Origin of the sequence: Neorhizobium sp. BT27B (assembly GCF_050455485.1) — a bacterium.
Lineage (GTDB): Bacteria > Pseudomonadota > Alphaproteobacteria > Rhizobiales > Rhizobiaceae > Neorhizobium.
The window spans coordinates 451,661-563,233 of the sequence record NZ_JBCIYT010000003.1 but is presented as its reverse complement, the minus strand read 5'-3'; the positions used below and the strand labels follow the sequence as shown (position 1 = coordinate 563,233).

Annotated in this window: 123 protein-coding genes, 3 tRNA genes and 2 riboswitches (2 of these 128 only partly in view); of the genes, 66 read left to right on the top strand and 60 right to left on the bottom strand. The window is 59.6% G+C overall.

Annotation, left to right across the window (positions count from 1 at the left end):
• Together AAIH70_RS11470 and AAIH70_RS11465 are read right to left on the bottom strand one after the other, a co-directional pair.
• Window positions 1-167, bottom strand: the 5' portion of a protein-coding gene (locus AAIH70_RS11470) for a hypothetical protein (RefSeq protein ID WP_430034087.1). It extends 130 nt beyond the left edge of the window; only the first 167 of its 297 coding nucleotides appear in the window; its start codon is at window positions 165-167; its stop codon lies beyond the left edge, outside the window.
• A complete protein-coding gene (locus AAIH70_RS11465; RefSeq protein WP_430034085.1) occupies window positions 164-493 on the bottom strand; it encodes a hypothetical protein in 330 nt (109 codons plus the stop codon). Before AAIH70_RS11465 ends, AAIH70_RS11470 begins: the two co-directional genes overlap by 4 nt.
• A 755-nt stretch (window positions 494-1,248) precedes the next feature.
• Here AAIH70_RS11465 and AAIH70_RS11460 point away from each other — a divergent pair.
• The 7 genes from AAIH70_RS11460 to AAIH70_RS11430 all read left to right on the top strand — a co-directional run bounded on the left by AAIH70_RS11460 (window position 1,249) and on the right by AAIH70_RS11430 (window position 5,910).
• Window positions 1,249-1,986 (top strand): LexA family transcriptional regulator, encoded by a 738-nt coding sequence (locus tag AAIH70_RS11460; protein ID WP_430034083.1) that lies wholly within the window; start codon window positions 1,249-1,251, stop codon window positions 1,984-1,986.
• Between the two features lie 309 nt (window positions 1,987-2,295).
• Window positions 2,296-2,472 carry a hypothetical protein gene (locus AAIH70_RS11455; protein ID WP_430034080.1) on the top strand — a complete coding sequence of 59 codons (177 nt, stop codon included), beginning with the start codon at window positions 2,296-2,298 and terminating at the stop codon, window positions 2,470-2,472.
• Between the two features lie 36 nt (window positions 2,473-2,508).
• Complete coding sequence (locus AAIH70_RS11450) at window positions 2,509-2,781, top strand: hypothetical protein (RefSeq protein ID WP_132272351.1); 273 nt, start codon at window positions 2,509-2,511, stop codon at window positions 2,779-2,781.
• Window positions 2,781-3,902 (top strand): hypothetical protein, encoded by a 1,122-nt coding sequence (locus AAIH70_RS11445; RefSeq protein ID WP_430034078.1) that lies wholly within the window; start codon window positions 2,781-2,783, stop codon window positions 3,900-3,902. Before AAIH70_RS11450 ends, AAIH70_RS11445 begins: the two co-directional genes overlap by 1 nt.
• The gene (locus AAIH70_RS11440; protein ID WP_430034077.1) at window positions 3,899-4,330 is read left to right on the top strand and encodes a hypothetical protein; all 432 of its coding nucleotides are present in this window, start codon (window positions 3,899-3,901) and stop codon (window positions 4,328-4,330) included. Before AAIH70_RS11445 ends, AAIH70_RS11440 begins: the two co-directional genes overlap by 4 nt.
• A 283-nt stretch (window positions 4,331-4,613) precedes the next feature.
• A complete protein-coding gene (locus tag AAIH70_RS11435) occupies window positions 4,614-4,910 on the top strand; it encodes a helix-turn-helix transcriptional regulator (RefSeq protein ID WP_430034075.1) in 297 nt (98 codons plus the stop codon).
• Window positions 4,852-5,910, top strand: coding sequence for a tyrosine-type recombinase/integrase (locus tag AAIH70_RS11430; RefSeq protein WP_430034073.1), 1,059 nt, complete (start codon window positions 4,852-4,854; stop codon window positions 5,908-5,910). Before AAIH70_RS11435 ends, AAIH70_RS11430 begins: the two co-directional genes overlap by 59 nt.
• Before the next feature lie 133 nt (window positions 5,911-6,043).
• Here the strand turns inward: AAIH70_RS11430 and AAIH70_RS11425 are convergent.
• Both AAIH70_RS11425 and AAIH70_RS11420 read right to left on the bottom strand, forming a co-directional pair.
• Window positions 6,044-6,119: transfer RNA gene (locus tag AAIH70_RS11425), tRNA-Lys, on the bottom strand.
• A gap of 103 nt (window positions 6,120-6,222) precedes the next feature.
• On the bottom strand, window positions 6,223-6,483 hold the full coding sequence (locus tag AAIH70_RS11420; RefSeq protein WP_430034071.1) for a DUF2171 domain-containing protein: 261 nt from the start codon (window positions 6,481-6,483) through the stop codon (window positions 6,223-6,225).
• A 206-nt stretch (window positions 6,484-6,689) separates the two neighbouring features.
• Here AAIH70_RS11420 and AAIH70_RS11415 point away from each other — a divergent pair, with 206 nt between their 5' ends.
• Genes AAIH70_RS11415 through AAIH70_RS11405 form a run of 3 tightly spaced genes read left to right on the top strand, consistent with a single transcriptional unit; the run spans window position 6,690 to window position 9,912 of the window.
• Window positions 6,690-7,994: an efflux RND transporter periplasmic adaptor subunit gene (locus AAIH70_RS11415; RefSeq protein ID WP_430034069.1), complete on the top strand. Its 1,305-nt coding sequence runs from the start codon at window positions 6,690-6,692 to the stop codon at window positions 7,992-7,994.
• 6 nt (window positions 7,995-8,000) lie between these two features.
• Window positions 8,001-8,717, top strand: coding sequence for an ABC transporter ATP-binding protein (locus tag AAIH70_RS11410; protein WP_132272345.1), 717 nt, complete (start codon window positions 8,001-8,003; stop codon window positions 8,715-8,717).
• Window positions 8,707-9,912 (top strand): ABC transporter permease, encoded by a 1,206-nt coding sequence (locus AAIH70_RS11405; RefSeq protein ID WP_132272344.1) that lies wholly within the window; start codon window positions 8,707-8,709, stop codon window positions 9,910-9,912. Before AAIH70_RS11410 ends, AAIH70_RS11405 begins: the two co-directional genes overlap by 11 nt.
• 51 nt (window positions 9,913-9,963) lie before the next feature.
• Here the strand turns inward: AAIH70_RS11405 and sufA are convergent, their stop codons facing one another.
• The 10 genes from sufA to AAIH70_RS11355 form a co-directional block, all read right to left on the bottom strand.
• Complete coding sequence (sufA, locus tag AAIH70_RS11400; RefSeq protein WP_132272343.1) at window positions 9,964-10,356, bottom strand: Fe-S cluster assembly scaffold SufA; 393 nt, start codon at window positions 10,354-10,356, stop codon at window positions 9,964-9,966.
• A gap of 88 nt (window positions 10,357-10,444) precedes the next feature.
• Window positions 10,445-10,735 (bottom strand): type II toxin-antitoxin system RelE/ParE family toxin, encoded by a 291-nt coding sequence (locus tag AAIH70_RS11395; RefSeq protein WP_132272342.1) that lies wholly within the window; start codon window positions 10,733-10,735, stop codon window positions 10,445-10,447.
• The gene (locus AAIH70_RS11390; protein ID WP_132272341.1) at window positions 10,732-11,061 is read right to left on the bottom strand and encodes a hypothetical protein; all 330 of its coding nucleotides are present in this window, start codon (window positions 11,059-11,061) and stop codon (window positions 10,732-10,734) included. Before AAIH70_RS11390 ends, AAIH70_RS11395 begins: the two co-directional genes overlap by 4 nt.
• Before the next feature lie 56 nt (window positions 11,062-11,117).
• Complete coding sequence (locus tag AAIH70_RS11385) at window positions 11,118-11,492, bottom strand: SUF system Fe-S cluster assembly protein (RefSeq protein ID WP_112729364.1); 375 nt, start codon at window positions 11,490-11,492, stop codon at window positions 11,118-11,120.
• A 14-nt stretch (window positions 11,493-11,506) separates the two neighbouring features.
• Window positions 11,507-12,745 carry a cysteine desulfurase gene (locus AAIH70_RS11380; RefSeq protein WP_430034066.1) on the bottom strand — a complete coding sequence of 413 codons (1,239 nt, stop codon included), beginning with the start codon at window positions 12,743-12,745 and terminating at the stop codon, window positions 11,507-11,509.
• A 151-nt stretch (window positions 12,746-12,896) separates the two neighbouring features.
• Window positions 12,897-14,171: a Fe-S cluster assembly protein SufD gene (gene sufD, locus AAIH70_RS11375; protein ID WP_430034064.1), complete on the bottom strand. Its 1,275-nt coding sequence runs from the start codon at window positions 14,169-14,171 to the stop codon at window positions 12,897-12,899.
• A 20-nt stretch (window positions 14,172-14,191) separates the two neighbouring features.
• The gene (gene sufC, locus AAIH70_RS11370; protein WP_132272338.1) at window positions 14,192-14,947 is read right to left on the bottom strand and encodes a Fe-S cluster assembly ATPase SufC; all 756 of its coding nucleotides are present in this window, start codon (window positions 14,945-14,947) and stop codon (window positions 14,192-14,194) included.
• Window positions 14,948-14,988: 41 nt separating this feature from the next.
• Window positions 14,989-15,210 (bottom strand): hypothetical protein, encoded by a 222-nt coding sequence (locus AAIH70_RS11365; RefSeq protein WP_132272337.1) that lies wholly within the window; start codon window positions 15,208-15,210, stop codon window positions 14,989-14,991.
• Entirely contained in the window at window positions 15,210-16,679 is a 1,470-nt protein-coding gene (sufB, locus tag AAIH70_RS11360; RefSeq protein WP_132272336.1) for a Fe-S cluster assembly protein SufB, read from the bottom strand. Before sufB ends, AAIH70_RS11365 begins: the two co-directional genes overlap by 1 nt.
• A 148-nt stretch (window positions 16,680-16,827) precedes the next feature.
• Window positions 16,828-17,994 (bottom strand): cysteine desulfurase family protein, encoded by a 1,167-nt coding sequence (locus AAIH70_RS11355; RefSeq protein WP_132272335.1) that lies wholly within the window; start codon window positions 17,992-17,994, stop codon window positions 16,828-16,830.
• Window positions 17,995-18,220: 226 nt separating this feature from the next.
• Between AAIH70_RS11355 and AAIH70_RS11350 the strand changes: the two genes are divergently transcribed.
• Window positions 18,221-18,898, top strand: coding sequence for an alpha/beta hydrolase (locus AAIH70_RS11350; RefSeq protein ID WP_132272334.1), 678 nt, complete (start codon window positions 18,221-18,223; stop codon window positions 18,896-18,898).
• A gap of 82 nt (window positions 18,899-18,980) precedes the next feature.
• Here AAIH70_RS11350 and AAIH70_RS11345 read toward each other — a convergent pair whose 3' ends face one another.
• The 3 genes from AAIH70_RS11345 to AAIH70_RS11335 form a co-directional block, all read right to left on the bottom strand.
• On the bottom strand, window positions 18,981-20,138 hold the full coding sequence (locus tag AAIH70_RS11345; protein WP_132272333.1) for a GGDEF domain-containing protein: 1,158 nt from the start codon (window positions 20,136-20,138) through the stop codon (window positions 18,981-18,983).
• Between the two features lie 192 nt (window positions 20,139-20,330).
• Window positions 20,331-21,527 (bottom strand): GGDEF domain-containing protein, encoded by a 1,197-nt coding sequence (locus AAIH70_RS11340; RefSeq protein ID WP_430034060.1) that lies wholly within the window; start codon window positions 21,525-21,527, stop codon window positions 20,331-20,333.
• A gap of 86 nt (window positions 21,528-21,613) precedes the next feature.
• The gene (locus AAIH70_RS11335) at window positions 21,614-22,741 is read right to left on the bottom strand and encodes an anhydro-N-acetylmuramic acid kinase (protein WP_132272331.1); all 1,128 of its coding nucleotides are present in this window, start codon (window positions 22,739-22,741) and stop codon (window positions 21,614-21,616) included.
• Window positions 22,742-22,835: 94 nt separating this feature from the next.
• On the opposite strand from AAIH70_RS11335, the gene tyrS reads away from it, so the two are divergent.
• Window positions 22,836-24,089, top strand: coding sequence for a tyrosine--tRNA ligase (gene tyrS / locus AAIH70_RS11330; RefSeq protein ID WP_132272330.1), 1,254 nt, complete (start codon window positions 22,836-22,838; stop codon window positions 24,087-24,089).
• A gap of 51 nt (window positions 24,090-24,140) precedes the next feature.
• Here tyrS and AAIH70_RS11325 read toward each other — a convergent pair whose 3' ends face one another.
• Window positions 24,141-24,512, bottom strand: coding sequence for a SecDF P1 head subdomain-containing protein (locus AAIH70_RS11325; RefSeq protein WP_132272329.1), 372 nt, complete (start codon window positions 24,510-24,512; stop codon window positions 24,141-24,143).
• A gap of 21 nt (window positions 24,513-24,533) precedes the next feature.
• A complete protein-coding gene (locus AAIH70_RS11320; protein ID WP_348639709.1) occupies window positions 24,534-27,893 on the bottom strand; it encodes a DUF3971 domain-containing protein in 3,360 nt (1,119 codons plus the stop codon).
• 168 nt (window positions 27,894-28,061) lie between these two features.
• Here AAIH70_RS11320 and AAIH70_RS11315 point away from each other — a divergent pair, with 168 nt between their 5' ends.
• The 10 genes from AAIH70_RS11315 (at window position 28,062) to AAIH70_RS11270 (ending at window position 38,777) form a co-directional block, all read left to right on the top strand.
• Window positions 28,062-28,538, top strand: a complete 477-nt coding sequence (locus AAIH70_RS11315) for a peroxiredoxin (protein WP_430034216.1) — start codon at window positions 28,062-28,064, stop codon at window positions 28,536-28,538.
• 27 nt (window positions 28,539-28,565) lie between these two features.
• The gene (locus AAIH70_RS11310; RefSeq protein ID WP_132272326.1) at window positions 28,566-29,414 is read left to right on the top strand and encodes a ferritin-like domain-containing protein; all 849 of its coding nucleotides are present in this window, start codon (window positions 28,566-28,568) and stop codon (window positions 29,412-29,414) included.
• A gap of 150 nt (window positions 29,415-29,564) precedes the next feature.
• Complete coding sequence (locus AAIH70_RS11305) at window positions 29,565-30,869, top strand: M23 family metallopeptidase (protein WP_132272325.1); 1,305 nt, start codon at window positions 29,565-29,567, stop codon at window positions 30,867-30,869.
• Between the two features lie 217 nt (window positions 30,870-31,086).
• Window positions 31,087-32,637, top strand: coding sequence for a DEAD/DEAH box helicase (locus tag AAIH70_RS11300; protein ID WP_132272324.1), 1,551 nt, complete (start codon window positions 31,087-31,089; stop codon window positions 32,635-32,637).
• A gap of 10 nt (window positions 32,638-32,647) precedes the next feature.
• The gene (locus AAIH70_RS11295; protein WP_132272323.1) at window positions 32,648-33,076 is read left to right on the top strand and encodes an NUDIX domain-containing protein; all 429 of its coding nucleotides are present in this window, start codon (window positions 32,648-32,650) and stop codon (window positions 33,074-33,076) included.
• 118 nt (window positions 33,077-33,194) lie between these two features.
• Window positions 33,195-33,599, top strand: coding sequence for a hypothetical protein (locus tag AAIH70_RS11290; protein ID WP_430034056.1), 405 nt, complete (start codon window positions 33,195-33,197; stop codon window positions 33,597-33,599).
• Window positions 33,600-33,677: 78 nt separating this feature from the next.
• Complete coding sequence (secD, locus tag AAIH70_RS11285; RefSeq protein ID WP_132272321.1) at window positions 33,678-36,221, top strand: protein translocase subunit SecD; 2,544 nt, start codon at window positions 33,678-33,680, stop codon at window positions 36,219-36,221.
• Window positions 36,222-36,477: 256 nt separating this feature from the next.
• Complete coding sequence (locus tag AAIH70_RS11280) at window positions 36,478-37,251, top strand: amino acid ABC transporter substrate-binding protein (RefSeq protein WP_132272320.1); 774 nt, start codon at window positions 36,478-36,480, stop codon at window positions 37,249-37,251.
• 93 nt (window positions 37,252-37,344) lie between these two features.
• Complete coding sequence (locus AAIH70_RS11275) at window positions 37,345-38,025, top strand: amino acid ABC transporter permease (RefSeq protein WP_132272319.1); 681 nt, start codon at window positions 37,345-37,347, stop codon at window positions 38,023-38,025.
• The gene (locus AAIH70_RS11270; RefSeq protein WP_132272318.1) at window positions 38,022-38,777 is read left to right on the top strand and encodes an amino acid ABC transporter ATP-binding protein; all 756 of its coding nucleotides are present in this window, start codon (window positions 38,022-38,024) and stop codon (window positions 38,775-38,777) included. The genes AAIH70_RS11275 and AAIH70_RS11270 overlap by 4 nt, the downstream gene beginning before the upstream one ends.
• Before the next feature lie 33 nt (window positions 38,778-38,810).
• Here the strand turns inward: AAIH70_RS11270 and lipB are convergent, their stop codons facing one another.
• Window positions 38,811-39,551, bottom strand: a complete 741-nt coding sequence (gene lipB / locus AAIH70_RS11265) for a lipoyl(octanoyl) transferase LipB (protein ID WP_132272317.1) — start codon at window positions 39,549-39,551, stop codon at window positions 38,811-38,813.
• 189 nt (window positions 39,552-39,740) lie between these two features.
• On the opposite strand from lipB, the gene AAIH70_RS11260 reads away from it, so the two are divergent.
• From AAIH70_RS11260 to AAIH70_RS11225, 8 genes are all read left to right on the top strand, one after another.
• Window positions 39,741-39,825 (top strand) — tRNA-Leu (locus AAIH70_RS11260).
• Window positions 39,826-40,010: 185 nt separating this feature from the next.
• A complete protein-coding gene (locus AAIH70_RS11255; RefSeq protein WP_132272316.1) occupies window positions 40,011-40,934 on the top strand; it encodes a hypothetical protein in 924 nt (307 codons plus the stop codon).
• Window positions 40,935-41,008: 74 nt separating this feature from the next.
• A complete protein-coding gene (locus tag AAIH70_RS11250; protein WP_245519046.1) occupies window positions 41,009-41,929 on the top strand; it encodes a DMT family transporter in 921 nt (306 codons plus the stop codon).
• A gap of 98 nt (window positions 41,930-42,027) precedes the next feature.
• Window positions 42,028-42,744 (top strand): hypothetical protein, encoded by a 717-nt coding sequence (locus tag AAIH70_RS11245; protein WP_430034052.1) that lies wholly within the window; start codon window positions 42,028-42,030, stop codon window positions 42,742-42,744.
• Between the two features lie 123 nt (window positions 42,745-42,867).
• The gene (locus AAIH70_RS11240; protein ID WP_132272313.1) at window positions 42,868-44,154 is read left to right on the top strand and encodes a hypothetical protein; all 1,287 of its coding nucleotides are present in this window, start codon (window positions 42,868-42,870) and stop codon (window positions 44,152-44,154) included.
• A gap of 44 nt (window positions 44,155-44,198) precedes the next feature.
• Window positions 44,199-44,813 (top strand): GNAT family N-acetyltransferase, encoded by a 615-nt coding sequence (locus AAIH70_RS11235; RefSeq protein WP_132272312.1) that lies wholly within the window; start codon window positions 44,199-44,201, stop codon window positions 44,811-44,813.
• A gap of 107 nt (window positions 44,814-44,920) precedes the next feature.
• Window positions 44,921-46,048: an S-(hydroxymethyl)glutathione dehydrogenase/class III alcohol dehydrogenase gene (locus AAIH70_RS11230; protein ID WP_132272311.1), complete on the top strand. Its 1,128-nt coding sequence runs from the start codon at window positions 44,921-44,923 to the stop codon at window positions 46,046-46,048.
• On the top strand, window positions 46,045-46,512 hold the full coding sequence (locus AAIH70_RS11225; RefSeq protein WP_245519045.1) for a GNAT family N-acetyltransferase: 468 nt from the start codon (window positions 46,045-46,047) through the stop codon (window positions 46,510-46,512). Before AAIH70_RS11230 ends, AAIH70_RS11225 begins: the two co-directional genes overlap by 4 nt.
• Window positions 46,513-46,557: 45 nt before the next feature.
• On the opposite strand, the gene AAIH70_RS11220 is transcribed toward AAIH70_RS11225, so the two are convergent.
• Window positions 46,558-46,983, bottom strand: coding sequence for a hypothetical protein (locus AAIH70_RS11220; RefSeq protein WP_132272310.1), 426 nt, complete (start codon window positions 46,981-46,983; stop codon window positions 46,558-46,560).
• 121 nt (window positions 46,984-47,104) lie between these two features.
• Here AAIH70_RS11220 and AAIH70_RS11215 point away from each other — a divergent pair, with 121 nt between their 5' ends.
• The 3 genes from AAIH70_RS11215 to fghA are packed head-to-tail and all read left to right on the top strand — an operon-like array spanning window position 47,105 to window position 49,133.
• Window positions 47,105-47,581: a YaiI/YqxD family protein gene (locus AAIH70_RS11215; protein WP_245519044.1), complete on the top strand. Its 477-nt coding sequence runs from the start codon at window positions 47,105-47,107 to the stop codon at window positions 47,579-47,581.
• Window positions 47,582-47,604: 23 nt separating this feature from the next.
• Window positions 47,605-48,276 carry a DUF1345 domain-containing protein gene (locus AAIH70_RS11210; RefSeq protein ID WP_132272309.1) on the top strand — a complete coding sequence of 224 codons (672 nt, stop codon included), beginning with the start codon at window positions 47,605-47,607 and terminating at the stop codon, window positions 48,274-48,276.
• A 23-nt stretch (window positions 48,277-48,299) separates the two neighbouring features.
• On the top strand, window positions 48,300-49,133 hold the full coding sequence (gene fghA, locus AAIH70_RS11205; protein WP_132272308.1) for an S-formylglutathione hydrolase: 834 nt from the start codon (window positions 48,300-48,302) through the stop codon (window positions 49,131-49,133).
• Between the two features lie 62 nt (window positions 49,134-49,195).
• Here fghA and AAIH70_RS11200 read toward each other — a convergent pair whose 3' ends face one another.
• The 6 genes from AAIH70_RS11200 to crcB form a co-directional block, all read right to left on the bottom strand.
• Window positions 49,196-49,579 carry a DoxX family protein gene (locus AAIH70_RS11200; protein WP_132272307.1) on the bottom strand — a complete coding sequence of 128 codons (384 nt, stop codon included), beginning with the start codon at window positions 49,577-49,579 and terminating at the stop codon, window positions 49,196-49,198.
• Between the two features lie 123 nt (window positions 49,580-49,702).
• A complete protein-coding gene (locus tag AAIH70_RS11195; protein WP_132272306.1) occupies window positions 49,703-50,200 on the bottom strand; it encodes a hypothetical protein in 498 nt (165 codons plus the stop codon).
• 353 nt (window positions 50,201-50,553) lie between these two features.
• Window positions 50,554-51,339, bottom strand: a complete 786-nt coding sequence (locus AAIH70_RS11190; protein WP_132272305.1) for an ATP12 family chaperone protein — start codon at window positions 51,337-51,339, stop codon at window positions 50,554-50,556.
• Window positions 51,340-51,348: 9 nt separating this feature from the next.
• Window positions 51,349-52,002, bottom strand: a complete 654-nt coding sequence (locus tag AAIH70_RS11185; RefSeq protein WP_132272304.1) for an HAD-IA family hydrolase — start codon at window positions 52,000-52,002, stop codon at window positions 51,349-51,351.
• Window positions 51,999-52,988, bottom strand: a complete 990-nt coding sequence (locus tag AAIH70_RS11180) for an RluA family pseudouridine synthase (protein ID WP_132272303.1) — start codon at window positions 52,986-52,988, stop codon at window positions 51,999-52,001. Before AAIH70_RS11180 ends, AAIH70_RS11185 begins: the two co-directional genes overlap by 4 nt.
• A 103-nt stretch (window positions 52,989-53,091) precedes the next feature.
• Window positions 53,092-53,460 carry a fluoride efflux transporter CrcB gene (gene crcB / locus AAIH70_RS11175; protein ID WP_430034214.1) on the bottom strand — a complete coding sequence of 123 codons (369 nt, stop codon included), beginning with the start codon at window positions 53,458-53,460 and terminating at the stop codon, window positions 53,092-53,094.
• Window positions 53,461-53,585: 125 nt separating this feature from the next.
• Here crcB and AAIH70_RS11170 point away from each other — a divergent pair, with 125 nt between their 5' ends.
• Window positions 53,586-53,864, top strand: a complete 279-nt coding sequence (locus AAIH70_RS11170) for a hypothetical protein (RefSeq protein ID WP_132272301.1) — start codon at window positions 53,586-53,588, stop codon at window positions 53,862-53,864.
• 71 nt (window positions 53,865-53,935) lie between these two features.
• Here the strand turns inward: AAIH70_RS11170 and AAIH70_RS11165 are convergent, their stop codons facing one another.
• Window positions 53,936-54,196, bottom strand: coding sequence for a hypothetical protein (locus AAIH70_RS11165; protein ID WP_132272300.1), 261 nt, complete (start codon window positions 54,194-54,196; stop codon window positions 53,936-53,938).
• 159 nt (window positions 54,197-54,355) lie between these two features.
• Window positions 54,356-54,442: riboswitch (glycine riboswitch) on the top strand.
• A riboswitch (glycine riboswitch) is annotated at window positions 54,443-54,529 on the top strand.
• Between the two features lie 82 nt (window positions 54,530-54,611).
• On the opposite strand from AAIH70_RS11165, the gene gcvT reads away from it, so the two are divergent.
• From gcvT to AAIH70_RS11120, 9 genes are all read left to right on the top strand, one after another.
• Entirely contained in the window at window positions 54,612-55,748 is a 1,137-nt protein-coding gene (gene gcvT / locus AAIH70_RS11160; RefSeq protein WP_132272299.1) for a glycine cleavage system aminomethyltransferase GcvT, read from the top strand.
• A 252-nt stretch (window positions 55,749-56,000) separates the two neighbouring features.
• Complete coding sequence (gcvH, locus tag AAIH70_RS11155) at window positions 56,001-56,363, top strand: glycine cleavage system protein GcvH (RefSeq protein WP_132272298.1); 363 nt, start codon at window positions 56,001-56,003, stop codon at window positions 56,361-56,363.
• A complete protein-coding gene (gcvP, locus tag AAIH70_RS11150; protein WP_132272297.1) occupies window positions 56,360-59,224 on the top strand; it encodes an aminomethyl-transferring glycine dehydrogenase in 2,865 nt (954 codons plus the stop codon). Before gcvH ends, gcvP begins: the two co-directional genes overlap by 4 nt.
• Window positions 59,225-59,545: 321 nt before the next feature.
• Window positions 59,546-59,755 carry a cold-shock protein gene (locus tag AAIH70_RS11145; RefSeq protein WP_132272296.1) on the top strand — a complete coding sequence of 70 codons (210 nt, stop codon included), beginning with the start codon at window positions 59,546-59,548 and terminating at the stop codon, window positions 59,753-59,755.
• Between the two features lie 197 nt (window positions 59,756-59,952).
• Window positions 59,953-60,204, top strand: a complete 252-nt coding sequence (gene rpsU / locus AAIH70_RS11140) for a 30S ribosomal protein S21 (protein WP_132272295.1) — start codon at window positions 59,953-59,955, stop codon at window positions 60,202-60,204.
• A gap of 91 nt (window positions 60,205-60,295) precedes the next feature.
• A complete protein-coding gene (locus AAIH70_RS11135) occupies window positions 60,296-60,520 on the top strand; it encodes a hypothetical protein (protein ID WP_132272294.1) in 225 nt (74 codons plus the stop codon).
• A 342-nt stretch (window positions 60,521-60,862) separates the two neighbouring features.
• Window positions 60,863-61,117 carry a hypothetical protein gene (locus AAIH70_RS11130; protein WP_132272293.1) on the top strand — a complete coding sequence of 85 codons (255 nt, stop codon included), beginning with the start codon at window positions 60,863-60,865 and terminating at the stop codon, window positions 61,115-61,117.
• Window positions 61,118-61,296: 179 nt separating this feature from the next.
• A complete protein-coding gene (locus AAIH70_RS11125; protein ID WP_132272292.1) occupies window positions 61,297-61,530 on the top strand; it encodes a hypothetical protein in 234 nt (77 codons plus the stop codon).
• 183 nt (window positions 61,531-61,713) lie between these two features.
• Complete coding sequence (locus AAIH70_RS11120; protein ID WP_132272291.1) at window positions 61,714-62,391, top strand: DUF922 domain-containing Zn-dependent protease; 678 nt, start codon at window positions 61,714-61,716, stop codon at window positions 62,389-62,391.
• Window positions 62,392-62,395: 4 nt separating this feature from the next.
• Here AAIH70_RS11120 and dusA read toward each other — a convergent pair whose 3' ends face one another.
• Entirely contained in the window at window positions 62,396-63,433 is a 1,038-nt protein-coding gene (gene dusA, locus AAIH70_RS11115; protein ID WP_132272290.1) for a tRNA dihydrouridine(20/20a) synthase DusA, read from the bottom strand.
• 160 nt (window positions 63,434-63,593) lie between these two features.
• On the opposite strand from dusA, the gene AAIH70_RS11110 reads away from it, so the two are divergent.
• The 3 genes from AAIH70_RS11110 (at window position 63,594) to AAIH70_RS11100 (ending at window position 66,182) form a co-directional block, all read left to right on the top strand.
• Window positions 63,594-64,280: a fumarylacetoacetate hydrolase family protein gene (locus AAIH70_RS11110; RefSeq protein WP_132272289.1), complete on the top strand. Its 687-nt coding sequence runs from the start codon at window positions 63,594-63,596 to the stop codon at window positions 64,278-64,280.
• Window positions 64,281-64,303: 23 nt separating this feature from the next.
• Window positions 64,304-64,831, top strand: coding sequence for a gamma carbonic anhydrase family protein (locus AAIH70_RS11105; protein ID WP_132272288.1), 528 nt, complete (start codon window positions 64,304-64,306; stop codon window positions 64,829-64,831).
• 118 nt (window positions 64,832-64,949) lie between these two features.
• On the top strand, window positions 64,950-66,182 hold the full coding sequence (locus tag AAIH70_RS11100) for a GGDEF domain-containing protein (protein WP_132272287.1): 1,233 nt from the start codon (window positions 64,950-64,952) through the stop codon (window positions 66,180-66,182).
• 3 nt (window positions 66,183-66,185) lie between these two features.
• Here the strand turns inward: AAIH70_RS11100 and AAIH70_RS11095 are convergent, their stop codons facing one another.
• The 3 genes from AAIH70_RS11095 to AAIH70_RS11085 are packed head-to-tail and all read right to left on the bottom strand — an operon-like array spanning window position 66,186 to window position 68,342.
• Window positions 66,186-66,605, bottom strand: a complete 420-nt coding sequence (locus tag AAIH70_RS11095; RefSeq protein WP_132272286.1) for a Fur family transcriptional regulator — start codon at window positions 66,603-66,605, stop codon at window positions 66,186-66,188.
• Window positions 66,602-67,429, bottom strand: a complete 828-nt coding sequence (gene znuB / locus AAIH70_RS11090; protein WP_132272579.1) for a zinc ABC transporter permease subunit ZnuB — start codon at window positions 67,427-67,429, stop codon at window positions 66,602-66,604. The genes AAIH70_RS11095 and znuB overlap by 4 nt, the downstream gene beginning before the upstream one ends.
• Window positions 67,422-68,342 (bottom strand): ATP-binding cassette domain-containing protein, encoded by a 921-nt coding sequence (locus AAIH70_RS11085; RefSeq protein WP_430034041.1) that lies wholly within the window; start codon window positions 68,340-68,342, stop codon window positions 67,422-67,424. Before AAIH70_RS11085 ends, znuB begins: the two co-directional genes overlap by 8 nt.
• 157 nt (window positions 68,343-68,499) lie before the next feature.
• Here AAIH70_RS11085 and znuA point away from each other — a divergent pair, with 157 nt between their 5' ends.
• Window positions 68,500-69,540 carry a zinc ABC transporter substrate-binding protein ZnuA gene (gene znuA, locus AAIH70_RS11080; protein WP_132272285.1) on the top strand — a complete coding sequence of 347 codons (1,041 nt, stop codon included), beginning with the start codon at window positions 68,500-68,502 and terminating at the stop codon, window positions 69,538-69,540.
• A gap of 87 nt (window positions 69,541-69,627) precedes the next feature.
• Here the strand turns inward: znuA and AAIH70_RS11075 are convergent, their stop codons facing one another.
• The 3 genes from AAIH70_RS11075 to gndA form a co-directional block, all read right to left on the bottom strand.
• Complete coding sequence (locus AAIH70_RS11075) at window positions 69,628-69,984, bottom strand: RcnB family protein (RefSeq protein WP_132272284.1); 357 nt, start codon at window positions 69,982-69,984, stop codon at window positions 69,628-69,630.
• Window positions 69,985-70,149: 165 nt separating this feature from the next.
• Window positions 70,150-71,184 carry an L-glyceraldehyde 3-phosphate reductase gene (gene mgrA / locus AAIH70_RS11070; RefSeq protein WP_132272283.1) on the bottom strand — a complete coding sequence of 345 codons (1,035 nt, stop codon included), beginning with the start codon at window positions 71,182-71,184 and terminating at the stop codon, window positions 70,150-70,152.
• 127 nt (window positions 71,185-71,311) lie between these two features.
• Window positions 71,312-72,748: an NADP-dependent phosphogluconate dehydrogenase gene (gene gndA / locus AAIH70_RS11065; protein ID WP_132272282.1), complete on the bottom strand. Its 1,437-nt coding sequence runs from the start codon at window positions 72,746-72,748 to the stop codon at window positions 71,312-71,314.
• A 183-nt stretch (window positions 72,749-72,931) separates the two neighbouring features.
• Here gndA and AAIH70_RS11060 point away from each other — a divergent pair, with 183 nt between their 5' ends.
• Entirely contained in the window at window positions 72,932-73,333 is a 402-nt protein-coding gene (locus tag AAIH70_RS11060) for an SRPBCC family protein (protein ID WP_132272281.1), read from the top strand.
• 2 nt (window positions 73,334-73,335) lie between these two features.
• On the opposite strand, the gene AAIH70_RS11055 is transcribed toward AAIH70_RS11060, so the two are convergent.
• The 7 genes from AAIH70_RS11055 to AAIH70_RS11025 form a co-directional block, all read right to left on the bottom strand.
• Complete coding sequence (locus tag AAIH70_RS11055; RefSeq protein WP_132272280.1) at window positions 73,336-74,274, bottom strand: lipid A biosynthesis lauroyl acyltransferase; 939 nt, start codon at window positions 74,272-74,274, stop codon at window positions 73,336-73,338.
• Between the two features lie 4 nt (window positions 74,275-74,278).
• Entirely contained in the window at window positions 74,279-75,307 is a 1,029-nt protein-coding gene (locus AAIH70_RS11050) for a zinc-binding dehydrogenase (RefSeq protein WP_132272279.1), read from the bottom strand.
• A 157-nt stretch (window positions 75,308-75,464) separates the two neighbouring features.
• Window positions 75,465-76,751, bottom strand: coding sequence for a beta-ketoacyl-ACP synthase (locus tag AAIH70_RS11045; protein WP_132272278.1), 1,287 nt, complete (start codon window positions 76,749-76,751; stop codon window positions 75,465-75,467).
• Window positions 76,752-76,761: 10 nt separating this feature from the next.
• Window positions 76,762-77,955, bottom strand: a complete 1,194-nt coding sequence (locus tag AAIH70_RS11040; RefSeq protein WP_207908231.1) for a beta-ketoacyl-ACP synthase — start codon at window positions 77,953-77,955, stop codon at window positions 76,762-76,764.
• Window positions 77,956-77,994: 39 nt separating this feature from the next.
• Window positions 77,995-78,468, bottom strand: coding sequence for a 3-hydroxyacyl-ACP dehydratase FabZ family protein (locus tag AAIH70_RS11035; protein WP_132272276.1), 474 nt, complete (start codon window positions 78,466-78,468; stop codon window positions 77,995-77,997).
• Between the two features lie 22 nt (window positions 78,469-78,490).
• Window positions 78,491-78,775: an acyl carrier protein gene (locus tag AAIH70_RS11030; RefSeq protein ID WP_112730324.1), complete on the bottom strand. Its 285-nt coding sequence runs from the start codon at window positions 78,773-78,775 to the stop codon at window positions 78,491-78,493.
• A gap of 142 nt (window positions 78,776-78,917) precedes the next feature.
• The gene (locus AAIH70_RS11025) at window positions 78,918-79,877 is read right to left on the bottom strand and encodes a nucleoside hydrolase (RefSeq protein WP_132272275.1); all 960 of its coding nucleotides are present in this window, start codon (window positions 79,875-79,877) and stop codon (window positions 78,918-78,920) included.
• A 189-nt stretch (window positions 79,878-80,066) separates the two neighbouring features.
• Between AAIH70_RS11025 and AAIH70_RS11020 the strand changes: the two genes are divergently transcribed.
• Window positions 80,067-80,849 (top strand): TSUP family transporter, encoded by a 783-nt coding sequence (locus AAIH70_RS11020; protein WP_348639708.1) that lies wholly within the window; start codon window positions 80,067-80,069, stop codon window positions 80,847-80,849.
• On the opposite strand, the gene cobU is transcribed toward AAIH70_RS11020, so the two are convergent.
• On the bottom strand, window positions 80,850-81,374 hold the full coding sequence (cobU, locus tag AAIH70_RS11015; protein ID WP_132272273.1) for a bifunctional adenosylcobinamide kinase/adenosylcobinamide-phosphate guanylyltransferase: 525 nt from the start codon (window positions 81,372-81,374) through the stop codon (window positions 80,850-80,852). It lies immediately after the preceding gene.
• A gap of 767 nt (window positions 81,375-82,141) precedes the next feature.
• On the opposite strand from cobU, the gene AAIH70_RS11010 reads away from it, so the two are divergent.
• Window positions 82,142-83,140, top strand: coding sequence for an ABC transporter substrate-binding protein (locus AAIH70_RS11010; RefSeq protein ID WP_165931954.1), 999 nt, complete (start codon window positions 82,142-82,144; stop codon window positions 83,138-83,140).
• Between the two features lie 199 nt (window positions 83,141-83,339).
• A complete protein-coding gene (locus tag AAIH70_RS11005) occupies window positions 83,340-83,690 on the top strand; it encodes a hypothetical protein (RefSeq protein WP_132272271.1) in 351 nt (116 codons plus the stop codon).
• 89 nt (window positions 83,691-83,779) lie between these two features.
• Here AAIH70_RS11005 and AAIH70_RS11000 read toward each other — a convergent pair whose 3' ends face one another.
• Complete coding sequence (locus tag AAIH70_RS11000) at window positions 83,780-83,941, bottom strand: entericidin (protein WP_112730338.1); 162 nt, start codon at window positions 83,939-83,941, stop codon at window positions 83,780-83,782.
• A gap of 170 nt (window positions 83,942-84,111) precedes the next feature.
• Between AAIH70_RS11000 and AAIH70_RS10995 the strand changes: the two genes are divergently transcribed.
• Window positions 84,112-84,891 carry a formyl transferase gene (locus tag AAIH70_RS10995; protein ID WP_132272270.1) on the top strand — a complete coding sequence of 260 codons (780 nt, stop codon included), beginning with the start codon at window positions 84,112-84,114 and terminating at the stop codon, window positions 84,889-84,891.
• A 15-nt stretch (window positions 84,892-84,906) separates the two neighbouring features.
• On the opposite strand, the gene AAIH70_RS10990 is transcribed toward AAIH70_RS10995, so the two are convergent.
• On the bottom strand, window positions 84,907-85,806 hold the full coding sequence (locus AAIH70_RS10990; RefSeq protein ID WP_132272269.1) for a LysR family transcriptional regulator: 900 nt from the start codon (window positions 85,804-85,806) through the stop codon (window positions 84,907-84,909).
• 255 nt (window positions 85,807-86,061) lie between these two features.
• Here AAIH70_RS10990 and AAIH70_RS10985 point away from each other — a divergent pair, with 255 nt between their 5' ends.
• Together AAIH70_RS10985 and AAIH70_RS10980 are read left to right on the top strand one after the other, a co-directional pair.
• A complete protein-coding gene (locus AAIH70_RS10985; RefSeq protein WP_245519042.1) occupies window positions 86,062-86,277 on the top strand; it encodes a hypothetical protein in 216 nt (71 codons plus the stop codon).
• A gap of 245 nt (window positions 86,278-86,522) precedes the next feature.
• Window positions 86,523-87,542, top strand: a complete 1,020-nt coding sequence (locus tag AAIH70_RS10980; RefSeq protein WP_132272268.1) for a GlxA family transcriptional regulator — start codon at window positions 86,523-86,525, stop codon at window positions 87,540-87,542.
• Window positions 87,543-87,606: 64 nt separating this feature from the next.
• Here the strand turns inward: AAIH70_RS10980 and AAIH70_RS10975 are convergent, their stop codons facing one another.
• Both AAIH70_RS10975 and AAIH70_RS10970 read right to left on the bottom strand, forming a co-directional pair.
• A complete protein-coding gene (locus AAIH70_RS10975) occupies window positions 87,607-88,461 on the bottom strand; it encodes a response regulator (RefSeq protein WP_132272267.1) in 855 nt (284 codons plus the stop codon).
• 162 nt (window positions 88,462-88,623) lie between these two features.
• Entirely contained in the window at window positions 88,624-91,170 is a 2,547-nt protein-coding gene (locus AAIH70_RS10970) for a mechanosensitive ion channel domain-containing protein (protein WP_245519076.1), read from the bottom strand.
• A 210-nt stretch (window positions 91,171-91,380) separates the two neighbouring features.
• Here AAIH70_RS10970 and AAIH70_RS10965 point away from each other — a divergent pair, with 210 nt between their 5' ends.
• Window positions 91,381-91,632: a GlsB/YeaQ/YmgE family stress response membrane protein gene (locus AAIH70_RS10965; RefSeq protein WP_132272265.1), complete on the top strand. Its 252-nt coding sequence runs from the start codon at window positions 91,381-91,383 to the stop codon at window positions 91,630-91,632.
• A gap of 17 nt (window positions 91,633-91,649) precedes the next feature.
• On the opposite strand, the gene AAIH70_RS10960 is transcribed toward AAIH70_RS10965, so the two are convergent.
• Window positions 91,650-92,204 (bottom strand): DUF924 family protein, encoded by a 555-nt coding sequence (locus tag AAIH70_RS10960; protein ID WP_430034032.1) that lies wholly within the window; start codon window positions 92,202-92,204, stop codon window positions 91,650-91,652.
• Window positions 92,205-92,215: 11 nt separating this feature from the next.
• Complete coding sequence (locus AAIH70_RS10955) at window positions 92,216-92,725, bottom strand: heme-degrading domain-containing protein (protein WP_132272263.1); 510 nt, start codon at window positions 92,723-92,725, stop codon at window positions 92,216-92,218.
• Window positions 92,726-92,856: 131 nt separating this feature from the next.
• Here AAIH70_RS10955 and AAIH70_RS10950 point away from each other — a divergent pair, with 131 nt between their 5' ends.
• Together AAIH70_RS10950 and AAIH70_RS10945 are read left to right on the top strand one after the other, a co-directional pair.
• Window positions 92,857-93,051, top strand: coding sequence for a hypothetical protein (locus AAIH70_RS10950; protein ID WP_132272262.1), 195 nt, complete (start codon window positions 92,857-92,859; stop codon window positions 93,049-93,051).
• A 139-nt stretch (window positions 93,052-93,190) separates the two neighbouring features.
• Window positions 93,191-93,266, top strand: a tRNA-Lys gene (locus AAIH70_RS10945).
• A 104-nt stretch (window positions 93,267-93,370) separates the two neighbouring features.
• Here the strand turns inward: AAIH70_RS10945 and AAIH70_RS10940 are convergent.
• The gene (locus AAIH70_RS10940) at window positions 93,371-93,622 is read right to left on the bottom strand and encodes a DUF6894 family protein (RefSeq protein WP_132272261.1); all 252 of its coding nucleotides are present in this window, start codon (window positions 93,620-93,622) and stop codon (window positions 93,371-93,373) included.
• Window positions 93,623-93,744: 122 nt separating this feature from the next.
• On the opposite strand from AAIH70_RS10940, the gene AAIH70_RS10935 reads away from it, so the two are divergent.
• From AAIH70_RS10935 to AAIH70_RS10895, 9 genes are all read left to right on the top strand, one after another.
• Complete coding sequence (locus tag AAIH70_RS10935; RefSeq protein WP_132272260.1) at window positions 93,745-94,464, top strand: Crp/Fnr family transcriptional regulator; 720 nt, start codon at window positions 93,745-93,747, stop codon at window positions 94,462-94,464.
• Between the two features lie 97 nt (window positions 94,465-94,561).
• Window positions 94,562-94,798, top strand: a complete 237-nt coding sequence (locus AAIH70_RS10930) for a CrpP-related protein (protein WP_132272259.1) — start codon at window positions 94,562-94,564, stop codon at window positions 94,796-94,798.
• A 401-nt stretch (window positions 94,799-95,199) separates the two neighbouring features.
• Window positions 95,200-96,810, top strand: coding sequence for an ABC transporter substrate-binding protein (locus tag AAIH70_RS10925; RefSeq protein WP_132272258.1), 1,611 nt, complete (start codon window positions 95,200-95,202; stop codon window positions 96,808-96,810).
• 46 nt (window positions 96,811-96,856) lie between these two features.
• On the top strand, window positions 96,857-97,846 hold the full coding sequence (locus AAIH70_RS10920) for an ABC transporter permease (RefSeq protein WP_132272257.1): 990 nt from the start codon (window positions 96,857-96,859) through the stop codon (window positions 97,844-97,846).
• 17 nt (window positions 97,847-97,863) lie between these two features.
• Window positions 97,864-98,703, top strand: a complete 840-nt coding sequence (locus AAIH70_RS10915; RefSeq protein WP_430034210.1) for an ABC transporter permease — start codon at window positions 97,864-97,866, stop codon at window positions 98,701-98,703.
• Window positions 98,700-99,479, top strand: a complete 780-nt coding sequence (locus AAIH70_RS10910) for an ABC transporter ATP-binding protein (RefSeq protein WP_132272255.1) — start codon at window positions 98,700-98,702, stop codon at window positions 99,477-99,479. The genes AAIH70_RS10915 and AAIH70_RS10910 overlap by 4 nt, the downstream gene beginning before the upstream one ends.
• Window positions 99,476-100,297: an ATP-binding cassette domain-containing protein gene (locus AAIH70_RS10905; protein ID WP_132272254.1), complete on the top strand. Its 822-nt coding sequence runs from the start codon at window positions 99,476-99,478 to the stop codon at window positions 100,295-100,297. The genes AAIH70_RS10910 and AAIH70_RS10905 overlap by 4 nt, the downstream gene beginning before the upstream one ends.
• Window positions 100,287-101,390: a pyridoxal-phosphate-dependent aminotransferase family protein gene (locus tag AAIH70_RS10900; protein WP_132272253.1), complete on the top strand. Its 1,104-nt coding sequence runs from the start codon at window positions 100,287-100,289 to the stop codon at window positions 101,388-101,390. Before AAIH70_RS10905 ends, AAIH70_RS10900 begins: the two co-directional genes overlap by 11 nt.
• Window positions 101,391-101,467: 77 nt before the next feature.
• A complete protein-coding gene (locus AAIH70_RS10895) occupies window positions 101,468-102,724 on the top strand; it encodes a glycerate kinase type-2 family protein (protein ID WP_132272252.1) in 1,257 nt (418 codons plus the stop codon).
• A gap of 7 nt (window positions 102,725-102,731) precedes the next feature.
• On the opposite strand, the gene AAIH70_RS10890 is transcribed toward AAIH70_RS10895, so the two are convergent.
• The 10 genes from AAIH70_RS10890 to AAIH70_RS10845 all read right to left on the bottom strand — a co-directional run.
• On the bottom strand, window positions 102,732-103,685 hold the full coding sequence (locus AAIH70_RS10890) for an NAD(P)H-dependent flavin oxidoreductase (protein ID WP_132272251.1): 954 nt from the start codon (window positions 103,683-103,685) through the stop codon (window positions 102,732-102,734).
• Between the two features lie 145 nt (window positions 103,686-103,830).
• A complete protein-coding gene (locus tag AAIH70_RS10885; protein ID WP_132272250.1) occupies window positions 103,831-104,049 on the bottom strand; it encodes a hypothetical protein in 219 nt (72 codons plus the stop codon).
• A 125-nt stretch (window positions 104,050-104,174) separates the two neighbouring features.
• Window positions 104,175-104,378: a hypothetical protein gene (locus tag AAIH70_RS10880; protein ID WP_132272249.1), complete on the bottom strand. Its 204-nt coding sequence runs from the start codon at window positions 104,376-104,378 to the stop codon at window positions 104,175-104,177.
• 151 nt (window positions 104,379-104,529) lie between these two features.
• Window positions 104,530-105,447, bottom strand: a complete 918-nt coding sequence (locus AAIH70_RS10875; RefSeq protein ID WP_132272248.1) for a PhzF family phenazine biosynthesis protein — start codon at window positions 105,445-105,447, stop codon at window positions 104,530-104,532.
• Window positions 105,448-105,517: 70 nt separating this feature from the next.
• Window positions 105,518-106,252: an NUDIX hydrolase gene (locus AAIH70_RS10870; protein WP_132272247.1), complete on the bottom strand. Its 735-nt coding sequence runs from the start codon at window positions 106,250-106,252 to the stop codon at window positions 105,518-105,520.
• Window positions 106,249-107,358 carry an endonuclease/exonuclease/phosphatase family protein gene (locus AAIH70_RS10865; RefSeq protein ID WP_132272246.1) on the bottom strand — a complete coding sequence of 370 codons (1,110 nt, stop codon included), beginning with the start codon at window positions 107,356-107,358 and terminating at the stop codon, window positions 106,249-106,251. Before AAIH70_RS10865 ends, AAIH70_RS10870 begins: the two co-directional genes overlap by 4 nt.
• A gap of 57 nt (window positions 107,359-107,415) precedes the next feature.
• Window positions 107,416-108,444: an ABC transporter ATP-binding protein gene (locus AAIH70_RS10860; RefSeq protein ID WP_132272245.1), complete on the bottom strand. Its 1,029-nt coding sequence runs from the start codon at window positions 108,442-108,444 to the stop codon at window positions 107,416-107,418.
• On the bottom strand, window positions 108,432-110,126 hold the full coding sequence (locus AAIH70_RS10855) for an ABC transporter permease (protein ID WP_132272244.1): 1,695 nt from the start codon (window positions 110,124-110,126) through the stop codon (window positions 108,432-108,434). The genes AAIH70_RS10860 and AAIH70_RS10855 overlap by 13 nt, the downstream gene beginning before the upstream one ends.
• A gap of 11 nt (window positions 110,127-110,137) precedes the next feature.
• Window positions 110,138-111,118, bottom strand: a complete 981-nt coding sequence (locus AAIH70_RS10850) for an ABC transporter substrate-binding protein (RefSeq protein ID WP_132272243.1) — start codon at window positions 111,116-111,118, stop codon at window positions 110,138-110,140.
• A 146-nt stretch (window positions 111,119-111,264) separates the two neighbouring features.
• A protein-coding gene (locus AAIH70_RS10845) for a PLP-dependent aminotransferase family protein (RefSeq protein ID WP_132272242.1) crosses the window boundary here: on the bottom strand, window positions 111,265-111,573 show its 3' end. It continues 936 nt past the right edge of the window; the window shows 309 of its 1,245 coding nt (coding positions 937-1,245); its start codon lies beyond the right edge, outside the window; it ends in the stop codon at window positions 111,265-111,267.

Below are 111,573 nucleotides of genomic sequence, written 5' to 3'. Positions count from 1 at the left end.
ATCTCGACGAAGTGCCACCAGATGGTGCTGGCGCCGTCAGCAAGGCGGACAAGATACTCGTCACACCAGTTGCGCTCGCCAATGATCTGGCCGGAAAGGTTGGGATTTTGGATCGAGCGAACTCTGTCGCCGAACTCGAAAACCTCGCAATCGCACTGGCTGCTCATGCTGCCACCTGCAGCGGCGATGGGCCATCGATAGTCGGAATACGCCGCAGCGTGACCGGCATCATGCCCGAGGTCGTCGAGCAGCCGCCATTGCGTGCGGACATGCGAGTGGTGCGATCAGGATGGTTGTCATTTGCCGGCGCCTGGCGCGTCGGCTTGCGGCCGTTAATGGCCTCGATGATTGTGGTCTTGCCGTAGCCGAGGGCATCGGCGATCTTCTGGAAGCTGTTTCCGGCCTCTTTCATTTCGATAATCTGGCCGAGGGTTTCGTCGTCGATGACGCGCGGTCTTCCGACCGGCACAGCGTTGATTGCTGTCTTGCTCATGTATTCTCCTCTGTATGAAGACCCCGGTGGTGTCAGGGTGTTGCGAACCTGTTGGTCGCAAATTCGATTGGCAAGCGGATTGTTGACATTACGCCGTAGCAGGCATATTTGTTTGCACGAGCCTGCGGCAACGTAGTCTCCTCTGTGGACTGAAGGAGGGTGTGGTGCCCGTTGATATCAGTCCTGAAACGGGACGGGCTTACGGGTGGTGCCGGGCTATAACGTCCCGTTTTCGTTTCTGACACGCAAAAATGCGCCGTCAGCCTTCGCTGCGGACGCGTCCTATTTTGTATCTGCGTGAAATCTTCTCATGATTGCCTCCTGAATTGCTGCTCCTACAAAAAGGAAAAGCCCGCATCATGCGGGCTTGCTTTTAAGGTGGTTGGGCTTTCGGGCCGGCTCTTCTCCGGCCCCCCGTCTTTTCATTGACTCTTCTGCCGCTATGTTCCTGTATCAAAATAAACCTCCTAATTTGCATGGCCTATCTTAGGGTCTTATTCCGCTTGGGTCGGATAGCCCGGTTGGCTTCTTTGTGGCGGCCCCCGCTCGTGCGGATGATCGCTTCTTTCAGTCTCCGGCCTTAAGGCTCTTCTTATTGTGCAGGCTTCTGTATATTCCGCCATTTTGTGTCTCCGATGGTTCCGCCCTTCGGTGACACACACAACTTGTACCATCTTGTATTTCGGGTCAACCCACTTGTTTGTGTTTTTGTAAAAAAAGTTGTACCCACAAGAAAAACAATAAGGGCAAACTAAATGTCACGACTTTCCGAGACTATTGCAGCGGCTGCCGACCGCAAGAATCTAAGCCAAGCTCAGATGGCTACCCTTTTCGATATGAGCCAGCAGGCTGTGTCAGAGCTACTGCGGGGCAACACTGCATCTCCCCGCAAATGGAGGCGAATCGCCGAGGTTCTCGAGATCGACGAAGACGCGATGCGCGAGCTGATGGCTGAGGCAGGAAAGGAAAGCGTCCAGGTTTCTGGCGACATTCCATTCGGCGACCTTGTCGGCAATTGGCTTAGCACTGGCAATCGCGGTGTGGCTCATGCTCCTGAAGCGCGAATCGGCCTCCCGATCCCGACAAATCCCAAGGAGCGCATGATTCCTGTGCTTGGCGAAGCCGTAGGCGGGATCGATGGGGAATATAGCTTTAATGGCCACATCCTGGATTACGTCGCCTGCCCGCCTTCACTGTCTAACGTGAGCAATGCCTATGCGGTCTATATCGACGGCGAGTCGATGTTCCCGCGCTACAAGTCCGGCGAGACGGTTTACGTTCATCCGACTAAGCCGGCGCGGCGCGGTGACGATGTCATTATCCAGATCAAGCCAGCCTCAGAGGACGTCCCCCCTCTCGGGTACGTTAAGGAGTTTGTCGGCTGGACGACCACAGAGCTCGTGCTGAAACAGTACAATCCAGCCATTGAGGTGCGATTCGCGCGCGACCTAGTCGTCAGTGTTCACCCGATCGTCCTCGCGGGAAAATACTAGAATTCCTGATTTACAATTTTTACCCGTTGACGCCATCGGGTAAACGATCTACGTTCTCCTCATCGCACCACCGATGCGATCCGCGTCACCACCGCGGACCACCACAGAGGAGACGACAGCAATGTCAAACGCAGCAAGAAGAGCCCGCCTCGAAGATATTCACCACGATGAGGCGGGCTCCTACTCCCCGCGAAACTACGCATCTTCTGCCGAGCCCATGCCTCGGCCTGACCACAAGGCGAAGCGCCGTGGTCGTCCGACCGGCGAACGCCGTGTCAAAATCCGCTGGAACAGGCGGGAGGTCGCGTGATGGCGGCCGGCGATCGTAATCGCATCACCATCACTCCTATCCAGCAGATCCAGCTCGATACGCACCGCGATATTTCGCAGGCGGTCACGTTCGCTCTTGTCGTGGTCGCCTTAGCGTTCGCCATTGGCTTCCAGCTGGCTGAATGGGACCGCGCGATGGAACTCGCGAAGATCTAACCGCCACCAACCAACCACCACCAGAAGGAGACCATCATGAGACAGCATGAAGCGAAGAAGCTTGCCCAGCAGTTCCACAACGACTTCACTCCGACCACGCAGGAAGACACCCTGCAGGTCATCGCCAACCTTTCCCCTGACACCAACACGCCGGCCGTGCTTGCACAGGTCGCCAAATGGCATGAGGCGCCACGCCGTCGTGGTAGCCGCCACCGGGTGATTGCCTGCGCGCTGCGCGTTGCCAGCGGCACAGTCGCACCGCGTGCGGCAAACGACAACGGCCATCAGCAGCGCCGGCGGGCAGCCTGATGCGCGCGGATATCAAGGGGGCGGCTTCGGCCGCTCCTGCTTCAGCTGATAGTGATCTGGCTGCCGCCTCTATTTCCAAAGTCGAGGCGACAGCCCAGACGTTTGCCACCCCTATCTCGAAATTCGGGGAACATGCGTCCGACCTCCCGATTGCAAAGCCAGGAGGAGACCCGAGCTTAGCCGTTGGCAATTGCGTGGGCTTTCAAGATCGCGACGAATTTGCTGGATTGTGCCAAAAAGCTGACTGGATGACACCCGCACCCCAGACACCTATGGCCGCATCAAAGGCTGATCGCGGGGGCAGCGACCAGCCTCTAGACTCGATGAGCAGGTACGAGCCCGCTCTACAAGGCTCTCAGGGAGTTATGGTTCCACCCGAGCATCAGGTGGATGGAAGGCCAGCAATAGGGGTGCGCCGACCTTCCGAGGACGCAGATGCCAAAAGCGCTTGCGACGGCGCGTCTTTAACGGATCGCCCTTCCGATCACTACATATCAGCAGATGTTAATAAGCTCGGCAGCACTCAGAGCGGGAAATCGCTGCCGCAGGAAGCATCAATGGACAGTTATTCCTTTGGTCGCGACTTCGTTGAGCGTTCGCGCCAGAGCGAAAGCGACGTCTTTCCGCAGCAAGACCATCGGCACACCCTCGATAAGGAAGGCCAATCCGGTGGCGTTTTCGATAACGCTCCATCCGCTCGCGGTTTCCTCAACAGCGCTGTAACGCACCCAGTCGGCATTAGTAGTCATGAAGCGGCTCGAAATGGCGAATTGAAAGGAGGGCCCGCACCGGTCAGCCCAGGCGCAGGCCTTCGGCGGAACACAGTACATGGCTCACGAGAAATAGAGTCTCTCGATGTTGCTTCAATACCCGCGCCCGAAAACCATGTGGCGGGTGTGCCAGAAGATCTTTTGAAGCTGACGTTTGCCATTCAGCACAACCCGAATTGCCCATCGCAATGGCTGGTTCGCCTTCCCGGCAAATCCGGCTCCATCGACATGAAGCCTTATCGGGATCTGATAGGCATCGTCCCGCATCAGACCGGCGACATTCTCGGTTTCGGGAAAACACTCGACGAGGCGGCGCGGGCAGCACTCGCAGCTTCGGAGGTTAAGCCATGACCAGCAACACAAATCTTGCCGAGATCGTTGATCGGCTGCGCGTCAGAACTCGGCCATCGTATGGGTATCAGCCGCTTATGGACGAAGCCGCAGACGCGATCGAGCACCTCCAGGGTGAGCGCGACCACTTCTATAAGCAGTGGAGGTCTTGCTGGGCTCCGCTCACCCCCAGAAGCGAAGACGAGAAACGCGGGCTCGAGCGTGTTCTTGCAATCCTCAAGTCCAAGCTCAGCGACGGCGGGGGTATTGTCGGCGTGTCAGACGTCCAGCGGGCTCACAACGACTACTATCGCGGCCGGCGCTTGGCCTTCGAGGAATGCGCCGCAATGCTGCGTCTCGCCTTGGAAGCAGAAAGCCCATCACCCCAATCGAGGGCGACGGGTACCCCAACTACCGCCCAAGGCTCCCCTCGGAGCGGCAAGCTATGAGTTGCTCCTTTAACTCTTCGAGCGCCGCAGACGTCAAATATGCACCTTCGTGCAGCGCATCGGCTTGCTCTCTGTCCTTGATGTCTTCCACAGCTATTTGGACGAGCCTCAAGCGCCGGATGACTTCATTCGTTTTGTCGATTAGGTCAACGAACATGATTATCTCCTTCTCTGATGTGTTCGCCTGTAAGCGGAACATCCGGAAGCGCGCGCCGCAATACCGTAGATCTTGCAATGTCCCATCTGGGCAGCGGGTGCGGGTATTCGACAGCGAGGTCACAACATGACCGCTGCCAACGACAACTCCCCTCGCCTCGTGGGCCGCCGCGAAGCCGCTGCCTATCTGGGGATCGGCGAGTCTACGTTCTCTCTCTGGGTGGCCACCCACAAAATGCCGCCAGCGGTGCCTGGCACACGCAAATGGGACAGAAGAGCGATCGACGCCAAGTTGGACGAGATCAGCGGCTTGACGGCCGCAAACGACAACGTCGAAGATGAATTCGATAAATGGGAGCGCGAACGTGACGCGAGAAAAGCTCAAGGGACTGGCGACGGTAAAAAAGCGCCTCGCAAGCGGTAAGACCATTTCCTACTGCTACGCTTGGCGCGGCGGCCCTCTCCTCAAAGACAAGGCTGGACGGCCTTTGCAGCCCGGCGATCCGCTTCTGATGCGTTCCTTCGTCGAGGCGACCAAGGATCGTTTCGTGGAGCCCGGCGAAAACATGAACAAGCTGATCACCGAGTACAAGGCGTCAGCCGACTTCACCAAGACAGCGCCAAAGACGCAGAAGGAATACAATCGCTACCTGGACCAGATCCGCGACGAGTTTGGCGACATGACGTTGCCAATGCTGCAGGACAAGCGCGCTCGCGGCAAGTTCAAGGAATGGCGGGACACGATGGCCGACCGGCCTCGCACCGCGGATCTAGCCTGGTCGGTGCTCGCACGCGTCCTCTCGTGCGCAAAGGACCGCGGCCGTATCACAATCAACCTCGCGGAACGCGGCGGCAGGCTCTACAGCGCCGACCGGACGGAGAACATATGGACTGACGACAAGCTTGAGGCGCTTTTCGCCATAGCGTCGGCTGAGATCAAAGCGGCGGTGGTAATGGCTCTATGGACCGGCCAGCGTAAGGGCGACCTCCTGACGGCTCCGTGGAGCGATTACGACGGCTCCTCGATCAAGGTGAAGCAGAGCAAGACAGGCGCCCGCGTGAAGATCCCGATAGGCGGTCCGCTGAAGACGCTCCTGGACGGCATGCCTCACATCTCGCCGGTGATCCTCACCAGCATGAAACACAAGCGGCCTTGGACAAAAGATGGGTTCAACACCAGCTGGTCGAAAGCAAAGAACAAGGCTGGCTGCGCGGACCTCACATTCCATGACCTTCGAGGGACCGCGGTCACGAGGCTTGCGATTGCCGGCTGCTCGACAGCGCAGATTGCGTCCATCACTGGCCACAGCCTCAAGGATGTCGAATCGATTCTCGACACCCACTACCTCGGCGGCAAGACGACGCTTGCTGAACAGGCGATCGCCAAACTCGAATCCTTTGAGGCTGCCAAGACCCAGAAATAAAAGAAGCCCGCATCGAGCGGGCTTTCTCTTGTTCTGGTTGTATCGCTAGAACGTTCGAAGAACGATTTTTGCAAACCACCATCAATTTCTGCAAACCGACCAAGAGGATAGACCCGCTAAGTGGTTGAAATTGTGGTGAGAGCGCAGGGGTTCGAACCCTGGACCTACTGATTAAAAGTCAGTTGCTCTACCGGCTGAGCTACGCTCTCCCAAGGGCGCGTCAATCCGCGCCCCGAAAGTGGGCGGAACATATGCAGGCGAACCCCGGTGGTCAACCCGGGTTTTCTGCAAAAATTTCATCTTTCCCGCACTTTAATGAACGGACTTGCCGTTTTCTTCTTCTTCGAACAGCACGGCGGCATCCGCATTGGCGGAAAGTCGCACAATTCCACCCTCAACGTCGGCCACGAGGCCCAATGAGACGAAGTGATGATGGCCTTCATGGCTGCCCTCACCGCTATCTTTCTTGGTCAGCTTGATTCGATTGCCTTCCACGCGATCGACCGTGCCCACGTGAGCACCGTCCGCGCCGATGATTTCTGCATGCTCACGAATGTCTCTGGCGTTGATCATGACGATCTCCTTTGCATTTGCGCGATGACAACGCAGCAGCCGGCGGAAGGATGCATCATGTGGCGTATCCACGTCCGATCCCGCAAAACTTACCTAGAATTCACTAGGTTTCGCCCCTGCCCCATGTCATGCAAAAGCTGAAAGTGCACGCAGCATGTCACGCGAATGGGTTCAATCGCGAGCAGAAGCCGACAGGGAGGATCGTGGTGAACATTTCCAACAAGCCGGATCCGGCCGGAAGAACCGCAGGCGCGCCAGACCTCGCCGCCATTCTCGCGCAATCCGGCAGCGGGAAAAAGCGTTCGCGCCGGCTCGTCTGGCCGCTGGCACTGGTGATTCTTCTTGGCGGCGGTTATGCTGGCTACAGCTATTATGCGGGCACTGGTCCGCGCTTTGATTACAGCACAGAAACGCTCAAAAACGGCAACCTCTCCGTGATGGTGACAGCCACCGGTTCGGTGCAGCCGACCGATCAGGTCGATGTTTCGAGCGAATTGTCGGGCACCGTGCGCAAGGTCAACGTCACCTATAACAGCGCGGTGAAAGCCGGCGACGTGCTGCTCGAACTCGACACCAACAAGCAGGAAGCCGACGTGCAGAGCGCACGCGCCCAGCTCGCCTCCGCAAAAGCCAATGTGCTGAAGGCTGATGCCGAGCTCGCGTCTGCAAAAGTATCGCTCGATCGCCTGACCGGTCTCGTTAACAACCGCATCTCCAGCCAACAGGATCTCGACGCGGCGCGTTATGCATACGAATCGGCCGAGGCCACCAGGTCGGTCAACGAAGCCACGGTGCTGTCGGCACAGGCCAATCTGCGGCTTGCCGAAATCAACCTGTCCAAGCTGAAAATCCTCTCACCGATCGACGGGACCGTGCTTACCCGCGATGTCGATCCCGGTGCCACCGTCGCCTCCTCGCTCAATGCCCCCGTCCTGTTCACCATTGCCGGCGATCTCAAGCGCATGGAGTTGCAGGTCTCGGTGGATGAGGCCGATGTCGGCCAGGTCCGCGAGGGGCTGGACGCCACGTTTTCTGTCGATGCCTATCCCAACCGAAAGTTTCCGGCACGGATCGAGGCGGTGCGTTTCGCCTCCGAAACAGTCAACAATGTCGTGACGTACAAGGCTATTCTGACCGTCGACAATGCCGATATGCTTCTGCGTCCGGGCATGACGGCGACGGCCGATATTACCGTCGAAGCGTTGCAAGACACTTTGCTCGTGCCCAATGCCGCGCTGCGTTATTCGCCGCCGATGCAGCAGGGCGCGCGTGGCGGCAATCCGCTGACGCGCCTGTTCAGCCCGCCACGCCGCCCTCGCGGCAATCCCGGGCAAGGTGGCGAGGCAGCGCAACGTGACGGTACCCGCACCGTGTGGGTTCTGCGCGACGGTGCCCCTCAGCGTGCCCGCGTGACGACCGGGGCAACCGATGGCCGATTTACCGAGGTGAAATCCGGCGAACTCAAGCAAGGCGATCTCGTCATCACCGACGCAACCGCCCGCAACGGCTGAGCCGCCATGACAGATGCCCCGCTCATAGAATTCCGAAAGGTCTCGAAATTTTACGGTCGCGGGGAAGCGACAATCCGCGCGCTCGACCATATCGACCTGTCCATCCGCACCGGTGAGTTCGTGGCCATTATGGGCCCTTCCGGTTCGGGCAAATCGACAGCGATGAACATTCTCGGCTGTCTCGATACGCCCTCAGCCGGCGACTATCTGTTTCAGGGCATTTCCACGTCCGGCTTCGGGCGCGAACAATTGACGCTGCTGCGCCGCCACATGCTCGGCTTCGTTTTCCAGGGTTTTAACCTTCTTGCCCGCACGTCTGCGGTAGAAAATGTCGAACTGCCGCTGGTCTATCGCGGCATGGATGCAAAACACCGGCGCCAGCTTGCCATGCAGGCGCTCGAACAGGTGGGCCTGAAAGGCCGCGAAGGCCACACGACGCAGGAACTGTCAGGCGGCCAGCAGCAGCGCGTGGCCATCGCTCGCGCCATAGTCACCAGCCCGGCAGTGCTGCTGGCGGATGAACCGACCGGCAATCTCGACACCCGCACCAGCGGGGAGATCATGGACCTGATCACCGGCCTCAACCGCGATCAGGGAATCACCGTCATCATGGTCACCCACGAGGAGGATATCGCCGCCTACGCCAAGCGCCTGCTGCGCTTCACTGATGGTCATCTCGTCGCCGACGAGCAACAGGCAAGCGAGGCGAACCATGTTCTTTGAAACGGCAAAGCTCGCCTGGCGTGCCATCAGCCGCAACCTCTTGCGCTCTTTCCTCACCGTACTCGGTGTCGTCATCGGCGTTGCTGCCGTCATCGCCATGGTCACGATCGGCAACGGCACCACTGCGCAGGTGAAACAGGAGCTGTCACGGCTCGGCACCAACACATTGTTCGTACGGCCGGGTCAGTGGGGACCGGGACGCGCCAGTTCGGAGGCGAAACGATTTACCGATGCCGACGTGGAGGCGATGCGTTCACAGATCAGCGGCTTGCGCGCCGTCGCCCCGGTCAATCGCGGCACAGCCACCGTGATCGCCGGCGGCCAGAACCATTCCTCCAGCGTCATCGGCACCACCAATGATTATCTGGTGGCACAGGACTGGGATATGGCGCTTGGCCGCAATTTCGAGCCGACAGAGGACCGTGGCAGCCAGGCAGCCTGCATAATCGGTGAAACACTCCGCAAGGAACTGTTCGGCGCCGCCAATCCCGTCGGTCAGACGATCCGCGTCAGCAACATCGCCTGTCCGGTGGTCGGCGTCCTCAGCGCCAAGGGCCAGTCCGGCATGGGCGACGATCAGGATGACACCGTGATCATGCCGCTGAAACTGCACCAAAGACGAATCGGCGGCACCACGACCATCAGTTCCATCACGCTGTCCGCACAGGAGGGCATATCCACCGCCAAGGTGCAGACGGATGTCCAGAACCTGCTGCGCGAACGTCGCCGCATCGCCATTGGCCGCGACGACGATTTTTCCGTCAACGACATGACCCAGATCGCCTCGGCCATGACGGGAACGACCGTGCTTCTCACCGGCCTCCTCGGCGCGGTCGCCGCCGTCAGCCTTCTGGTCGGCGGCATCGGCATCATGAACATCATGCTTGTTTCGGTGACGGAACGAACGCGGGAGATCGGCATCCGGCTGGCGATCGGCGCCGTCGAGCGGCAGGTGCTGACCCAGTTTCTGGTGGAGGCGGTAATGCTGTCCGTGTTCGGCGGTGCGACCGGCATTCTCACCGGCGTGGCGCTCGCCTACGGTGTCGTGACCTACCTCAACGTGCCCTTCGTGCCGAGCCCGACGATCATCGCGCTTGCCTTCGCATTTTCTGCCGCCATCGGCATGGTTTTCGGCTATTTTCCGGCCCGCCGTGCGGCGCAACTCAACCCCATCGAGGCGCTGCGCCACGAATAGAAAAGGGCCGCGATGGCCCTTTAAATATCTCGTGCGGATTGGAGACAGGCCTCAGACGGCAGACGCCTGGCCTTCACGGCTTTTGGCCAAGGCTGCCAGATCGGCCGGCTTCAACTCCACCGATTCGCCGCAGCCGCAGGCCGACGTCTGGTTCGGGTTGACGAATATGAAGCCCGAGCGCATCTGCGTCTGCTCGAAATCCATCTGCGTGCCGAGGAGATAAAGAACCGCAGACGGTTCGATCCAGACCTTTGCACCGCCGAATTCGACCAGATCGTCCTTGGCATTCGCCTCGGTGACGAGATCGATGGTATATTCCATCCCTGCGCAACCGCCCTTCTTGATCCCCACGCGAATGCCTTGGGCATCCGGTCCGGAATTGCCAACGATCGCGTTCACACGCGCCGCTGCGGCTTCGGTCATCGTCATCACTGCAAAGCCCATCGGCTCATTCTCCTTGCACATCCGGGTTCAAGGCCCGACGGTTATGCCGTCATATCTAATGTTTGCGCTTTTGCAAAACAAGCGGAGGTTATTCCGGATCGGTGGGTGGCCAGCGCTGCGCTCCATGTAAAATACGGAGAACCAACGGATCGCTGTCCAATATGTATACGGCGAAATACGGTGTACCAATGATCAGAAGCTCGCGGGTATTCTCCGGTTTTCCTATGCGTCCGAGATTCGGGAAATCGCGCAGGCGATCAACCCGGTCTTCAATCAGTTGTTCAATTTTTTCCGCCGCAACGTGGTTTGCAGCAGCGATAAATGTGATGATCTCGTCAAAATCTGCTTCCGCAGCAGTAGACCATCGAATGTGCCTCATCCCGCAGCTCTGGCTCGGATGATGGCAAGCCGTTGGTCGCGCCTCTTCTTATGCTCATCATCGTCAACAATGCCGACCGTGCCATCGGCAAGACCGGCCAAAGTCTTCTGAACTTCCGCACGGAACCAACGGTCATGCTCTTCTGCAGAACATTCAGTTCCGGGCGGTGCCCAAAGCATATTTTGTGTTTGGCTTTCATGCCAAACAGCCAGTGCATCGTTTATAATTTCATCGGCAGACGTATAGAGGCCGGCATCGACAGCCTCTTTCACTGCGGCCATCAAGTCTGCGGAGATATCGACTGTAACTCGCTGGCTATCGTCCATTGCAAGGCCTCCTGCCGCAATTTTAGTCGATGAGTCGACTGCTGACAATCAGCCGATCAATACCATCCGACAGCCACCTGCGCCTCTTCCGACATGCGCTCCGGTGTCCACGGCGGATCAAACGTCATTTCCACCTCGACGCCCGACACGCCTTCAACCGCGCCGACAGCATTTTCAACCCAGCCCGGCATTTCGCCGGCAACCGGGCAACCCGGTGCCGTCAGCGTCATGGCGATCTTCACCATGCGGTCGTCCTCGATATCGATCTTGTAGATCAACCCGAGCTCAAAAATGTCGGCCGGGATTTCCGGATCATAGACGGTTTTCAGTGCCGCGATGATGTCGTCGGAAAGTCGTTCCAGTTCATCCGCGGGAATGGCGGAATCGATGATGCCTTCGCGGGCATCCCACTTCGGTATATCCTGGTCCATGGCCTCAAAAATCCTCAGGCAAAGAAATTGCGCGCGTAGTCGAGCGCATCGGCGAGCGCGTCCACCTCGGCACGGGTATTGTACATGCCAAAAGATGCACGGCATGTGGAGGTTACGCCAAAGCGTTTCAACAGCGGCATAGCACAATGTGTGCCGGCCCGCACCGCAACACCACGGCGGTCGATCACCATCGAAACGTCATGGGCATGAATGCCGGCCAATTCGAACGAAAAAATGGCGCCCTTGCCCGGTGCATTGCCGATGATCTTCAACGAGTTGATTGCCTGTAGTCGCTCGGTCGCATAAGCGGTCAGATCCGCCTCGTGGCGGGAAATCGCCTCGCGGCCGATCTTCTCCATGTAATCCAGCGCGTAACCAAGTCCGATCGCCTGCACGATCGGCGGCGTGCCGGCCTCGAAACGATGAGGCGGCTCGTTATAGGTGACAAAATCCTGATCGACATCGACGATCATTTCGCCACCGCCCATGAACGGACGCATCTCCTTCAGTCGCTCGGTCTTGCCGTAAAGCACACCGATTCCCGACGGGCCGTAAAGCTTGTGACCGGTCATCACGAACCAGTCGCAATCCAGATCACGCACATCGATCGGCATATGCACGGCACTCTGCGAGCCATCCACCAGAACAGGAATGCCGCGTTCATGCGCAATCCGGCAGATTTCCTTGATCGGCACCACCGTGCCAAGCGCATTCGACATGTGCGTAATGGCGACGAGCCTGGTCTTTTCCGTCAGAGACTTTTCGAACGCCTCGATATGGAAAGCGCCTTCGTCATCGACAGGTACCCACACCAGCTTTGCACCCTGGCGTTCGCGGATGAAATGCCATGGCACGATATTGGAGTGATGCTCCATGATCGAGAGGACGATCTCGTCACCCTCGCCAATCTTCGGCATGCCGTAACCGTAAGCGACTGTGTTGATCGCCTCGGTCGAATTTTTGGTGAAAACGATCTCGTCGATCGAACCGGCATTGAGAAACTTGCGCACCTTTTCGCGCGCTGCCTCATAGGCGTCAGTGGCCGCGTTCGAGAGATAATGCAGGCCGCGATGCACGTTCGCATATTCGTTCGAATAGGAATGGGAGATCGCGTCGATCACCGATTGCGGTTTTTGCGCAGATGCGCCGTTGTCGAGATAGACGAGCGGCTTGCCGTGCACCATGGTCGACAGGATCGGGAAATCCCGCCTGATGGCGTCAACGTCGTAAGCGGCCGGGGTAATCTGATCCATCGATAAGCCTTTCTGATTTCGCTCACGGGCGAAATTCCGGCAGAATCTCTATGCTTGTCGGAGAGCGTCACCGCTATACCGGCGCCATCGCCGGGCCGAACCCGGCAAGGAGCATGACGAGGGAGAGACAGGCTCCCCCTCGCCCAAAATATCAGGCGTGCTTGACCAGCCAGGCAGAAATGATGCCTTCCAGCGCTTCCACCAGCTGCTCGTCTTCCAGTTCTTCGACGATCTCGGCGACGAAGGCATTGACCAGCATCGCACGCGCCTTGTTTTCCGGAATACCGCGCGCCATCAGGTAATAGAGATGGTTGTCGTCGATATCGGCAACGGTCGCACCATGACCGCAGACCACGTCATCGGCAAAGATTTCCAGCTCCGGCTTGGCCGAAAAGTCGGCATCGTCGGACAGAAGCAACGTGTTGCACGACATTTTCGCGTCGGTCTTCTGGGCATCGAGCGCGACCTTGATCATGCCCTGGAATACACCGCGGGCACGGTCGAACACGACGTTGCGGAAAACTTCCGTCGAGCTGGTGTTCGGCACGTTATGCGCCAGAACCAGCGTCACGTCCGTATGCGTATCGCCGCCCAGCAGGTTGACGCCGCGCAGTGTCAATTCGGCGTTCTCGCCGGCCACGTCGATGCGCAGTTCCTGGCGAACCAGCTTGCCGCCGGTATTGATGACAAACAGCTTCAGCTTGGCGTCAGCGCCCACACGGATGCGAATCTGGCCGAGATGCGTATCGTCGGCGCCCTGCTGCTGCACGATCACCCAGGTCACGTCGGCGCCGTCGCCGATCGAGATGTCGCTGACGCTTGAAACGAAGGCCGCACCGTCGCCGGTCGCCGCATGGCGCTCGATCACGGTTGCCTTGCTGTTTGCACCAAAGCTGACCGGGAAGCGCGTGTGCACCTGACCGCCGCCGTGGATCGCCTGGATTTCGAGCGGGGTTTCCAGCTCTGCATCCGCCGGCACTTCAAGCACGTAACCGTCGCGCACAAAACTGCCGTTGATGCGGCCGATGGCATCATCACCGTCGATGACGGAGAGACCCGGCGCTGCAGTGCCTTCGCGCAGCATGTCGGCAAAGGCGCCGACCACGACGCCCTCGACGGAAGCCTTGGTATCGATCTTGCCCTGCAGGACCGCCAGTACCGGCGAACCGGCTACGAAAGGCGTCTGGGCGTCGATCACGGCCGTGCTGGTTTCTGTCGGAACCGCACGCAGCAGTGTCTTCAGGTCGGTGTAATGCCATGCCTCGATACGGCGTGTCGGCAACCCGTTCGTCTTCAGGTCGTCGAGCAGGCGGTCACGCGCGCTGGCAACGGCGCCATTGCCCGGCAGATCGCCGAAGGACGCGTTATAGGCGTCGATCAGCGCGCTTTCGGCCGCGCTGAGGCGGGGTTGTGTCTGGATGTTCATGGTCTCTTGCCTCCCGCCAATCAGGCTGCTGCGCCGATGATGTCGGCATAACCGTTGGCTTCGAGTTCCAGCGCCAGTTCCTTGTCGCCAGAACGGATGATCTGGCCCTTGTAGAGAACATGGACGCTATCCGGCACGATGTAGTCGAGCAGACGCTGGTAGTGGGTGATGACGATGGTCGCGCGATCCGGCGACTTCAGCGCGTTGACGCCATCGGCAACGATCTTCAGCGCATCGATGTCGAGGCCGGAATCGGTCTCGTCGAGCACGCAAAGCTGCGGTTGCAGCAGCGCCATCTGCAGGATTTCGGCGCGCTTCTTCTCACCGCCGGAGAAGCCGACATTGAGCGGACGTTTCAGCATGTCCATGTTGATCTTCAGCTCGGCAGCGGATTCCTTGACGCGGCGGATGAATTCCGGCGTCGTCAGTTCTTCTTCGCCACGCGCCTTGCGCTGCTCGTTCATGGCCACTTTCAGGAACTGCATGGTGGCAACGCCCGGAATTTCGACCGGGTACTGGAAGGCAAGAAAGATGCCCTTGGACGCGCGTTCTGCCGGGTCAAGTTCCAGAATGCTCTCGCCGTTATAAAGGATCTCGCCCTCTGTGACTTCATAGTCAGAACGGCCCGACAGGATGTAGGACAGCGTCGACTTGCCGGAACCGTTCGGGCCCATGATGGCGGCGACTTCGCCGGCCTTCACGGTGAGGTTCAGGCCACGGATGATTTCGGTGCCGTCTTCGGCGATACGGGCGTGCAGGTTCTTGATCTCAAGCATGGTCAATCTCTTGTCTGTTTGAAGCGGGCCAAAGCCGCAATTTATTCGCTGAGTTCCAGCCGTTTTTCGATTCTATCGAGGCGAACTTTGATGGTTGCGAGTTCCCCATCGTGAAGGACCTGAGAACCGAGCAATCCAGCCATGTGCTGGCGCATCACCAGCATTTCCGCTCTCATGCCGCTCAACTCTTCCTTCATGGATGCCATGTCCGCGCGCATGACGCGGAGATGTTCCAGAATGAGGTTCTCGACCTTCTCGTTCATTACCCCACACTACCCTCAAGCGAGATGCCGATCAGTTTCTGCGCTTCCACGGCAAATTCCATCGGCAGTTCCTGAATGACTTCCCGCACGAAACCGTTGACGATCAGCGCGATCGCCTCTTCGGTCGGGATGCCGCGCTGCAGGCAATAGAACAGCTGGTCTTCCGAGATCTTCGAGGTGGTCGCCTCGTGCTCGAACTGCGCCGAAGAGTTCTTTGCCTCGATGTAGGGCACGGTATGCGCGCCACAACGATCGCCGATCAGAAGACTGTCGCACTGCGTGAAGTTGCGGGCATTGCTCGCCTTGCGGTGCGCCGAAACCTGGCCGCGATAGGTGTTTTGGGAAACGCCGGCGGCGATACCCTTGGAAACGATGCGGCTCGACGTATTCTTGCCGAGATGGATCATCTTGGTGCCGCTGTCGATCTGCTGGTGACCGTTGGAAACCGCGATCGAGTAGAACTCGCCGCGCGAATCGTCACCACGCAGGATGCAGGACGGATACTTCCAGGTGATCGCCGAACCGGTTTCCACCTGCGTCCAGGAAATCTTGGAACGGTCGCCACGGCAATCGCCACGCTTGGTGACAAAATTGTAGATGCCGCCCTTGCCGTCCTTGTCGCCCGGGAACCAGTTCTGCACGGTCGAGTATTTGATCTCGGCATCGTCCAGAGCCACCAGTTCGACGACAGCCGCATGCAGCTGGTTTTCGTCTCGCTGCGGCGCCGTGCAGCCTTCCAGATAGGAAACGTAGGCGCCTTCTTCACAGATGATCAGCGTGCGTTCGAACTGGCCGGTGTTCTTCTCGTTGATACGGAAGTAGGTCGACAGTTCCATCGGGCAGCGCACGCCCTTGGGCACGAACACGAACGAACCGTCGGTGAAGACAGCCGCATTCAGCGTCGCATAATAATTGTCGGTGGTCGGCACGACCGAGCCGAGATATTTCTTGATCAGGTCGGGATGTTCGCGGATGGCTTCCGAGATCGACATGAAGATCACGCCGGCCTTCTGAAGCTCCTTCTTGAAGGTGGTGACGACCGAAACCGAGTCGAACACCGCATCGACGGCAACCTTGGACTTCTGAACGCCGGCCAGGATTTCCTGCTCACGCAGCGGAATGCCCAGCTTTTCATAGGTGCGCAACAGTTCCGGATCGACTTCATCCAGCGAAACCGGACCCGTAACGTTCTTCGGAGCGGCGTAGTAGTAGTAATCGTTGAAGTCGATCTTCGGGTAATCGACGCGCGCCCAGCTCGGCTCTTCCATGGTCAGCCAGCGCTGATAGGCGTCGAGACGCCATTCCAGCATCCATTCCGGCTCCTGCTTCTTGGCGGAGATGAAGCGGATGATATCCTCGGACAGGCCCTTGGGCGCCTTGTCGACTTCGATGATCGTTTCGAAACCGTATTTGTACTGGTCGATATCGATCCCACGAACCTGATCGATTGTTTCCTGAACGGCAGGCATCTCATTCTCCAAATCTGGCCGGAATCAAGGGTCCGGCAGCTTGTCATCGTCTTGGCGGAATTCCGCACTCATGTAAGCGCCAAAAGGGGAATTTCCCACCTTTTGGCAAGGTCAAAATTTGCGTTTCCGCAAATCATTCTAAACTAGCTCATGCCGCCTGCCCCGAAAGGCGTCTGCGACCGGCAACCTTGGCAAAGGCAGCGATAGCGCGTTCGACATCAGCATCCGTCGTCGTCGGACCAAGCGAAATACGCAGGCCACCGAGCTTTGGATCATGCCCCATCGCCGTCAGCACATGACTTTCGCCGACCCGCCCGGACGAGCAGGCAGATCCGGCCGAAAGCGCAATGCCTTCGAGATCGAAGCCGATCTGTCCCGTCTCTGACTTCAGTTCCGGCAGCGTGAAGAAGCTGGTATTGGCGACGCGTTCCACATCTGCGCCATGAATGATGACGTCGGGCGCAGCAGCCCGCATGCCGGCTTCCAGTTTTTCACGCAAGCCGGTCATCCGGCTGCGTCGATCATCCAGTTCGACTGCGGCGGCATCTGCTGCTGCACCAAAACCAACGATGGCAAAAAAGTTTTCGGTTCCGGAACGATGCCCCTTTTCCTGGCCACCGCCACGGATCAGCGGTTTCGGCATCAGCACTTCGCCACGCGTGATCAGCGCGCCGACACCCTTCGGGCCGCCGATCTTGTGCGAGGAGATGATCAGGAAATCGGCATCCAGCGAGTTGATATCAAGCGGCAGACGCCCGGCCGCCTGCACGGCATCGACGACCATCAGGCCGCCATGCGCATGCGCAAGCTTTGCCGCATCCGCCACAGGCTGGACGATACCGGTCTCATTGTTCACCAGCATGACAGCCACCATCGGCAGACCGTTTGCGCGGTCATGGGCGGCAAGCATCGCCTCGAGCGCCGCCAGATCAACCACACCTGCGGCAGTCACCGGGATTTCATGGACATTTTCGGCGCCGAAACGACCGCCTTCGCGGATGGCCGGATGTTCGATCGCCGTAACATAAAGCGCACCGATGTTGAGCGGCGCACGCCCCATGCGAAAGTCCGGGGTCAGGACGTGGTTGGCGGCCTCGGTCGCGCCGCTGGTAAAGATCACATGCGCCGGTTCGGCACCGGCAAGCGCTGCAACAGACCGCCGCGCCTTTTCCAGCGCAGCACGCGCAGCCCGGCCTTCGCCGTGCACGGAAGACGCATTTCCGGGCAAAGACAATGCCTCAAGCATGGCCATGCGGGCCGGCTCACACAGCGGCGCGGTCGCGTTCCAGTCGAGATATGTGCGTTGAAGCGCCATGGTCGGCCATTGTCCGATGCAGTTCAGTTTCTAGATAGGCAGTGTACGGCGCATTTTCCTTGAAATTTTCGCCGGGCTTGCCGTATGAGACACCCAACCGGGGCAAACCTTGATGGATACCCCAATTTCGAATGGTTCTAAACTGTTTTTAGGAAAGCTGAGAGACTTCGTCAAGTCTAGGCTCTGCTGAAACGGTTCGAAACCTGAGACACCGACCGGAGTACCGATGCCCGAAGTCATTTTCAACGGCCCTGCAGGCCGCCTGGAAGGCCGCTACCAGCCTTCCAAGGAAAAGAGCGCACCGATCGCCATCATCCTGCACCCGCACCCGCAGTTCGGCGGCACGATGAACAACCAGATCGTCTACCAGCTCTTCTACATGTTCCAGAAGCGCGGGTTCACGACACTCCGGTTCAATTTCCGTTCGATCGGTCGTAGTCAGGGCGAATTCGACCACGGCGCCGGCGAATTGTCGGATGCTGCTTCGGCGCTCGACTGGGTGCAGAGCCTGCATCCCGATTCGAAGAGCTGTTGGGTTGCCGGTTATTCCTTCGGTGCCTGGATCGGCATGCAGCTTCTGATGCGCCGTCCGGAAATCGAAGGTTTCATGTCGATCGCGCCGCAGCCGAACACCTATGACTTCTCCTTCCTGGCACCCTGCCCGTCTTCCGGCCTGATCATCAATGGCGATTCGGACAAGGTCGCGCCTGAAAAGGACGTCAACGGCCTCGTCGAAAAGCTGAAGACCCAGAAGGGCATCCTCATCACCCACAAGGTCGTGGAAGGTGCAAACCACTTCTTCAACGGCCAGGTGGATACGTTGATGGGCGAATGCGAGGATTATCTCGACCGTCGCCTCAATGGCGAACTGGTGCCGGAACCGGCAGCAAAGCGCATCCGCTAAACGGATAGGTCACATTGACAATTAAGCGGCCGCCTTTCGGGCGGCCGTTTGCGTTTCAGGCGGCCTCAAACGCGGTCGGCAATCAAGCCGCAAGCCCAGGTGCCTGATGAACACAATCGCGGCCGCCGCGCTTGGCATCGTACAAGGCTGCATCGGCCTGACGCAGGGCAAAGTCCAGATCGCTCCTTGGCGACAAGGCGGCGACGCCAAAACTGGCCGTCACGACAAAGCCACCGGGAAGACCGGGAACCATCATCTTGCGGGCGCCAACCCTCAACGTTTCGGCCACGGCGACAGCGATTGCCGGCGATGTATCAGGCAGAAAAACTGCAAACTCCTCACCGCCGATGCGCCCGACAATAGAACCGGCCCCGGCCTGCGCCCCGATCATCGTTCCAAATGCGCGGATGACCATATCGCCGGCGTGGTGCCCATAGGTGTCGTTGATCGATTTGAAGTGATCGAGGTCGCAAAGAATGACAGCATGCTGACGTTCGCCAGCCTGTTCCATCGCTCGTTTCGTGGCCTTTTCAAAGCCCCTGCGATTGGCAAGGCCGGATAGGCTGTCGCGTTCTGCACGCCCTCTCTCGACCGCCATGATGTCGAGCGTCAGCACGGCCAGAAGCATCAGGCCGACAGATACGATCAACACCGCCGTAATGCTTTGCGACAGGACCGCATAATGGGTGGATATGTAGACGCTCGGCGTCGCTCCTGGCCCCATTATGGCTGCCAGCACCGCCTTGAGGAAGAAATGCAGACCGCTCAGCGCGAGCACGATGGCAAGCGCCCTGTCCATCGCCGTTTTGCGCTGCGACAGGACGACGTTGATGGCCGCTGAAAACGTCACCAGTGCATAAGGCCCCTGATACGCAAAACCGTAACCCCACCAGGACCGCGGAACGTCGCGGATTAGAAGATAGGCAGCCATGCCGGCAAGGAATGTCACAATGGCGACCCATATGGGAAAACGCCTGCCGTAAAGCACCGAAACGCCCCAGTGCAACAGAACCAGTCCGGCCAGCACGGTGCCGTAAACGGCAAGGGACCAAGGCCTTGGATTGTCGGCATAGGCAACAGCCAGCTCCGAGAGCATGGTGAGCGAAGCGATGAAAAGGCCGGCTGAGAACAGCAGAGCGGCAGAGCGCCAGCGGCTGTAAATGGATACGACTGAGAATACGGCGCTAAAACATAGGCCGATGATAAAATTCACCACCAGAAATATCGCGGCAGCAGACATCAGGGATCAATCGAATGGAATGGGCGGATGTAAAGCGGATCGTGGGCCGCAGATTAGGGTCCCAGTGAAAACAAAATGTTAAAGGCCATCACGTTTTCCTCGCCAACGGAAAGCATCCGCTGGGTGAACCCTACCTGATCTTAAGAACACCGCTGCGGCGCCATCTCCAGCCGCCATCAGGTTAATGCAGTCTTATTTGACCACATGCAGACCGTTGCGGCCATCGAACGGCTCAGCCGGGGCTTCTGCGGCCTGCCGCACACAATCGCGCCCGGAACGTTTCGCATCATAAAGCGCGGCATCTGCCTTGCGCATCGCCTCTTCCAGGCTCTCCTGCAAGGAAATGCCGGCCACACCAAAGCTGGCGGTGACGATAAAATCCGCAGGCATGCCGGCTATGACCATGGTTTTGACGCCGGTGCGCAAGGTTTCGGCGACAACGACCGCAACAGTCGGCGGCGTATTGGGCAGGAACACGGCGAATTCCTCACCGCCGATGCGCCCGACAATGGCACCTGCGCCGGCATGGCTTCGTAACATGCCGCCAAATGAACGGATCACCATGTCGCCACCGTGATGACCATGGGTGTCGTTGATCGATTTGAAGTGATCGAGGTCGCAGAGAATCAATGCATGGCGGCGATTGCCGTTACCCAGCATGGCCAGCCGCACGCCCTTTTCAAAGCCGCGCCGATTGGACAGTCCGGACAGGCTGTCGCGCTCGGCGTGATCACGCTCCTCTGCCATGATTTCCAGCGCCAGAACCGCGAGCAGCATCAGACCCACGGCTACGATCGCCACTGCAGTCAGGCTTTGCGAAATCACCGCATAGTTGGTCGAGACATAATCCCTGGCAGTATTGCCGGCTCCGATGGTCACGGCGAGCCAGGCTTTCACGAAAAAATGCAGACCGGTGAAGAGCAGCAGGAAGGCCAGTGCCCGATCGATTGCAAGCCGCCGGTTGGACATGAAGACGCTCGCCGATGCCGCCAGCATCACCAGCGCGTAGGGTCCCTGATAGGCAAGCCGGTGCAACAGGCTGCCGGGCGGGACGTCGATAATGACCAGATAGGCCGTCATCCCCGCCAGAAACGTGATGACCGCGACCGGTATCGGGACCGGCCTTCCATATAGGGCAGCAATCCCCATCTGCAGGAAAACCAAGCCGGCCAGAACCGTGCCGTACACGCCGATCGCCCATGGCACCGGTATGGTGCTGTAGGCGACGCCGAGTTCGCAGATGGCTGTCAGCGAGGCGACGGCAAATCCTGCGGAGAAAAACTGCGCAGCAAGGCGCGAGCGGCTATATACCGAGACGACGGCAAAAACGGCACTGAAACAAATGGCGATGAGAAAATTCACCGCCAGAAAGAACACGGCAGCAGACATAAAACGATCAATCAAAAAAGCGGCGCCCGGCAGGAGGCGTTTACGCGCATCCCAGAATTGCATGAACGTCTAAATATGAAAACGTATTATAGACGCGTCCTGCACAGAATTCCGCCGCTGACCGGTTTCTCGACACCCGTCGTGCCCGGAAACGTCAATGGCAGGCCACGCAGCGAGCGTACCGCCAGATAGGCCCAGGCCTCAGCTTCCATCGCGCCGCCGTCGAAACCCGCCGCTTCCGCTGCAACAACGTTTGCCCCCTGTACTGCCGCCAGATCGGAGAACTCCCGCATGATCACGCCATTCAGGCGCCCGCCACCGCAGACCACATAGGTTTTTGGTGGTTCCGGCAGATGGCTCGCCGATTTGAGGATGGCGGCAGCCGTGACATGCGCCAGCGTGCGTGCGCCATCGACCAGCGACGCGTCTCCCGGTTTTGGTGGCATAAAGTCACCACGGTCCAGCGAACGGCGAATATTGCCGGAAAAGAACGGGCTTTCCAGATATTGGCCTGCTAGCGCCTGCACGACCTTGCCGGACGCGGCGATGCGGCCGCCCTTGTCGTAGGCCCCGCCGCCATGCGCCTCCACCCATTGGTCGATCAGCATATTGCCGGGACCACTGTCGAAGGCGGACAGCGTGCCGTCGCGCCCGACGAATGTCAGGTTGGAAATGCCGCCGATATTCACGAACACCACCGGCGGCTCGCAAGCATCCGGCAGGTTGGCGGAAAGCGCTGCATGATAGACCGGGATCAGCGGCGCGCCCTGTCCGCCAAACACCATGTCATTTGCGCGCATGTCGAAAACCACGTCGATGCCGATCTCGTCCGCCAGCAATTGGCCATCGCCGATCTGCACCGTCAGCGCATCGTCAGGCCGATGCAGCACCGTCTGACCATGAAAACCGACAAGATCGATATCCGTCGCCTCCAAGTCGTTTCGCCCCAGAAACGATTTGACCGCCGCCGCATGGCAAAGCGTCAGCATCCGCTCGCTTACACCGAGATCTTCCGGTCTCTGCGTCCGCTCGGTGATCGCCTTCGCCACCTCCAGCGCGCGTTTCCAGCGTTCGCGCAAGGCGGGATCGTAGGGCACATAATAACTCGGCCCGCGCTCCACCCGGTTTTCGCCATCGGTGCGCAGCAGTGCCACATCGATCCCGTCCATCGACGTGCCGCTCATCAGCCCGATTGCGGTTTTCATCTCAGTCATTGATGCCATCCAGAATCACTTTTGAAGTGATTATGCGGAAAAACGATGCTAGATGCCGCCTCGCAGACAAAAAACACATCCACAGAGAAAAAAGATGTCCAGGTTCAAGTCCGATTTCCTCCGCACGCTCGACGAGCGCGGCTTCATTCACCAGATCTCCGACGAGGCGGGTCTCGACGAACTGTTCGCCAAGGAAATCGTGACGGCCTATATCGGCTTCGATCCGACGGCGCCTTCCCTTCATGCCGGCGGTCTCATCCAGATCATGATGCTGCATTGGATGCAGCAGACCGGCCATCGCCCGATCTCGCTGATGGGCGGCGGCACCGGCATGGTCGGCGATCCATCCTTCAAGGACGATGCCCGCCAGCTGATGACGGTCGACACGATCGAAAGCAACATCGCCTCCATCAAGCGCGTGTTCTCCAACTACCTCAGCTACGGCGAAGGGAAGAAGGACGCGCTGATGATCAACAACGGCGACTGGCTGCGCGAGATCAATTACCTCGAATTCCTGCGCGATGTCGGCCGTCACTTCTCGGTCAACCGCATGCTGTCCTTCGACAGCGTCAAGACGCGCCTTGATCGCGAGCAGTCGCTGTCCTTCCTTGAATTCAACTACATGATCCTGCAGGCCTACGATTTCGTCGAGCTGAACAAGCGCTACGACTGCCGCCTGCAGATGGGTGGTTCGGACCAGTGGGGCAATATCATCAACGGTATCGACCTTGGCCACCGCATGGGTACGCCGCAGCTTTACGCGCTCACCTCGCCGCTCCTGACCACCTCGTCCGGCGCCAAGATGGGCAAGTCGCTGAACGGTGCTGTCTGGCTCAATCCGGACATGCTGTCGGCCTACGATTTCTGGCAGTACTGGCGCAACACCGAGGATGCCGACGTTTCGCGCTTCCTGAAACTCTACACCACGTTGCCGATGGATGAGATCGCTCGCCTCTCGGCACTTGGCGGCTCCGAGATCAACGAGGTCAAGAAGATCCTCGCGACCGAAGTCACTGCCATGCTGCACGGCCGCGACAATGCCGAACAGGCTGCCGAAACCGCCCGCAAGACGTTCGAGGAAGGCGCGCTTGCCGACAACCTGCCGTCGATCGATGTGGCGACCGGCGAACTCGAAGCCGGCATCGGCCTGCTCGCGCTGATCGTCAAGGCCGGTCTGGCTGCCTCGAACGGCGAAGCCCGCCGTCACGTTCAGGGCGGTGCCGTGCGCATCAACGATGTGGCGATTTCGGATGAGCGCAAGGTCATCGGCACCGGCGAAGTTACCGGTGACGGCGTGATCAAGCTGTCGCTCGGCAAGAAGAAGCACATTCTCGTGCGCCCGGCCTGATATCTTTAAGCCGTCTGTTCACAGTCTAAGGGCCGCATCGCGCGGCCCTTTTTATTGCTGGGCAGGCGCCGGTCCCGGCACGATCATCTCGATGGCGCCGGCCTTCATGATATCCGATGCGAGCCTCTCGGCGAGATCCGCACTAAGATCGGACAGGAAAATGTAGCGATTGGTGATGGGGGCGGTCACCTTCGGCGAAAGAACAGCCCGGCCATTCAACTCCAGATGCACGGTGCGACCGATATTCTCCCTCGTCAGGCGTTCGAGGATCTGGCCAGCAGCAGGTGAAAAACGAACCACTACGCCATGTGAGCCGTTCTGCGAATCGCCTTTCACCTCGGCGCTGAACACTTCAAGTCTTTCCGCGTGAAGGGGCAATACGGAGGTGACGAATAGGACCGATGCAAGCAATATGGCTTTCATGTCTAACTCTTTTTCTGACGCTTACTGGAACTCGAAAATCTGCCTGAATACGCCCGGCGCGATGATCGACAGCGGGTTGACCGTCAGGTCAGGCTTGGCAAATTTACCGGTGAGCTTGAAGGTGATGCCGAGCAGGCCGCGGTCGCGGCCATTGCCGAGAATGGCACCGAACAACGGCAGTTCGCCAAACAGGCGGTTCAAGCCGTAGGCCGGCATGAACGTCCCCGTCATATCCATGTTGCCGCGCGCATCCTTGACGACGCCCTGGAAGGTCGCACCGATATTCTCGCCCCGCACCAGACCGTTATCGAGCACCATCGTGCCGTTGCGATAGGCCATCCGAGCAAAGCCGCGCTGGAATTTCGACGAACTGATATCGACATTGCCTTTGACGGCAGAGTTCAGGCTGCGTCCGCCCTCGCCCGATGGCGTACTGACCATCGATTGCAACCGCTGCTCGTTGACGACATTGAAATTGCGGACATCGACCGAACCGTTCCAGTCACTGCCGGTTTCGGTTTCGAATTGCAGGTTCAGCAGCCCGCCGCGCATGTGCGAATAAAGATCGGCAAAACGTGCCAGCGAACCGGCATCGCCGCTCGTCAGCGAGATGATGTCACGGCCGTTACCGCTGCGGGTTTCGCCAACCACCGCCTGGCCGTTATTGGTCACGCCTGACAGATCGAGCCGCTTGACGTCACCTTCGCGGATCGTCAATTGCAGCGAGGCGTTACGGATCGCCTCGTCATTGAAGCCGATCAGCCTCGACAATTTCAGCCGCACCGTTGCACCACCTTCGGACGGCTTGTCCGACTTGCCGCCATCGGTGGAATTGCGCATGCGGCTGATCACCGGCCGCAGATCGGCAGTCTCTCCGCTCACGCTGATATCGTAGACACCCTTGCTCTGTTTGAGCGATACCGCAAAATTGTCGGAGGGCGAGAGGTTCATGCTGGAAAAACTGGCCGCGGAAAGCTGACTGCCGGACAGGCTGAGATCGCCTCTGGCGCCAAAACCATCGCCATCGAGCACGAATTTTTCGATATCCGTACGGCTGTCCGTCTTGGAGACCTCGAATGTCGCCTTGGCGGCAATGCCGCTGCCCTTGGTCCAGCCCACATAGGGGATGGACAGCGCTGCCCGGCCAAGATCGAGTTTCACGCCCTGACGCTTGTCGTCGATCCGCGAAAGCTCCACCGACACGGTGCCGTCGATGATGTCCGAAAGGCCCGGTACGAGCTTTTCCCGCTGGTCGTTGCTCAACGACGCTGTGATCACCCGCTCGCGCTTGACCGGAGAGTTCTTGTCGACCGGCTCCACCAGCGAAATTTCCGCCGGAACCGCATCGATCGCGCCTTTCGCCTCCAGACGCGCCGCCTGCGGATCGATATCGAGCTTGCCATCGACACTGGTGATTTTGTGGCCTTCCATCGGCCGGGCGAGATCGACATCGGTCAATGCCACCTGCGCCTTGAAGACAGGCTTGGGCGGGCCTTGATCCGAAATCAGCCCGAATCGCGCCTGGACATCGGCCGATGCCTTGCCGGAAAAATCGTCGACGGCGAGACCGGTGCCTCTCAGCCCATTCACAGGCTTGGCGCTTGCCAGTTCCGCAATGGCGTCGGCCTTGCCGGCAACCTTTATGTCGAGGTCTGCCATCAGCGGCTTGGTATAGGTCTGCGGAATGGTGAACGTGCCGCCGTCGACATTGACCACCCGCCCGGATGCAAACGTCGCATTGGCCTTGGCGATCTTGACGGAAAGTTTTTCGCCGGTGAGGTCGAAATGTCCGCCAAGCTCCTTCAGTGGCGGAATCTCTCCGGGCAGATTCAGCCGGTTTCCGGCAATATCGAAACTGATGCGCAACTCGTCGCCGTTGAGATTGAGCGGCATGCCGGGGCCTTTCATGCGCCCGGCAGGAATGAAGACAGCAATCGAGCCGTTGGTGATATCGCCGCCAAACATGTTGGCCATCACCCAGTCGCGCGGCTTGCGCGCCATCCAGAATGGCCACAGCTGCTTGACCGCCGCCACCTTCATCTCCGGCAATTGCGCGCCAAAGCTGATTTCCGGCGACACCTGCCCATGCAGGCTCAGCTGCAGCGAGCCGGCCATCTGCCCCATCGGACTGGAAACCAGCAACTGATCGATTTCCAGCCGTCTTTCGCCGGAGAGATAACGCCCGCCGGCCTTGAGGTCGAACACAACCTTTTCCTCGCCGGAATTTTCCGACTGCGCCCGCGCGCCGCGGACCAGCAGATCGAGCCCCACGCCCGGACGTTTGTCATCGGCGTTCAGCCGGTCAAGATCGACGACCGCACCGCTGATCGGCAGCACGGTTGGCCCCAGCCGCGCTTCCGACGGCAAGATCTCGATCGACTGCTTGGCAAAATTGTAAGCGATATTGATCTCGGCGCCCGACAGCGCCTGCCCGACACCATCGAAATAGAACATGCCCGGACGGCCCAGCAGCGAGGCCTTGATGGCCTGTGTCGTCGTTTCCGTCTGGCGGCTTGCGGAAATGTCGAGATCGAGCGAACCTTCCAGTCCCTCGCGTGGACTGCCGTCCGGTGCATGCTGCAGCAGGAAGGGTGTCACTTCTACGCCGCTGACCCGCCCCTGCAGGCCGGTCGTCACATTGTTGACGGCTGTCGCCTTGATATCCAGCTGCGCTACGCGCCCGTCAAGTTCGAGCGCGCCTTCCACACGCACCAGCCCGTCCGGCGTGCGGGTCAATTGCAGTGTTTCCACCTTCAGGACAGAAATCTTGCCATCGCGCGCCGGCGGAAAACGCACCTCGAAACCTGAAATGGTCATCGAACCGGTGCCGGTGCGCTCGATCAACCCACGCGCTTCGTCCAGACGTTGAAAAACCTGTTCCAAGGCGGGCGGCAGGTCATCGACGCGGAGATTGGCGGGATCGAGCGGGTCCCCTGCCGGCAGGACGGCCGTATCGAGACTGATATTTTCCGCCTCCATGTGCCGCACCGTCAGCGTACCCGACAAAAGCGCCAGCGGATCGACCGCCATGCGCATGGCGCCGAGCCTGGTCAGGTGTTTGCCGGTCGCAACCTCGACCAGATCCACATCGCGGGCCTCCAGCGCAATACGCCATGTGTTGTCGATGCGGATGGCGGTGGAACCGACCGTCGCTTGATAACGTGGGCCGATCGCGCCGTTCAGCGCCGATTGTGCCTGCCGTTCCAGCGCGCCATCGATCGTACCCGTCTCGATCGCCGCCAGCACCAGTCCAAAAGCAACGGTAAGGAACAGCAGAAAAGACACGCAGAAACGCGTCAGCCGGCGTGCCCGGCGACGTTGTGGCGGCGGGCAATGCACGATGATCGGATCATCCACCTGGGCCGAGGGCAATTCGTGCAAGGAAACGATGTCCTTGCGGCTGAACCGCACCTTTTCTCCGCGTATCTCCGCCATAATGCTCCGGAACGAATCGAAAATGCGCCCATACCCCTGCTGGACGCAGCCGCCGCCAATATATATCGAATGCGGCAACAATCACCCCTTGGTGGGGCGAAAGAAAGGAAATTCATGTCTGAACTCGCAATTGGTCAGCCTGCACCCGCTTTTGCCCTGCCACGTGACGGCGGCGGCACCGTTTCCCTGGCAGATTTGAAGGGAAAAACCGTCGTTCTGTATTTCTATCCGAAGGACGATACGAGCGGCTGCACCACCGAAGCCATTGATTTTACGAGCTTGGCCGCCGAATTTGAAAAAACCGGCACTGTCGTCATCGGCGTTTCGCCGGATACGGTCGCCAAGCACGAAAAGTTTATCGCAAAACATTCGCTCTCACTCATCCTCGCCGCCGATACGGACCAAGTCGCGGCGAACGCTTACGGCGCCTGGAAGGAAAAGAGCATGTATGGCCGCTCCTATATGGGCATCGAGCGCTCGACATTCCTGATCGGGGCCGACGGCATTCTCCGCCAGATCTGGCCCAAGGTGAAGGTCAAGGGTCACGCAGAGGAAGTTCTGGCAGCGGCGCGGGCGCTTTCCGCTACGTAAGGCGGATCAAGGCAGGGAGAACCTTCAATGGCGAACGGCAAGCAGACCGAAGCGGCTCCGCTCAATCCCGGCTCCCTGCGGGGCGGCGCCACCGAGGCAATTCTCTCTGCCGATCTCGATCGCAAGACGCTGTTGGCGCAGGAAACCGCCACGCGCTGGTTCGAACGCCGCCTCTCTCTGCGTTCTCCCCTCGACCCGCCTTTGCCGCTGCGGCCCGGCCGCCCTGAAAAGCCTGAACTGGTGCCGCCGCGCGCGGTCGAAAAACGTTCGCTGCACACCGTCAACGGCCGGATCGCACTCCTGCATTCCATCGCCCATATCGAACTCAATGCGGTCGATCTCGCACTCGATATCGTCGCCCGTTTTGCCAGCGAGCCGGTACCGCATTCGTTTTTCGATGGCTGGATGCAGGTGGCATTTGAGGAAGCGAAACATTTTCGCATGGTCCGCGCCCGCCTCAACGAGCTGGGAGCCGATTACGGCGACATGCCTGCCCATGACGGCCTCTGGCAGGCAGCCCACTCCACACGCAATGACCTGACGGCCCGTCTTGCAGTCGTGCCGCTCATACTGGAAGCGCGCGGCCTCGATGTGACGCCATCCTTGCAGGCCAAGATGCGCCAGACCGGCGATCACGAGACCGCCGCCGTGCTCGACGTGATCTACAACGACGAGAAAGGCCATGTGGCAATCGGCGCGAAATGGTTCCGCTTCCTGTGTGCCCGCGAGCGCAAGGACCCGGCCGCGACGTTCAAGGACCTGGTCTGCGCCAATTTTCGTGGCGCGCTGAAGCCGCCCTTTAACGACGTCGCCCGCGCCGAAGCCGGGCTGACGCCATCCTTCTACCGTTCCCTCACCTCCACAAGCCAATCCTAATAGGCAATATCGGACAGTCAGTTGGCTTCACCTACAAATAGTTCCGGGTAATTCCGCTGCGCACCCCGTAAAGCATTCATTAACCCTAACATTGTGTAATCCCGGCATGCCGAGCGACCAGCAAACGAGTCGCAATCCGGGAGACGAATCTTGGCCGACGCAGGCGAAAACAGAGTGTTTGGAAAACGTGCCACGCAGCACGTTCTTGTCCTCGCCTCCGGCGACAAGGTCCGCCACATGGTCATCCGCCCCTGGATGACCGGTCTGGTCGCAGGCACGATCGGCCTTTTCGCCCTTGGTTATCTTGGCGCCACAGCCTATCTCGTCATGCGGGACGATCTGATCGGCGCGACCATGGCCCGCCAAGCCCGCATCCAGCACGACTATGAAGACCGCATTTCCTCCCTGCGCGCCCAGCTCGATCGTGTGACCTCGCGCCAGTTACTCGACCAGCAACTGGTGGAACAGAAGGTGGAAAAACTGCTGCGCCAGCAGACGGCGCTGTTTTCGCGCAACGGCAAGCTCGGTTCGCTGCTGGAACGTGCCGAAGAGGCAGGCGTCTCCGCAGCACCGGCATCTCAGGGAAAAGAGACGGCCGCTGACGCAATCGATCGCCAGGCAGGCCTGACCACCTCCTCCATCGCGCCACCGACCTCAGCGCTTGCCTATGCCGGCAACGGCGAAAACATGGCCGACCGCGCCGACCGCATCTTTTCCAAAGTGACATTGTCGCTGAAAGGCATCGAAAGCGAGCAGTTGAAGACCATCGAAGGCCTGACGGCCGGCGCGTCGAAGACGGCAGATACGATGACGCAAATCATGCGCCGCACCGGCGTCGATGTTTCCGACAGGCGCGGCGAGGCCCAGACACTGGAGACCCCCGGCCTGCGCACCGGCGACATGAAAGGCGGCGAGGTAAAGGGCGGCATTGGCGGCCCGTTTGTCGAGCCGATGAAATTCGACCGCTTCAACGCCTCGCTTGATGAACTCGATTCGGCACTCAGCCGGCTGGAAACCGTCCGCGAGACGGCACTTGCCCTGCCCTATGGCAATCCGGCGCCCGGCCAGGGCATCACCAGCCGATTCGGCAATCGTCCCGATCCCTTCCTTGGTCGTCTGGCCTTCCACGGCGGCATTGATTTTCAGGCCGAAACCGGCTTGCCCGTCAAGGCAACAGGTGCCGGCAAGGTCATCACTGCCGGACCGGCCGCCGGTTACGGCAATCTCGTCGAAATCGACCATGGCCAGGGCATCACCACACGTTTCGGCCACCTGTCGCGCATTCTGGTCCATGAAGGCCAGACGATTGCCACCGGGCAGACCATCGGCCGCGCCGGTGCTACAGGGCGCGCCACCGGCCCGCATGTACACTACGAGGTTCGCCGCAATGGCGAGGCGGTCAATCCCATCCATTTCCTCAATGCCGGCCTGAAACTCACCACCTACATGAACTGAGCTTGAAACTGACGATTGCCAGTTATGCGGCCGTTGCGGGAAGGCTTTGCTCGCACATGTGCGTGACAAGTCACCGTTTTGTTCACTAACATCGCCGCCTTATGGTCGCATTTCTTGACTTGACGTCTTTTTGATTTTATGTGGCCCCATCGTCGGGCAGGACTAAGACCCGACTCACACGTGTTCGCACCGAACCGGAACGGGAAACAACCTCCCTTTGACGACATTTGCTGATCTTGGCCTGAGCCAGAAAGTCCTTTCCGCTGTAACCGACGCGGGCTACACCACGCCCACGCCTATCCAGGCGGGTGCCATTCCGCCGGCGCTGCAGCGTCGCGATATCCTCGGCATCGCCCAGACGGGTACCGGTAAGACGGCATCCTTCGTATTGCCGATGCTGACCCTGCTCGAAAAGGGCCGGGCACGCGCCCGCATGCCGCGCACACTGATTCTTGAGCCGACCCGCGAACTCGCGGCACAGGTCGCCGAGAATTTCGAAAAATACGGCAAGAACCACAAGCTCAACGTCGCCCTGCTGATCGGTGGCGTGTCATTCGACGAGCAGGACCGCAAGCTTGAGCGCGGCGCCGACGTGCTGATCTGCACACCCGGCCGCCTGCTCGACCATTGCGAGCGTGGTAAGCTGCTGATGACCGGCGTTGAGGTTTTCGTCATCGACGAAGCCGACCGCATGCTCGACATGGGTTTCATCCCGGATATCGAACGCATCGCCAAGATGATCCCGTTCACGCGCCAGACGCTGTTCTTCTCGGCCACCATGCCGCCGGAAATCCAGAAGCTGGCCGACCGCTTCCTGCAAAATCCGGAACGCGTCGAAGTTGCCAAGCCGTCTTCGACGACGAAGACGATCACGCAGCGCATCGTCGCATCGCACAACAAGGATTACGAGAAGCGCTCCGTACTGCGCGATCTCATCAAGGCGCAGGACGAACTGAAGAACGCCATCATCTTCTGCAACCGCAAGAAGGATGTCGCCGATCTGTTCCGTTCGCTGGAACGCCACGGTTTTTCCGTCGGCGCACTGCATGGCGACATGGACCAGCGTTCGCGCACGGCCATGCTGCAGGGCTTTAAGGATAACCAGATCACGCTGCTCGTCGCGTCCGACGTTGCTGCACGCGGCCTGGACATTCCTGACGTCAGCCACGTCTTCAATTTCGACGTGCCGATCCATGCGGAAGACTATGTCCACCGTATCGGCCGTACTGGTCGCGCCGGCCGCTCCGGCAAGGCTTTCACGCTGGTCACCAAGTCCGATTCGAAGTATCTCGATGCGATCGAGAAGCTGATCAACGAAAAGATCGAATGGCTTTCCGGCGATCTGTCGGAGCTCGGAGCCCCGATGGAGAGTTTCGAGAGCGGCGACAAGGGTCGCAGAGGCCGCGACAAGGGCCGTGGTGACAAGGATCGCGGCAGAGACCGTGGCCGCGATCGCGACAGCAGCAGCCGTCGCGGATCGTCCAGTCATTCGGATGACACCAAGCCGGTCGATACTGTCGTAGTCAGCCAGCCAAAAGAACCCGCCCCCGTCGCGGAAACCACAAGGACAGAAGTCGTGAACGCCGAGCCCAAGCAAGATACCCGCAGGCAGCAGAACGGGTCTCGCAATGCGCGCCCGTATCCGGCAAACGACGACGGTCGCGACCAGCGCCGCCAGCGCCATCACCGTGACCACGATGACGGCCCGACACCGGTCGGTTTCGGCGACGACATCCCGGCCTTCATGCTGATCGCCGGCAAGGCCTGATCCGTCTGTCATGACGGCACTCCCCGGCATCAATTTCCCCGGCGTCGGCTGCGGTCTGATCATTCAGCGCGCCGACGGCAGGGTTTTGCTTTACCGGCGCGTCAAGGCGCCGGAAGCCGGGCACTGGAATATCGTCGGCGGCAAGGTCGATCAGATGGAGCATTCCTCTGAAGCCGCCCGCCGCGAGGCCGAGGAAGAAACCGGCCTTTCCATCGGCGCCGTCGATTTTCTCTGCACACTTGAGGAAATCATCGCCGCCGATCGCCAGCACTGGATCTCGATGATCTATGTCGCCCGCGACTTTTCCGGCGAAGCCCAGCTGACCGAACCGGAAAAGCTCTCCGAAATGGGCTGGTTCGACCTGTCCGATCTGCCGCAGCCGCTTTCGGTGTTTTCGCACAAGGCATTTGCAGCCTTGGCAAACGCCAGCCCGGCATAAGATCACGGTATTATGCCGCAACCGTTGCACTGCGGGATTGATTGGCGATTGACCCTTCTTTACCCAAAAGTTAAACAGTCGCCGCAACTGGATGCCCTACAGCGCTAGCGGAGCTTGAATGCACGAGACGAGAAAGGCTGCACGGTCCTTTCGCGCGGATGGTTTAGCCATTCTGACGCGCTGGCCGGCGCTTGTCGCCTTTCTGCTGATCGCGGCCTTTTCCGGATCGGGTTTCCAGACAGCCAATTCCATGCTGCAGCAATGCCGCCAGCTGTTCGATAGCGAAGGCGGCGACAACACGTTGCAGCTCGCCAATCGCGAACAGCCGCGTGTGGCGGTGGCGACGGCTATTTCGGAAAAACATCAATCCCCGTGGCAGGGCACGGTCGACGGCATCCTTCCGTCCTCCAGCCCACTCGCCCACCCGTTTGATGCCTGGCGCGGCAAGATCGCCGCCCTCCAGCAGCAGCTTTCACAGTTTACGGTCCTCGCCCTTGCGCGCGGCCCGCCTCGCCTTTCGTGACGCCCTTATCGCTCGCGAAATGAAAACAGCGCTTCCTGACGGCACCCTTGGTGCCTTGCGCGCAACAGGACCATATCCATGAGAAATTCCCGCTGGCTGGTGGCGACCTATATCGTCATCATTTTAATCGGCACGCTGGTGGCGTTGCCCAACATTCTTTCGCCATCCATGCTGGCGCGCATGCCGTCATGGCTGCCGCATACGCAGGTTTCCCTCGGCCTCGACCTTCGCGGTGGCTCCCACCTCGTGCTGGAAGTCGATCGCGCCGACCTGATTAATGAGCGTCTGCAAAGCCTGACCCAGGATAGCCGCCGCGTTCTGCGCGACCAGCGCATCGAAACGACCACGATCCGCCGCACCGGCGACAGCATCACGGTAACGCTGCGCGATCCCGCCCAGCGTGACCAGGCTGTCACCCAGCTGCGCACGCTGTCCAACCCGGTCAGCCTCGCCACCGCCATCGGCCAGAGCGATCTCAACGTCGCCACCCCGCGCGACAACACGATCACGCTCAACTACACAGATGCCGGCATCAACCAGTACATCACCAATGCCGTCGAGCAGAGCCTGGAAATCATCCGCCAGCGTGTCGACCAGGTCGGCGTTGCCGAACCGACGATCCAGCGCGTCGGTTCTGACCGCGTTCTCGTCCAGCTTCCGGGCGAACAGGATCCGTCGCGTCTGCGCCAGTTGCTCGGCTCCACCGCCAAGATGAGCTTCCACCTTCTCGGCAACCAGGGCGAACCCGGCGTCACCATGATCCCGGACGAACAGGGCCAGCAGTACCCGGTTCTCGATCGCGTCGAACTGTCGGGTGACCATCTGACAGATGCCCGCGCCGCCTTCGAGCAGCAGAGCCAGCGTCCGATCGTTTCCTTCCGCTTCGACAGTTCGGGTGCCGCCCGCTTCGCGCAGATCACCCAGCAGAATGTCGGCAAGCCTTTTGCCATCGTCCTCGACAACAAGGTGCTGAGCGCTCCGGTCATCCAGACGCCGATCACCGGCGGCCAGGGCCAGATCTCCGGCAGCTTCTCAGTTCAGGAAGCCAACACGCTCAGCGCCCTGCTGCGCGCAGGCTCCCTGCCGGCCAAGCTGACCGTCATCGAAGAACGCACCGTCGGCGCCGACCTCGGTTCTGACGCCATCGAAATGGGTATCTTCACCGGCCTGATCGGTTTCGGTGCCGTCGTCGCCTTCATCTTCTTCCTCTACGGAAGCTGGGGCCTGCTCGCCAATTTTGCCCTGATGATCAACGTCATCCTCACCTTCGCAGGCCTGACACTAATCGGCTCCACGCTGACACTGCCCGGCATTGCCGGTATCGTGCTCGGCATCGGTCTGGCGGTTGACGCCAACGTTCTCATCAACGAGCGCATCAAGGAAGAAACCCGCAAGGGCAAGACTGTCTTTGCCGCCATCGACGCCGGTTTTGCCCGCGCCTATTCGACCATCGTCGACAGTAACGTCACGGCGCTGATCGCCACCGTTCTGCTCTTCTGGTTCGGCTCCGGCCCGGTTCGCGGGTTTGCCGTCACCATGGGCCTCGGTATCGTCATCTCGATGTTCACCGCGGTTTCCGTCGTGCGCGTTCTGATGATCGCCATCACTGCCCGCAAGAAGCTGAAGAAGATCGACATCAAGCCGCTTCTGCCGATCAACCTCGTTCCGGATGGCACCAATATCGCCTTCATGAAGGGTCGTTTTGTCGGTATCGGCCTGTCGATCATCCTGTCGATCGCCTCGGTCGTGCTGTTCTTCAAGCCTGGTCTCAACTACGGCGTCGATTTCCAGGGCGGCATCCAGATGGAAGTCGTAACCCAGAACGAAGCCGATCTCGCGGCCTTCCGCTCGGGCCTCAACGGTCTCGGATTCGGTGAAGTGGCGCTGCAGGAATTCGGCAGCAACAACCACATCCTCGTGCGCGTCGAGCGTCAGGAAGGTGGCGAACAGGCCCAGACCAATGCCGTCGAAGCCCTGAAGGCCGAAGTCGTGAAGATCGATGCCACCGCCAAGGTGGAGCGTACCGAAGTCGTTGGACCAAAAGTGTCGGGCGAGCTTGCGATTGCCGGCTTCCTGTCGCTGGCGCTCGCCGCCATCGCCATGACGATCTACATCTGGGCACGGTTCGAATGGCCGTTCGCGGTCGGCGCCATGATCACGCTGATCCTCGACGTCACCAAGACGGTCGGTTTCTTCGCGATCACCGGCCTCGACTTCAACCTGACGGCCATCGCTGCCGTGCTGACGCTGGTCGGTTATTCGGTCAACGACAAGGTCGTGGTTTATGACCGCATGCGTGAAAACATGCGCCTCTACAAGAAGATGCCGTTGCGTGACCTGATCGACCGCTCGATCAACGAAACGCTGGCACGCAGCCTCTACACCTCGGCAACGGCCTTCCTGTCGCTGCTGCCGATGGCCATCTGGGGCGGCAGCGCCGTCTCCAGCTTCGCCATCCCGATGGTGTTCGGCATTGCCGTTGCAGCCCTGTCTTCGGTCTTTATCGCCGCTCCGATCCTTCTTTTCCTTGGCGACTGGCGCAAGCGCCACGGCAAGGCGATGATCGCCGACGACGCCGAAGAAACCGAAACCGGCAAGGCCGCCATCGCTGCCAAGCCGTAAGGCCGACGAAAAGAACATTTGAACTGAAGGGTCGTCCGCAAGGGCGGCCCTTTTCTTTTGAAAGAATGCAGAGAGGGCATTTCTCAAGCGATTTCCAATAGACCTCACCATTGAGCAAAATATTCTCATTTGCCTGATTTTTTGGCTCTTTCCTCTCCTGCAAATGCCACGGCTTTCCTAGATAACACGGCATCGAACACAACCCGGCCGCCATGAACAATTCGAAGTGGGCCGGATGATGAATGAGGAAATGCAAATGAACTGGCTGAAAACCATTGCCGCTGCCGCCGTACTACAGGCTGTCGCCATCACTCCGTCGCTCGCCGGTGAAAACCTCGACCAGATCAAGGCCGCAGGCGTTATCAAGATCGGCACAGAAGGCACCTACGCGCCCTTCACCTTCCACGATTCCGCCAACAAGCTGGTCGGCTTCGATGTCGAGATCGGCGAAGCCGTCGCCAAGAAGCTTGGCGTCAAGGCCGAGTTCGTCGAAGGCAAGTGGGACGGCCTGATCGCCGGCCTCGATGCCAAGCGTTACGACACGGTCATCAATCAGGTCGGCATCACCGAAGCCCGCAAGCAGAAATACGCCTTTTCCGATCCCTATATCGCATCGAAGGCCGTGCTGATCGTTCGCGACAACAACACCGAGATCAAGACGTTCGAAGACCTGAAGGGCAAGAAGTCGGCCCAGTCGCTGACCAGCAATTTTGGCAAGCTCGCCGAAGCTGCCGGCGCAGAGCTGGTCGGCACCGATGGTTTCGACCAGTCGATCCAGCTTGTCCTGACCCGCCGCGCCGATGCCACTGTCAACGACAGCCTGTCCTTCCTCGACTTCAAGAAGAAGCAGCCTGACGCGCCGGTGAAGATCGTTGCCGAAAAGGCCGACGCCGATCATTCCGGTATCATCGTGCGCAAGGGTGACGACGATCTGGTTGCCGCCATCAACAAGGCGCTCACCGACATCAAGGCTGATGGCACCTACAAGACCATCTCCGACAAATATTTCGGCGCCGACGTTTCCAAGTAAGAACTCTGTTCTGCTGAGCGAAATTACGTCATTATCGTTTTTTAAACACGCCCGGCGATTTTCGTCGGGCGTCGTATTTTTTGAGGTTTTGCTGTGCCGCACTGGCTTCAACTGATGATGGATTCGCTGCCCACCCTGCTCTGGGCCGGCGTCAAATTCACCATCCCGCTGACACTCCTGTCCTTCACTTTTGGCCTTGCGCTCGGCCTGCTGACAGCCGTCGCCCGCCTGTTCGGGCCGATGCCGGTCGCTGCGATCGCCCGTTTCTATGTGTGGATCATCCGTGGCACGCCACTGCTGGTGCAGTTGTTCGTGATCTTCTATGGCCTGCCCAGCATCGGTATTCTTCTCGATGCCTTCCCGGCAGCCCTGATCGGCTTCACGCTCAATGTCGGCGCCTATACGTCGGAAATCATTCGCGCTGCGATCTCTTCCGTGCCCAAGGGCCAGTGGGAAGCCGCCTATTCGACCGGCATGAACTGGTCACAGGCCATGCGCCGCACCATCCTGCCGCAGGCCGGCCGTGTCTCGGTGCCGCCGCTGTCGAACACTTTTATTTCGCTGGTGAAGGACACATCACTCGCCGCTGCCATCACCGTGCCGGAACTGTTTCAGTCGGCACAGCGCATCGTCGCCACCACCTATGAGCCGCTGATCCTTTATATCGAGGCCGCCATTATCTACCTCGCCCTGAGTTCCGTCCTCTCCCACCTGCAATCGCGACTGGAAGTCCGTTTCGCCCGGTATGGCGGCATGCTGGAGGCCAACCGATGATCGAGCTTTCCCATATCGAAAAGAAGTTCGGCGACGCCGTCATCCTCAAGGATATTTCGCTGTCCTTCCCGGAAGGCAGCGTCACGGCGCTTGTCGGCCCTTCTGGCGGCGGCAAGAGCACCCTACTCCGCTGCATCAACCTTCTGGAACAGCCCACAGCCGGCACCGTGCGCATCGGCGACGACACCGCCACATTTGCGCCCGGCAAAAAGGCCGCATGGTCATCGATCCAGAAACTGCGCAGCCAGACCGGCATGGTGTTTCAAAATTTTCAGCTCTTCCCGCATCGCACGGCGATCGAGAATGTCATGGAAGGCCTGCTCGTCGTGCAGAAATGGTCGCGCGAAAAGGCCAAGGCCCGCGCCATGGAACTGCTGACCAAGGTCGGCATGGCCCACAAGGCCGATGCCTGGCCGGCCAACCTCTCCGGCGGCCAGCAGCAGCGCGTCGCGATTGCCCGAGCCCTTGCACCATCGCCAAAGGTTCTGCTCTGCGACGAACCTACGTCTGCGCTCGACCCGGAACTGTCTGCGGAAGTCGTCGACGTGCTGGGCACGCTGGCGAAGGAAGGCACGACCATGGTCATGGCAACGCATGACCTGCGGCTTGCCTCACAGGTCGCCAATCTCGTGGTGTTTCTGGAAGCTGGCCTGGTGGTCGAAACCGGCAATGCCGAACAGGTTTTTCGCGCACCCACCCATGAGCGCACGAAGCGGTTCGTTTCGTCGATCAACGCAGCACAGACACTCTGAACTGTTCGGCCCGGTTATCCGGGCCGAAACACCTTACGACGGCTCCACCTGCAGCAGCGTCTCCGACATCGTCGCCCCGAAAACACTCTCGAAAGCCTCGCGCAGACGGATATCCACGTCCGTCATCATCACCGGCAGGCCGAGATCGACGAGGCTCGTCACGCCATAACCGCTGATGCCGCAGGGCACGATCCCCTCGAAATGGGAAAGATCCGGCTCCACGTTCAGAGCCAGCCCATGGAAACTCACCCAGCGACGCAGCCGGATGCCAAAAGCGGCAATCTTGTCTTCCGCCATGCTGCCATCGAACAGAAGCGGCTTTTCAGGGCGCTTCACCCACACACCGACTCGATCCTCGCGCCGCTCTCCGCGCACATTCATCGAATCGAGCGTGCGGATGATCACCTCTTCCAGTGCCGCCACATAGGCACGCACATCCGGTCGGCGACGTTTCAGGTCTAGCATCACATAGGCAACACGCTGTCCCGGCCCATGATAGGTGTATTCACCACCGCGCCCTGTGGAAAACACCGGGAAGCGATTGGGCTCGATCAGGTCGGCCGCATTGGCGCTGGTACCGGCCGTATAAAGCGGCGGATGCTCCAGCAGCCAGACGAGTTCGTCGGCTTTTCCCTCCGCAATCGCCGCCACCTCGCGCTCCATTTCGGCTACGGCATCCTCGTAGCCGATGGGACAGTCCGAGATTCGCCAGCGGATCGGTGGAAAACCGGCCTGTGGAAACATCGAAACATCAAGATCGGTGCGCGTCGACATATTTTTTATCCATATTTTTCGAGGCCTTGGCAGCCAGAAGCCCTGCAAATGCGGGACTTTTGCCCTACCATCTCTATATAGGAATTCACAGACCGATTTTATCTTCAAAAATCTGTCACGGTCCTCTTGTGCCCGCAAAATCCTTTTGCTAAATGCTCCCTCGCCGGACAAGTTCGGCTCTACCACGATGCGGTCGTGGCGGAATTGGTAGACGCGCAGCGTTGAGGTCGCTGTGGGGCAACCCGTGGAAGTTCGAGTCTTCTCGACCGCACCAAAATTAAGAAACCCCCGCAAGCCATTTGGTTTGACGGGGTTTTTTAATGTTCTATTCTGCGTCGGGACAGGTTTCACGATATTGCCGTGATGCTGTCAGTGAATGCTGATAGCAATGTCCCAAAGCTGCAACCTTGCCGGCAGCATTTTGGAAGACGGCAGGAACGATTATCGCCCGGGAGTGTCATGCCAGCCATTTGCGCCGTGCCTGCCCAGAATGGTTTTTCAAGTGAGGCGCCCCGCGCCTACGAAGCCCATGAACTCGTTGCCCTGCCGCATTTTCGCGACGGACAACACCTGACGGCCATCGAACTGCTGGAAGCACATCGCCTGCTGCCCAAGCGTGTTCGTTATGTCGCCGATATCCAGCGTTTCATGCTCAGCCATGCCGCGATGGCGCTGCATCTCGAGCACACGCTCGATCCTTCCAAGCCGGGGGTGACGGCAACAAATCTCCTGCGTTTTTTCGAAAACACGCCGGCGGCCAGCAAGAATACCGTTCTCGCCTTCCTCGTCGAGATGCGGCACTATAATTTCGTCGAACCCGTCGATGAGGGTGATCGCCGCAGCCGCGCATTTCGTGCCACGGTCGATACAGAACAGCTGATCCGATTCTATTTCGATACGCATGCGCGTGGGCTCGACTGCATGGACGGCGGCAACAGGGCAGCCTTGCTGGCGGCCCACCCGCGCCTGCTGCACCTTGCACAGCCTCGCTTCGCCCGCCTGCTCCTGCATAACCAGAACTGGCGCAACCCGCCGGGAACCATCGCAGGCTTCACCAAGTCCGATTCCGGCAGCAGCGTCATCCACGATCTTGTCGCCCGCGTTCCCCGTGGCGAACTTGGTTCGGATCCGATCTGGATTGGCAGCATCTCTGCCACGGAAGTCGCCAAACGTTATCTCGTTTCGACGACCCATGCGGTTCGACTGTTTTCGCGTGCCAAGGCGCAGGGGCTGATCGGCTGGCAGGGCAGCACCAATCGCGGCGAATGCTGGATCTCGCCGATCCTGGTGCAGGATTATTACCACTGGCAGGCGCAGAAATTCGCAGCCGTTTCCGATGCCATACAGTTCGCCTGCGAGAAAGCGGGGATAGGCCCGACCTGATCCCGCGCGCCATGGCTTGCACGCCACCAAAACCTGTGCTCCACAGGTTTGCAAGCCATAGCGAAAGCCCTCCGATGACTGCCCTCACCGCTGAAAATCCGCTCAAGGGCATGGCCCTGATGGCAGGCTGCATGCTCGTGCTGCCGATCATGGATGCGATCGCCAAATACATGGCGACTTTCGAAACCATGTCGCCGGGCCAGGTCACCTTCTACCGCTTTTTCTTCCAGTTCGTGGCATTACTGCCCCTGCTGCTGATCGCCACCCGTGGCGTGATTGTCGCCAAACGTCCGTGGATGAACCTTTTGCGCGGCGCCATTCATGGCGCGGCCAGCCTGATGTTCTTCACGGCCGTCAAATACATGCCGCTTGCCGACGTGTTTGCCATCTATTTCGTCGAACCCTTCATGCTGACGCTGATGTCGGCGATCTTTCTCGGCGAGCGTGTCGGCTGGCGACGCTGGACCGCGATCGCAGTCGGTTTCGCCGGCGCCATGATCGTCATCCAGCCGAGCTATGCGATCTTTGGCTGGACGGCGCTTTTGCCGGTCGTCTGCGCCTTTCTCTACACGCTCTACCTCTTCATGAACCGCGCACTTGGCGATGGCGACAGCCCGCTCGTCATGCAGACCATGGCGGGGCTCGGCGGCACGCTGTTTTGCTCAGCAACGCTTGGGATTGGCAGCGGTCTCGCCATGCCGAATTTCGAGATCAGCCTGCCCGGCTCCACGCTCGGTCTTGTCCTTCTGGTGCTCCTCGGCGGCATTTCCGGCTATATTCATCTGGTCGTCGTTCAGGCATTCCGGATCGCCTCGCTTTCGCTTCTCGCGCCCTTTCAATATTTCGAGATCATCTCGGCAACCGTGCTCGGATATGCGCTTTTTGGGGATTTCCCGACTGCATCGAAATGGCTCGGCATAGCCATCATCGTTGCTTCCGGCCTGTTCATCATCTGGCGCGAACGCGTCAGAGTGGCACAGTCGGCAAATGCCTGAAACATAACGATTGTCATTCGTTAACCGCGCTCGTTGGCGAGGCCTCAACGTCTGTCGTTTAAGCTCCATTTCAGTTTCATGATGAAACGGAGACAAAGATGAGCGATGGTCGCTTTTCTTTCCCGGCATGTGTTATCGCCGGGAAGCGTCGACTCGACGTCGACGACCTTTTGATGCTGCGCAAGCACGCGTTTTCCGACGGTATCAGAACCGAGGACGACGCTTGCCTTCTTCTGGCAATCCACCGCGCCTGCGCCTCTTCCTGCCCGCAATGGGATTGTTACGTCATCGAGAACATCGCGGCCTATGCCGTCCACCATCGCCATCCGCGCGGCTGGCTGGATAAGGGCAATGCCGACTGGCTGACATCAACCCTTTCCGTCGAGGGGGTCGTCCACGCCCCGCTCGAGCTGGAGATCATTCTGCACGCGCTGGATATGGCGGCATCCGCACCGGATCGGCTCTATGCCTTTGCACTGGAGCAGATGCGCCTTGGCCTCATTCCCAACAGCCGCGCAGCCTATGCGCTGAGCCGCCCCAGCCGCAGTCCGGGCATCGATCTCGCCGACCTGCACTACCTGTGGCGTGTGCTGCGCAGCGCATGCGAAGGTGGCCGGCTAATGCTGTCAGCAATCGAACGCGACCTGCTGCAGGCGATTGATGCGATGGCCGAGCCTCGGCATCATCATTCCGGCTGGAATACGCTGATCGGTTCGCTGCAATTGCGCCCTGACGTCACGCGAGCAACCGGTCGGACAGCGTGGCTGCAAGCCTCGGATGAGGCATTTTTGGAGAAATCGCACCGGGCAGCATGACGCCACGCTTATTTTTGCATTCCATCAAATGCAATCTTTCGCTTCAACCGGAGCGGAATAACCCTGTGCCATAGTGTGCCAGACCAAAATTGAACCCGCATCGAGCGGCTGGAGTAGCCTGCCTTGACGACGACAGTCTCCATCATCCTGCTTGTATCGATCAATCTCGGTATCCTGTGGCTGATGATGGCTGCTCCGCTCGGCCAGCGTACCATTACCATGCGCCGCATATTGCCCCACGATCCCTCCAGGCTTCGCGACGCCATCAGGCCGCAAGGCAATCTCACCGACTGGAGCCCGGACATCACCGCCGTCAGATACGGCTCGTCAGCCGGCCTTGAGGGGGGCTTGGTGGAGATGAGCATGCGTTACCCGGATCGTCAGGGCCGCCCGGTTCGCCGGCTCTACGACATTATGGAAAACATCGATGATCGCGCCAGCTACACCAGCACGGCTCGCATCATTTCCGACAGCACCCTCACCAACGCCTTCTGGAGCCGGTACCGCGACGAACGTCGCTTGGAACCGACCGATGACGGCACCATCGTCACGTTCAGCCAGAGCGATCATTATCGCGGTCTCGCCTTCTATCTTTTTCGGTTTTTCGCCATGCGCCGGGAACTGGCTGCCTTGGAAGGCTGGCTCGAGACAGGACGCCGGCGTGATGGTCTCGGTTTTAGCCACCCGCTGGTGCAGATCATGCTCGCCGGCATCTCCACCCTCATGCTCTGGCCCTTCTTCGGCCTGAACCAGACAGGTCTGGCGATATCGATTCTTCTTACCCTCGTCATCATCCTGCATGAACTGGGCCATATCATCGGCTACAGGGCATTTGGACATGAGCGGGTGATGCTGATCTTCGTACCCATGCTGGGCGGCATAGCCATCGGCGGACGGCCCTATCGCAGCCGTTTTGAAATTGCCACCTGTGCGTTGATGGGCGCCGGCATTTCGGCTTTTGTCGTGCCCATCCTGGTGCTCGTCCACAATCTGTCGGACTTTGGAAGCGGCATACTCCCTGCCAGACTGCATATGCCGTCGGCCGCATTTCTGCTGATTCTCGGAGGATTCAACCTGCTCAACCTGCTGCCGATGTCGCGCTTCGATGGCGGCCAGATCGTGCGGCAGGTTTTTCCCGGACTCGGTATGCAGGTTCTGGCCAGTTTCGGCCTGACATTGATCGTTCTGATGGTGGGTTATGAGATCGGCGTTCCGCCGGTAGCGCTCGTCGCAGGCCTCGCCATCGTCACGCTCATCAGCATGATCGGCTTTCGCACCAACGTCATGCGCGATGAACTGGACCCCATGCAACCTCCGGAACGACTAATGGCCGGCTTTGGTCTTTATGCCGCTGTCGCCATTCATTCATACGCTGTCATTACCGCCTGCCAGATTCTCTTCCATCAATGATCAGGCATTGACATACCGCAACTCTCCGCCCCCAACTGGATCACATGAAAACAGATAACCCTCTCCTTCCGCTCGGCTATTCCGATATGCCAGCCGGCACCATTGCCACTGTCGTGACTTGCCTGGAGATGCGAGAGCGTCCCCAGCTGCCACTGGTGGAGGCTGATAATGCATTGACGCTGCGGCACTGGCACCAGCCCGACCTTGGCGAATATCGCGAGCTTTTCCGCAATATCGGCGCACAATGGTTGTGGTCGGGGCGTCTGGTGATGAGCGACGAAAAGCTCTCATCCATCCTCAACGACCCGCGCGTCGCGGTTTATATCCTGAAGGATGCCGGTCGTCGCATCGGCCTGCTGGAACTTGATTTCCGCAGCGACCACGAATGCGAGCTTGCCTATTTCGGTCTGGTCGAAGATTCGGTCGGCAAGGGCGCCGGCCGCTTTCTGATGAGCCACGCCATCGAAAAGGCATGGGCGCGGCCGATCGACCGGTTCTGGGTCCATACCTGCCATCTTGATTCGCCGGCGGCTTTGCCCTTCTACAAGCGCATGGGCTTCACGCCTTACAAGATCATGGTCGAAGTTCTCGACGATCCGCGCCGCAGCGGCATCGTTCCAAGCACCGCAGCGCCACAGGTGCCGCTCATCGATCTGTGACGCAATCACCGAATTGCGACCTGTCATGCCTCTATCCGGCTTGAGCTGGAGCGCATTCCCATGCGAAAGTGCAAACAGATTCTGACAGATAGCTTAGGAGAGACAGGATGGATGTCCGCGCAGCCGTCGCCGTACAGGCAGGCAAACCGCTGGAAGTGATGACCGTGCAGCTCGAAGGCCCGAAGGCCGGCGAAGTGCTGATCGAGGTCAAGGCCACCGGCATCTGCCATACCGACGATTTCACCCTCTCGGGCGCCGATCCGGAAGGCCTTTTCCCGGCCATCCTGGGTCATGAAGGTGCCGGCATCGTCGTTGATGTCGGTCCGGGCGTCACCTCGCTGAAGAAGGGTGACCACGTCATTCCGCTCTACACGCCGGAATGCCGCGAGTGCTATTCCTGCACATCGCGCAAGACCAATCTGTGTACCTCGATCCGCTCGACTCAGGGCCAGGGCGTCATGCCCGACGGCACCTCGCGCTTCTCGATCGGCAAGGACAAGATTCACCACTATATGGGCTGCTCGACCTTCGCGAATTACACGGTTCTGCCCGAGATCGCGCTCGCCAAGATCAATCCGGACGCGCCTTTCGACAAGGTCTGCTATATAGGCTGCGGCGTGACGACCGGCATCGGCGCGGTCATCAATACGGCCAAGGTCGAGATCGGCTCGACGGCGATCGTGTTCGGCCTCGGCGGTATCGGCCTCAACGTGCTGCAGGGCCTGCGCCTTGCCGGTGCCGACATGATCATCGGCGTCGATATCAACAATGACCGCAAGGCATGGGGCGAAAAATTCGGCATGACGCATTTCGTCAATCCGAAGGAAGTCGGCGACGATATCGTGCCTTATCTCGTCAACATGACGAAACGCAACGGTGACCTGATCGGCGGCGCGGACTACACGTTCGACTGCACCGGAAATACCAAGGTCATGCGTCAGGCGTTGGAAAGCTCGCATCGCGGCTGGGGCAAGTCTGTCATCATCGGCGTTGCCGGCGCGGGTCAGGAAATCTCCACACGTCCGTTCCAGCTGGTGACGGGCCGCAACTGGATGGGCACGGCATTCGGCGGCGCGCGTGGCCGCACCGATGTGCCAAAAATCGTCGATTGGTACATGGAAGGCAAGATCCAGATCGATCCGATGATCACCCACACCATGCCGCTCGAAGACATCAACAAGGGTTTTGAGCTGATGCATTCGGGCGAAAGCATCCGCGGCGTGGTGGTCTATTGACCACCCTGCCCACCTACACGACCGACGTGCGGAGACTTGAAGAGTTCTCCGCCGTCGATCTCTACGCGATGTTGAAAATGCGCGTGGACGTTTTTGTCGTCGAGCAGGAATGCGCCTATCCCGAACTCGACGGCAATGATCCGGACTGCCTTCACCTGCGGCTGTTCGAAGGTAAAGATCTGCTGGCTTGCGCCCGTGTCTGGCGCCCGTCGCCGGATGTCCTGCCCCGCATCGGCCGCGTCGCGGTCTCGCCGAACCACCGCGGAAAACGTCTTGGCGACGCCCTGATGCGCGAGGCCATCATCGAATGTGAAAAGATCTATCCGGGCGAGGCTATCGAGATATCGGCGCAAACGCATCTGCAGAAATTCTACGGCTCGTTCGGTTTCGAGCGGACGTCGGAAGAGTATGTGGAGGACGGCATTCCGCATGTGAATATGGTGCGGCAGCCTACGCCCGCGTAACCACGCTGAAAAGATTCTCGCGACCTAGCTCAAAGGTCGCGAAAGTCACCGCGAAGCCATACGTCGCTCCAGTTCGGCAACACGCTCCTCCAGTTCCTCCAACGCTGTTTTGTTCTGCAAGCCGGATTGTATGGCATTCAAAACTTCATTGTGGTGCCGGTTACCTTCAATCCGCAATTCCTTGATGATGTTAGCGTTTTCATGACCGACGCTCTCAACTTCATCCAGGCGACGCAAAACAGCATCCAGCCGGGTCTCCAAGGCCGAAAGGCCTTGCCTCGTTTCGGCCTGAAATTTCATCACCATCTCCGTCAGCGTATTGTATTGACGGTTGATCTTGAAGAATTCAGCATCAAAACGCGCGGTCGTATCGATGCTGCGACCGACCTGCACATTCAGTGTCTTCATGCCGTCGATGATGGCCGACATGTACCCAATCAAGTGCTTCGGAAACTCGGCTTCTTCGGACATGCTTTGGCCCCGAGGTTGTTAGGTACAGTATAGGCACAGCCCTGAGAGGAAACAAAGCATGATTACACGTACATTCAACCCTGAAGATTGATAGATTTTCGACATGCCGCTAGAAAACAGCATGACCAATTCAAAGACTGAGCCCATGCCGCAAATCTACGTCGATGCCGATGCCTGCCCGGTCAAGCCGGAAATACTGAAAGTGGCCGAGCGCTACAATCTCGAAGTCACCTTCGTCGCCAATTCGGGCCTGCGCCCCTCGCGCGATCCGATGGTGAAGAACGTTATCGTCTCCGCCAGTTTTGATGCCGCCGACGACTGGATCGCCGAACATGCCGGCGTAAACGACATCGTCATCACCGCCGACGTGCCGCTTGCGGTGCGCTGCGTTGCCAATGGCTCGCTCGTCACGGGCCCCACCGGTCGCGTGTTCGACGAGGCGAATATCGGCATGGCCAGCGCCATGCGTGATCTCGGCCAGCACCTGCGTGAAACCGGCGAGAGCAAGGGTTACAACGCAGCTTTCTCGCCACGCGACCGCTCAAAATTTCTGGAAACACTGGACAGGTTCTGCCGTCGCGCCAAATCAGCGGCCTGAGACAGAACGTCGGGAGGGGCAGGATGTCGAAGGTTTTGGGCAAACCACCGTGGTGGAAATGGCGACGCCATCGCCATGGGCCTTTCTTTGCCGCCGCCATCGTCGCGACGGTCGCCCTGCCCGCGCTGATCTGGCTTGTTCCCCACCTTGCGGCAGCACTCGCGGCCATCACCTTCTTCGTCGTCTATCTGGGCCTGATGGCTTTGCGCATTCCGCATCTCGATGCCGACCGTTTCGAGGCAAGCGGCCAGAACACTGACGAACCGGCGCCGATCATTCTCGCCGTCACGCTTTCGGCGGCCGTGATCGCCCTCGTCACCCTGTTCGAGGCGCTGAACGACAAACAGCTGTCCGGTATCGCGGATGTGGCAATCGGTTTTGCCGCCGTTATTCTCGGCTGGTTTTCGATCCACACCATGTTCGCAATGCACTACGCCCATCTATACTGGCGGCCGGGCGACGTGGGTGACGACAAGCCGGTCGGCGGGCTGGATTTCCCCGGCACGGAACGCCCCTCGGCTTATGACTTTCTCTACTTTTCCTACATCATCGGCATGACCGCACAGACGTCGGATGTCGAAATCACCGCCACCGACATGCGCAAAATCAACCTGTTGCACTCGGTCTTGTCTTTCTTTTTCAACACCGTGCTGGTAGCCGCTGCAGTCAACGCCGTCGTTTCGCTGGCAAGCTGAACCAACAGACAAGGAACCCGCCGATGAAGGTCCTCTCCCAGAACACCGCCTTTGGCGGCATGCAGGGCGTCTTCGCCCATGATTCGGAAGCGCTGAAGTGCGAAATGACCTTTGCGGTCTTCGTGCCGCCACAGGCGATCAGCGAACCGCGTCCGGTTCTCTGGTATCTGTCGGGTCTCACCTGCACCCATGCCAATGTCATGGAAAAGGGTGAATACCGGCGGCTCGCAGCCGAACTCGGCCTGATCATCGTCTGCCCGGACACCAGCCCGCGCGGCAGCGATGTGGCGGACGAAGTCACCAACTGGCAGATGGGCAAGGGCGCAGGTTTCTATCTCGACGCCACCGAAAAGCCTTGGGCCGAGCACTACCAGATGTACACCTACATCACCGAGGAGCTGCCCAATTTCGCCAGCCAGCATTTTCGCATGGACATGACCCGCCAGGGCATTTTTGGCCACTCGATGGGCGGCCACGGCGCCATGACGATCGCGCTGAAGAACCCGGACCGTTTCAAGAGCTGCTCAGCCTTCGCGCCGATCGTCGAACCCTCGACGGCAGACTGGTCAGCACCTGCGCTCGAAAAATATCTTGGAGCAGATCAGGCGGCATGGCGCCAATACGACGCCTGCGCGCTGGTGAAGGATGGCGCCCGTTTCCCGGAATTCCTGATCGACCAGGGTACCGCCGACAGTTTCCTCGAAACCGGCCTGCGTCCAAAACTGTTCGAAGAGGCGATCAAGGGCACCGATATCGGCCTGACCCTGCGCATGCACGAGCGCTACGACCATTCCTACTATTTCATCTCGACCTTCATTGACGATCACCTGCGCTGGCACGCCGAACGTCTCGGCTGATCGCAGTCACACCCATCGAAATGAAACCGCCCGCGCTGGAAAACTGGCGCGGGCGTTTTAGTTCAGCGCTTGTCCACAGCCCAGGCGCCGGGGCCAGCGCAGACCAGATAAAGGAAGATGAAGCAGAACAGGATCGCCGGTTCACCACCGTTCAGCGCCGGCCAGAACCCTTTCGACGCATGCGCCATGAAGTAGGCCACCGCCATCTGGCCGGCGAGAATGAAGGCCACCGGCCGGGTGAACAGGCCGATCACCAGCAGAGCACCGCCCACCACTTCCAGAAGCGCCGCAACCAGCATCAGCGGCGGCAAGGCACCCTCGCCCATGGCGGCCGGAAAACCGAATAATTTCATCGTACCATGTTCGATGAAAAGCAGCGCCGCGATGATGCGCAGAACGGCCAAAGCCTGCGGACGGTAACGGCCCAAACTGTCGAAAAACTGCATCTGATCCCACTCCCTAAACAGAATCGCGCCTCTCAGGCGTCATGCCGAGTTGGCAAAGATCAAACTCAACCGAAACTGTCAGGAAATCAATCGCCCTGGCGACACCGTCGCGCGTTCGTGAAATCAGCGCCCGGCCAGAGCCGATGCGATCGTTGTCGGCCGGCCACCGTCGAGCTTGAACTCGGCGGCAACCCGATCGGCGATCTTCGCCGCCAGTGCCTCTTCGCCGCTATTGTCCTTGCCGAAAACCGTCGTCGCTACCGTGAACGTGGCGCTGGCGATGCGCTCACCCGTCGTCACCGAAGTCGCATCCACCGTCACCTTCGCTTCATGGCGACGGCCGAACAGGATTGGAAGACCGCCGGCGCGGGTAATGCGTACGGTCAGAATGGCGCGCGGCAAGGACATGCGGCGCACGGTGGCGCGAATAGCGGCATCGACGCGACGATCCGTGCCGGCAATCAGGGCTGCGGAAATCTCGGGTCTGGCGGCAACGAATGCGCCCCGCACATCGTAGAGCGGACCATTGCCATGCGCATTCTCCGCCGTCTTCATGCTGAAAGACATCAGCGGAAGTGCAGCGCAGGCGATGACAAAAAGGCGGCAGGCGGAGCGGAACATGGATACAGAGCCCGGATGACGACGTGTCCGGAATGATCCGCTATCAGGGTTAGAATTCGGTTAAATACGGAGCGCCGGATTTAGAGCGGTTCATTGTTAAATGGAAGCGGTTCTGCCGGAGCAGGTTTTCGTCGGGGCAGTGGCGATTGGCGAAGTGCATACCCTAAGGTACGTGCGAGCCGATCGCCGCTGATCCCGGCGGAAAGATGCCCGGCCCTTCGGGTTGGCTGAAACGGGCCGTCTGATCGCATGGCCGGCTTGGCCGTATGCTGTGGCTACGACGCGCGCCAGCCATGCGACCATCCGACTCCGTTTGAGCCAACAGAACCGATTCCATTTAGCAATGAACCGCTCTAAGACTTCAGCGCTTCAAAACTCTGCGCCGCAGCCTTCATCTCCTCGTAGCGCTTGGCACGGCGCACTTCCGCTTCCTCGTCCGTGCCCCAATGCTCGATCGTCCAGTCCTCGTCGAGATGGGCAAGCGCCCAGGTCTCGTCCACGGAGAGGCGCCCTTCGGCAAAGGCCAGCGCCAGAATGGCCGAACCGGTCAGCGACGTGATCGTGTGCAGCGCCGCCAGCGCCACCGGGCTCTGGTGATTGCGAAGCCGTGCGCCAAAAGCCGAAATCGCGTCGCGCGGCTGCTCCTGCGGCATGATGCCTTCGATCAGGATGAAACGGGCGCCAAGATCATCGGCTGCCCAGTCCAGAACCGGATCCCACTGCGCCCGCTGGCGCTCGACCAGACCTTCCGGCTGATCAGCGCGGTAGCACAATGCGTCGCTTGCCGAAAAGCGCAGCATGTCCTCGACCACCGCCTGCGGGTCGGTGGCAATGCCGTCGATCGCGGTGTTGACCAGACGGGTGATCGGCATCGTCGCCGGGTTGACCACGTCTGTTTGCGCATCCCATTCGTCACGCAACAGCGCGGCCAGCGCCTCTGTCGGCGCCATGAGCTGGTTCTTGGCCGGCGTTTTCACCGCCTTGCCGTCCAGATGCACCGCATGCCCGTCGTCCGAGGCAACAACCGTCACCTCCTTGTAAAAACGTTTTGGCAGCGGCTTGTGCATCTGGATCTGCGCCCGACGCGTCGGATCCTCGTGGCTGAGGTCGATATGGGTCTCGGAAAGAATGTCGCGCATAAAAAAACCTCAGCCGATCAGCGGCAGCAATTCGCGTGGATGGTGGACGATATGGTCTGCGCCGGCGGCAATCAGCTCGGGCACGACGCAATACCCCCAGTCGACGCCGATCGCGGTGGCGCCGGCAGCTTTTGCCATCTGCATATCGTAAATGGCATCGCCGATCACCAGCGTATCGGCAGGGGCCACGCCCATCACGTCACAGCATTCGGTCACCATGGCCGGATGCGGCTTCGACGGGCAATCGTCGGCGGTGCGGCCAACGACGAAATATTTGTCGAACCCGTGGGTCGACATCACGAGATCCAGCCCGCGACGGGATTTGCCGGTCACAGCACCGATCAGCAGGTCGTCACGCGGGCCGATCGTGTCGATCAGTTCGCGAATGCCGTCAAACAACGGCTCCTTGAAGTCGAGATCGGCGCGCACGACGGAAAACAGCGATTTGTAATGCGCCATCATCGCCACGGCTTCATCGTCGGCATGCGGCTTGCCCTGCATGCGGGCAATGGCGATGTCGAGCGTCAGGCCGATGATCGCCTTGGTCTCTTCAAAAGCGGGCTCCGGCTTGCCGAACGCCACAAATGTGCGGCGCATGGTTTCGTGGATCAGGCCGGCGCTATCGACCAGCGTGCCGTCGCAATCGAAAAGAACCAGTTTCATTCGTCGTCTTCCCGCGCACCGTTTTCCATGTCGAAGCCGAGCAGGTTCCAGCTCTGCACCATATGAGGCGGCAGAGGCGCGGTTATCCGCAGGCGGCCACCATTGGGGTGCGGAATGTCGATATGGCGCGCATGCAAGTGCAGCTTCTTTTGGATGCCGCCCGGGAATGGCCAGTTGATATCGTCATCCTGGTATTTTGGGTCACCGATGATCGGGTGGCCGATATGTAGCGCATGTACGCGCAGCTGGTGGGTACGGCCGGTATAAGGCTCCATCTCCAGCCATGACATCGCCTGCGCCGCCGTTTCCAGCACACGGTAGTAGGAAATGGCGTGATCGGCGTCCTCCTCGCCATGCTTGGCGATACGCATGCGATCGCCATCCGGCGTCTGTTCCTTGACCAGCCATGTGGAAAGCTTGTCGGAGCGCTTGCGCGGCACCCCCTTCACCAGCGCCCAATAGGTCTTCTTTGTGTCGCGTTCGCGAAAAGCGGCCGTCAGCTTCTGCGCGGCGCCACGGGTGCGGGCAATCACCAGAACACCGGAGGTGTCGCGGTCGAGACGGTGCACCAGACGCGGCTTTTCGCCCCGGTTATTGGTCCAGGCGTCCAGCATCTGGTCGATATGACGCGTCACGCCCGAACCGCCCTGCACGGCAAGACCGGCCGGCTTGTTCAGCACGATCACCTTGTCGTCCTCATGCAGCACCATGCGCTGCAACAACTCGTAGTCGCTGCTGTGTTTCAGATCCTTGCCGGCGATCGGGCCCTTCTTGGCATCCGTATCCATCGGCGGAACGCGCACCACCTGCCCCGGCTGTACACGCGTATCGGTCTTCACGCGGCCGCCATCGACGCGCACCTGGCCGGAGCGCAGCAGCTTTTGCAGCGGCCCGAAGCCGAGGCCCGGATAACGTGTCTTGAACCAGCGGTCGAGGCGCATGCCCGCTTCGTCCGCCTCGACGGAGATATGCTCGATGCCTGCCATCGGAACTCTTTCTTGTAATTTTTTGCAGCCGAACGCGGCCTTTGAGCCAGCCTTTAGAGCATCAGGCGCCCCTAACGGAAGTGCAAATCGACTTCAGGCCCGTTCAAAACGCCATGCGGCCGATGAACAGACCCAGAAATGTCGCACCAATCGACAGGATCACACTCGCCGCCACATATACCAATGCCATCGGCATGGCGCCGCGTTCCACCAGTCCGACGAAATCCAGCGAGAAGGAGGAGAAGGTGGTAAAACCACCGCAGAGCCCGGTCATCAGCAGAAGCCGCATTTCCGCCGAGCCGCCGAAACGGCGCAGGATCATTTCCAGAAAAAGACCGATGGCAAACGATCCGGCAACATTGATCGCCAGCGTGCCCCACGGAAAGGCCGGACCGAACAGACGTACGGCCCATAATCCGACAAGGTATCGGAACACCGAACCGACGGCACCACCAACGGCCACGAGAAGCATGGAATTCACGTCAAAATCCTGATAAAACACTAGAAAAGCGGGGATTCGCTAAAATGCGATATCACCGCTTAATGGGGAACCAAGAGGTCGAGCATACGTTTTCACCCACAGGGAGTTCAAGCGTCATGTCCACCGTCGTGCCAGTCAATGCCAATTTTGCCGCTTATGCGCTGGAAAATGTGCGCGTGATCCATCACGTCGGCTCCAAGGAACAGGTCAGGCGCACTCAGAAGGATGCCGACCGTAACCTGCGCCGCGCCCAGAATGTGGGTGAAATCGAGGAACCGGGCCTGATCCCTGCCGCCAATATTTCCGTGGACGTGATGATCTCGGATCGCCCGCCGCAGCAACAGCAAACAACCTACGAACATGTCGCTGCCGCCTACCGCGAACTGGACGAGTAGAACGTTTTTTGCCTACCTTTCATCCCCGCCACACGGGCGAGGATGAAGAAAGAGACGAAACTCGGCCCGCCTCAAAACACCGGCCGGTGACAATTGCGCACGATCTCGCGCCGCCCTTCCCTGTAGTCGATGCGCAGATACTCGCACTCATAGCCGTAAGCCTCGCGATAGCTCGTGCGCACCACATGTCGCTGCTTGTGCGGGCGAACGGTTTTCGTGCGCGGCGGCTCCTGCCAGCGCATCATATCGGCGGCCTGCGCTTTTACCGGCAACAAGGCCGGCAAGACGATGGCGGCAGTCAGGATGGCCGGAACGGTCAGGAAACGTGGCATGGAATTCCCCTTCTGAAATCAGTTGAGCAGCAATTTGGCCTCAATGCCTGCGACCGCCGAAATGTTCCACTCCGTGGAAATGTTATCGCACCGCGACAAATAATTCGCTCGTTGCGACCTTTGCCACTTGCCAAGCCTATGGCTTCATCGATAATGCCGATCGACCCGTAGGGAGAAACCGCTTCAGTGCGGAGCCGAAGGAGCAACCGCCCCGGAAACTCTCAGGCAAAAGGACCACGGGAAGACTGCAGGAACTCTGGAGAGAAGCAACCGTTTAACCGGGGGCTCGCCGAAGGGATAACAATCTCAGGCGAAAAGGACAGAGGGGGCTCGAAACCGGCGCGGAACCGCGCCCTGATCTGAGCCGGCGTGCGACCTGTTTTCAGGCGCACCCAAAAACCTGGAGGCGTCTTTTTTGGACGATCAAGCAGTTCTGAACATCACCCCGCTGCATGCATTGCATGTCTCGCTCGGCGCAAAAATGGTGCCGTTTGCCGGTTACGACATGCCCGTCCAGTATCCGCTGGGCGTCATGAAGGAACACCTTCACACCCGCGCTGCCGCCGGCCTGTTCGACGTCTCCCACATGGGCCAGGTCATCGTGAAGGCCAAGTCCGGCGTTTACACCGATGCAGCACTTGCGCTCGAAAAGCTGGTTCCGGTCGATATTCTCGGTTTAAAGGAAGGTCGCCAGCGTTACGGCTTCTTCACCGATGAAAACGGCGGCATTCTCGATGACCTGATGATCACCAATCGCGGCGATCATCTGCTGGTCGTCGTCAACGCCGCCTGCAAGGATCAGGACGTCGCCCATATGAAGGCGAACCTGACCAGTTGCGACGTGACGCTCCTCGATGACCGTGCTTTGATCGCCCTGCAGGGCCCGCGGGCCGAAGCGGTTCTGGCCGAACTCTGGGCCGGCGTGTCGGCCATGAAGTTCATGGATGTGGTGGAAGTGCCGCTGCACGACGTGCCCTGCATCATCTCCCGCTCCGGTTATTCCGGTGAGGACGGTTTTGAGATTTCCGTGCCGGAAGCGCATGCCGTCGAGGTGGCCAACGCCCTGCTCGAACACCCGGATTGCGAAGCCATCGGCCTCGGCGCGCGTGACAGTCTTCGCCTCGAAGCCGGCTTGTGTCTCTACGGAAACGACATCGACACCACCACCTCGCCGATCGAAGCCTCGCTCGAATGGGCGTTGCAAAAGGCCCGCAAGGCCGGCGGCGACCGTGAAGGCGGCTTTCCGGGCGCAGAGCGCATCTTGTGCGAACTGGCCAACGGCGCCAGCCGCCGCCGCGTCGGCCTGAAGCCGGAAGGCAAGGCTCCGGTGCGTTCGCATGCCAAGCTTTATGCGGATGCCGAAGGCCAGACCGAACTCGGCGAAGTCACCTCGGGCACCTTTGGCCCGACCGTCGAAGGCCCGGTCGCCATGGGCTACCTTCCGGTGTCGCATATCGCTGCCGGCACCACGGTTTATGCCGAGGTTCGCGGCAAATATCTGGCGATGACAGTGGCCACGCTGCCGTTCATCACGCCGACATACAAGCGGTAACATGACGGTCGTGCCTGACCATACCCCCTCTGGCCTGCCGGCCATCTCCCCCACGAGGGGGGAGAGAACCAGCGGCCAGCGGCGAGCACGACAATTCACCTCGCAATTCCCGCGACGCCTTGATTGGGCGCAGAGGGGCGCCACGATTTTTCTCCCCCCTTGTGGGGGAGATGGCCGGCAGGCCAGAGGGGGACTTTCCCCCCACTCCAATACAACAACAATCACCCATTCCCTTCCAGAGAGGTCCTCCCAATGCTGAAATTTACCGCCGAACACGAATGGCTGAAACTCGAAGGCGATGTCGCCACCGTCGGCATCACCCAGCACGCCGCCGACCAGCTCGGCGATCTCGTATTCGTTGAACTGCCGGAAGTGGGCGCCGAACTCACCAAGGACGGCAATGCCGCCACCGTCGAAAGCGTCAAGGCCGCCTCCGACGTGTATTCGCCGCTCGATGGCGAAGTCGTCGAAGTCAACCAGGCGATCGTCGATGATCCGTCGCTGGTCAATTCCGAGCCTGAAGGCTCCGCATGGTTCTTCAAGCTCAAGCTCAAGAACGTCTCCGATATCGACAGCCTGATGGACGAAGCCGCCTACAAGGACCTCATCGGATGAACGACAGCACCGATTTCCACTTCACGGATTACGATCCGTACGATTTTGCAAACCGTCGCCATATCGGCCCCTCGCCGTCCGAAATGGCAGCGATGCTGAAAGTCATCGGCTACAAGTCGCTCGACGGGCTGATCGAAGCAACGGTTCCGGCCTCCATCCGCCAGCAGACCCCGCTCGCCTGGGGTGCCGCCCTTACTGAGCGTGAAGCACTCGACAAGCTGCGCGAGACCGCCAACAAGAACCAGGTCCTCACCTCGCTGATCGGGCAGGGTTATTACGGCACCGTCACCCCGCCGGTCATCCAGCGCAACATTCTGGAAAACCCGGCATGGTACACGGCCTATACGCCGTACCAGCCGGAAATTTCTCAAGGCCGCCTCGAAGCCCTTTTGAACTTCCAGACGATGATCTGCGACCTGACCGGTCTCGACGTCGCCAATGCCTCGCTGCTCGATGAAGCGACCGCAGCCGCCGAAGCCATGGCGCTCTGCCAGCGTCAGGCAAAATCCAAGGCGACCGCCTTCTTCGTCGATGCCGCCTGCCATCCGCAGACGATTGCCCTTATCGAAACCCGCGCAAAGCCGCTCGGCTGGTCGGTTGTGATCGGCGATCCGATGACCGATCTCGACCCGGTCGACGTTTTTGGCGCGATCTTCCAGTATCCGGGCACGCAGGGCCATGTCCGTGATTTCTCCGGCCTGATCGCCCGCCTTCACCAGACCGGTGCGGTCGCCGCCGTCGCCGCCGACCTTCTGGCGCTGACGCTGCTGAAATCGCCCGGCGAAATGGGCGCCGATATCGCCATCGGCACTACCCAGCGCTTTGGCGTTCCGGTCGGTTACGGCGGCCCGCACGCCGCCTATATGTCGGTCAAGGATGCCCACAAGCGCGCCATGCCCGGCCGCCTGGTCGGCGTCTCGGTCGATGCCCGTGGCAACCGCGCCTATCGCCTGTCTCTTCAGACCCGCGAACAGCATATCCGCCGCGAAAAGGCGACGTCGAACATCTGCACGGCGCAGGTCCTGCTCGCCGTCATGGCCTCGATGTACGGCGTCTTCCACGGTCCGCAGGGCCTGAAGGCGATTGCGCAGGCTGTCCACAAGAAGGCCGTGCTGATGGCCAAGGGCCTGGAAAAGCTCGGCTACCGAATAGAACCTGAAAACTTCTTCGACACGATCACGGTCGAAGTCGGCCACATGCAGGGCCTGATCCTGCGTGCCGCCGTCGCGGAAGGCGTCAACCTGCGCAAGATCGGCGAGACCAAGGTCGGCATGTCGCTCGACGAGCGCACCCGTCCGGTCACGCTCGAAGCCGTCTGGCGCGCATTCGGCGGTGACTTCAAGGTGTCCGATTTCGAGGTCGACTACCGCCTGCCGAAGGATCTCTTGAGAAAATCGGATTACATGACCCATCCGATTTTCCACATGAACCGCGCCGAAAGCGAGATGACCCGCTACATCCGCCGCCTGTCGGACCGCGACCTCGCGCTCGACCGGTCGATGATCCCGCTTGGTTCCTGCACGATGAAGCTGAACGCCACCGCGGAGATGCTGCCGATCACCTGGCCGGAATTTTCGGATATCCATCCGTTCGTTCCGCAGGATCAGGCCTTGGGCTACAAGGAAATGATCGACGATCTGTCGGCAAAACTGTGCCAGATCACCGGTTACGACGCCTTCTCCATGCAGCCGAATTCCGGCGCGCAGGGCGAGTATGCGGGCCTGCTCACCATCCGCAACTACCACATCGCCAATGGTGATGCGCATCGCGACGTCTGCCTCATCCCCACCTCCGCGCACGGCACCAACCCGGCCTCGGCGCAGATGGTCGGCATGAAGGTCGTGGTCGTGAAGGTGCGTGAAAACGGCGATATCGACCTCGAAGATTTCCGCGCCAAGGCTGAACAGCACGCGGCAAACCTGTCGTGCTGCATGATCACCTACCCGTCCACGCACGGCGTGTTCGAGGAAACGGTCAAGGAAATCTGCGAGATCACCCACACCCACGGCGGTCAGGTCTATCTCGACGGCGCCAACATGAACGCCATGGTCGGCCTTGCCCGCCCCGGCGACATCGGCTCCGACGTGTCGCACCTCAACCTGCACAAGACCTTCTGCATCCCGCATGGCGGCGGCGGTCCCGGCATGGGCCCGATCGGCGTCAAGGCGCACCTGGCGGCACATCTTCCGGGTCACCTGCAGTGGGATGGCCGTGAAGGTGCTGTCTCGGCTGCCCCGTTCGGCTCGCCGTCGATCCTGCCGATCTCCTGGTCCTACACCCTGATGATGGGCGGCGAAGGTTTGACGCAGGCAACCAAGGTGGCGATCCTCAACGCCAACTATATCGCGGCCCGTCTCAAGGGTGCCTACGACGTGCTCTACAAGTCGGAAGCCGGCCGCGTGGCGCATGAATGCATCCTCGACACCCGCCCGCTCAACGTCTCGGCCGGCGTTTCGGTGGACGATATCGCCAAGCGCCTGATCGACTGCGGTTTCCATGCGCCGACCATGAGCTTCCCGGTTGCCGGCACGCTGATGGTCGAGCCGACCGAATCGGAAACCAAGGCCGAACTCGACCGTTTCTGCGATGCGATGCTGGCGATCCGCGAGGAGGCCCGCGCCATCGAGGAAGGCCGGATGGACAAGGTGAACAACCCGCTGAAGAACGCTCCGCATACGGTGGAAGACCTCGTCGGCGAATGGGATCGTCCTTACTCCCGCGAACAGGCCTGCTACCCGCCGGGCGCGTTCCGGGTGGACAAGTACTGGTCCCCGGTCAACCGCGTCGACAACGTTTATGGCGACCGCAACCTGATCTGCTCCTGCCCGCCGCTGGAAGATTACGCGGAAGCCGCGGAATAACCGCGATAGCGTCAACACCAACGAAAGGCCCGCCCCGCGCGGGCCTTTTTTCATTTTTTACATTCGAACAAGCCTCAAAACGGGAAAACCTGCCCGGAAAAAGCCGTCATCACCCTGAATTGTAACAGACTCAACTTCTCGTATAATTATTTCCTTACTGCCCTTGTCTCCTTTCTGGAAACCTCTATTTTGGGTTTCAATCGTACTCTGCTAGCGACTCGTCCGAAGCCTACCGGCTCTTTCCGATCTCCTCTCATAGTCGATGCGCCGCCGGTCTTGATATTAGGGCCGGCAATCTACAGCGATTGAAAGGAAATCGTTATGAACACCGGTACCGTAAAGTGGTTCAACAGCACCAAGGGCTTTGGCTTCATTCAGCCTGACAACGGCGGCCAGGACGTATTCGTACACATCTCTGCCGTTGAGCGCGCTGGTCTGCGCACCCTCAACGATGGTCAGAAGATCTCTTACGAAATCGTTCAGGACAAGCGTTCGGGCAAGAGCTCGGCCGACAACCTGCAGGCTGCCTGAGTTTTGTCATCAAACCGCGTGACACGGCTCGACCGGCACGCACGCGGTAATGTTGATTATGAGAGGTCGGGGTCATTCCCGGCCTTTTGTTTTTCGCTTGCATGGGGTATCGACTGATCCCAGTCGTACGTGATTGCCGAATTGACGGCACCGAAACCAGGCACAGGCGGCAAAGCCGCTGCATAAAGGAGAATTTGTTGCAAGTACTCGTCAGGGACAACAACGTCGAACAGGCACTGCGCGTGCTCAAGAAGAAGCTGCAGCGCGAAGGCGTATTCCGCGAAATGAAGGCTCGCCAGGCTTTTGAGAAGCCTTCGGAAAAGCGCGCTCGCGAAAAGGCTGAGGCTATTCGTCGTTCCCGCAAGCTGGCCCGCAAGCAGGCCCAGCGCGAAGGTCTTCTGCCGGCCCCGAAGAAGAAAGTTATCGCGCGCGCTCCTGCTCGCGGATAAAGTCGATTGTGCGCCGCGCGGCTTTCCGCCGCGCGCCCACATCCATCGTACCGGCGGATCATCGCTTCAGGCACGAAACCGGGAGAACGGCATGACTGAGACAAAAGACCAGATCCTCAAGCCGGCAAAACTCTCCGCCCAGCAGAAAGCAGCGCAGACCAATTCCGTGGTGCGCGACATTCTCGATGCCGAAGTGACTGCACGCGAGAAGAAAACCGAAAAATTGCGCGCCATGCGCCTCGCGCAGACCGAGGAAGAAGCCGCTGCCAAACACGCAGCCGCACCCAAGGCGAAAAAGCGTACCGCATCCAAATAAGGCCTCGCCGCACGGTTATTACCTTGCTGCGCCTGAGTACAGTCAATTGACACCAAACATCGCGACGCGCTCAAACGCCAGTCGATGAGCAATTGAATATTTCAAAAAACGCGCGAGATGCTGTTCACGCGGCAAGTCGATCTGGCTGTCTGTAACGCACTTCAGACAATGCGCGCACCTCAGGGGAAATTTCCCCTATTTCGCAAAAATCCCAATCTTTTCATTGCCCGCTCTGCATCGTGACCTATGTCGCGCCTGCGGTCGTCCACGTGTCCCGTTCTTCGCATCGCGTGAGCGTGGTCGGCTTTCGATAATCAAAAGCATGCAAGAGGAAATACCCCAGTGAGCACCAGCCTGTTCAAGAACCCGCGCGCCCTTCTCGGCGGCGCGGCCGTCGCCGTTGTCGTGTTTTTCGCAAGCGCCCTGTTGATCGGTGGCGGCAGCGCCCCGGCCGCCCCGCAGCCGGGTTCGGTACAGGTTCGCGCCATCACCAAGGATAATGGCGTCAAGAACGTCACCATGTCCGTGGTGCTGGCGCTGGTTGGCGGCTTTTTCGCCGCCCGCGCCATCCATCGCCGCGGCAGCGCCAAAGCCTGATCTCTCTTCCGAGACACACTGACCATGAGGCCCGCTTCCGGCGGGCCTTTTCATATCCGCTGATCCCGAAACGGTACATCTGGGCATGCCATCAAGGCCTGCCTTAACCCTGCCCCTTCATCCTTCCTTGAGATGCCCCGCAGCATAAAGGTTTCGTCCATCAGGCTGGGAATTTGACAATGACGATCACGGCGGCGCTGAACACTTCGCTTTACGGTATGCAGACCCAGACGGAGCGGCTTTCCACCGCTGCCCACGGCATCGCCAACGCCTCCACGCCCGGCCATGACAGCGATCTCACCGGCGACATGCTCGACGTGCTGCAGGCCGAAACGCAATTTGCCGCCAATGCCTCCGTTTTCGAAACCGGCGCCGACATGTGGGACATGCTGATGACGGTGGCGAAGGATTGAGCGCGCGCCGAGACACAGCAAAGTCGGCCGTCGCGGCCTGACACAGCTTTCACCGACGAACCACAGTCGTTGGCTAAAACCGCTGAATTTGACAAGCAAGGATCGCCGAGAGACGAGCCTGTCCTCTCAACGGAGACCATCCAACCCCGTTGACAGCGGCGCCAAGCCAAGCGACACAAAACCATGTCGATCATCACCTCCCGTACGGCTATCGCTCTCGCTTCCTTTTTGGCGCTGCCCGCGCTTTCACACGCCCAAAGCACTCGAAGCTGGAAACCGGCCGAACAGGTCAGGACCTATGCCGTCACCGGCAAGACCGGCATCGAGCTCTACCAGTCGATCGGCGAACGTGGCCCGGCCGCCGGTGTCGGACAGGCGATCGCCCACACAACCTTCAAGCTGCTCTGGACTCGCGATTATCGCCCGCAGCCGAATGGTGCCTGCACGCTCGCCGTGGCGCGCCCTAGCCTCACCATAACCTATACCCTCCCCAAAGGTCCGTCCTCGCTGCCGGCAGACACCAAAACCCGCTGGACGGATTTCATCGAAGGCGTGGAAAAACACGAACGCGTCCACGGCCAGCATATTCTCGAGATGGTCGAAAAGATCGAAACCTTCAGCATCGGCCTGACGGCGGAAAACGATCCGAAATGCACCAGGGTGCGCGAGGTGCTGCAGGCGAAACTCAAGGAATTTTCAGACGAGCAGCGTCAGCGCGGCCGTGATTTCGACGCGGTGGAACTGTCGCCGGGTGGCGCGGTGCACCAGCTCATTCTCGCGCTGGTCAACCCACCCGGCGCACCGCCGATCGAGATGAAGGCGAAGCCGACACCGCTGCCCGGCATCAAAACCATGCCATGAGGTTCTATTCGGCAGCGACGGCCTGCCGTTTCGGCCCGGCCTCCAGATCGACAGCGGCAAAGGCAGCCTCGATCACCGCCGTCGTGGCTCCCGGCTTCGTTGCATCCGACGACAGGATCTGACGGAAGCGTCGCGCACCCGCAAAGCCCTGAAAGAGGCCGACCATATGCCGCGTGACATGGTTCAGGCGTCCGCCCGACGCCATCACATCATCGGCATAGGCCATCATCGTGTCACGCAGCGCCAACCAGTCGACATCTGTGGTGTTAGTCCCTCCGGGACTCGAACCCCCAATCATCGCATCCACACCGGCCAGCAGACCGGTGTTGTGATAGGCGGCACGCCCCAGCATCACGCCATCCATCACCGCCAGATGATCTGCCGCCTGCTCCAGATCGATGATGCCGCCATTGATGCCGAGAAACACATCCGGGTTTTCGCGCTTCATGCGGTGCACGAGATCGTAATCGAGCGGCGGAATATCGCGGTTTTCTTTCGGCGAAAGCCCCTGCAGCCACGCCTTGCGGGCATGGATCCAGATGGCATCCGCACCTGCCCCGATCATGCGCGCCAGAAAGTCGGGCAGCACGGTTTCCGGCTCCTGATCATCAATGCCGATCCGGCATTTCACCGTTACCGGCACGGTCGCCACAGCCTTCATCGCCTCGATCAAAGAGGCCACATGGCCGGCATCGCGCATCAGGCACGCGCCAAAAGTACCCGACTGGACGCGGTCGGACGGACAGCCGACATTGAGATTGATCTCGTCATAACCGTAATCGGCGGCGATGCGCACGGCTTCGACGAGCTTTGCCGGATCGGATCCACCAAGCTGCAGCGCCACCGGATGCTCTTCTGCCGAATAGCCCAGCAGCCGGTCACGATTGCCGTGAATGATCGCATCCGCCACCACCATTTCGGTGTAAAGCAGAGCACGCTTCGACATCTGCCGGTGAAGGTACCGGCACCTCGAATCGGTCCAGTCGATCATGGGCGCAACGGCGAAAATCTTTTCGCCACGCTTCAGCGCGTCAGCATACATGGCAAGTCCTTTGAGATATGCGGCCGCTCATACAGCAAACGAAAAACTTTGGCCAGTTCAGTCCACCTGTCGCGAAAAAAGGCTATGATTGCGTGGAAATTTGCGGAACAAAGGCTTGGCCTTTCCAGAAGGCGATTTGTTTTTACAGGAGGACTTTTTCATGACCGCAACCGTCATCCCCATGCCCGCCCCCGTCCTCCTCGAAGTCGAAGGCACGTCTGACAAATTCCCCGTTCGCCGCGTCTATTGCGTCGGTCGCAACTATGCCGACCACGCCATCGAAATGGGCCACGACCCATCGCGCGAAGCCCCGTTCTTTTTCCAGAAGAATGCTGACAACGTCTATAACGGCGAAACTTTTCCTTACCCGCCGCTGTCATCCAACGTCCACTTCGAGGTCGAACTCGTCATGGCCCTGAAAGCCGGCGGCAGTGATATCGATGCGCAGGACGCGCTTGATTGCGTCTATGGTTACGGTGTCGGCATCGATTTCACCCGCCGCGACCTGCAGGACCAGATGAAGAAGGCCGGCCGTTCCTGGGAAGTCGCCAAGGCATTTGAAAAGTCCGCTCCCGTTTCGGCGCTGCTGCCGGTGGCAAAGGTCGGTCATCCGCAGGAAGGCGCCATCTGGCTGGAGGTCAACGGCGACCGCAAGCAGAACGGCGACATGAACCAGATGATCTGGAAGCTGCCGGAAATCATCGCCGAACTGTCGAAACAGTTCGAACTGGCCGCCGGCGATATCATCATGACCGGCACCCCGGCCGGCGTCGGTGCCGTCGTCAAGGGCGACAAGGTGGTCTGCGAAGCGGCCGGTGTCGGTCGTCTGGAACTGACCGTCGTTTAAAGCCCCCTTTGTGGAGAACCAGCATGCCGCTTTACGCCCTGGGAGATTTTCAACCGAAGACACCCGACGATGACCGTTACTGGTTGGCACCGGACGCACATGTCATCGGCAAGGTTTCACTGGGCGAAGATGTCGGCATCTGGTTCGGCGCGGTGCTGCGCGGCGATAACGAACTGATTTCGGTCGGCGCGCGCACAAACATTCAGGAAGGCGCCATGCTCCATACCGACATGGGCTATCCCGCAACGATCGGCACCGGCTGCACGATCGGCCACCATGCCATCATTCACGGCTGCACGATCGGCGACAATTCCCTGATCGGCATGGGCGCCACCATTCTCAACGGCGCAAGGATCGGCAACAACTGCCTCGTCGGCGCCAATGCACTGGTGACGGAAGGCAAGGAGTTTCCCGACGGCTCCCTGATCGTCGGTTCGCCCGCCCGCGCCATCCGCACGCTCGACGCGGACGCCATCGCCAGGCTGACGGTTTCCGCCGACAACTACGTGAAAAACTGGCATCGTTTTGCCGCAGACCTGCGTCCGCTTTGAGAACAGTTTAACCACTCGTTCACGCTGACATGAAGCCTTTGCTTCACACATATCGTATATTACCATCGACGCATGTAGTGACGCCCGCCGTGCCTTCGCGCGACCGCCATGGACACCGATGAACGATACACCTGAACAGCCACAGCAGAACACGACCGCCCTTCTGGATCGCGTCGGTCGACATCTTGCCCGCAAGAACCGGCCGCTCAGCTTCGATCCGGTGGTGGAAGCCGTGTTCCAGACGGACACCGCCGCCGACCGCAATCGTCAGACTATCGTCGCCGGTCTGTTCGCTCTGGTGTTCTTCAACGGTTTTATCGTTATCGACGCTATTACCAGACCGGAAATTCTCGGCATGTCCGCGCTGATCAGGCTCTGCTTCGTCACGCCAATCTGCCTTGCGGCGCTGTTCTGGCTGCGCCGCAGCCCGCCGCAATGGATCCGCGATTCGGTTCTCACCTGCTGCGCCATCCTGATTGCCCTCGGCTCGAATTATCTTCTCTACATCGCCACATCGGATGAGGCGCATTACAGCGCCTTCAGTTTCGGCCTGATCGTTATCGGCGCCAATATCGTCCTGCACATTGGCTTCAATGCAGCGCTGGCCACCACGGTCGGCTGTTGCGTCGTTACTGCGTTTTTCCTGCATGCCACACCCGATCTCAATTGGAGCGAACGCAACCTGCCGGTTTATTACATGGCAGCGATGGGCGTCATCACGCTGGTGGCCAACTACCGGCTGGAAGGCAATCTGCGCCACGCCTATCTGCTGATGCTGCGCGAACGCCTCAACGCACAGGAAGTCCGCCGTATCAACGAACAGCTCAACGCCTATTCATACACCGATGCGCTGACCGGCATCGCCAACCGTCGTCGCTTTGAACAATTCCTGCAGTCGGCATGGACGGAAGCCCTTGTCTCCGGCGAGACCATGTCGCTTCTCGTCATCGATGTGGATTTCTTCAAGCGCTACAACGACTCATTTGGTCATCCTGCCGGCGACGCCTGTCTTCAGCAGGTGGCGCGCGCCATTGAGGGCCAGACGCGCGGCGACAATGACTTGCCGGCGCGTCTCGGTGGCGAGGAATTTGCCGTCCTGCTGCGCCACACGGAGACGATACAGGCGGAAACCGCCGCCAGCCGCATTCACCGCGCCATGAGCCAGCTTGGTCTCTCGCACGGCCGGCCGGATGGCAATGGCTACGTCACGGTCAGCATAGGCCTTGCCTCGGCCACACCACGCCACGATGGCAGTGCCGCCGGTGAACTTGTGGAAGCGGCCGACAAGGCGCTCTATCAGGCCAAGCGTCACGGCCGTAACCGCACCATCCTGGCAGATCGCGCCGCCTGACGATCAGTGCATGCAGGCTTCGCAAAGCCCGCGGATCTCGATCGTCGTTTTGGAGGGCTTGAACTTGCGGTCCTTTGCCCAGCCGTTGAGGCGGTCGTCGATGGCGTGATCGTGAAACTCGTTCACCTGCCCGCAGCTCTCGCAGATCGCAAAGGCCACGGTGCCGTGGTGACCATGGCCGTGGCCATGCCCGCAGCAGCTCTCATTGGCATGCGCGCAGGCGACAAATGAGTTGAGGCTTTCTAGCCGATGGGCAATGCCCATTTCGATCAGCTTGTCGAGCGCCCGGTAGACTTGCAAAGGTGCGCGAAAACCCTGGTCGCGCAGCTTGTCCAAAATGGTATAGGCGCTGACCGGCGCCTCGGAACGCGTCAGCACGTCCAGTACCAGAGTCTGGTTTTTGGTCAGTGTCGGCGTATTCATGAGCGACCTCCGGATGTCGTGCCGCCATCGGCGAGGTTTTTAGCCCTGCCCGGCAAAAGGCTGAGGATGAAGAGGATGAGCGCCGCGACCACGATCGATGGTCCGGACGGTGTGTCATAGGTCAGCGACCCGAACAAGCCGCCCACCACGGCGATGACGCCGATCAGCGACGACAGCACTGCCATGCCTTCCGGCGCGGAGGAAAAGCGCCGTGCCGTCGCGGCCGGGATGATCAGCAGTGCGGTGATCAGCATGATGCCGACGATCTTCATGGCAATGGCGATGACGAGTGCCATCAACAGCATGAACAGCAGTCGCGCCCGCTCGGGCTTCAGGCCTTCGGCTTCGGCAATATCGGCGCTCACCGTCGAGGCGATCAGCGGACGCCACAGGACCACGAGGGCCGCGAGTACGAACAGGCCGCCGCCCCAGATCAGTGCGATATCGGCCGGCGTCACCGCCAGAATGTCACCAAACAGGAAAGCGATCAGATCGATGCGCACCCAGCTCATGAAGGCAACCATGACAAGGCCAATCGCCAGCGTCGAATGCGAAAGAATGCCGAGAAGCGCGTCGGCGGACAGCGCCTGGCGTTTCTGCAGAACCAGCAGCAGCAGCGAGACTACGACAGCGACGCCAAACACGCTGACCAGAAGGTTGATGTCCAGCAGCAGCGACAGCGCCACGCCGAGCAATGCCGAATGCGCGATCGTATCGCCAAAATAGGCCATGCGGCGCCAAACGACAAAACAACCGAGAGGCCCCGTCGTCAGTGCCAATCCGATGCCGGCGAGCAAAGCGCGGAAAAAGAAATCGTCAAGCATGATGATGCCCCTTGCCGCCGGCATGCGTGTGATCGCCATGCTGATGTTCATGGCTGTGATCATCGTCGTGATGTTCATGACCATGACCGGCGTGCTCATGATGATGACCATCATCGGGATGGCAGTGATCGGTCACCGATCCATCCTTGTGCTGCACACGGCCATCCGGCAGATGCGTGTGGTCATGACGGTGACTGTAGACGGCAAGTCCGGCGCCGACATTGCCGAACAGCCGACGATAATCGTCGCTGCGGCTCACGGCCTCAGGCGTGCCGCGGCAGCAGACATGGCCGTTGAGGCAGATCACCGTATCGGTATCGGCCATCACCATATGCAGGTCGTGGGAAATCAGCAGAATGCCACAGCCTGTCTTGTTGCGGATGGTGCGGATCAGTTCGTAAAGCGCGCTTTCCCCGGCAAAATCGACGCCCTGCACCGGCTCGTCGAGAACCAGCAGGTCGGGATTACGGGCGATCGCCCGCGCCAGCAGCGCCCGCTGGAATTCGCCGCCGGAGAGGTGGCGCACTTCGGCATCAACCAGATGCGGGATACCGACATCGGTCAGCGCCGCCATCAGGCTCGCATCGTCCAGCTTGGCTGTCAGCCGCATCAATCGCCGAACGGAAAGCGGCATGGTCCAGTCGATCGCCAGCTTCTGCGGCACATAACCGATGGTGAGCGAAGCCTTGCGGTCGACCTTTCCCTCATCGGCGCGCAGCACGCCGATCGCCATCTTCGCAGTCGTCGATTTGCCGGCACCGTTGGGACCGATCAGGGTGACGATCTCGCCGCGATGAATGGAAAGATCGACACCACGCACCAGCCAGCGGCCGTTGCGGCGTATTCCGGCCCCTGCCAGCGTGACCAGTTCGTCACCTTTCTGGCGATCCTGAGCCGCGGTCTGCATCAGCATAAATTTCTTCCTGTCCTGTGTTGCCACCAGCTATGCCACACGTTATAGAATAACACAACGAACGTAATAACATTACATCGTTATGCCAGGCGCCTTACGCAAGGCCCGGCAACACCGAACACAGACCAATCTGTCCCTGAGGGGCAAGGAGAACCGCATGAAAGCAGTCGCCACTCCCATCGTCGCCACCTTTGCAGCCTCCATGGCGCTGCTGATGGCCGGGACTGCCTCCGCAACCCCGAATGTCGTCGTGTCGATCAAGCCGATCCATTCGCTGGTTGCCTCCATCATAAAAGGCGTCGCCGAACCGAAGCTGATCGTCGAAGGCGCCGCCTCGCCGCACACCTATTCGATGAAGCCATCGAACGCCCGTGCCATCCAGAATGCCGATCTGATCTTCTGGATGGGACCGAACCTCGAAGCCTTCCTCGACAAGCCCTTGGACGCGCTTGCCGGGTCCAAGACCGTTGTCGCTCTGTCGGATTCCCCAGACCTGCAGAAACTGCCGTTCCGTGAAGGTGGCCCGTTCGAGGCGCATGACCACGGCCATGAGGGCCACGAGCACGAAGGCGAACATGCCGAAGGTCACGACCACGCGCATGAAGGCGAGCACGCCAACGCCGATCATGCCAAGGGCGAAGCCCATGCCGAACATGATCACGACCATGAACATGGTGGTTTCGACGCGCATGTCTGGCTCGATCCGCTCAATGCAAAGGTGATCGGTCGTGAGATCGCAAAACGCCTTGCCGAAGCCGATCCGGAACATGCCAAGCAATATGAAGACAACGCTGCCGGCCTGATGCGCCAGCTGGACGAACTGGATGCCGAGATCAAGGCCACGGTCGCACCGGTCAAGGACAAGCCGTTCATCGTTTTCCACGACGCCTACCAATATTTCGAAAAGCGGTACGAGGTGAAGGTGGCCGGCTCGATCACGGTAAGCCCGGAGACGCTGCCGGGCGCCGAGCGCATCGGCGAGATCCACAAGAAGGTGACCGAACTCGGCGCGACCTGCGTCTTTGCCGAGCCGCAGTTCACGCCAAAACTGGTCAATGTCGTTCTGGAAGGAACACCGGCAAAGGCCGGCACGCTCGATCCGGAAGCAGCGACGCTGAAGGAAGGTCCGGACCTTTATTTCCAGCTGATGCGCGGCATCGCGGAATCGATGAAGACCTGCCTGTCCGGCAAGGCCTGATAGTGCATAACAATACCGCCTCCTCGCGCATGGTGGAGACGGTTAGACCGGCAGGGAAAGAAGGCACTCCCTGCCGGTCGTCTTATATCAACGGCCGGCGATGATCGACGAGATCAGGCCCGACGTGATGCCAATCAGCAGGAATTCGTTATTGTCGGCACGAACCCAGCGATAACCACGCGGCGGTGCATTCAGGCGGTAGCGGCGATAATCGCGAACCTCGGCCATGTGGCGACGCTCGGCAGGGCTGAGGCGATGACCGCGGCTCCAGCGCTTCTTGACGACAGTGCGCTCCCTGACAACCTTTTTGGTCACGACACGGCGATCGTCGCGGTGATCCCAGCGGTCGTTATGGCTTGGCGGGGCAGCATTGGCGACCGAAGAAAAGGCGACCGGGCTGAAAATGAAGGTGGCGGAAAGCAGAACGGCTGCAAGCTTTTTCATGATGGTATCCTCTGTTGTCTATGAGGAGACCCTAGGCGCCAGGTGATGAACCGAAAATGAACTGAATATTACATTTTCGTAAGTATTCAGAATGGCTTGCTGCGCGAAGTTGATGCGAAACATGCAAAAACCGCCGGCACCACAAAGGCACCGGCGGCTTGATGATCAGGCTTTCAGTTCAGCCGACTTTGCCCAGAGATTGATATCGGCTTCGCGAGCATAGCTGTCGATTTCCGCCAGTTCCTCCGCGCTGAAATCCGGGTTGTCGAGCGCCTTCACGCAATCGACGACCTGCTCCGGCCGGCTGGCACCGATCAGCGCCGTCGTCACGCGACCGCCGCGCAGCACCCAGGCAATCGCCATCTGCGCCAGCGTCTGGCCACGGCGTTCCGCGATGGCATTGAGCGCCTGCAGGTTGGCGACATTCTTCTCGTTGAGGAAGGCCGGGCGCAGCGACTTGCCCTGCGCGGCGCGGCTGTCTTCCGGAATGCCGCCGAGATATTTAGACGTCAGCATGCCCTGCGCCAATGGCGAGAACACGATGGAGCCGGCGCCGACATCATCCAGCGTATCGAGCAGATTGTCTTCCTCGACCCAGCGATTGATCATCGAATAGCTCGGCTGATGAATGAGCAGCGGCGTGCCGAGTTGCTTGAGGATGGCTGCCGCCTCGCGGGTTCGCTTGGAATTGTAGGACGAGATGCCGACGTAAAGCGCCCTGCCCGAGCGGACGATATGGTCAAGCGCTCCGCAGGTTTCTTCCAACGGCGTATCCGGATCGAAGCGGTGCGAATAGAAGATATCGACGTAATCCAGCCCCATGCGCTTCAGGCTCTGGTCACAGGACGAGATCAGATATTTGCGGCTGCCCCACTCGCCATACGGTCCCGGCCACATGTTGTAACCAGCCTTGGAGGAGATGATCAGCTCATCGCGATACCCATGAAAGTCCTCGCGCAAAATCTGGCCGAACGCGGTCTCGGCGCTGCCCGGCAGCGGACCATAGTTGTTGGCGAGATCGAAATGGGTGATGCCGAGATCAAATGCCTGACGGCAGATCGCCACCTTGCGCTCACGCGGCGTGTCATCGCCGAAATTGTGCCAGAGACCGAGCGAGATCGCCGGCAGCTTCAGGCCGGATTGTCCGCAGCGGTTATATTTCATGGTATCGTAGCGATTGTCAGCCGGTTTCCAGGCCATATCGAAATCCTCCTGTTGTAACTATCGCAGTACCGAAATCAGTACCCGCCGCTTGCGTCCTTGTCCCCGCGACCGGCAGACGCAGAAAGGCCCGCCTAAAGACGGGCCTTTCGTTATGTCAGATTGATCAGGCGAAATCTGCCAGACCGCTGCCCCAAGGGCCATGGTGCTTGTCCAGGCCATCGACGCGGTCAAAGCCATGCGCGCCGAAAAAGTCGCGCTGCGCCTGGATGAGGTTGGCGGTGCCACGACCACGACGATAGGCGTCGAAGTAGGACAGAGCCGACGACAGAGCCGGAACCGACAGACCGGACATGATGGCCGTCGAGACGACACGACGCAGCGATGCGTCGGTTTCTTCGACCAGTTGCGCGAAGGCAGGCGTCACGATGAGGTTTGCGACATCCGGGTCCTTGGTGAAGGCCGAGGTGATCTCGTCGAGGAACTGCGAGCGGATGATGCAGCCGGCGCGCCAGATCTTGGCGATCGTCGGCATCGGCAGGCTCCAGTCATATTCCTTGGACGCGGCAGCCATGACGGCAAAGCCCTGCGCATAAGCCGCGATCTTGGCCGCCAGAAGCGCGTTTTCGAGATCGTCAAGGAAGCTGATGCCATCCGTGGACGGCATCGCCGTCGTGTTCGGCAGGCCAAGGATCTTTTCGGCGGCTTCACGTTCCGCCTTCTGCGACGACAGGATGCGACCGGCAACGGCTGCTTCGATCGCGGTTGCGGCGACGCCCATGTTCTGGGCCTCGATCACCGACCATTTGCCGGTACCCTTCTGGCCAGCCTGGTCGACGATGACGTCCACCATCGGCTTGCCGGAAATCGGGTCATTGGCCATCAGCACCTTTTCGGAGATTTCGATCAGGTAGGAATTCAGACGACCGGTATTCCACTTGCCAAACACCTGGCCGATCTCGGGCGCCGAAAGCTTCAGGCCGTCGCGCAGGATGCCGTAGATTTCGGCGATCATCTGCATGTCGGCATATTCGATGCCATTGTGGATGGTCTTGACGAAGTGACCGGCGCCATTTTCACCGAGCCAGGCAACGCAGGGCTCATCGTTGAACTTGGCCGAGATCGACGTCAGCACCTTTTCGACGCGCTTCCAGCTCTCTTCGGTACCGCCGACCATGATCGACGGCCCGTGGCGAGCACCTTCTTCGCCGCCCGAAACGCCCATGCCGATAAAGGTCAGGCCGCTGTCCTTGAGATTGTCGAAACGACGCATCGTGTCGCGGAAATTGGCATTGCCGGCATCGATCATGATGTCGTTATCGGCCAGATACGGCTTCAGCAGTTCCATCTGCTGATCGACCGGGTCACCGGCCTTGATCATGATGATGATCGGGCGTGGCGGACGGATAGCGGCGACGAATTCCTCAAGCGTTTCGCAAGGAATGATATTCTTCTGCAGATCGCCGGCTTCGGCGAAAAATTTTCGGGTTGCTTCCGGTGATCGGTTGAAGACCGCGATGCGGTTGCCTTTTTCAGCAATGTTGAGGGCGAGGTTGGAGCCCATGACTCCAAGACCGATAAGACCGATTTCTGCCTGTTCCAAGACGAAGCCTCCATTTACAAATCGCAAGGTGTTTTGGCACTCAAACGTTCCCGCGGCAAGGTCGGTGGCACCTGAAACGATTAAATTTCGATGACAGCCAATGTCGCGTGCGAGACATCCGCGCAAACATTGCCTCCTTGATCTGCGACGCTATCTTTTAACCGCCAGAGCGGGAGGAGCCTCATGACCACGATGCCGGTAAAGATCGTCCATGTCGCAATCGAGCGGGATTGGCGCCACGTCTACGACTATGCGCACAGACCGGAAAACATGCGCCACTGGGCGGCAGGCCTTGCCGCCGGTTTCACCCCCGATGGCGAGGACTGGCTGGCTGATGGCGGGCCGCTCGGCACCATCCGCGTCAGGTTCGCACCCCGCAATACGGAGGGCGTCGTCGACCATACGGTGACGCTTCCCGATGGCCAGTCGGTTCACAATGTATTGAGGGTGGTGCCAAACGGCGATGGCGCGGAAGTCATCTTCATGGTGCTGCACCTGCCCGGCACGACGGATGAGGCTTTCCGGGCCGACTGCGAGCATGTCCAGAAAGACCTGAACACGCTGAAAACCATTCTCGAACAATAGGCCTATTGACGCTTCAGCGACTTCTTGATGTTCCAGCGGTCGTGATACCACAGCCATTGCTCGGGATATTCACGCGCCCAGCTCTCGACCTTGTCGTTGAGTATCTGCGCCGTCGCCTGCACGTCGACATTGCCTTTTTCATCACGCGGCACGTCGATGCGCGGTTCGATTTCCAGCCGGTAGCGATTGCCCGGCAGGCGGATGCAGCGGGCCGGATAAACCTCGGCGTCGAACTGGCGCACCAGTTTGGCCAAGAGCGGATTGGTCTGCACCGGCTGCCCGAAGAAGGACGTCTGCAGACCCTTCTGGAATTTCTGATCGACGAGAACGCCGACACCGCCACCCGCTTCCAACTGGCGCGCCAGGGCAAACGACGAACCGGCATGCGACGGAACGAGCTTGCCCATGCGGGCCGAGCGGAAAGAGAAGACTTTTTCGGCGATGTAAGGATTGTTCGGCGGCCGGAAAAGCACCGTCACCTTCTGCCCGAAGGCAGCGCCGGCCACCGGCAGAAGCTCGAAATTGCCGGTATGAGCGGTGAAGACGATGAACGGACGCGGATTGTCGCGCAGGTCTACGAAGACAGGAATGCCGGAAACCTCGACACGGCCGGGTTCGTCTCGCTCAGGATCAAAATCGAACAGACGGTCGAGAAAGACATATTCGGCAGCGAGCCGGCCCATATGGCCCCAGCTCCTTGCCGCGATATCCTGAAGCTCCGCCTCGCCCTTTTCGGGATAGGCGTTTTTCAGGTTGGTCATCATCAACCTGTGGCGAAAGGTGCGCGGACCAATCTTGCGCACCAGCCAGTCGGCAAAATTGATGGCCGGATCGGCCGGGAAGATTTTCAGCAGGTTAAGAAAACCGAAGGCGACCTGCGCCACCAGCCACTGCCGAAAATGCATCAGCGACAGAACGATCCGGGTGATGACCATCTTCACCGGATCAATCCATCCTCAGGATGATCTTGCCGAATACCTGGCGGCTTTCCATGCGTTCCAGCGCCTTGTCGATCGTGTCGAACGTGACTTCCGTATCGATCACGGGATGCACAATGCCGCGCGCCATCTTCTGCATGGCGTCAGCCATGTTTTCCATGCGGCAGCCGAACGAGCCGAGCAGCTTCAGCTGCTGCTGGAACAGCATCATCAGATTGACTTCGGTCGAAACGCCGGAGGTCGAGCCGCAGGTGACCAGACGACCACCACGCTTCAGGCAGAACATCGAGGCGGCAAACGTGTCCTTGCCGACATGTTCGAACACGACATCGACGCCCTTTTTCTTCGTCAGCTTGCGCACGACGCCTTCGAAGCGATCCTTGCGGTAGTTGATGACGTGATCGGCACCGAGCGCCTTGGCGCCCTCGATCTTGTCGTCGGAACCAACGGTGGTGATGACCGTGCAGCCGATCTTCTTGGCAAGCTGGATGGCTGCCGAACCGATGCCGGAACCGCCGGCATGGATGAGAATGGTTTCACCCGACTGAAGTTTTGCGTTGTCGAACAGCATGTGCTCGACCGTGCCGAACGTGACAGGAGCAAGGGCAGCGGCCACCGCATCGATGCCCGGAGGAGCCGGGACAAGCTGGCGGGCCGGGATGTTCATCTTTTCCTGGGCAAAGCCGTCGAGATGGAAACCGTGCACGCCGCCGACATGTTCGCACAGATTGTCACGGCCTTCGACGCAGTTCTTGCAGCGTCCGCAGATGCGCGCACCGTAGATGGCCACCAGATCACCCGGCAGAACGTTCGATACGCCCGGACCAATGGCCTCGACGACGCCGGATGCTTCCGCACCGATCGTCAGCGGCATCTTGCGCTTGGCAAACGCCATGCCGCGCCAGCCCCAGACGTCGATATGGTTGAGCGCAACCGCCTTGACGCGCAGCGTCACTTCACCGGGACCCGGCGCTTCCGGCTCAGGGATGTCCACGGCTTCAAGCTTGCGGTCGTCGATCAATTGCAGGGCGCGCATAACAAATATCCTTCGCCCGGAGGCGTAAACGTTCGTCTTGGCAAAGCATCAGGAGCCATTGATGGCTCACAAAACGCAATGCGTCTCGGAAATAGCATGAAGCGCCGCACGCCCTTTTTGGACGAAGACGGCGCTCCACAGGGATTAACGAAGGTCTCTAAGCCGGTTCAGCCGTCAAGACAAGGCTGGCATTCTGCCCACCGAAGCCGAACGAGTTCGAGATGACGGCCGAAACCTGTGCATCGCGCTTGACGTTCGGCACCACATCCAGCTCGATCGTCGGATCGGGGTTGTTGTAGTTGATCGTCGGCGGCAGCGTGCCGGTCAGCATGGTCTGAAGCGAGAATACCGCCTCGACTGCACCGGCCGCCGTCAGCGTATGGCCGATCATCGACTTGTTGGACGACAGCGGAATTTCCTTCAGACGATCGCCGAACACGGCGAGCATCGAACCATATTCCATCTTGTCGTTTTCCGGCGTCGAGGTGCCATGGGCATTGATGTAGCCGATATCGGCGCCGGTCATGCCGGCATCCTCAAGCGCTGCACGGATCGTGGCAATCGCCGGGCCGCCATCCGGTGACGAACGGGTGCGGTGGAAACTGTCGGCCTTTTCGCCGAGACCACTGACGACACCCAGAACCTTGGCGCCGCGGGCAATGGCGGATTCCAGCGATTCCAGAACCAGCGTTGCCGCACCTTCGGCGATGACAAAACCGTCGCGGTCCTTGGAAAACGGCTTGGAAGCCTTTTCCGGCGGATCGTTCTGGGTGGAAAGCGCCGAAAGCAGCGAGAAGCGGATCAGCGCTTCGGCACTGACAGAGCCGTCGGTCGCCGCCACAAGCGCCTTGTCGGTACGGCCCTGACGGATCGCCTCGACCCCGAGCTGAATTGCGGTCGCACCCGAGGCGCAAGCAGTGGACAACGTCACCGGCAAGCCGCGCGTGCCAAAACGGTCAGCGAGACGCTCGGAGATCGAGCCGAACTGTACGGCTTCGAGAAAGACCGGATCGGGACGTTCGCGCATGGCGGTGAGGAAACGGTCATAGGCATCGGCTTCACGCTCGGCCGGCGGTGCGCGGTCGGCCAGCGCAAAACGGTCGACCCATTCCGGCTCGACCGGCGGTGCGGCCAGGAACAGCGGACCATCGAAATCGCCCGAAAGACCAGCCTGCGCCAGTGCTTCGATGGTGGTTTCGCGGGCAAATGCATAGGAGCGTTCGACGGCGTTTTTCGCCGGGATATCGATAAAATCGACGGTGCCGCTGATTCGGGTCGAAAGACCTTCGGTCGGGAAGCGGGTGATGTTGTGAATGCCGGACTTGCCGGCCGTCAGCGCTGCCCAGTTATCGGTCAGCCCCTGCCCCAGCGAGGTGAGAACACCCATGCCGGTGACCGCCACGATCGGGCGGCCGAGATGATCCTTGAAGCGATTGTCGCTCATCACTGTCTCCTCACGCGTCAGACGACAGGGCAGCAAGGCCCTCGCCGCGCGTATAACCGACTGTGGTCACCACCGCGCGCTTGGCGGGCTTGGCCATCGGCTGCTCATTCTTTGCATCAAAGGCCGGAACGCTGGCCGCACCGTCAAGCGCAAGCGCTGCAAGCGCGAGACCAAGCGGAAACTGTGCTTCCATGCCGTGACCGGTGACGCCGCCATAACCGCGCAGCGTCGCACCCGGAAAAGCCTGCTCGAGAGCGGCCTTTTCCCGCACAGCCAATTCGACAACGCCGCTTGCGCCGGAAAATACGACCGTGTCTTCGGCAGCACCTGCAAGGCCTGCCATGCGTGCCAGACGCTTTTCGAGCTTGCCGTCGTCACGATTGCCACGATCGCCTTCAATGGCGTCGATCGCCGCATAGATATGCGCACCGCGTGCCGTCGCATGGGCGCGCTGTTCCAGCACCAGAAAGGCACCAACTGTGCCCATCATCATGCCGCCGCCATTGTCCGGCGAACGCGACCAGAGCGGCTGCCATTCACCCGTCGCATGGGCACGGATGCCTTCGACGAGCAGAAGAATATCGGCGCGTTCTGCAACGAAAGCACCACCAGCCAGCGTATGCGTGGACTGGCCGGACTTGATGCGATGGAAAGCCGTTTCGATGGCCGAAATGCCAGCCGCTTCTTCGCCCATAAAGGTGCGCGAGGACCCGGTGACCTTGTGAACGATGGAAATATTGCCGGCGAGAAGATTGGAGAGCTGGGCCAAGAACAGCGTCGGGCGCAGTTCTGTCGTCAGCTTTTCGTTGAGAAGCGCTTCGCGATCGTTGCGCTTCAGGCCTTCGTCAACGATCAGTGTGTCGACCTTGATGTCACGCTCGCCACCACCGGCAGCCACGATCATGTCCATGGAAGCACAGAGCTCTGCGTTTTCCTTCAGGCCCGCATCGTCGAGCGCCAGACCTGCCGAAAACACGCCGAGCCGCTGCCAGTTTTCCATCTGGCGCTGATCGCGCTTGGCGATCTGCGTCGACCAGTCGATTTCCGGCATGGGATGCACCGGATAGGGTGCAAAACGCTCGGTCTCGATACGCGGCACGATGGCCTGCGCTCCCGACAGAACCGCCACATGCGGTTCCTTGCCGACACCCAGGCAGCTCACGATACCGATACCGGTGATCACGACATCATTGTCAGACTTCATCATGTCCTCTTATCCCCGCCGGTTCAGCCCGGCAGGTTATCAAGCGTTCGCGGCAATCGCATCCATGAGACCGATTTCCTCGGCCCGTTTGCGGACGATCGGCGCGAGCGGAATTTCGCTGAACGGCATGGTGCGCAGCTTCAGTTGCGCATCGCAGACCTTCTTGCCATTGCTGGTGATCTTGGCCTTGGTCACGGCATAACCCGATCCCTCGTGCTCCAGAAACGCTTCGATATCGAGCACGGCATCCGGCTCGACGAATGTGCGCATCTTGGCGCCATCGACGGACATCAGGAACGGCATGGCGGCAAAATCGGTCGCAGCCAGAACCAGCATGCCCGAGGCCTGCGCCATGGTCTCGATCAGAAGCACGCCGGGCACGAGCGGCATGCCCGGAAAATGCCCTTCGAACACAGGGCTTTTCGACGGCACGATCGAGCGTGCCGTCAGGGTCTTGGCTCCGAGATCGACCGCTTCGATACGATCGATCATCTGGAAATATTCGAGAAGCATAAAGGCTCAAACAGCCGGGCAATCAGCCCTTGGCTGCCCTCAGCTCGTCGATCTTGGCGCAGAGGTTCTTCAGAACGAAGTACTCTTCGGTCGAAACCTTGCCTTCGTTGACTTCCTGCGTCCACTGTTCCAGCGGAATCTTGATGCCGAATTCCTTGTCGATCGCGAAAACGATGTCGAGGAAATCGAGGCTGTCGATTCCGAGGTCGTCGATCGTATGGCTTTCCGGCGTAATCGTCGCGCGATCGATTTCGCTGGTTTCAGCAATGATGTCGGCAACTTTGTCGAATGTAGCGGTCACGCCCATGTCCTCATAGAGAATATTGTAATCAGGTCCCCACATAGGGAAATCATTTTGGAATGCCAATGGCAAGCGGTGTCACCATAGACATTTGCGCCGCGACTGTTGCCGAAACAGCAATCGCAGCGTTCAGATTGCGCATCGTCTATCAGGCAGCCTTGCCTTCGACAAGCACCGTGCGGATGAGACCAAGCACCGCATCCGCATCGATACCGATGCAAACATGCTGACTCGGGTGCCCATCCCAGTCACCCGGCGGGAACGCCTTGCCATCCGGCTTCTGGATGGTCGAGCCATCGGCAATTCCACCACAGACGACGCGGATCGGGCCGCTGCGGGTTTCGAAAAGATCGGGACGTACGACATAAACGCAGGCGCAACTGTCATGGAGGACCATGCCGTCGCCAACGCGGTGATTGTAAAAATCGATGTAGAACTGCGACAGATCGTTCAGAAGCTGGACATCCTTGCCACCCTCCTTGGCCATTTCGGCAAGGTAGCTGCGCATCATCACCGTCTGCATGGTCACATCGAGGCCGACGACGGTGACGCGCCAGGGAGCCGTAAAGACGAGATCCGCGGCTTCAGGATCACCATGGATATTGGCTTCCGCCGCCACCGTGACATTGCCATGCACACCAAAGGAGCCGCCCATGATGATGACGTCCTTCACCAGTGCTGCCACATCGGGATCGGCCTGCAGAACCAGCGCCAAATTGGTCATCCGCCCGACCGCGACCAGCGTGATCTCGCCCGGATTGGCGCGGACGGTATCGATGATGAACTGATGGGCCGGACGCGGGTCGGCCTTGCGGGAAATCGTCTGCGGAATATCGATATTACCCAGGCCGTTATCGCCGTGGATAAAGGTCGGCCAGTGCCCGTTTTTGCGTTTCGGATCGAATTTTTCGCCGGAACCCTGCGCGACCGGCGACTCGATGCCCCAGGCTTCCGCGAGAAACAGTGCGTTGCGGGTGGTGATATCGATCGGTGCATTGCCGATCGTGGTCGTGATGCCGACCAGATCGATGTCGGGATGACGGTGCAGAAACAGCAGCGCCATCGCGTCGTCAACGCCCGGATCGGTATCGAAAATGACCTTGTGCATGACAAAAATTCCGGTTTTCAAAAGCTGCGGCACCATAACGTCGGATCACGGATGTGCAATCCCGTCACACCCACAGCATGAAATCATCCACCGTACCGTGAAGCCTCGCACCGCCGTTGCGCAGGCGAAGGTTCGGTGCAAGAAGGCGTCCGGCATTTCGCCCCCACCAGACTGCAAAGACAAAATCCCTTGGATATCGCTGCGCACCTCCTCATCGTCCTGTTTTTCGTGGCGATCCTCGCCGGTTTTGTCGATTCGATTGCGGGCGGTGGCGGGCTGATCACCATTCCATCCATGCTGATTGCCGGCATCCCTCCACTCGACGCGCTGGGCACCAACAAGCTGCAGGGCATGTTCGGCGCAACGTCGGCAACAATCTCCTACGCCCGTCGTGGCCATGTGCAACTGAAGACGCAGTTGCCGATGGCGCTGATGGCGCTGATCGGCGGCGGCGTGGGCGCGCTGATTGCCTCTGTCCTGCCGACCAAAATTCTCGGCTCGACAATCCCGTTCCTGCTGATCGCCATCGGACTGTTTTTCGCTCTGAAACCCAATCTCACCGATGTCGACAGCCACCGTCGCATCACGCCCTTCCTGTTCGGCGCCACCTTCGTGCCGCTGATCGGTCTTTACGATGGCGTTTTCGGCCCGGGCGCCGGCTCGTTCTACATGCTGGGATTTGTGCTTCTGGCCGGTTTCGGCATGCTGAAAGCAACCGCCCACACCAAGCTGATCAATCTCGGCTCCAATGTCGGCGGCTTCCTGATGTTCCTGGCGACCGGATCGATCCTGTGGAAGGTCGGCATCGTCATGGGCGTCGGCCAGTTCATCGGTGCGCAGATCGGCTCCAGCCTTGCCATGCGCATCGGCGCAAAGATCATCAAGCCGCTGCTGGTCATTTCCTGCTTTGCCATGGCGACAAAACTTCTGGCCGATCCGTCTCATCCGTTCCGGATCTGGCTCGGCTGGTAATCAGCCCTTCATCTTGAGCGAAAGCCCCGCCGCGACGAAGTGGACTTCGCTTGCCGCCGCCGCGACCTGCTGATGAAGGCGTCCTGCATGATCGCGAAACACCCGCGCCATTCTGTTTTCCGGCACGATCCCAAGCCCGACCTCGTTGGAGACGATGATCAGCCTGGCCTTGGCATCCGCAACATGGGCAGCAAGTGACGCCGACTGCGCGTCAATCGTATCTTCCGCCTCCATCATCAGATTGGTGACCCACAATGTCAGGCAATCGACGAGGATCACACGTTCCGGCGCATCGAGAGATTGAAGTGCTTCGACGAGCGCCATGGGCTCTTCATGTGTCTGCCACCCCTCGCCACGCTGCTGCTGATGAGCGCTGATGCGTGAGCGCATTTCATCATCATAAGCGCGGCCGGTGGCCACGTAATGCATCTCAAGCCCGCTTTCCAAAGCGAGCCTTTCAGCAAAGCCGGACTTGCCCGAGCGTGCGCCGCCAAGCACGAAAACCGAACCGGCAATCAGGCTCATGGTGCAGATATCCGTTTGAAATCAACAGAGAATGTGCCGCCGAAGCAGGGAGCCATGGAAGAGCGGACGATTCGTAGATTAGCAAGGCGTCCGCCCGGGTTGATCATAGTTCTGCTCCGGCGGCCCGACCGATCCCGACTATGCCCCACCCGGCCACGGCATGTGGCTCTGTCAGCAAGGCGAAGCGAGACGGTGGTTCGCAATACGATCGAATTGCCGGCGCGATCCAAATGGATGACAATCGAGTCTCGCCGATGTGGATATCGTCTTACGACAAGCATGCGCTGTCAATCGCAGCATGGCCCGACATCAGAACCATGACCATGCTATCAAGCGTTTATGGACAACGAGATGAAAGACAAAGGCTTCAGAACATCAACTCTGAAGCAAAAACGGTCCGGTACGCACTACCTAAATCCGGACCTGTTGGCGACATGGTCGCGGATGCATAGATATCGTCACATTCTTACCGGATCGTTATCCATTCACACAATGATCCCCTCCGGTGCATCTTTTTTCGATTTTTTCTGCGCGCTCGATGCCATTGTGGTGCGACCACCGTCGTCATGAAAGCCTGCCGAAACAGTTGATTTTTCTGGGAGAAGCCGTAGCGTCAGAGAACCGCTGCATGAATTACCGATCATATGAGGCTGGCCGCCAAGGCACATGTAAAAAAACAAACAGACAGCCTTGGCCCTCGATACGGCACATTATACCGCCGACCTCTGGACGCAGACACTTCGATTGAGACTGGGAGGTCTTGGATGATAAAAACCCTTCTCGCATCGGCCGCAGTCGGTTTGTGCTTCTGCGTCATGACGGGCACCGCACAGTCCGCCGATTGTGGCAGCGTATCGATCGCTGAAATGAACTGGGCCTCGGCGGGTGTCGCTGCTCATGTCGACAAGATCATTCTGGAAAACGGTTACGGCTGTTCGGTCGAAATCGTGCCCGGCGATACAATGCCGACCTTCACGTCGATGAACGAAAAGTCAGAGCCTGACATTGCACCTGAGTTCTGGGTCAATTCCGTGCGCACGCCGCTCGACGCCGCCGTCAAGGAAGGGCGGCTTATCCAGGCAGCCGAAATCTTGACCGACGGCGCGGTTGAAGGTTGGTGGATCCCCAAATTTCTGGCCGACGCTCATCCCGATATCAAGACGGTCGACGATGCGCTCAAGCACCCGGAACTCTTTCCAGCCCCGGACGACAAAACGAAGGCTGCGATTTACAATTGCCCATCGGGGTGGAGTTGTCAGGTTTCGACCGCCAATCTTTACCGGGCGATCGGCGCTGGCGAAAAGGGTTTCGAATTGGTCGGGACTAGTTCCGCCGCGGATCTAGACAACTCGATCGCCAACGCATTTGAGAAAAAGATCGGCTGGCTTGGCTACTATTGGGCGCCGACGTCGATCATGGGCAAATACGAGATGGTCAAGCTCTCCTTCGGCGTGCCGCACAACAAGATGGACTGGGACACCTGCACGGCAGTACCCGATTGCCCGACCGCCAAGGTAAATTCCTATCCGATCTCACAGGCCTTCACCATCGTCACAAAGGGCTTTGCCGACAAGGCCGGAATCGCGATGGACTATATGAAGGCCCGAAAATGGAGCAACGATACAGTCAACAGCGTGCTGGCCTGGCAGCGCGAGAACAACGGCAGCAATGAGAGCGCCGCCAGATATTTCCTCAAGGAGAACGAGGATGTCTGGACCAAATGGGTGACGTTTAACGTGGCGGAAAAGGTCAGGGCAGCGCTTTAACGACCGCCGCAACGCTCTCATGAAAGGCCGCCCTCACCCCTGTAGCGAGCGAAAGCACAAACCAACGCTGGAGAACCGCTGTCCAAAGGCGTCAGGCGAGCCTGAGCGACTTGAAAAGCCCGGCCGCCTCGGCCAGAAACAGCGAAAGTGAATCAGCGAGCGGCGGTCAGCCCTTCGTGTTGCGGCAAAGGGGCATGACATGGGCAAAATCTCTCCGATCGGAAACCGCGAGACGGTGTCAGACGGGCTTGATACCTTTTCCGTGGAAAACCAGGCATGGCTCGTGCTCTTGATGGAGAGCCCCAGCAATGACGATCTGCTGCTCGACGGCCTGCATCTCTATCTCGACCGGGCGAGCGAAGCGCGTTTCCTGAATTCGATGAAGCTGGAGAAATGCGGCGAGTGGGTTGGAAACAATGCCCCTGCCCGGCTGCAGATCCGGCTGAGCGAAGCAGCCAAATCGAGCAAGCATCCCGCTTATGGCGCATTCCGCACCGGCCTGTCGAAATCCGGCGGCCTTGAGCGTGCCTATCCGAAAGCGCCGGTCTGATTGACCCGCAGAGCGTCTGTCGGACGTCGTCCATAAAAAAACGGCTCGGGACCGATTGTGCCGAGCCGTTTTGATTCTACGTCGATCGATTAACGCTTGGCGGCGCGATCAACATCGCGGCCTGCGGACTGCGTTGCATCAACGGCGTTTGCCGTGTCCCGGCCCACGCCGCGAATGGTGTTGCCACATGCGCTCAGCGTCAGGAGTGCAACGAGGGTGGCGCCGAGGACGGTGACTGTTCCGATTTTCATGGTGGGAGCTCCGAAAGGATATCGATTGATTGCTTGTTGCGCCCAAGAAACGCGTCACTTCACGAAAGGTTCAATCGAAAGTGTGATTTATTTTCACCGCACACCAACCTAACGCTTTCTTCATTGCACAAACGCCAGACTGTATCGGCGTTGAAACGGGATCTGGCAGGATGGGTGAGTTCGAAACTGTGCCACGCGTGGTGGTTCTGACCGCCGGAGGCGCCAATCCTCAGGTGATGATAAACGCCCTCAAAAAACACTGGTCCGATCTTCATGTCATAGAGGAACGGCCGGAGAGCAAGGCAGTCATTCTCAAGCGTCGCGCACGACGTCTCGGCTGGCCGGCGGCGCTGGGCCAGCTCGCAACGATGTTGGCCTCCCGGCTCGGCAAGAATGTTGCCGCACGCCGCTCCCACGAAATTCTGAAAATCTACGGCCAATCGGCACAATCAGATCCGTCCATCCCCGTCGATCACGTCGACAGTCTCAACGACGAAGAATGTCATTCGCTGCTGTTGCGGCTCCAGCCTCAGGTGATTTTCACGATTTCCTGCAGACTGCTTTCCAGAGCGACGCTCGCGGCCTGCCCTTGCCCGGTCATCAATTTTCATGCCGGCATAAACCCGGCCTATCGTGGCCAGATGGGCGGCTACTGGTCACTGGTCGAACGCGACGGCAAAAATTTCGGTGCGACCGTCCACCTCGTGGATGCCGGCACGGATACGGGCGGCACGCTCTACGAACAGCGTGTCGCACCATCGAAGGGGGATTTCATCGCGACCTACCCTCTGTTGCTGACGGCAGCTTCCACGGACATCGCCATCAAGGCGATAGAAGATGTGCTGCATGGGCGCATCGCGGAAAAAGCGCAGACCGGCAATTCCGTCCTGCGTTTTCCTCCACCCGTCTGGGCATGGATATGGAACGGCATCAGCAAAGGCATCTGGTAGCCGTTTGGTCCTACTTTAAGCCGCAGCAGCCGAATCGATCGTCTCGAAAGCGGCACGGATACCTTCCGCGACCGCCTTGGCTGGTACCGACAGCTGCGGGCTGGTGAGCAGCCGGATGTCAAAACTGATCAGTTCCGGCAGACCTTCCTTCGCACCCAGTATCTGCATGTCACCGGTTATGTATGAACGCGGGAACGGGGCGATCGCCAGATCGGACACCACGGCCGCCCGCTGCGCCATCGTATGGGCGCTGGCATAGGCGATACGGTAGGGTCTTTTGTGCTTGTCGAGTTGCGCCAAGGCATCCTGCCGCCACACGCAACCGTCCTCCCACACGGAAATCGGCAGCGGATCGCGCAGATAGGCATTGCCGCATTTGGCGCCGGCCCAGACCAGCTTTTCCGTATGGATGATTTCACCCGCTGTCGGGAACGGTCGTGTGGCGCAGTTTATCAGCGCCAGATCCAGCCGTTGTTCATCCATGCGCTTGCGCAGCAACAGGCTCTGGTCGACGGTGACATCGACCATGATGCCCGGAAAACTCTCGCCAAAATCCTTGAGCAGTTTGGGCAGCAGCCGTTCCGCAATGTCATCCGGCGCTCCCAGGCGCACGACGCCGGACAGTTCCGGCATGACGAAACGCGACACCGCTTCATTCGACAGCGCGAGCATGCGCCGCGCATAAGACAGCAGCATCTCTCCATGCTGCGTCAGCGTCACAGATCGGGCATCACGCAGGAAGAGCACTGTCTTCAGCTGCTCCTCAAGTTTCTTGATCTGCATGGAAACGGCCGAAGGTGTGCGCAGGACCGCTTCCGCGGCCGTCGAAAAATTGCCCGTTTCGGCAATCGCTACAAAAGTTCTCAGAACATCATTGTCGAGCAGTGGAAGCGGCGATCGAAAAGGCGTGGACATGATCTGACCTTCAATTTTTCTGAACTTAAGCACCATATCATTTCGTTTGATTGAACGTCAAGCCGATGCATAATACGCCTACTGATTGATCTATTTGATCGCATTTGAGGCGGAGCAAGGCGCGAAAGCGCAATTTGCGCCACACATTCCGATGAATGGAAACAAAACCATTCACCTGATTGATGACAAGAGCACGAGATCTGTCCGCTGGAAGCCACGCACAGATCGACCAACACAGGAACGGAGGAGGCCACGATGGCCATGTTCACGTCACATCACGCCCACAAGTCCAACTCAGTATTCGGCGCCGTCTGGGCTATTGCCGTCGGCAGCATCGCAGAAGTCAGGGCCTCCTGGCGTCGGCGCAAGAATGCCGAACTGATCCAGAGCATGCCCGCCGAACTGCGCAAGGATATCGGCTGGCCCACAAGCGACATCCTCAACGAGAAGAACGGCGATATTCGCCATTGATTGCGGACTATTGCTCACATTCGCTCGGCGGAAACGCTTTTCATCCAATACCATATGCCGGATGCCTTCAAATCCTGAGGCACCCGGCATTTTTCTTGGGCTCAGGTCGCGGTGTCGCAAAAAGAATGCATAGAATCCGGCACTTTGCCGGGTGCGCCGCGGATGCAGGGATTTGTGTCGCTTTTTGAACATTAACAATGCATAGTTTCACGCGAGGGATTGACATTCGTCACGGAGTTCTCGGCATGAACAAGTTGCAGACCAAAAAGCGTTCGATTGCCTTCTTCCTCGTCCCCCACTTTACAATGCTGCCATTCGCGGCCGCGGTCGAAACCCTGCGCATCGCCAACCGCATGCTCGGTTACACCGCCTACACATGGCGCCTCTGTTCCACCAATGGGGAAAAGGTCTACTCCTCATGCGGCATCGGAATTGAAGTGAACTCCTCCATCGCTGACGAACGCAAGGCCCTCGGCGGCGAACATCGCCCCGACATGGTGCTGGTCTGTTCCGGCGTTTATGTCGAAGAATTCCAGAACAAGACCGCCAGCGCTTATCTGCGCGAGACCTATAACCGCGGCATTGCCGTTGGCAGCCTCTGTACCGGCGCCCACCTGCTGGCGCAGGCGGGGCTTCTCAACGGCAAGCGCTGCGCCATCCATTGGGAAAACCTGCCCGGTTTTTCCGAGGCCTTTCCGCAGGCGGAAGTTTACGCCGATCTCTACGAGGTCGACGGCAACATTTACACCTGCGCCGGTGGCACCGCCTCTCTCGACATGATGCTGAACCTAATCGGTCAGGATTTCGGTGAAAACCTCGTCAACAGGATTTGCGAACAGCAGCTGACCGACCGCGTCCGCAATCCGCATGATCGTCAGCGCCTGCCGCTGCGCGCCCGCCTCGGCATCCAGAATTCCAAAGTTCTGTCGATTATCGAGGTCATGGAGGCAAACCTTGCGGAGCCGTTGTCGCTCGTCGAGATCGCCGACAATGCCGGCCTGTCGCGTCGGCAGATCGAACGGCTGTTTCGCCAGGAGATGGGACGCTCCCCTGCCCGTTATTATCTCGAAATCCGCCTCGATCGCGCCCGCCATTTGCTGGTGCAATCGTCGCTGCCTGTCGTCGAAGTGGCCGTTGCCTGCGGCTTTGTTTCCGCGTCGCATTTTTCCAAATGCTACCGCGAAATCTACAACCGATCGCCGCAACAGGAACGCGCCGAGCGCAAACTGACGACGAACACGGTTCGATCGGGTGTCGTCGCCTGATTTGCCAACACTAAAACGCAAAACGCCGCCCGTGAAGGCGGCGTTTTGATTCAATATGTTCGCCTCAGGCGATGGCTTTGCGCGCCGGCACGCTACCCTTGTTCCGCTCCTGCATGGAGCGGATCTGGATGAGCGTATCGAGGTTCTGGTTGACGCGGCAATAGAACTCTTCGTCGATGAACGGCCGCAACATGAAGTCGTTGCCACCGGCTTTCAGGAAACGTGCAGACAGCAAGCGGTTGTCGGAAGACGACACGCCGATAATACGCAACTCGTGGCTGCCACGGACAGAGCGAATGCGACGCGTCAGTTCAAAACCATCGATATCGGGCATGTTATAGTCGGTGACGACGAGGCCGATATCGGCATTCTTCTTGAGAAGCTCGAGCGCCTTGGCACCGTTCTCCGCTGTGCTGACACGGAAATTGTAGCGTTTCAGACGGCTGGACAGCAGCGCCCGCGCAGTCGGGCTGTCATCGACGATCAGCACGTGATGCTGGTGGTTGGTGAGGAAGCGGCAGACCGATTCGGCCAGCATATCCACGGCAAAGACATTGTCCTTGAGGATATAATCGACCACGTCCTGCTTCAGCAGCTTTTCGCGCGTGTCCTCATGGAACGTGCCGGTAAAGACGATGACCGGAATGCTGAGATCGATCAGATATCCCAGCGCTTCGCCATTCTCGGCGCCTGGCAGATTGATGTTCGAAATCGCCAGCGTAATCGGATCGGTCGAGCGGTCGTAAGCCAGCTGCAGTTCTTCGAAATTGCGGCAGATTTCCACCTCAATACCGAACAACTCGTCCAGCCGTTTACTAATCATAGACGTAAAGACATTGGAGTCTTCCGCCAGAAGTATTCGTGCGCCTGCAAGATCCTGACCGGAATAGTGCATTCCGGAGATGCCGAGAAAAGTCATAATGCCCCTATCAGTGAGATACTGTCCCCTGATGGCACATATTATTGAAGACGTTTTTCGGAAGCGTTAATTGCGCAAGACATCTTGATGACAGACAGCAAAAAATCAAAGATCCGCTTTTATTCTTGCTGCCTGCAATCTGCGCGCCGGAAAACCTTTCAATCAGGCACCGCCACGCAAGTCCTCGTCCTTATCCGGAACCCAGTTCGGCTTGCCGCGATGTAACACGATCTCCTGCTGCGGGAATGGAATGTGTATATTCGCCTGGCGGAAAGCCTTGAGAATATCGGCACGCAACGTGTTGCGAATACGCAGGCCCGCATCCATGTCCGCCAGATGATAACGCAGCTCGAAATCCAGCGAGGACGCACCGAAGCGCAGGAATTCGACATGTGGCTCCGGATTGCGAAGGACTTCGGGAACCTCCTTGACCAGGCCAAGCAGGATATCGATCACCTTCTGCGGGTCGGCGTCATAGCTGGCAGAGACCGGGATCTCGTTGCGCTGGATGCGGTTTCTGTGGGTCCAGTTGCCGACAGGCGCGTTGATCAGCTCGGAATTCGGCACGATGATCGACTGTTTACGGAATGTCTCGATTTCCGTGGCGCGCACCGAAATGCGTTTGACGATGCCTTCGGTCGTGCCGGTGATGACATGGTCACCGACCTTGAACGGCCGCTCGACCAGAAGGATGAGGCCAGACACGAAGTTCGACACGATGTTCTGCAAGCCGAAACCGATACCGACCGAAAGTGCCGAAGCGACAAGCGCAAAACTTGAGAGATCGATACCCGCCGCCGACACGCCGATCAGCGCCGCCATGCCGACGCCGAGATAACCGATACCGGTGCGCACCGAGTTGCGCACACCGGTATCGACCTGGCTGCGCGCCATAACATTGCCGTCGATCCACTTCTGGATCCAGCCTGTCACGACATAACCGGCGGCAAACAGCAGGATACCGCCGAAAATGCTGACGATGGAGATCGAGATGTTGCCGATCGTGATGCGTGTGAAGAACTGGTAGACCCAGGACTCGATGTCGGTGAGCTGAAATCCCCAGGTGATGAGGATCAGCGGAATGCCAAAGACCAGTGCAAAGGCATAGATGCTAAGCCCGGCCAGCAGACCCGTCTGATCGAGCCCGACATCCCCAAACTTGAACCGCTCAGCCAGCTTGTTGCCGGCCGAGGTATTCTTGAAGGCGCCCTGCTTGGAAACAGCCTTGCCGGACAGAAGACCGATATAGATCAGCACGACCACCGCGCCGGTCAACACGATCTGCGTGGCGCCGAAACGGGCAAGGCCGACATAACCGGCAATGACAGAAAGAATGAGCAGAAGACCCGCCAGCCGCAACAGGATGCGAACGGCGCGCGGCCATGCATGACCTTCTCCGTCAGACGCTTCATCCGCCGAGAGGATCGGTTTGACGAAGGAAACACCGATAAGGATCAGGCCGATGACGAACGCCGCGATGATGCTCTTGGCGATCGTGACGACCAGCGGAGAGTTCAGCGCTTCGCTGACGGCGCCCAACATATAATCGAGACCATTGACCACAGCCATGGCAATCACGGCTGCCGTCAACAGCCGTGCGCCACTATCGGTGACGCGCACCAGTCGCCAGTTCGGGTCTGACGGGGCGAGCACCGATGTGCTCAGGTGCCAGACAAAATAGATGAACCAGACGAACCCGAAAAAGGAAGCGATCATCGACGACACGTCGGGCCGCAGGACGTTGAAACCGTCAAGGAAGAAGTAGGACGAGACCAGGAAAGCCGCGAGCGACATCGTCTCGATCACCGTCGACCAGAACGCCACCGACAGGCGACGCAGATAGGTCGGCGCTTCGTCGCCAACGACCTTGCGGTGGATCAGGCGCCCGAACAGACGATAGCCACCGAGAAGAAACAGCAGGCCGGCACCAAGCGACAGGACCAGCGCACCGATCAGCTGGTACTTCTTGTAGCTCCAGACAAAGCCGGACCAGCCGGAAATCGTACGGGCAAAATTCGAAATTTCAGTAACCGTCGCCTGCCCCGCTTCGGCGAACAGATCCATCGACATATCGGTATGGCGAAACAGCGTCTGGGCAAACAGGTTGCGGCGCAACGTCGTGATCGTGTTGCCGAGCTGATTGGCGCTTTCCGAAAGACTGGTGGCGTTTTCAGCCACGACGTTGAGTTCCGCGCGCTCGTTCAGCAACCGGTTGCGCTCTTGGGACACCAGCGGTGGCTCCGCGGGCTGCCCTTCCTTCGGCGCCTCACCCAGAGCCGTCAGACGGTCACCGATCTGTTTTTCGCGATCCTGCAGCCGTGTCGATGTCGCCTGCATTTCGCCTGCGATTTCCTCGGCGCGGACACGAAGTTCGGCAAGGCTGCCATCGTCATCGATATCCTGCTGAACACGCTTTTGAAACGTATCGAGCTGTGAGCGGATGGTCGCCAGATTGGCCCGCATTTTAGCGTTGATCGAATCCGCTGTGACCTGACCCTCATTCGGGTCGGGAGCTTCCGCCGCGGGCGCAGCCGGCGCTGGCGCAGGCGTGTTAGGCACTGGCGCAGCCGGCTGCTGGGCATCTGCCGGTGCCGCAGCCGGAGCCTGCTGCTGCGCCATGGCCGGCGAAGACAACGCTGGCGACAGGGCAAAGGCGCCAAGCTGGAGAGCGATCAGTGCGGCCGCGGCAAAGCGGCTTTTCGTTCTCATATCGGACACGCGAATACTCGTCTCTTCAAGGGTTGGTCCGCGCCGCGCGCAGAGAATCGGCGGGAAGATAGGCACAGATCACGGCGAAGGAAAGGAATGACAAAAACCAATCGCCTATATCCTGTATTTTGAGGGGTTTAGCTGAATAGTTTGGAACCTCGACGCCACGGCTGCGTTCACCCCGGCAATATTTCAACAGGGGTAAGCACCATGGAACAGGCAGGTATCGGCTGGATCGCAGCCATCATCATCGGCGGCATCGCAGGCTGGCTGGCAGAAAAATTCATGCGCAGCGACATGGGCGTGTTCATGAATATTCTGCTGGGCATCGTCGGCGCCATCATCGCCAACGCCATCCTCGGCGTCTTCGGCATCGTGCTGGGCGGCTGGATCGGCTATCTCATCGCCGGCTTTATCGGCGCATGCATCCTGATCGGCGTCGGACGCGCGATCAGGCGCTAGCCGTTCCAGAGAGAATATCAAAAACCGGAGCCGGGCTGCGACAGATAGTCGAGCTCGGCTTTTGTCGATTCCCGTCCGACAAAAGCATTGCGATGCGGAAAGCGGCCAAACTGACGGATGACCTCACGGTGCCGTTCGGCATAGTCGAGATAATTGGCATCGCCGAGCTGCGAAAACAGCTGCACGCACCGGTCCTGTTCAGCGATGCTCTCCGCGTGTTCGAAAGGCAGATACGAGAAACAACGTGAATGAACGTCGAGTTCACGATCAAGCCCTGCATCCACCATCAGCCGCGCCTCGCGCAATGCAAGCCAATCGGTCGAAAACGCAAGCGGCGTGGCGCGATACATGTTTCGCGGAAACTGATCGAGCACGATGATCGCAGCCAGCCGGTGACGCGGCGAGGAATGAAATGCCGACAGATCGCCGCGCGCCATTTCAAGATGCAGCCCGGCAAAGCGATTGCGGATGGTGTCGTCCAGACCGTCAGGCGGCTGAAACCAGCCCTTTTCGCCAAGCTCCTCGAACCAGAATGCCAAAACCTCTTCGGCAGCGTCTTTTCCAAGCGTCATGAACTCTTCCCTCACACGATAACCGGCGCGGCGTCGAGATTGACGGCCTGGTTATCCAGCCCCAGCATGCCGGCAATCGCTTCGACAACCATCTTGTGATCCTCCCGTTGCGGCAATCCAGAAACGGTCACCGTCCCGATCGCCCCGACACCACGGACGACGATCGGAAAACTGCCGCCATGAGCGGCATAGTCCGCAGGATCAACCCCGTATTTGTCCGTAAGCGTGCGGTTTTCCAGCGATAGACCGAGACCGATCGCATAGCTCGGATGCCCGAAGCGGGCTGCAACATTGCGTTTGCGGCGTATCCACTGGGCATTATCCGGAACGGAACCCGGCAGAGCCGCATAAAAGGCCGGCATGCCGTTGATCTGTACGTCGATCGCAACCGGATGACCGGCAGAAGCAGCCATCTGCCGCAATCTGCTTCCCAGGTCCCAGGCACTTGCGAGATCGAAACGATCGAACTGAAGTACCATTTCCTGCTCGAGGATAAGGGAAAGGTCGTTTTCGATTGCCATGATTGCGTCCTCCTTCATGTCTGCGCGATTGATGGCGGCTGCGGCGGGCGATGTAAAGTCACCAACCCGTTCCGTTACGCAGCGGAACATTCAATGCGGCTGCGCAGTTATGGCAGCAAAGGAGAAAGGCCATGTCGACATCCTCGTTTTCAAGCCGCAAATTTCTCATCGCAGCCACCTATGCGGCCACGGTCATCCTGTTCGCATCGATCGCCTGGCAGCCAGGCTCGACCACGCTCGGAAAATCGAGCAGGCTTTCCGGTCCCCAGACAGAAACGGCATTTCTGATGCAACGTTTTGGAAATCCTCAGCGCACAGGGCCGTAATCCGGCCTTTTACACACCCTCGGGCAGCGCCTCTCAAAAAAGTTCGAGAAAATTCATTCTGCCGCTAGACAAGCCGAATGAAGCCCTTTAGAAGCCCCCTCACACCGCCGGTGACACCAAACACCGGGACGGATTGGACGGGTGATTAGCTCAGTTGGTAGAGCAGCTGACTCTTAATCAGCGGGTCGTAGGTTCGAGCCCTACATCACCCACCAAACTCTCTCAAGCAATTGAAAGCCTTGTAGAAGTCGATTGTATCGACTTGATGACATCGCCTGCATATTTCCATTTTCCACCAACACTGACGCATGCGAAACCATCATCCTTCTTCAGGACGATGTTTCCATTCCGTTTGAAAACTGAGATGCGTGGCGCAGAGCTCCTTGCCGGTGTCGTCGCGAACGAAAATGGAGATATCCCCACGCTCCTGCCCCGGCAATTCATCGCGAGCGATGTCCAGCAATATCCGGCTCATTTCATGCATGATACGTTTTTGCGATGGCAGCTCCATCCCGTGGTCATCACGACTCGGGCCGTTACCATTGTGAATGTCGAAAAAATATCTGGGCATCATCTGCAAGCCTTTGTGATTTCGCAATCAATCACCGGCGCCGCGATTTGTTCCGAGCAAAAATTTGCAACCATCGCCCGGCATCCGCGTTCTAAGCCCCGACCAGAACAAGGGACAACGCCGTGATCGATGCACTTCTTCTCAACCTCGAACAGCGAGACACTCTTTCCTCTGCGGAAAAAGACGTTTTGCGATCGATTGCAGGAAGGGAAAAGCGTTTTTCTGCCAACGAAGACATCGTCACCGAAGGCACCCGCCCGAACACCAGCACGATGCTGCTGGATGGATTTGCGGCGCGCTACAAAGTGACGCCGGAAGGCGCACGCCAGATCACCGCCATACATATTGCCGGGGAATTCGTCGATCTGCATGCATTCCTGCTCAAAACCATGGACCACGGGATCGTGGCACTGTCGAACTGCACCGTCGCCTTTGTCGATTACCCCGACCTCAAGAAAATCACCGAGGAATGGCCGCACCTGACGCGCATGCTCTGGCTGGATACACTCATCCATGGCGGCATCCACCGCGAATGGATCGTCTCCATGGGCCGCCGGTCGCGCACCTCCCACCTTGCCCATGTGATCTGCGAGCTCTATCTGCGCCTCAAGGTCGTCGGGCATACGCAAGGCTGGGCCTTTCACTTTCCGCTGTCGCAGTCGGAGATGGCGGATGTGCTTGGCATATCGCTCGTGCACATGAACCGGGTGATACAGGCGTTGCGGCGTGAAAATCTGATCACCTGGACCAAGGACACGATTACCGTTCTCGACTGGCCACGCCTTCAGTCGGTAGCCGGCTTCGATCCGACCTATCTCTCGCTCAACGCCGAACCGCGTTAGTCACCGGCATTTGCCATTTGCCGCAGGCCCAGATCCACTTCCAGGGTTGCGATATGGCAGAAATCGACTAGTTGACGATTCCGAAAAGGAATCATGAATGACTGTAGAAACGCTCCTGGACTGGCAGGAACGCGGATTAAATGCGCGCATACTCGGCCTCGCGGCCTCAGACCACCCTCTCCTCAAACCCGATCGACAGCCCGACGCCACCGGTGAACCACTGGAGGTGTGGCAGATGAAATATGACGCCTGGATGTTCGGCTGGCTGATCGAGGACAGCATGCGTCAACCTGAAACAGATGTTAACGAATTGTTAATCCGCTCAGCAGGTTAACAGGGAGATAACGCCGCCGGATATTGAGAAATCGGCAACCATGCTCTCTATCTCACTGCAGCCGGCATGATGCCGGTTAGGGGCTCGCGGACCCCCTACTCGAGAGAGTTTGGTGAGCCCCGCCCTTATTTTAGAACAGCCATGCGAGCAGCTGTTTCAATGCAGACCATGATCGTCACGTTGACCTGTCGTTTCATTAGATAATCAACATGTACCAATATCAGCCAACCCGGCGCAATTTGATAAACCATTGCGCCATGATCCATCGAGGCCGTATGCGGCGGTCGAAGGATGAAATCTTCTGAAGCGATCCATCAAAAGATTTTCTTGGCTTCAAAAAGCGATACCGGGCATGAATTATTGGGTTATCGTCGTGCCCAAGAGCCGCTCAGGAAATAGCCATGCCCGCTTTACCCGTCTCCCGCCGCCAGATCCTGCAGATTTCGTCGCTGCTTCTCGCCTCGACCGCCTTGCCGGCGTTGCTCGCGGCGCAGCAGGCCCCGGCAGGTGGACGATTGGTGGTTGCGGCAGACTCTGAGCCCAAAAATCTCAATCCGGCCATCGTCGCATCGAACGGTGTGTTTTTTATCGCCAGCAAGGTCATCGAACCGCTGGCGGAAGCGTCGTTTGACGGCAAGGACGGACTGCAGCCACGGCTTGCAACAGCCTGGGAGGGATCGGGCGACGGACTGCGCATCACCTTCAAGCTGCGCGAAGGTGTGACATGGCATGACGGCAAGCCCTTCACCTCGGCGGATGTGGCATTTTCGGCGCTGAATGTCTGGAAGCCGCTGCAAAATCTTGGCCGCATCGTTTTCGCCAATCTTGAAGCCGTCGATACGCCGGATGACCACACGGCCGTCTTCCGTTTTTCGAAACCGACACCGATCCAGCTGATCCGCAACGCACTGCCGGTCGTCAGCAGCGTTATTCCAAAACATCTCTACGAAGGCACCGATATCGCCACCAATCCGGCCAATGTGAAACTGGTCGGCACCGGCCCCTTCACGTTCGCGGAACACAAGCCGGGTGAATATTACCGCCTTGTCCGCAACGAGAAATACTGGGGCAAGGACCAGCCCTCCCTGGACGAGATCATCTTCCGAGTATTGCCGGATCGCGCCGGCGCCGGTGCAGCGCTGGAGGCCGAGGAAATCCAGCTGGCGGCCTTTTCCGCCGTGCCGCTCGCCGATCTGGACCGGATTTCCAAAGTGCCGGGTCTCAAGATCGTGTCGCGTGGCTATGAAGCGCTCACCTATCAGTTGGTGGTCGAGATCAATCATCGCCGCAAGGAGCTTGCCGATCCGAAAGTGCGCCAGGCGATCGCCCACGCTATCGACAGGAACTTTGTCGTCGACACGATTTTCCTCGGATATGCATCGGCCTCGACAGGGCCGGTTCCGAAAAACGCGCCGGAATTTTACGATGCCGACGTGCCCAGCTACGCTTTCGACACGCAAAAAGCCGAAGCCCTGCTCGATGAGGCCGGCTACAAGCGCGGCAGTGACGGAATACGCTTCACGCTGAAACTGCGCCCCGCACCCTATTTCAATGAAACCCGACAGTTCGGCGATTATCTGCGGCAGGCACTGGCCGCAGTCGGCATCGACGCACAGATCGTCAACGCCGATTCTGCCGCACACCAGAAGGCCGTTTACACCGACCACGACTTTGATCTCGCCGTCGCGCCACCGGTTTTCCGCGGCGACCCGGCCATCTCGACGACCATCCTCGTTCAATCCGGCACACCGGCCGGCGTGCCTTTTTCCAACCAGGGCGGTTATGCCAACTCGGCACTGGACGCCATCATCGCCAAGGCAGCAACAACCATCGACAGCGGCGAACGGACAAAACTCTATAACGAGTTCCAGAAGATCGTTGCCACCGATCTGCCGCTGATCAACGTCGCAGAATGGGGTTTCATCAGCGTCGCCAGCGACCGGGTTTTGAATATCGCCGACAATCCGCGCTGGGCGGTCTCCAACTGGGCGACCACGGCGCTACAGCCGTGACCTCGACAAGCACCGACGGGGCGCAGAAGCGGGAGCGTGTCTTGCCGTGAACAGATCCCTGCGCCTGATCCGTCGACGTCTGCTGACTAGTATTCCCGCCCTGCTGATCGTCATCATTCTGACGTTTCTGCTGCTGGAAACGGCGCCGGGCGATGCGGTCGATGCCTATCTCCTGTCCATCGGCGGTGGCGACGCTGGCGTCGCTGCCAGCCTGCGCCAGGCCTATGGCCTCGATCAATCCCTGACCGCCCGACTGTGGCTTTATCTGACCGCGCTTGCCCGCCTCGATCTCGGCTGGTCGACCGCTTTCGAACGCCCCGTCATTGATCTGATTGCAGAGCGCCTGCCCAACACTCTGGCATTGATGGGCAGCGCGACCGCCCTGTCCTTCGCGCTGGGCTCGACGCTGGGGATAATCGCTGGCGCAAAGCCGGAAAGCATAAAAGACATAATGCTTTCGACAATTTCCCTCATCCTTTACGCGATCCCGAGTTTTTGGCTTGGATTGTTGCTGAGCCTGCTGTTTGCCGTACAGCTTCGCTGGCTGCCGACATCCGGCATTGAAACGATCGCGTCCGGCAAGACGGGCCTGTACCGTCTGATGGATATCGCCCGTCACCTGATCTTGCCGGTCGGCGCACTGACACTCATTTACACAGCACTTTTCCTGCGCGTCATGCGCGCCGGAATGGTGGAGGCGTGGAAGCTGGACTTTGTGCTGTTTGCCCGCGCCAAAGGCCTGTCCCGCACCAGGTTGCTTTTGCGGCACGTCGCCCGCAATGCCGCCCTGCCACTCATCACCATGCTTGGGCTTCAGGCAGCCGCCATGCTTGGCGGCAGCGTGGTGATTGAAAGCATATTCGCCATTCCGGGTTTTGGCCGGCTCGCACAGGAAGCGGTCACCGGGCGCGACGCACCGCTGCTGATGGGGATCATCCTCGTCAGTGCCGTCCTCGTCGTCACCGTCAACCTTCTGGTCGATCTTGTGCAGGCGGCTTTCGATCCACGGATCGGCGCCTCGGAGGCCTCCAGTTGAACCTGATTCACAAGCTCATGAAAACGCCGGAAGGTGCTGTCGGCTTTATTATTTTAGCAATCATGATCGGCATTGCCATCATGGCCTCCACCATTTCGCCGGGAGATCCGTTGCGCATCGCGGGCCGTGCACTGGTGGCCCCGTTCACTGATCCGGCCCTGCCTCTCGGCACGGACAGGCTTGGCCGCGACGTGGCTGCCGGCATCGTTCATGGTGCCCGAACTTCGCTGCTGGTCGGCGCAGCGGCGGCTCTGGCTGCGATTGTTCTGGGTCTCCTTGTCGGCCTTGTTGCGGGCTTTTGCAGCGGGATCGTCGATGAAGTCCTGATGCGGGTGGTTGATGCATTTCAGATCGTGCCCGGCTTTCTTCTGGCGCTTGCCTTTGTCAGCGTCATGGGTGCCTCCCTGCCGGTCGTGGTGCTGGCGATAACGCTCGGCGCCTGGGCCGATCCGGCACGGCTCACGCGTGCGCAGGTCCTGTCGCTGCGCGAGCGCGATTACGTGGCCGCGGCAAAGGTGATCGGCATGCATCCCGCCGAGATCGCGGTGAGACAGATCCTGCCTCAAGCCCTGCCACCGGTTCTGGCGATATCGGCGACACTGGTCGCTGCCGCCATTCTCACCGAAGCTGCCCTTTCCTTCCTCGGCCTTGGGGATCCGAACAGCGTCACCTGGGGTTCGATGATCGCCGAGGGCCGCAATGTCCTGCGCTCCTCGCCGTGGCTTTCGATCCTGCCCGGCCTTGCCCTGATCATCACGGTCGTCGGCGTATACCTGCTCAGCGAAGGTCTGGCGAAAGCGCTGGCCGGCGACGGTCCGGCAATGCAAGGCAAACTGCGGAACGGAGCGGCCCCATGACCGAACCGCTCTGCCGTATCACCGATCTGTCGGTTCGCTACCGTCACAACACAGCTCTCACCCACGTCTCGCTTGACCTCATCGGCGGTGAACGCCTTGCCATCGTCGGCGAAAGCGGATCGGGCAAAAGCACGTTTGCACGCGCACTCGCGGGCCTATTGCCGGACAACGCAGTCAGGGATGGCGACATTCAATGGTCGTCCGAACGGGCACCGCGGCCCGGCCGCGATATCGGCTTCGTCTTTCAGGATTCGTCGGCCAGCCTCAACCCAGTCCTGCGCATCGGCGAACAGGTGGCGGAGGGGGCGAAAAGACATCTCGGTATGAGCTGGAAGGCAGCCTATGCGCATGCAGAAATGCTGCTGGATCATGTTCGTATACCCAACCCGTCAGCAGTCATGCGCGCCTATCCGCGCCAGCTCTCCGGCGGCCAGCGCCAGCGTGTCGCCATTGCCGCCGCGATCGCCAGCCGCCCGTCGATCCTGATTGCCGATGAGGCGACCAGCGCGCTCGACACCGTCGTTCAGGCGGAGATTACCGCCCTGCTGGATCGCCTTGTCAGCGAGGCGGCGATGACGCTCATTTTCGTCACGCACGATATCGCACTCGCCTCCAATCTCGCCGACCGTATCGCCGTCTTGAAGGATGGCCGACTTGTCGAGATCGGACCGGTGTCCGACATCCTGGCCGATCCGAAAAGCGACGACACGCGGAACCTGCTGGCGGGACATTTCGACCTCACATCTGCCCCCTTGATCGGCGGGCAGCGCCGATGAAGACCCTGCTCTCCGTCGAGAACTTGAGAAAACGTTTTGTGTCGGCTGAGCGAGATGTCGCCGCCGTCGATGGCCTGTCATTTTCTCTCGGCACTGGCGAAACGCTCGGCATTGCCGGTGCATCGGGAAGCGGTAAATCCACGCTGGCCCGGCTGCTGCTACGCCTGATCGAACCGGATGCGGGCGGGATAACCTTTGAGGGCAGCGACTGGCTTTCTCTCAAGGGCAGCGACCTGCGCCACCGCCGCGGCCGCATACAGATGGTGTTTCAGGACATACTCGGCGCCTTCCACCCAAGCGCCACCGTCAACGACGCACTCGGCGATCCGCTTCGCATCCATGGCATCGTCGCAAAAGCTGAACGTTCTTCCGAAATTGCCCGACTTCTGGAACGCGTCGGCCTGTCATCGGCCCATGCCACGCGGCCGGTGCGCGAACTCTCCGGTGGCCAGCGCCAGCGAGTGGCCATCGCCCGCGCCATCGCCTCCCGACCGTCGCTTGTCGTGCTCGATGAGGCCGTGTCGGCCCTCGACGTGCAATTGCGCAACCGCATTCTTGAACTGCTGGTCGAGTTGCAGCGCGAAAACGGCATCTCCTATCTGTTCATCTCGCATGATCTCGCCGTTCTGCGCGCCGTGTCTCACCGGCTTGCGATCATGGATGCCGGCAGGATCGTCGAAACCGGAAATACGACTGATATCATCAACCATCCATCGTCGGCGGCCGGCCGCGCGCTGATTGCGGCGGTACCGCGCCTGACACCCGGCGGACGCCCGACAAACACGATGCAGAAAAGTGAACCGACCCATGAGCCTTGACCGCTGGAGCCCCTTTCTCGACATACCGGCCTTCCCCGGAAATCGTTATGCCGTGATCGCCGACCGCCTTGCCGCCCTCATGAACACCCGCAATGACTTGGTGATGGTACAGGCCGAGGCCGTAGTCGCACTTGAGGCCGCCGCCACGAGCATCATGCGCCCCGGCGTGAAGGCGATCAACATCGTCACCAGCCCCTATGGGCAGTGGTTCGGCGAATGGATGCGACGCGCAGGTGGCGAGGTCATCGATGTCACCGCGATGGCCGCCCGTGCCATCGGCATCGACGCCGTCGCAGCCGCCATGGCGGCACACCCGGATGCCAGCGTGCTGTCGCTGGTGCATGCGGAATCGGCAAGCGGCATCTGCAACCCGCTGGCGGACATCATGGCTATGGCCCGAGCGCACGGCCTCATCACCATAGTCGATGCCGTTGCATCGGTCGGCGGCCATGATCTCGACGTCGATACCCTCGGCATCGATATCGCCGTCATCGGCCCGCAGAAGGCGCTGGCGGGTCCGGCTGGCCTTTCCGCCCTGTCCATCAGCCCCGCCGCATGGGAGCGGATTGAGAAGCCGCAAGGACCGGTCAATTCCATCCTGTCACTGTCGGATCTAAAACTCTGGATCGACAATGGTCGCGGCCCGCTTGCCGGCACCACCGTCAATCTGGAATGGCATGCGCTGGACGCCGCACTGGATCGCGTGGAGGCCGAGGGGATGGATGCCGTGATCGCCCGGCACACGCTCGCCGCCAAAGCGACCCGCGCGGGACTTGCCGCGCTGGGGGCGCCCGCTTGGGCGGCAGCGGATACCGCTTCCAATCTCGTGACGGCTGTGGAAGTGCCCGACGGCCTTTCACCGGAAACGTTGATAACCAGCGTCGCACATCTCGGCCAGCCGCTTGCAACCGGCGTAGGTCCGGGTGCGGAAAAGCTCGTCCGGCTCACCCATACCGGCCAACTTGCCCGCTTCGACGTCGTGCTGGGTGCGGTTTCGGCCTATGGCATGGCCTTGATCATGGCGGGACACAAGGTCGATCTTGGCGCAGCCAGCAGCGCCATCGCCGACTGTTATGCAGAAAGCCGCGGATAAACGGATCATCGAAATACGTCTTTCGGCAGCCTGATTTTCGTGACAGGAAAGCTGACAGAACACACACGGAGACCGCCATGTTCGAACCCCGCGCTTTCCTCGCCTCGCTGTTTGATGCCGCCGTGCGCGCCGCCGATCCGCTTGAAGGCATTCGCGCGCACCTGCCGCAAAAGCCCAAGGACCGAACCGTGGTGATCGGAGCAGGCAAGGGTGCGGCGCAGATGGCGCAGGCGCTGGAAACGCTGTGGCAAGAGCCGCTCTCCGGCGTCGTGGTGACGCGTTACGGTTATGGCTGTGAAACCGAGAAGATCGAGGTGATCGAAGCCGCCCACCCCGTGCCTGACGCTGCCGGGCTTGCCGCATCAAAGCGCCTGGTCGAGACGATTTCCGGCCTCACGCCTGATGATCTCGTGATCGCGCTGATCTGCGGCGGCGGCTCGGCGCTGTTGCCGGCACCCCCGGAAGGCCTGACACTTGACGACGAGATCGCTCTCAATGAAATGCTGCTTGCCTCAGGCGCGCCGATCGCTGCCATGAATGTCGTGCGCAAACATCTGTCGACCATCAAGGGCGGCCGGCTGGCAGCCGCAACACGTGCCCGCGTCGTCAGCCTCATCGTCTCCGACATTCCCGGCGATAACCCGGCCCATGTCGCCTCCGGCCCGACGGTGCCGGACAGCTCAACCCGCCACGACGCACTCGATATCGTCCGCCAGTACAGGCTCGCCCTGCCACAGGCAGCACTTGATCATCTCAACTCGGAGCGGGCAGATGCACCGCACCCGGATGATCCGGTCTTTGCCGATCACAGCCACCACATCGTTGCCTCGGCAGCGGTGTCGCTGGAGGCTGCGGCCGCTGCTGCGAGAAACGAAGGCATCGAAGCCGCCATCCTGTCCGATGAGATGGAAGGTGAAGCACGAGACGTCGCCCAGGTGCATGCCGCAATCTCGCGTGAGATCGCCACACGTGACCGCCCCTTCACCAAGCCGGTCGTGCTGCTATCGGGCGGAGAAACCACTGTCACGCTTCGAAGCAAGGGCGGTCGCGGCGGACGCAACGGCGAATTTGCGCTTGCCATGGCGCTCGCCATCGACGGTTTCGATATCGACGTGCTGGCAGCCGATACCGACGGCGTCGACGGCTCGGAAAGCAATGCCGGCGCTTTCTGCGACGGCACGACAATCCGCCGCCTTCGGGCCGAAAACCTCGACCCGAGAAAACTGCTCGACGGCAATGACAGCTATTCCGCCTTTGACGCGATCGACGACCTTTTCGTGACCGGCCCGAGCGGCACCAATGTCAACGATTTCCGCGCCATCCTCATCCGCTGAAACGGCATCAGATAGAGGTCGCCTTCGCCGCGAACGGATCAGCGCCCGCCTGCGCCATCGCCTGCGCGTATTCCGCGATCAGCCGCTCGCAGAGTTCTGCGGCACCCGGCACATCCTTGAGCGAGGCAACGCCCTGCCCGGCCGACCACACGGTCTTCCAGGCCTTCGCCTCATTGCCGAGATCCATTGCGCCATGGTTGACGAGATTGTCGGGATCAAGCCCGGCCGCGACAAGGCTTGGCCGCAGGAAGTTTGCAGCAACACCTGAAATGGCCGGCGTGTAAAAGATGTCGGCGGCCTTTGCATCCACCGTCATGCGTTTCTGTTCCTCGCTGATCGTCGCTTCCTTCGTCGCCAGAAAACGCGTGCCGAGATAGGCCATGTCGGCTCCCATCACGCGTGCAGCCGCGATCTGCGCACCGGTGCTGGTGGCGCCGGACAGAAGGATCGTGCCATCGAAGAAGGAACGAATTTCCGGGATCAGCGCAAACGGGCTGAGTGTACCGGCGTGACCACCAGCGCCTGCCGTGACGGCAATGATGCCATCCACACCGGCCTCAGCAGCCTTTTCCGCGTGGCGACGGCTGATGACGTCGTGAAAGACAAGGCCCCCATAGGAGTGCACGGCTTTGACGACATCGGGCACGGCGCCGAGCGAGGTGATGATCAGTGGTACCTTGTGTTCGACGATTTTCTGGAGATCCGGTTCCAGCCGCGGATTGGAGCGGTGAACGATCAGGTTGACGCCATAGGGTGCCGCATTCGGAACCGCTGAAAGTCGGGACTTGATCTCGGTGAGCCACTCGACAAACCCTTCGGTCGTGCGCTGGTTCAATGCCGGAAACGTGCCGACCAGACCGGAACGGCAGACTTCAACGACGAGATCTGGCCCGGACGCCAGAAACATCGGCGCGGCAATGGCTGGCAGTCGCAGGCTCTCGAAAATCTTCGGCAGCGGCATTCATTCTCCTCCCGGTCGCAAGGACCATGTTTTCCCGCCAACCGTTATAAGGCGCCATGCCCGAACCGCAAGCAGCCGGTGGAGAGGTTCACCGGCGCTGAATGACGATAAAAATGTTGGCAACAAACGCGTACTTCAGGCCGGCTCAGCGCCCGCGGGCGGCGGCCACCATGGTGCGCAGCTGGTCCTTGCGGCGCACGCCTTGTCGATAGAGCTCTATGGTAATGGCAGCCAGTCGATTGACCTCCTCGGCATCCTCGACATCACCAAAATCTCGCTTCAGCTCCTCGAATACCTGCTGGCATCGCAGCAGATCATTCGAATCCAGAGGCTCCTCGCTTCGCCTCTTTTCGCTTCTGATCATTTCAACTCCTAAGTCATGCCTACGCATATTCGAGGTTTGTAACCGGCGCCGACGCTCCTCACGCCGAAACCATGCTCGGCGGAATAAAACCCGCCGGCGTTTTCTTTTCCAGCTAGATGGGAATCTCAGTTCCGGTCGAAAAGAGGCACGAACCGGCCGCGCCCGATAAAAGGCGGCAGGTCGCTCGCCCCGACACGGTTCTCTCGACATGGATTGGAAAATTCGAGGCTGCCGTGCTCGGATACAGTCGCATGAACGATATCCATGATGCCAAGCGCGATCCGCTTGTCACCGTTTTTCACCGCCACCTCAACAATTGCCGTCGTCATTTTTCCGCGTCTCCGTCGAACGCCTCAAAACGGCTGGGACATGGCTTTGTTCCCAATTCGCTCAAATATTTTTACGAAGTTTTCGCAAACACTTACACTAAAAGTTGAAAACGTGTCCCATTACGAATCGGAAGCTGTCGACGGTACCTGTTCAGAGGATCAACGAGCCTTCAGCGACCTTCACCGCGTGTCCGCCGATACGGGCACGGCCGATCTCACCATCTTTGACGTCGATATGCAGGTAAATGTAGGAAGGGCGGCCCATCTCTACACCCTGTTCGATCAAAACGGGGTGATGACCATCCGGCAGCGCATCGAAATGGCGGATCGCACCGGCCAGAGCAGCCACGGCGCCACCGGTTGCCGGATCCTCGGCTATTCCCATATCGGGTGAAAACATCCGGGCGTGAAATTTGGCCTGATGATGCGTGCCGCCGCGACAATAGACATAGGCAGACGCCAGCGCCCCTTCCACGAAAGGCGCCGCCTTTTCCCAAAGCGTGACGTCGAATTCCATGTTCTGCACGGCAGCGATATTGCGCAGCGGCAACATCAGGAACGGCACACCGGCGCTCCAGATGGAAGGCACATGGTTTTCAAAGGCCAGCTCGCTCACCTGCACACTGAGCGCATCGGCAAGCCCCTGAAGATCGAGCGGCAGCTCGATCCGGCTCGGTTTGCGCGGCAGGTCGAACTCGGCAAAACCGACCGCCCCCTTGCGCAGCCTCACCGCGCAGCGAACCGGCCCGATTTTTTCCTCGATCATGCAGACGAGATCGACGTCGCCGGCATTCGTTCCACGCTCAAGCTCGGTCAAAGCGACTGCGCTGCCAACCGTCGGGTGGCCCGCAAACGGCAGTTCCTTGCCGGGCGTAAAGATACGCAGACGCGCCGCATGAGCCGGATTGTCCGCCAGTTGCACGAACACGGTTTCGGAGAGGTTCATTTCCTTGGCTATCGCCTGCATCGCCTCGTCGGAGAGACCGTCGCCATCGAAGATGACTGCCAGCGGATTTCCCGCAAGTCGCTTCTCGGTGAAAACGTCGTAGATGGCATAGCGGCGAGCCACAGCGAACCTCTCTGTCGATATCGATGGCGCCAAACTGCCCCACCGTTTTTCGCGACGCAACCCTGTTTGTTCAATTGTCCATAGAGCCGAAAAACATGTCGAGGATCGGGTACATCAGCGGGTTATAGCGATGGGGCTCCCGCGCCGCCGATCGAATGACGACGACGCCTTCGATCTCCTGCTCGCTATCGTGCAGCATGTGGTTTTCGATCCGCGCGACCATCTCGTCGGCCGTCACGGAAAACCGGTAGAAGCGGAAAACGACGATGCGGTTATCGGCATGGCTGGCATAAAAATGTCGATCGGCCAGTGCCTCATCGAGATCAAGGCTGGTTTCCTCGCGCACCTCGCGGCGCATGTTGCCGACAAGGTCGAGCTTGCCATCGACGATGTCGCTAAGGTCCAGCGAACCGGCTGCGCAATAGACCTGCCCCGGATTGGCCGTGCGCTCGCTCATGCGGATGGCGATGATGGCGCCATCGGATGATACCAGCACCGCAAAGCCGAACAGATGCAGTGCGCCATCGGGATGAGGTTGTTTGCGCCACCAGAGCAGTGTCGAATAGGGGATCACATGCGCGACACCCCGGATCACGCCATCGTCGAAGGCCAGATGTCGTTGCAAGACCATGTCGCCGTTGAAGAGGTAGGGATTGGCTGCGGCCTCCACCTGCCAGTTTTCCTCGATCGCCTGCCGGTTCGCCGTGAAAACGGGATGCGGTCCCTCAGCCATGTGCAGTTCGACCGCATCGATCCGGACAGGATTGGCGGGCGGCGGCCAGATGCCGTCGGGCTTGATCGTCATATCAGGTCGAACTCCAGAACTACGGGGCAATGATCGGAGGCTTTTGGCCGGTCCCAGCCGACGCGCGGAAAGCGCTCGACCTCCTGCCCCGGTGGAAACACGGTGCGAAACGGCTGGCCATTTCGGATAATGTCGGGCACGGCGGATGGATTGGCGGCAGCGAGCGCCGATGACAGCCAGATATAGTCCAGCTGGCAGAGATGCTGCTCCTGTGGCCCACGCGCATGGTAGAGCGTCCAGCGGTCCATGACGTCACGCCGTGACATGACATTTTCGGCGAATCCGTCGTGACTGAACACATCGAGCGCACTCACCTCCTCGCGCACCGGCTCGAACTGATAGCCGCTGCGACGGGTGCCGATGACTTTCACACGCTCCTGATAATCGTTCATGTCGCCGCAAATGGCGAAGTTGCCGGTGCGCGCGCCGTCTTTGCCCAAATGCTTTTCGATAATGAGACGAACTGCCTTCGCCTCGGCGGCGCGGACTGCCATCGTCCCCAGCCGACCATCCCTGTTATCGCGGGCATTGCCCATCGATTTGAAGTGAACGACGTAGAGCGAAAACGGCTTGCCCCCGATTTTCAGCTCCAGTTCCAGGCAGTCACGTTTGAAAATCTTGTCGGTTGGTTTGTTGATCAGCGCCAGTTCATCGTTGAAGAGATCGAGATCCTGATAGGTCAGCATGGCGTGGCTGCGCACATCGACGACCTCGATCTTCTGACCCGAACGCGTCTCCTCGCGCATCAGCACGGCAACATCGATGCCGCGCCCGTCATTGCCCTCGACCAGAAACTTCTGGAGATAACCGTTGCCGACCATACGGTAGAGATAACCGTATTCGAACGCCTGCAGGGCCGGCATGTTGTCGACCTCCTGCAGGCAGAGGATGTCGGCATCTGCATCGGCGATGGCAAGCGCCGAAAGCTGACGGGTATCGTCGGTCTCGGCAATCAGCCGCGCCTGTTCAAGTTGTTCGTAAACTTCCTTGCTGCCAACCTCGAACAGTTGCAACACGCGGTCCTGACGCAGCCGGTTACGCCAGCCTGTGAAATCGAAGCGTGTCATCAGGTTTTCGATATTGAAGGTGCCGAGGCGAAGAGACATCGATATTTCCCTATTGCAGTCGGCACCTTAGCCACCTGAAATGTGGCTGGCTACCTGTCAGAGCCTCCAGGCGGATCGCAGGATGATGGAGACCTTGTCGCCCACCTGCACCGGCTGCCGGCTGAAGGCCCGCAATATCTGCTCGTCGCCGAGCGTCAGCTTCAGCGCGTAACGTTCTCCTTCGAACAGCACCGATGTGACGGTCGCGGGCATGCCTTCACCGCTGATCTCGACATCCTGCGGACGCACGAGGATGTCGGCGCATTCGGCGGAATCCGAACTGCTCAGTAGTTGCTGCAAATTCTCCCAGTCGAGCAACCGGTTTTTCGCGGATGCCGCCGGCCATTTCAGTATTGCGCCCTGCCCGACCAGCCCGCCGACCAGGCGCCCTTCCGGCCGCGCGTAGATTTCCTGAGGGCTTGCCACCTGCAGCAGCTTGCCTTCCGACATCACCGCCACGTCGGTCGCAAGCGCCATGGCTTCGGCCTGATCGTGGGTGACGTAGATCATCGTCGCGCCCGAACGCGCATGGAACTCGCGAAAAGTCTCTTCCATCTCCTGGCGCAGATGCCGGTCGAGATTGGCAAGCGGTTCGTCGAGCAGAACCACATCCGGTTCGGTGACAAGGCAGCGCGCAAGTGCGACGCGCTGCCGCTGGCCGCCGGACAGATCGGCCGGACGACGATCGGCATAGGCTTCGAGCCGCACGGCGTTGAGCGCCTCGCGCACCTTGGCTTTTTTCTTGTTGCCTGAAATGCCACGCACCTTGAGCGGATATCCGACATTGTCCGCCACGCTCATGTGCGGCCACAATGCGTAGGACTGGAACACCATCGCCATGTTGCGATGTTCCGGCGCCACCATCTCGCCGGCATCGGCGAGCACCCGGTCACCCAGAAGGATCGCACCATCGGTGGGTTGCTCGAAGCCGGCGATCATGCGCAACACCGTGGTCTTGCCGCAGCCGGATGGGCCGAGCAAAGCCAGAAAACCGCCATCACGGACCTCCAGCGACACGTCGTTGACGGCCGGACGGCCGCCGGTTTCGAATGCCTTGGAAAGGCGGTTGAGGATCAGCTTCGCCACGGTACCACACCTTTCGGAAGTTTCTTGGCCATCAGTTCCAGCACCAGCATCATCGCAATCACCATGATCACAACGAGGACGGAAAGCGCTGCAGCGAGGTTGAAACTGCCGCTATCATCGAGATTGTAAATCGCCACGCCGAGCGTCTGCGTGCCGGCCGACCAGAGAATGGCAGACACGGTGAGCTCGTTGCAGGCAATGAGAAAGACGAGAATGACCGACGCACCCGCCGCCGGTGCCACCAGCGGCACGACGATATCGATCAGTCGCCGCCCGAAACCGGCACCGGAAAGGCGAGCCGCCTCTTCCAGTGATGGATCGAGCTGACGGAAGGCACTCACCACCGGTTTCAGGCTGACCGCGAAGAAGCTCGAGAAGTAAGCGATCAGGATGATCCAGATCGTGCCGTAGATGGAAATGCCGATGATCGGGATCGGTGCGGCGAAAACCAGGATCAGCGCTACGGCCAGAACGATACCCGGCAGCGCATAGGGAATTTCCGCCAGCGCCGATAGAACAGGCGCCAGTCGGCTTTTCGAGCGCACGAGATAATAGCCCGTCAGGACCGTCACCACGAGAAGGCCGACCGCCGTTGCCAGCGACAGGAACACCGAATTGACGAAGGCCGTACGGGTGATCGCCTGTTTGAACAGAACTTCGCGATAGGCGTCGAGCGTCGCGGTGGCCGGCGTCAGCGGCACACCATAGGCCGGCGCCAGCGAGCTTGCGATCAATGCCGTCAGCGGCATGACTAGCATGATGAAGATCAGCAGCCACAGAACCAGTTCGCCCAGCAGCCGCCAGTTGCCGAGACGGAACATCGCCACCTGCCCCGAAAGCCCGATGACGCGGTAATCGCGGCCACGCAACACCCGCTCCTCGACCGTCAGGCCGATCACCGACAGAATGGCGATCAGGCCGGAAAGCAGCGACACGTCGCCGAATGTGCCCGGTCCGAAGGCCGCGAATTTCGAGTAGATCAGCGTCGGCAGCGTGTAGATCGATGCCGGAATGCCGAGAATGGCGGGAATGCCAAAATTGCCGACGCAGGACACGAAGGCAATTGCCGCGCCCGCCACGAAGCCCGGCAGAGACAAAGGCAGAATGACATCCTTCAGAACCTGCCAGGACGAAGCGCCGGACAGCCTTGCGGCCTCCACACCGTCACGCGGCAACGCCAGCAGGCCGGCGCGCAACGACAGGAAAACGAGCGGCGCGTTCTGCACGCCATAGAGAAGCGCGATGCCGCCGATCGAATAAAGCGGCTGCGGGCTGCCGAGCGCTGGCGCCATACCGATCGCTTTCAGAAGCGCACTCGAAGGTCCGGTCATGCCGATCCAGGCAAGCGCCGTCACCTGCGGCGGGATCATCGTCGGCAGCATGAAGAGAAAACCGAGGGCGGTTTTGCCGCGCACATCGAACAGCGTCAGCAGCAGCGCAAAACCACCACCGAGGATGACGGCCGCAATCATGCCGAGGAAGGACGTGGTGAGCGTGTCATACACCGCCTGCCACACGGCCGGATCGGACAGGAGTTCACGTGCACCGCCATCGAAGGCAGATGAAATGCCGGTCATGGCCAGTCTTCCCAGCGGCAAAACGCTGAGGAAGAAGATCACCATGACGACAAAGGAAAACAGCCAGCGGGGCTGGCTGTTTCCTCGATTCTGAGATCGGAACATCAGGCTTTATATCAGCCCTTGGTGCCAAAGATATCGGAGAAGGTTTTTACGTCCTTTTCCGAATTCTTGAGCGCATCGGCAGCATTGAGCGGCAGGACCTTGATCTTGTCGCGTGCCGGGTAACCGGCCGGCAGGTCGATGCCGTTACGGGCCGGGATATAGCCGAGACCGGCGGCAATCTTCTGGCCGTTTTCCGACAGCAGATAGTCCATGAACTTTTTGGCGTTGTCCTGATGTTTGGTCGAGGACAGGATTGCCGCCGGCTCGGTGACGGCGGAAACGCCTTCCTTCGGGAAAACGAACTCGACCGGCGCGCCCTTGGCCTTCTCGCGGATCGGCATATAATCGACGACGACGCCGTAAGCCTTTTCGCCAGAAGCGACTGCCTTCAGCACGCCGCCGTTACCGCCGGCTGCAACAGCGCCGTTGGCCTTGAGGTCCTTGTAGTAGTCCCAGCCGAGACCTTCGACACCGGCAAGTGTCTGGGCGTGGATGAGAGCAGCACCCGAAGCAACCGGGCTCGGCATGGTGACGAGGCCCTTGGCTTCCGGCTTGGCAAGATCGGCCCAGCTTTCCGGCTTCATGGCAGCCTGCGTGTTGTACATGATGCCGGTGGTGATCAGCTTGGTCGAATAATAGAAGCCGTCAGCGTCATAAAGCGAGGCATCGAAATTCTTGGCTTCCGGCGACTTGTAGGCGAGCAGCTGGCCGGCAGCCTTCATCCGCTCGAAGGTGACCGTGTCGGCGATCAGCAGAACGTCGGCAACCGGGTTGCCGGCAGCAAGTTCGGCGTTCAGCTTTGCCATGATCTGCGGGGTTCCGTCGCGGACCCATTCGACATCGACGCCCGGATTGGCAGCCTTGAAGCCATCAATGGTTGCCTGTGCGTCGGCATTCGGCTGGCTGGTATAGACCACCAGATCGGCAGCGTTGACGACGCCTGCGAAGCCGAGCGCCACGAGCGCCGTAAAGGTGGACAGAAGCTTTTTCATTAGGGTCATCCTGTTTGAGCTGACGCGCTTAAACACACATTCAACGACACTCATGTGACAGTGTTTGCCGCGGACGGCAACAGTCACGAAAAAAGGGCGAATCGCCTGTGGATCCGCCCTTTCTCGACATCTATCGTGATCGTCGATCAGATGATCGGCAGGCTTTCGTGATCGGTCACCGAGGCATTGGCAACCAGACGGCCAAGGCGCTTGATGCCCTCGTCGATCATCTGGTCATTGGCGCAGGAGAACGAGACGCGCAGCGTGTTTGCATTGCTGCCATCGGCAAAAAACGCCTTGCCCGGCACGAAGGCCACCTTTTCGGTTGCCAGCGATTTCGCCAGCAGCTCGGCGCCGTCCATGCCCTCCGGCAACGTCACCCAGACGAACATGCCGCCTTCCGGCTTCGTCCAGCTGGTGTTCTTGGGCATGTATTTTTCGAGCGCCGCCAGCAT

Coding starts and splice junctions, on each gene's coding strand:
- AAIH70_RS11465 (WP_430034085.1), bottom strand. CDS start 493: ATGAGCAAGACAGCAATCAACGCTGTGCCGGTCGGAAGACCGCGCGTC.
- AAIH70_RS11460 (WP_430034083.1), top strand. CDS start 1,249: ATGTCACGACTTTCCGAGACTATTGCAGCGGCTGCCGACCGCAAGAAT.
- AAIH70_RS11455 (WP_430034080.1), top strand. CDS start 2,296: ATGGCGGCCGGCGATCGTAATCGCATCACCATCACTCCTATCCAGCAG.
- AAIH70_RS11450 (WP_132272351.1), top strand. CDS start 2,509: ATGAGACAGCATGAAGCGAAGAAGCTTGCCCAGCAGTTCCACAACGAC.
- AAIH70_RS11445 (WP_430034078.1), top strand. CDS start 2,781: ATGCGCGCGGATATCAAGGGGGCGGCTTCGGCCGCTCCTGCTTCAGCT.
- AAIH70_RS11440 (WP_430034077.1), top strand. CDS start 3,899: ATGACCAGCAACACAAATCTTGCCGAGATCGTTGATCGGCTGCGCGTC.
- AAIH70_RS11435 (WP_430034075.1), top strand. CDS start 4,614: ATGACCGCTGCCAACGACAACTCCCCTCGCCTCGTGGGCCGCCGCGAA.
- AAIH70_RS11420 (WP_430034071.1), bottom strand. CDS start 6,483: ATGATCAACGCCAGAGACATTCGTGAGCATGCAGAAATCATCGGCGCG.
- AAIH70_RS11410 (WP_132272345.1), top strand. CDS start 8,001: ATGACAGATGCCCCGCTCATAGAATTCCGAAAGGTCTCGAAATTTTAC.
- AAIH70_RS11405 (WP_132272344.1), top strand. CDS start 8,707: ATGTTCTTTGAAACGGCAAAGCTCGCCTGGCGTGCCATCAGCCGCAAC.
- sufA (WP_132272343.1), bottom strand. CDS start 10,356: ATGGGCTTTGCAGTGATGACGATGACCGAAGCCGCAGCGGCGCGTGTG.
- AAIH70_RS11395 (WP_132272342.1), bottom strand. CDS start 10,735: ATGAGGCACATTCGATGGTCTACTGCTGCGGAAGCAGATTTTGACGAG.
- AAIH70_RS11390 (WP_132272341.1), bottom strand. CDS start 11,061: ATGGACGATAGCCAGCGAGTTACAGTCGATATCTCCGCAGACTTGATG.
- AAIH70_RS11385 (WP_112729364.1), bottom strand. CDS start 11,492: ATGGACCAGGATATACCGAAGTGGGATGCCCGCGAAGGCATCATCGAT.
- AAIH70_RS11380 (WP_430034066.1), bottom strand. CDS start 12,745: ATGGATCAGATTACCCCGGCCGCTTACGACGTTGACGCCATCAGGCGG.
- sufD (WP_430034064.1), bottom strand. CDS start 14,171: ATGAACATCCAGACACAACCCCGCCTCAGCGCGGCCGAAAGCGCGCTG.
- sufC (WP_132272338.1), bottom strand. CDS start 14,947: ATGCTTGAGATCAAGAACCTGCACGCCCGTATCGCCGAAGACGGCACC.
- AAIH70_RS11365 (WP_132272337.1), bottom strand. CDS start 15,210: ATGAACGAGAAGGTCGAGAACCTCATTCTGGAACATCTCCGCGTCATG.
- sufB (WP_132272336.1), bottom strand. CDS start 16,679: ATGCCTGCCGTTCAGGAAACAATCGATCAGGTTCGTGGGATCGATATC.
- AAIH70_RS11355 (WP_132272335.1), bottom strand. CDS start 17,994: ATGGCGCTTCAACGCACATATCTCGACTGGAACGCGACCGCGCCGCTG.
- AAIH70_RS11350 (WP_132272334.1), top strand. CDS start 18,221: ATGCCCGAAGTCATTTTCAACGGCCCTGCAGGCCGCCTGGAAGGCCGC.
- AAIH70_RS11345 (WP_132272333.1), bottom strand. CDS start 20,138: ATGTCTGCTGCCGCGATATTTCTGGTGGTGAATTTTATCATCGGCCTA.
- AAIH70_RS11340 (WP_430034060.1), bottom strand. CDS start 21,527: ATGTCTGCTGCCGTGTTCTTTCTGGCGGTGAATTTTCTCATCGCCATT.
- AAIH70_RS11335 (WP_132272331.1), bottom strand. CDS start 22,741: ATGACTGAGATGAAAACCGCAATCGGGCTGATGAGCGGCACGTCGATG.
- tyrS (WP_132272330.1), top strand. CDS start 22,836: ATGTCCAGGTTCAAGTCCGATTTCCTCCGCACGCTCGACGAGCGCGGC.
- AAIH70_RS11325 (WP_132272329.1), bottom strand. CDS start 24,512: ATGAAAGCCATATTGCTTGCATCGGTCCTATTCGTCACCTCCGTATTG.
- AAIH70_RS11315 (WP_430034216.1), top strand. CDS start 28,062: ATGTCTGAACTCGCAATTGGTCAGCCTGCACCCGCTTTTGCCCTGCCA.
- AAIH70_RS11310 (WP_132272326.1), top strand. CDS start 28,566: ATGGCGAACGGCAAGCAGACCGAAGCGGCTCCGCTCAATCCCGGCTCC.
- AAIH70_RS11295 (WP_132272323.1), top strand. CDS start 32,648: ATGACGGCACTCCCCGGCATCAATTTCCCCGGCGTCGGCTGCGGTCTG.
- AAIH70_RS11290 (WP_430034056.1), top strand. CDS start 33,195: ATGCACGAGACGAGAAAGGCTGCACGGTCCTTTCGCGCGGATGGTTTA.
- secD (WP_132272321.1), top strand. CDS start 33,678: ATGAGAAATTCCCGCTGGCTGGTGGCGACCTATATCGTCATCATTTTA.
- AAIH70_RS11280 (WP_132272320.1), top strand. CDS start 36,478: ATGAACTGGCTGAAAACCATTGCCGCTGCCGCCGTACTACAGGCTGTC.
- AAIH70_RS11270 (WP_132272318.1), top strand. CDS start 38,022: ATGATCGAGCTTTCCCATATCGAAAAGAAGTTCGGCGACGCCGTCATC.
- lipB (WP_132272317.1), bottom strand. CDS start 39,551: ATGTCGACGCGCACCGATCTTGATGTTTCGATGTTTCCACAGGCCGGT.
- AAIH70_RS11255 (WP_132272316.1), top strand. CDS start 40,011: ATGCCAGCCATTTGCGCCGTGCCTGCCCAGAATGGTTTTTCAAGTGAG.
- AAIH70_RS11250 (WP_245519046.1), top strand. CDS start 41,009: ATGACTGCCCTCACCGCTGAAAATCCGCTCAAGGGCATGGCCCTGATG.
- AAIH70_RS11245 (WP_430034052.1), top strand. CDS start 42,028: ATGAGCGATGGTCGCTTTTCTTTCCCGGCATGTGTTATCGCCGGGAAG.
- AAIH70_RS11235 (WP_132272312.1), top strand. CDS start 44,199: ATGAAAACAGATAACCCTCTCCTTCCGCTCGGCTATTCCGATATGCCA.
- AAIH70_RS11230 (WP_132272311.1), top strand. CDS start 44,921: ATGGATGTCCGCGCAGCCGTCGCCGTACAGGCAGGCAAACCGCTGGAA.
- AAIH70_RS11220 (WP_132272310.1), bottom strand. CDS start 46,983: ATGTCCGAAGAAGCCGAGTTTCCGAAGCACTTGATTGGGTACATGTCG.
- AAIH70_RS11215 (WP_245519044.1), top strand. CDS start 47,105: ATGACCAATTCAAAGACTGAGCCCATGCCGCAAATCTACGTCGATGCC.
- AAIH70_RS11210 (WP_132272309.1), top strand. CDS start 47,605: ATGTCGAAGGTTTTGGGCAAACCACCGTGGTGGAAATGGCGACGCCAT.
- fghA (WP_132272308.1), top strand. CDS start 48,300: ATGAAGGTCCTCTCCCAGAACACCGCCTTTGGCGGCATGCAGGGCGTC.
- AAIH70_RS11200 (WP_132272307.1), bottom strand. CDS start 49,579: ATGCAGTTTTTCGACAGTTTGGGCCGTTACCGTCCGCAGGCTTTGGCC.
- AAIH70_RS11195 (WP_132272306.1), bottom strand. CDS start 50,200: ATGTTCCGCTCCGCCTGCCGCCTTTTTGTCATCGCCTGCGCTGCACTT.
- AAIH70_RS11190 (WP_132272305.1), bottom strand. CDS start 51,339: ATGCGCGACATTCTTTCCGAGACCCATATCGACCTCAGCCACGAGGAT.
- AAIH70_RS11185 (WP_132272304.1), bottom strand. CDS start 52,002: ATGAAACTGGTTCTTTTCGATTGCGACGGCACGCTGGTCGATAGCGCC.
- AAIH70_RS11180 (WP_132272303.1), bottom strand. CDS start 52,988: ATGGCAGGCATCGAGCATATCTCCGTCGAGGCGGACGAAGCGGGCATG.
- crcB (WP_430034214.1), bottom strand. CDS start 53,460: ATGCTTCTCGTGGCCGTTGGTGGTGCCGTCGGTTCGGTGTTCCGATAC.
- AAIH70_RS11170 (WP_132272301.1), top strand. CDS start 53,586: ATGTCCACCGTCGTGCCAGTCAATGCCAATTTTGCCGCTTATGCGCTG.
- AAIH70_RS11165 (WP_132272300.1), bottom strand. CDS start 54,196: ATGCCACGTTTCCTGACCGTTCCGGCCATCCTGACTGCCGCCATCGTC.
- gcvH (WP_132272298.1), top strand. CDS start 56,001: ATGCTGAAATTTACCGCCGAACACGAATGGCTGAAACTCGAAGGCGAT.
- gcvP (WP_132272297.1), top strand. CDS start 56,360: ATGAACGACAGCACCGATTTCCACTTCACGGATTACGATCCGTACGAT.
- AAIH70_RS11145 (WP_132272296.1), top strand. CDS start 59,546: ATGAACACCGGTACCGTAAAGTGGTTCAACAGCACCAAGGGCTTTGGC.
- AAIH70_RS11135 (WP_132272294.1), top strand. CDS start 60,296: ATGACTGAGACAAAAGACCAGATCCTCAAGCCGGCAAAACTCTCCGCC.
- AAIH70_RS11125 (WP_132272292.1), top strand. CDS start 61,297: ATGACGATCACGGCGGCGCTGAACACTTCGCTTTACGGTATGCAGACC.
- AAIH70_RS11120 (WP_132272291.1), top strand. CDS start 61,714: ATGTCGATCATCACCTCCCGTACGGCTATCGCTCTCGCTTCCTTTTTG.
- dusA (WP_132272290.1), bottom strand. CDS start 63,433: ATGTATGCTGACGCGCTGAAGCGTGGCGAAAAGATTTTCGCCGTTGCG.
- AAIH70_RS11110 (WP_132272289.1), top strand. CDS start 63,594: ATGACCGCAACCGTCATCCCCATGCCCGCCCCCGTCCTCCTCGAAGTC.
- AAIH70_RS11105 (WP_132272288.1), top strand. CDS start 64,304: ATGCCGCTTTACGCCCTGGGAGATTTTCAACCGAAGACACCCGACGAT.
- AAIH70_RS11100 (WP_132272287.1), top strand. CDS start 64,950: ATGAACGATACACCTGAACAGCCACAGCAGAACACGACCGCCCTTCTG.
- AAIH70_RS11095 (WP_132272286.1), bottom strand. CDS start 66,605: ATGAATACGCCGACACTGACCAAAAACCAGACTCTGGTACTGGACGTG.
- znuB (WP_132272579.1), bottom strand. CDS start 67,429: ATGCTTGACGATTTCTTTTTCCGCGCTTTGCTCGCCGGCATCGGATTG.
- AAIH70_RS11085 (WP_430034041.1), bottom strand. CDS start 68,342: ATGCTGATGCAGACCGCGGCTCAGGATCGCCAGAAAGGTGACGAACTG.
- znuA (WP_132272285.1), top strand. CDS start 68,500: ATGAAAGCAGTCGCCACTCCCATCGTCGCCACCTTTGCAGCCTCCATG.
- AAIH70_RS11075 (WP_132272284.1), bottom strand. CDS start 69,984: ATGAAAAAGCTTGCAGCCGTTCTGCTTTCCGCCACCTTCATTTTCAGC.
- mgrA (WP_132272283.1), bottom strand. CDS start 71,184: ATGGCCTGGAAACCGGCTGACAATCGCTACGATACCATGAAATATAAC.
- AAIH70_RS11060 (WP_132272281.1), top strand. CDS start 72,932: ATGACCACGATGCCGGTAAAGATCGTCCATGTCGCAATCGAGCGGGAT.
- AAIH70_RS11050 (WP_132272279.1), bottom strand. CDS start 75,307: ATGCGCGCCCTGCAATTGATCGACGACCGCAAGCTTGAAGCCGTGGAC.
- AAIH70_RS11045 (WP_132272278.1), bottom strand. CDS start 76,751: ATGAGCGACAATCGCTTCAAGGATCATCTCGGCCGCCCGATCGTGGCG.
- AAIH70_RS11040 (WP_207908231.1), bottom strand. CDS start 77,955: ATGAAGTCTGACAATGATGTCGTGATCACCGGTATCGGTATCGTGAGC.
- AAIH70_RS11035 (WP_132272276.1), bottom strand. CDS start 78,468: ATGCTTCTCGAATATTTCCAGATGATCGATCGTATCGAAGCGGTCGAT.
- AAIH70_RS11030 (WP_112730324.1), bottom strand. CDS start 78,775: ATGGGCGTGACCGCTACATTCGACAAAGTTGCCGACATCATTGCTGAA.
- AAIH70_RS11025 (WP_132272275.1), bottom strand. CDS start 79,877: ATGCACAAGGTCATTTTCGATACCGATCCGGGCGTTGACGACGCGATG.
- cobU (WP_132272273.1), bottom strand. CDS start 81,374: ATGAGCCTGATTGCCGGTTCGGTTTTCGTGCTTGGCGGCGCACGCTCG.
- AAIH70_RS11005 (WP_132272271.1), top strand. CDS start 83,340: ATGGGCAAAATCTCTCCGATCGGAAACCGCGAGACGGTGTCAGACGGG.
- AAIH70_RS11000 (WP_112730338.1), bottom strand. CDS start 83,941: ATGAAAATCGGAACAGTCACCGTCCTCGGCGCCACCCTCGTTGCACTC.
- AAIH70_RS10995 (WP_132272270.1), top strand. CDS start 84,112: ATGGGTGAGTTCGAAACTGTGCCACGCGTGGTGGTTCTGACCGCCGGA.
- AAIH70_RS10990 (WP_132272269.1), bottom strand. CDS start 85,806: ATGTCCACGCCTTTTCGATCGCCGCTTCCACTGCTCGACAATGATGTT.
- AAIH70_RS10985 (WP_245519042.1), top strand. CDS start 86,062: ATGGCCATGTTCACGTCACATCACGCCCACAAGTCCAACTCAGTATTC.
- AAIH70_RS10980 (WP_132272268.1), top strand. CDS start 86,523: ATGAACAAGTTGCAGACCAAAAAGCGTTCGATTGCCTTCTTCCTCGTC.
- AAIH70_RS10975 (WP_132272267.1), bottom strand. CDS start 88,461: ATGACTTTTCTCGGCATCTCCGGAATGCACTATTCCGGTCAGGATCTT.
- AAIH70_RS10970 (WP_245519076.1), bottom strand. CDS start 91,170: ATGAGAACGAAAAGCCGCTTTGCCGCGGCCGCACTGATCGCTCTCCAG.
- AAIH70_RS10965 (WP_132272265.1), top strand. CDS start 91,381: ATGGAACAGGCAGGTATCGGCTGGATCGCAGCCATCATCATCGGCGGC.
- AAIH70_RS10960 (WP_430034032.1), bottom strand. CDS start 92,204: ATGACGCTTGGAAAAGACGCTGCCGAAGAGGTTTTGGCATTCTGGTTC.
- AAIH70_RS10955 (WP_132272263.1), bottom strand. CDS start 92,725: ATGGCAATCGAAAACGACCTTTCCCTTATCCTCGAGCAGGAAATGGTA.
- AAIH70_RS10950 (WP_132272262.1), top strand. CDS start 92,857: ATGTCGACATCCTCGTTTTCAAGCCGCAAATTTCTCATCGCAGCCACC.
- AAIH70_RS10940 (WP_132272261.1), bottom strand. CDS start 93,622: ATGCCCAGATATTTTTTCGACATTCACAATGGTAACGGCCCGAGTCGT.
- AAIH70_RS10930 (WP_132272259.1), top strand. CDS start 94,562: ATGACTGTAGAAACGCTCCTGGACTGGCAGGAACGCGGATTAAATGCG.
- AAIH70_RS10925 (WP_132272258.1), top strand. CDS start 95,200: ATGCCCGCTTTACCCGTCTCCCGCCGCCAGATCCTGCAGATTTCGTCG.
- AAIH70_RS10915 (WP_430034210.1), top strand. CDS start 97,864: ATGAAAACGCCGGAAGGTGCTGTCGGCTTTATTATTTTAGCAATCATG.
- AAIH70_RS10910 (WP_132272255.1), top strand. CDS start 98,700: ATGACCGAACCGCTCTGCCGTATCACCGATCTGTCGGTTCGCTACCGT.
- AAIH70_RS10905 (WP_132272254.1), top strand. CDS start 99,476: ATGAAGACCCTGCTCTCCGTCGAGAACTTGAGAAAACGTTTTGTGTCG.
- AAIH70_RS10900 (WP_132272253.1), top strand. CDS start 100,287: ATGAGCCTTGACCGCTGGAGCCCCTTTCTCGACATACCGGCCTTCCCC.
- AAIH70_RS10895 (WP_132272252.1), top strand. CDS start 101,468: ATGTTCGAACCCCGCGCTTTCCTCGCCTCGCTGTTTGATGCCGCCGTG.
- AAIH70_RS10890 (WP_132272251.1), bottom strand. CDS start 103,685: ATGCCGCTGCCGAAGATTTTCGAGAGCCTGCGACTGCCAGCCATTGCC.
- AAIH70_RS10885 (WP_132272250.1), bottom strand. CDS start 104,049: ATGATCAGAAGCGAAAAGAGGCGAAGCGAGGAGCCTCTGGATTCGAAT.
- AAIH70_RS10880 (WP_132272249.1), bottom strand. CDS start 104,378: ATGACGACGGCAATTGTTGAGGTGGCGGTGAAAAACGGTGACAAGCGG.
- AAIH70_RS10870 (WP_132272247.1), bottom strand. CDS start 106,252: ATGACGATCAAGCCCGACGGCATCTGGCCGCCGCCCGCCAATCCTGTC.
- AAIH70_RS10865 (WP_132272246.1), bottom strand. CDS start 107,358: ATGTCTCTTCGCCTCGGCACCTTCAATATCGAAAACCTGATGACACGC.
- AAIH70_RS10855 (WP_132272244.1), bottom strand. CDS start 110,126: ATGTTCCGATCTCAGAATCGAGGAAACAGCCAGCCCCGCTGGCTGTTT.
- AAIH70_RS10850 (WP_132272243.1), bottom strand. CDS start 111,118: ATGAAAAAGCTTCTGTCCACCTTTACGGCGCTCGTGGCGCTCGGCTTC.